The sequence below is a fragment of the Pseudomonas sp. TE24901 genome (assembly GCF_054058375.1).
The window spans coordinates 1-113405 of sequence record NZ_JBSSAF010000012.1 but is presented as its reverse complement, the minus strand read 5'-3'; the positions used below and the strand labels follow the sequence as shown (position 1 = coordinate 113405).

Below are 113405 nucleotides of genomic sequence, written 5' to 3'. Positions count from 1 at the left end.
GCCCAGACCGTTGAAATCCAGCAGATGGGTCAACTCCTCGGCGAAGGTGCCCGAGGCCGGCATCACCGGGTTCTTCAGGCGCAGACCGCCAATGTTTACGCTTAGATCGATCATTCCAGCACCTCCGCCAGGTCGAACACCGGGCCTTCCAGACACACACGCTTGCCGATTTTCAAACCATCGACTTCAAACACATCGACGCAGCACTGGCACATGCCCAGGCCACAGACCATTTGCTGTTCCAGGGCGACTTGCCCGGCCAGCCCCAATTCGCCCGACAAGCGCTTGAGCAAACGGGTCAGGCGTTTGGAGCCACAGGTGAACAATGCGTTGCTGCCTTCGCGGGCAATCACCTCGCGCAACACGGATTCAATGTTTTCCAGGGAGCTGCTGCCATCCTCATCCAGGACGGCGATGACGTCAGCGCCCAGTGAGGCGAAACGCTCCCGGGACAGCAGGCTCTTTTCACTGCGGGCGCTGAGCACGGCGGTCAACTTGATGCCCAATGCGTGAGCCGCTTCGGCGAGTGGCGCCAAGGTCGCGAGGCCGACACCACGGGCCACGATGGTCATGTGCCGCCACTGCGGGTCGAGGTCGAAGCCCTTGCCCAACGGGCCGAGGATTTCCAGGGTTTGTCGTTCGGTCAGCGTTTCCAGGCCGAAGGTGCCCTTGCCCGTGACCTTGTACAGAAACTCGACCTGGCCACTCACCGGGCTGGCTTTATAGGTGCTCATCGGGCGGCGAAAAAAGGGTTTGTGCTCGCCTTCGCTGGGGCACAACAGGTTGAAAAATTGCCCTGGCTGCGAATGGCACGCCGCGCCATCGGCCTGCAGGACCAGGCGTTTGTATTCGTCGTTGACCCATTCGTTGGACAGCACCACCGCCAAGGTATCGTTCGGCGGGGTGACAGCGATGACCTTGCAGCAGCTGGAAATCCCGATCATTTTGAAAGCCCTCAATGTTTCTGTCTAATTTTTGATACAGGCGAGTCAAAAGAGAAGCGACGCCGCCCGTGTATCCGGCAGCGTCGTGGTTTTCTACTTCATTTAGACCTTGACTCTACGACATCAAAAAACACTTGTCTAATTATTGATACAGCATATGCACTACTTTTTTGGCATTACCACGCCGACTGACGCCTTACTTGGGTTGTGCTTCGAGGGGACTCGCCAACGGTACTTCACCGCTGTCGCCCTGGCTGCGCGGCAACAGGAACAGCGTGGCGGCCATGGCCAGCAGGTAAATCGACGCCAACAACATGATCGCCGCCGAGAACGAATACGCCAGGGCAATGGCGCCCACCACCAGCGGCCCGAAACCACCGACACCGCGTCCGACGTTAAACAGGACGTTCTGGGCCGTGGCCCGAACCTGGGACGGATAGAGATCGGAGATCAACGCACCGTAGCCGCCAATCATGCCATTGACGAAGATGCCCATCACCACGCCGGCAAACAGCATGCTGATCGGGTCCGTCAGGTTGGCGTAGATCAGCACCATGACCGCGGCGCTCGCCTGGTACAGCAAAAAGATCCGCCAGCGACCGAAGCGGTCGGCCAGTTGGCCGAACAACCAAATGCCGAAGGCCATCCCCACCACCGTCGCCGCGGTCCACGTGCCGGACGCGGTCAGCGTGAAACCGAACTGACGCGACAGGTAACTGGGCATCCAGATCATGATTCCGTAGTAACCGAAGTTCTGCACTGAAGTCAGCACCATCACGCCGATGCTTGCCTTGGCAGTCGGCACATCCTTGAACAGTTGGCCGAAGCGCTGCGTAAAAGAAATCGGATTGACCGAAGCCTTGATGAACTCTTCTGGCTCACCCATGGTGTGGCGAATCACGAAGGACAGCAGCGCCGGTACCAGCCCGACCAGGAACATCCCGCGCCAACCGATTTGCGGTAACAACAATGGCGTCAACAGTGCAGCCGCCAATACCCCAGCCTGCCAGCCCATGCCGACGTAGGAAGAAGCGCGATTGCGTTTGTTGGCGGGCCAGGTCTCGGCGATCAGCGCCATGCCAATGCCGAACTCACCACCCAGGCCAAACCCGGCGAGGGTGCGGTAGGTCAGCAAACCCCAGTACCCCTGGGCCAACGCACATAAACCGGTAAACACGGAAAACACCAGGATGCACACGCTGAGCATCTTGACCCGGCCGTAGCAGTCGCTGAGCTGGCCGAACACCAGGCCACCGGCCACGGCGCCGAGCAAGGTCCAGGTCACCAGCGAACCGGCTTCGGAGGTGGTCAGCCCCAGGCCGAGGGTGATGGCTGGCAACATGAAACCGAGGATCAACAGGTCGAATCCGTCCATGGCATAACCGGTCACGCTGGCGATCAACGCCTTGCGCGGTGATGCGTCCGCCTTGGCGGTGCTTGAGTCGTTGTGAGTCTTCACACTCTTTACCTCTTATTGTTATCACGGGTTGAGGTGGTCGCCGTGATTCGGCTTCACCACCTGACTCATCCCTGGAAGGAAACAGCGCCGTCCTTATCGCCTGGGCGATGGGCTGAGTCTACGAGCAAATGAGACAGCCTGTCTAATTATTGATACAGCACAGGCGAAAAATAACGATCTCCGGTCTACAGATGCCACTCCAGATTGATGGATAACGCATCGACGTCCGTGCCTGGCCCCTTCTCGTTGCCGAATTTGTTGCGCCAGTACTCGTAACCCGGACCAACCCAAAACACGTTTTTCTCGCCCCAGACCATCTGGCCGACATCCAGCATCAACGAAGTGCGCATCAGTTGCTCGGCGCCGGTGGGCTTGTTTTGGTAGTCGTCGCCCTTCTTGCTGCTGAAGGTGTAGTAACCCTGGAACTTGAGCGGCAGCGGGCCCGCCGTGAATGGCACGCCCCAGGTGAGATTGAACTGGAAGAACGGGTCGAACAGCAGGTCAGTGTGGTTGCCCGGTTTGCTGCACACGTCCAGGCCACAGTGGTTCCACTCCCGGGCGTAGAGCACGCTGGCATCGAGGAAACCGGCGGGCAAAGCAAACTTGAGCGTCGGGCCGAGCACCAACAAGCGCTTTTCCGAGGCGAACTCGTTGTTCTTGGTGTTGTAGTCGAACCCGGCAGTCAGCGCGACGTCCTTGACCGGGCCGAATGCCAGCGGCTTGTCGAAGAACTTGCCGTACTGCAGTTGGTTGCGATACGTCAGGTAAAACTCAGTGGCGCCGGTGCCGCCGCCCTTGGCCGGATCGTTGCGATCGGACTTGAACACGTCCAAATTGATGAAGTTCTGACCCAGCCGGTAGCTGCTGACATGAGTGATTTGCAGGATGTTCTTGGCCACATCCTTGGTTTTGCCCGGGTCGGTGTAGTGATCGCTGTAGCGATAGCCGATCAAGGTGTCGCTGAACCCCGGCGCAGCCAGTGCGCAAGGTGCCAGGACGGCCAGTGACAGCGCCACCAGCGCAGTTGCAACAGGTGAATGTCCCATCGTGTGTTCCTTATTTTTATAGATTTCAGGGCATAAGAGATCGCGCCGCCCTGGTCGGGAGCGACCGGATACAACAGCGTTTGATCAATATCGGAGGACGTGATTGTTGCCCGTCATCCCGTAGACAAGCTCGGCACGGGGATTCGGAGTGGTATATACATGGACATAGCCGCACCATTTTTGTATTTTTTAGACGACAGAATATCTTTCGTCTAAATATTGATACAGCGAAGTCACAACGAGGTCAACCATTTCCTCGATCGAGTCGCCTCAACGGTGTGCGTTCTCGACTCTGGAAAGAATGGAGCAACACTCTTCACCCCACAGACACAGTGTTTCGGAGTTGCAGTGAACCAAATCGACTACCAGGCCATCGGTGAACGCCTTCGGGCCTACCGCATCGGTCGCCAATTGAACGCCGATCAGGTGGCCGAAAAACTCGATATCTCCCGGGCGGCGGTGTATCGCCTGGAGCTGGGCAAGATCGTCAAGCTCGAGACCCTGGAGCGCCTCGCGCAGTTGCTCAAGGTTTCATTGACCAGCTTGCTGGGCTCCGACACCGAATATTTCGACAATGCCCTGGGTTACTTCGAACGCATGCGCCAACTGGAAGCGCGTTCAATCAGCATCCAGTCGTACTTCGATCCCTTCTCCTATCTCCTGACGTCGCCCGCCTACACCGAGTTGTTCAAGACCATGCTCGACGAAGCCCGGCCGAAGGACTTCACCGCCAGCCAAGAGGCGATGCAAACGCAGATTCTGGAGATTCTCAACGAACGGAAAGCGATATTTTCCAAGCAGAAATTCGAAGTGCAATCGATCATCAGCCTGCGCCAGATCGAACGCTACCTGCACATCGGCCTGGTCGGGCGCCTCGACTTGCCACCGAGCGTAAGAATGGAACGGTCGCTCCTGGCCCGGCGCGAAATCGAAAACCTGATCGACAAAATCGGCAGCGAAGGCTCGCGGTTCACCATCTACCTGATCGACGAAACCCTGCCCAGCGCGACATTCCAGATCTTCGAGCAAGCCCACACCAGCTACGTCGCGGTCAGCCCCTATCGCCTCGGCGAACTGCCGAACATCCATACCGGCATCGCCACGGTGACTTCCTCCCCCGAAGCAGTGGCCATGTACAAATCCATGACCCGTGGGTTGCTTGAACGTGCGCATTCGGGTGAGGCGGCGAGAGATGAACTGAGCAAGTTGCTGGCGAAACTCTGAGCTGGCTCTCTATTTTCCAATTTTGGCCAAGCAGGCTCGGCGCCTGGGTGTGTGAGATGGCAGCACCAAACTGTTGACGGAAGCAGTCGGTAAACGCCTCAGGGGATGGTCGTTGGCCTTTCCAGCGTTTGATTTTTTTCTGCCTGATACTACCGTCAGCCTGGGGTCGTTAACGGGGGGTTACGAGCGGCAGCTCTCGGCCAAGAGCAGCCAGTCAGTTGTTTCTGCGAGAACAGGGGCAATTTAATGCTCACTAGATACTTGCTCAAGCTATGAGTGATCGCGTCGACACCCTACGGGACAGCTATAAAAGGCTAGTATTCCCACCGCACAGATGTGAGCTTATGAAAACAGTTATTTCCTCGCTTGAGTCCACCGCTGAAAGCCTTTTGAAGCTAACCGGTGCTGCACTTAAGTTAAGTATCGCCTTAGGTAGTGCCTGCGTTATCATTTATGCATTACGGGTTGGTCACTTCCCCCAAGGTCTGACCTTAGGGGACGGACTATTGTTCATGCTAGCCGCGAGTTGTTTTGGTGTTGTATACGCCATGTTTGTCGGCTGCCTAGTCTCGCTTGGTATTGTTTTTTCTATTGTGATACGACCAACTTTCAACTTCGCATTAAAGCGTATACAGGCAAAAACCAATACGAAGAAAGAACTGGCATATGAAATGGCGCTGTTTCATTGGATGGCCATTCCTTTCGCTCTTGTGGCTATGGTGCTGATATGGGTATTTGGACAACGTGACATAGCGGCCTACTGGAATTTGCCGCTGCTCTCGATAGCGCTCTACATCTTTTATTCCATAGCGAAGTCAGCAGGAACCCAGTACCGCCGGCATGAGCGGTTGCTTAATTCTGTGATCGTCACTCCCGAGAAAGACGAATTACAGATTTCTGGAAAGGCCGGAAAACAAAAAAATGCTTATTTGGTGAGCATCACCGTTGTCATGCTGATGCCGTTAGCGATAGGCGGTGTATCAGGTCTACTCATGGATGGCGCGATGCGTATGGCACAGGTTCGCATTGAGCACGCCGCTGTGTATGTGAAAGCACCTTATAGCGCTCTAATGCCTGATGCGCTGGTAGCCAAAGAAGCCAAGGCCCCAGAAGGCTACAAGGCTTATGCCGGTGTGACCGTGCAATTCAAGGGCTTTGGTAATACGACCGTTATTGCCTTCAAGGATGGCGGGCTTCAGCGCCAGTTGGATGTTCCAAATGATCAAATCATCGTGGAGAGTAAGACGGGGGAGTGAATCATCCCTAGTTTAGTGGGCAGGCAGAATGGCCTGCTCTCGGCCAGAAGCAGTCACCCAAAAATGACGTAATCTACCTAGAAGATGCACAAAAAAGAACAATGACAGCCGTATTGGAATACATTAGGACAGGTGCCCATGGACTTGATTGAAGAAATTGAAAAAGCGTGGAGCTGGGTAGGAATCAAGCCCGTAGAAGTGGTAGGTGACAATGATTTTGGCAACCTCATTATCAAAGACGCCGAAGGTAGCTATTGGCGGCTGTGTCCTGAAGAACTCTATTGCAATAGAGTCGCAAATGATCGCATGGAACTGGATGCCCTCTCTCAAAACCAGGATTTTCTGTACGACTGGTACATGGAGGCATTGGTAAAACAAGCAAGAGATAAACTCGGCCTGCTTCGTCCTGGGTACAAGTACTGCCTGAAAATTCCTGCCGTGTTAGGTGGCCAGTATGAAGAGAGCAACCTAGCGACGATTTCACTTCACGAACAGGTGGCAATTTCAGGACACCTGGCCAAGGAACTCGGCGAGTTGCCAGATGGCGCAAAAATCCGTCTTGATATATCAAAATAGAGCCCCTCTCATAGCACTTCATCCATGTCCCTTCTCAAGACATATTGGGGCGCAGGAAATTGGTCGTCTGCTATTGGCCGATAGCAGCCCATTCAGACAGTGCCGTTATCACTGTTCTCTAATCCAGTTTACTGTTGCTGTGATAGAAATGCGTAAGGCTCGAAACCGCTGCCCTCCCCCCAAAAAAGTTGGGTGAACAGCCAAACATGCTGTCAGGCAAAGGCAAGTCGCTTCGAGATAACCCAGTAGGCATCCCAGGGCGCCTCCACTGCCATCAGCACCCTCTGCGTTTGCACTAACCAAGGCGCGTCGAGCTGCCAATCCGGTAGCCGCAATCCTCGATTCCCCAAACTAATAGCCAATAACCGCCCTTCCTTGATATCCCGACTCACCTGCTCCCGAGACTTACCCGCCAATCGCGCAAACTCTGGCACTGTCAAATTGGTAGGTGCTTCATATGCTGCCAGCATTGCAAGACGTTGCCGTTGTATCTCCGAAACAGGCGCCGCCATCACATTCCTCTCTGGCATCACTGCAACCGCATCGACACCTTCAACCACGTGAGCAGCCCTTTTCGGCTTAGACTCCACCTCATATATCAACGAGGCGGCATCTGCTGCCACTGCTCCAGCGACTGACACCGCCCCCTCCAACCGAATCGTCAGCAGCGAACTCGCTGCGTCATGCTTTCCCTGAGCCCAAAGGTCTAACCGATTGGCCCAGTCCTGCATCATGGTCCGCCGCTGTTCCACATATCGGGCATGGTTATAGGTCGCACTCACCTGATCCGGATCAGCATGAGAAAGCTGCGCGTCAATCCAATTCTTGGGGTACCCGATCTCGTGCAGCGCAGTAGAAATTGTGGCGCGCATACCATGGCCCGTTAACTGATCAGCCAAACCCATTCGATGCAGGGCATTGTTCAATGTGTTTTCGCTGATGCGTAGCTGCAGGTTGCTGCGATGTGAGAAAAGAAAACGCTGTGCAGGTAAGACCTGATCGAGCATATAGCGCACGATTTCCAGCGCCTGCACCGAAAGCGGAACGATGTACGGCGGCACCTGACCACCAGCCCTACCCGGCTTGCGCATCTGCACCTGGAGCTGTTTGACGACCTCCGGTGGAATCACCCACAGCTGCTTTTCCAGGTCGAACTGATCAGGCGTGGCATAACGTAACTCGCCTGTTCGCACGCCGGTCAACAGCAGCAAACGCAGCCCCAATTTTGTCTGTAGGTGACCACCGTAATTGCGAATCCTCGACAGCAGTTCCGGCAGTTGCTCCATCCGCAAAAATGGGTTGTTCGTCACCGGTGGCTTGGGTAGCGCCACCACATCCAGGTCCGAAGCCGGGTTCACTTCGAGCCCTTCGACTTTTACCAAAGCATAACGAAACAGCTGGTTGAACCAGGTGCGACATTTCTCGGCCATTGTGAGGGCGTTGCGCTGTTCGATGGCACTGAGGGCACCCATCAGGTCGTGACGGGTAATGCCTTTGATGGGGCGCTCGCCCAAGATGTCTTTTTTAAAGACCCTGAGGATTTGCGAGAGTGTGCTTTGCCGCCCTTTTTTCAGGCTCAACCGCCAGAAGCTGACCCACTCGTTGTACACCGCTTCAAAGGTTTGCTTTTCAGCAACTTCAGCCGCATGCCGCTGCTGCTTGCGGTGTTCACAGGGGTTGATGTTGTCCGCCAGTAACCGCCGTGCGTCATCGCGCCGAGAGCGTGCTTGCTTGAGGCTGACCTCAGGGTAGGCACCAAAGGACATGCGCTGCTGACGCCCCTCCCAGTAATAGCGAAACAGCCACAGCTTACTGCCCGCCTTGGTAACCCAAAGGGATAGGCCGTCAAAGTCGCCGAGGGTATAGTTTTTACCGGTGATTCGGGCATGCCGAATGGTGAATTCCGAGAGTGGCATGGTGAGCTCCTGTGAGAGAGTCAGCACCAGATGCTCGTCTGGAGACCCGAGGGGAGCCAGTCAAAATACGAACTCGAACGAGCCCGTAATGTTGTACTTAATCCTGTACTTGTTCGTACTGGACTACCCTGAGTCTCAATGGTTTTTGCAGAAACAAAAAAAGACGCCGACGCGTCTATTCCATAAATCGCAGGCAAAAAAAAGCCACTCGTTAGAGTGGCTTTTTTCGTAATGCTTGGAGCGGGAAACGAGACTCGAACTCGCGACCCCGACCTTGGCAAGGTCGTGCTCTACCAACTGAGCTATTCCCGCTTGGTGATGCGCATTCTATAGAAATCTCAGAACTCGTCAACCGCTTGATTCAAAAAAGTTTTATTTCTTTTCCACGGTGGTGCGCAAGTGAGGCCAGGCAGCGCGCAGATATTGGAGCATGGACCACAGTGTCAGGCCGGCAGCGATCAGCAGCAGTGCGTAGCCAATCAGGACCCAGAAGGAGAAGTCTGACGGGTTGGCCAGCAGGATCACCAAGGCCAGCATTTGCGCAGCGGTTTTCCACTTGCCCAGGTTGGACACGGCCACGTGGGCGCGGGCGCCGATTTCGGCCATCCATTCGCGCAGGGCCGAGACGACGATCTCGCGGCCGATGATCACGGCAGCCGGCAGGGTCAGCCACAGGTTGCCGTGTTCCTGCACCAGCAACACCAGGGCGACAGCGACCATGAGCTTGTCGGCCACCGGATCCAGGAACGCGCCGAAGGGCGTGCTCTGCTCCAGGCGGCGGGCCAGGTAGCCGTCGAGCCAATCGGTCGCGGCGGCAAATGCGAAGACCGAACTGGAGGCGGCATAGCTCCATTCGTAAGGCAAATAGAACAGCAAAATGAAAATCGGAATAAGCAGGACGCGTAGAACGGTGATCAGATTAGGGATATTCATCGGCACAACTGGCTACGAGGTGGAAAGGCATTCTATTCGCTGTGCAGATTGGCATAAATCAACTCAGCGAGCTTTTTACTGATACCGGGTGCTTTGGCTATTTCGTCAATGCTGGCACGGGATAGCTCTTGCAAGCCACCAAAATGTTTAAGCAAGTCACGCCGCCGCGTCGGCCCTACCCCTGCCACCCCTTCCAGGGTTGAGGTTCGTCGGGTTTTACCACGGCGGGCGCGGTGGCCGGTAATGGCGAAGCGGTGGGCTTCGTCACGGATCTGCTGGATCAAGTGCAGCGCCGGTGAGTCGCCCTTCAAAGTGAACTCATGGGCGGCATCATTCAAGTACAACGTCTCGAAACCGGCCTTGCGCGTGGCGCCCTTGGCCACGCCGAGCAGGATCAAGTCGGGCACGGCCAGCTCGTTGAGCACATCACGGGCCATGGACAACTGGCCCTTGCCGCCGTCCACCAGCAGGATGTCGGGGAGCTTGCCCTCCCCGTCCTTCAGCTTGCTGAAGCGTCGCGTCAGCGCCTGGTGCATGGCGGCGTAGTCATCGCCCGCCGTCACACCTTCAATGTTATAGCGCCGGTAATCAGCCTTGATCGGCCCTTCCGGCCCGAACACCACGCAGGAGGCCACCGTGGCCTCGCCGCTGGAGTGGCTGATGTCGTAGCACTCCAGGCGCTGAGGTGGCTCGTCCAGGTTGAGCACTTCGGCCAGCGCATCGAAGCGCGCAGCGACGTGCTGTCGGTTGGCCAGCCTCGCGCCTAGGGCCTGCTCGGCGTTGGTCACCGCCAACTGCTGCCAGCGGGCCCGGGTGCCGCGCACGCGGTGGCTGATGTCCAGCTCGCGGCCCCGCAGTTCGTGGATCGCCTCGATCAAGGTGGGGAAGTCTTCATGCACCACGTTGACGATCAGCTCCGACGGCAAATCGCGCTCAGGGCTGCTGACGTAGTACTGGCCGAGAAACGCAGCCATGACTTCGGCCACATCTTCGTCGATCCCGGTCTGCGGGAAGAAATTCTTGCTGCCCAACACTCGCCCGCCGCGCACGCTGATCAGGTGCACACAGGCACCGCCCGGGTTGACGAAGGCCGCGATCACGTCGACGTCGCCGGTGCCGCCCTCCATGCTCTGCTGGTCCTGGACGCGACGCAGCAAGGAGATCTGGTCGCGCAGTTCTGCTGCCCGCTCGAAATCCAGGGTACTGGCCGCCTGTTCCATGGCGCCCGACAGTTCATCGGTGAGCGCATTGCTGCGACCTTCGAGGAACATCACCGAATGGCGCACATCCTCGGCGTACTCCGCCGGTTCAACCAAGCCCACGCACGGTGCCTTGCAGCGTTTGATCTGGTATTGCAGGCAAGGCCGGGTGCGGTTCTTGTAAAAGCTGTCTTCGCACTGGCGCACAAAAAAAGTCTTTTGCAGCAGGCTCAGGCTTTCGCGGATCGCTCCGGCGCTGGGATACGGGCCGAAATACTTGCCCTTTAGCTTCTTCGCGCCCCGGTGAATGCTCAAGCGCGGGAAGTTGCCGTCGGACAAATACACGTAAGGGTAGGATTTGTCGTCGCGCAGCAGGATGTTATAGGGCGGCCGCCATTCCTTGATCAGCGTCTGCTCAAGCAGCAGCGCCTCGGTTTCATTGGCGGTGATGGTGGTCTCGACCTGGGCGATACGCGCCACCAAGGCGGCGGTCTTGGGCGCAAGACCGGTCTTGCGAAAATAGCTCGCCAGGCGGTTCTTCAGGTTCTTGGCTTTACCGACATAAAGCAGGCGTGCCTCGCTGTCGAACATGCGGTACACGCCAGGGCGGCCACTGCAGGTTGAGAGGAAGGCACTCGGATCAAACGGTGTGGTCATGTCAGGCGCTGGCGTCCACCATGCCGTGGCGTACCGCGAGCAGGGTCAATTCAACATCACTGCTGATGGCGAGCTTCTCGAAAATACGATAGCGGTAGGTGTTCACGGTCTTGGGCGACAGGCACAGCTTGTCGGAGATTGTCTGCACCTTCTGGCAACCGACGATCATCAGGGCGATCTGGATTTCCCGTTCCGACAGCGCATCAAACGGCGAGTCACTGGTGGGCTGGAACGACTTAATGGCCAATTGCTGGGCAATCTGTGGGCTGATGTAGCGCTGGCCGGCAAAAACCAGGCGAATGGCTTGCACCATCTCCGCCAGGCCTGCGCCCTTGGTCAGGTAACCCGCCGCGCCCGCCTGTAGAAGGCGTGTAGGAAACGGGTCTTCCTCGCACACAGTCACCACCACGACTTTGATGTCCGGATGGCTGCGCAACAATTTGGTAGTGGCACCAAGACCGCCGATCCCAGGCATCTTGACGTCCATCAAAACCACATCGGGTTTCAACTCCCGGGCCTTGATCAGGGACTCCTCCCCCGACTCGGCCTGGCCGACTACTTGCAGGCCATCGATGTCAGCCAGCATTCGTGTAATGCCTGTACGAACGAGATCATGGTCATCGACTACTAGCACCCTAATCAAGCAGACACCTCGCGATATGGTCTTATAGGTTGCTGAACACCTTAGCAAAAAACCTAGGTACAGACCTAGCTGCAAGCGTCATATATATAGAGTTTGCGTGCGATATCGGCCACCGCCGACTCGCAGCCGGCCTCTTATACTGAGCAAAAGGTCAGCTTTACTCTGGCGCCAGTGCGCTACGCCTCCAGAACACGAGGACATTCGCGCTCCATGCGCCAGAAGCAATCCTCCTCGCCAACGATGCTCAAGCCGAGCCGCTGATACAACCTTCTCGCCGGATTGGTCTTGAACACCGTCAAGCGCAAAAGCCCCTGCGCCTGGGCCTTGAGCGCCATCTGTTCGAGCACCCAACTGCCCGCGCCGTGTTTGCGACAGCTCTCCAGCATGTGCAGCTCGCGGATATACAGCGCCCGGCTGTCACGGCTCAGGCTGATAAACCCCATCACCGTGTCATCGTTGCAAATCAGCCAGTTCTCGCGCCCCGCCCAGGCGACGTCGAAACCATCGTCAGACCACAACAACCCATATTGAAGGTAGTAGCGGCTCATGGCTTCGCGGGTGAGCTTTCGCGCAAACACACGATCCTCATCCGTCGCTGCTCGCAGGTGAAACGCCATGGCTAGAGGACGACCACTTGGCCAGCCCACCGCGAGCCCTCGCGGCGGGCGATCACCAAGGCGTCGCCAACGCCAGGGGCGGATGCGAGCAAACGCCCATCAGCCGCCCAGACAGCACTGCGACCGGCACACACGTAGCCGCCCGAGGGGCCACCATGGTTGGCCATCAACACCACCAAGCCATGCTCCGCGGCGTATCCCCGGAGCAACGCGCTGTCATTGGCATAACCGCCTTCGCTGATCAAGACACCCGCGGCATACACCGTGGCCCCCGATTCAGCCGCTTGGCGTGGATGGCTGGCGTGGGAAAAGTCCGCGCATACCGCCAGCGCAATACGGTCACTGCCCCGTTCGAGCGCTTCACCGCCCTGCCCCGGGATAAACGCCACTTCTTCGCCCGGGTGCAGGTGCTGCTTGGAATACACCACGAGGGAGCCGTCCGCCCCCAACACCAGCGCACCGATCAACACGCCCGCTTCGGGCGCCAGGCGGATCGGCATCCCCACCACCGCCGTCATGCGCAGCTCCCGCGCCCTCTCCCGAAGTGGCGCCAGCACCGCGTCATCCGGCGCAATCGCCAGGTTGGCTGCCAGCGACGGCTCATACCCGGTCAGCGACAACTCTGGAAACACCAGCACCTGCACGCCGTGCTCGGCGGCGACGTGCATCAACCGCACATGCCGTTGAATATTGGCGGGCACGTCACCCGCGATGGAGACAGATTGAGCAGCAGCAAGGGTCAAGGCAGTCATGGTCGCGTCCAAGCAATAAGTATCAACGTGTTATCAGCATATCCCGACCGATAGCCATCAGTACCCCTGCGCGATAGAAATTACCGATTGAATCCTCCTGCGTGCCTCTAGTAAGCTCACCCCCATCATTTGGAGACATAACATGTTGCAACTCACCCACACTCAGGTTTGCCCTGCTGCCAGCGCCCCGCGCTCGGTATCGGCTACCCGCGTGAACGGTTCGAGCGCAGCTGTAAGCTTTTATTTTGGGTATTGGTTTAGCCACTGGCGCGCCTGATACCTGAAATCGGCGGCCACTACTCAAGGGGTCGCCTGCCAGAGAAATCTAACCCCCGGTCGGCTCCCCGACCGGGGGTTTTGTTTTTTCAGGCCCTTAACTTTTTTGAAGAACACTTAAAGGAATCACACCATGAACTACGCCACCTATTACCGCTACGACACCAGCCCTGCATGGCGATTTAGCAAGCTCCGTTCGGGACAGCCTGCCGCCTCCGATCGGTCACCTATTGGTGGCAACCCAACACACATCGCCGATACGGCCAATTGTCGAACACCCCAGTAGGGCCGAGCGTGCGGGAACAGCCCGCCGCTTGCCCAGGAAGCCATGAATATGAACTCTGCCACCGCCGCTCTGCCTGTTGCCAACCTGTCCAGCGCCAATGAAGCCCTGACCCAGCGCCTGCCCAGCTCCCTTGAGCTCAAGCATCAGTTGCCCCTCAGCCCGTTCCTCAATGAACAAGTCCACGCCCATCGCCAAGCCGTGCGCGCCATCCTCAATGGCGAAGACTCACGTTTGCTGGTGATTGTCGGCCCGTGCTCGATCCACGACCCCGAGTCGGCGATGGAATACGCACGCAACCTGAAGAAACTTGCACTCGACGTCAGCGACCAGATGCTGCTGGTGATCCGCGCCTACGTCGAAAAACCGCGCACCACTGTCGGCTGGAAAGGCCTGGCCTACGACCCGCACCTGGACGGCAGCGATGACATGGCCGCAGGCCTGACCCTGTCCCGCGAACTGATGCGTGAAATGCTGCGCCTGGGTCTGCCGGTTGCCACCGAACTGCTGCAACCCATGGCCGCCGGCTACTTCGATGACCTGCTCAGCTGGGTGGCGATTGGTGCACGTACTACCGAGTCCCAGATCCACCGTGAAATGGCCAGCGGCCTGGGCATGCCCGTGGGCTTCAAGAACGGCACCGACGGCGGCGTCGCGATTGCCTGTGACGCGATGCGCTCAGCATCCCACCCGCACCGCCATTTTGGTGTCGATAGCCAGGGCCATCCGGCGATCATCCAGACCCCGGGCAACCCCGACACCCACCTGGTGCTGCGCGGCGGTCACCGTGGGCCGAACTACGACGCCCAAAGCGTGGCTCAGGTGAAACACGACCTGGCAAAGTCCAAAGTGGCGGCGCGGATCATGGTCGATTGCAGCCATGCCAACAGCGGCAAGGACCCGTTGCGTCAGCCGGCAGTATTCAATGACGTGCTGGAGCAACGCCTGCAGGGCGACACCTCGCTCATCGGCATGATGATTGAAAGCCACCTGTTCGAAGGCTGCCAGCCGCTGAGCGCGTCGATGAAATACGGTGTGTCGGTGACTGATGGTTGCCTGGGTTGGACGGGGACTGAGCAGTTGTTGCGCAGTGCCGCAGAGCGTCTTCGCGCTTGCTGACCTCTGTAGGAGCTGGCTTGCCAGCGATTGCGGTACATCAGCTACAGATGTGTAGCCTGACACAATGCAATCGCCGGCAAGCCGGCTCCTACAGTTTCAGGAGAGGGGATACAACGCCTCGTCGAACTGTTCCAGCTTCGGAAAGACCAAGGGCTGCTCATCCGCCAGCCCTTGCAGCCGCTGTTCATACGCCACCAGAAAGTCCCGCCGCGCCTCATCACTGATGTACGGCACATGCCAGGCCACAAACGGCGCCAGCACGTCATAGCCCACATACGCCAGCGTCCCGCGCAGTATCGGGCGCAGCATGTCCTCCAGCGGCCCATGGATCGCACCTTCCCCAAACATATGCTCACGCCCGCCCAAGGTCACCGTGACCATCGCCCGCTTGCCCGCCAGGCCGCCCTGGTCGTAAAAACGCTTGCCGCCGTAGCACACCCCCGACACCAGCACCCGGTCGATCCAGCCCTTGAGCATCGCCGGCGCCGAGAACCAGAAGATCGGGAAGTTGAGGATCAGCAGGTCCGCCCACAACAGCTTGTCCAACTCGGCCTGGATATCCGCCGCAATCGACTGCTTTTTCACCCCCAGCCGCTGCTCCAGCGCGTACACCAGATAGTCAGGGTTTTCCCGCGACGAAAAGTCCGCCGCCGACGCCACCGGGTTCCAGTGCATGGCATACAAGTCGCTGACCTGCACCTCATGCCCCTGGCCTTGCAACGTGGCAATCGCCTTGTCGCGCAAGGCGGCAGTGAACGACTGCGGTTCAGGGTGAGCGTGAACAATCAAAACCTTCATGGGAGTTCCTCAAACAGTGGGGGCCGCCCGTTGGGCCAGCAAGTGGTCGAGCCAGTCGGGGTCCATTTCCGGCTCAGATGAGAACAGCAGGCCGGTGTAGTCCTGGTACGGCGGGGTGAAAATCGCACTGCGGCTGCCCTGGTCCACCACCCTGCCCCGCTGCATCACCACCACCTCGTCGGCGATGGCGCGCACAGTGGCGACGTCATGGGTGATAAACAGGTAAGCCACGCCGAGTTGCTGCTGGATCCGGTTGAGCAGCTTCAGCACGCCTTCGGCCACCAGTTGATCGAGGGCCGAGGTGACTTCGTCGCAGATAATCAATTGCGGGTCAGCCGCCAGGGCGCGGGCGATGCAGATGCGTTGCTTCTGCCCACCGGACAACTCCCGTGGCTGGCGCTCCATGAACACCGCCGGGTCCAGCTCGATCATCTCCAGTAGCTCGGCAACGCGGGCGCGCAGGGCCTTGCCTTTGAGCCCCAGGTAAAACGTGAGCGGGCGGCCAATGATGTCGACGATGCGCTGGCGCGGGTTCAGCGCGGTGTCCGGGATCTGGTAGATCATCTGGATGCGCCGCAACTGCTCCTTGCTACGCCGCCGAAAATCCACCGGCAGCGCTTCGCCGTCGTACATCACCTGCCCGGCCGTGGCCGGCAGCAAACCGGTGATCAACCGCGCCGTGGAGCTTTTGCCGCTGCCGGACTCGCCGATCACTGCCAGGGTCTGGCCGCGATACAGCTTCATCGACACGTCATGCAGCACCGGCTGGTGCCCATAACTGGCGCACGCCTGGCGCACCTCCAGCAACGGCACCTGCTGCGTCGGGCAGGCCTTGGGCTCAGTGCGGAAACTGCGCACCGCCCACAGCGACTTGGTGTAGTCCTGCTGCGGCTGGCTGAGCATGCTGCGGGTATCGGCCTCTTCCACCAGCTTACCGTGGCGCAACACCATGATGCGGTCGGCCATCTGCGCCACCACTGCCAGGTCATGGCTGATGTACAGCGCGGCGCTGCCGAAGGTTTTCACCGCATCTCGGATGGCAGCCAGCACTTCGATCTGGGTGGTGACGTCGAGGGCGGTGGTGGGTTCGTCGAAGATGATCAGGTCCGGGTGGCAGGCCATGGCCATCGCCGTCATCACCCGCTGCAACTGCCCGCCCGAGACTTGATGGGGGTAACGCTGGCCAATGGTTTCCGGGTTGGGCAGGCGCAGCACGCGGTACAACTCCACCGCCTCGCGCTCGGCTTGGGCACGGTTGATGCCGCCATTGATCACGGCGGTTTCCACGTGCTGATCGATCAGCCGGTGGGCCGGGTTGAACGACGCCGCCGCGCTCTGGGCCACATAGGCGATACGCAGGCCGCGCAGCTTGCGCAGGGTTTCGGGCTTGGCCTGCAGCAGCTGGATCCCATCAAAACACACCGAGCCACCGGTGATGCGGCAACCGTCCCGCGCATAGCCCATCGCGGCCAGGCCAAGGGTGGACTTGCCCGCCCCCGACTCACCGATCAACCCCAGCACTTCGCCGCGCTGCAAGGTCAGGTCGATGCCCTTGATCAGCGGGTGCCACGCGTCTTCGTAATGCCCTTCGATCTGCAGGTTGCGGATTTCCAGCAATGGCGTGTCCATCCTCAACACTCCTTCAGGCCGCTGGATTTATGCAGCATCCAGTCGACGACGAAATTCACACTCACCGTGATCAACGCCACGGCCAGCGCCGGCAGCAACGGGCTGATGTCACCAAAGGTGATCAGCACCGCGTTGTCACGCACCATGCTGCCCCAGTCGGCGGTCGGCGGTTGGATGCCCAGGCCGAGGAACGACAGCGCACTGATAAACAGAAAGACAAAGCAGAAGCGCAGGCCGAATTCAGCAATCAACGGCGCGGCCACGTTGGGCAACACTTCGCGGGTGACCAGCCACCACAGGCCTTCGCCGCGCAGGCGCGCGGCCTCGACGAAGTCCTGCACCACCACGGTCATCGCCACGGCACGGGACAGGCGAAACACCCGGGTCGAATCCAACAACGCAATCACCAGCACCAGCGAGGTGGCGTTGGTGCCGACCACGCTGAGGATCAACAGCGCGAAAATCAGCTGCGGGATCGCCATCAGCACGTCCACCACCCGCGACAAGCCCTGGTCGATCCAGCCGCCCTTGATCGCCGCCACTAAACCACTCAAGCCCCCCAGCAAAAACGCGAGGGTGGTGGTCAGAAAAGCGATGCCCAAGGTGTTGCGCGCGCCGTACACCAGGCGGCTGAACATGTCGCGCCCCAGGTTATCGGTGCCCAGCAGGAACTGGCCGCTCCAGGGCGCGAAACCCTCGCCCACCACCTGGGTTTCGCCATAGGGCGCCAGCACCGGCGCAAACACCGCCACCGCGATGTACAACACAATGATCAGCAGGCCGAACTTGGCGCTCAACGGCGCCCGGGCCACTTGGCTCAACAGGTTCATGGTCTACCCCTTCGGATGCATCAGGCGTGGGTTGCTGGCGATGGACAGCACGTCCGCCCCGGTATTGAGCAGGATGTAGGTCGCGGCAAAGATCAGACTGCACGCCTGTACCACCGGGATGTCGCGCTTGGACACCGAGTCCACCAGCAACTGGCCCAGGCCTGGGTAGACGAACACCACTTCGACCACCACCACCCCCACCACCAGGTACGCCAGGTTCAGCGCGATCACGTTGACGATGGGCGCCAGCGCGTTGGGCAACGCGTGCTTCCAGATAATCCGCGACTGGCTGATGCCCTTCAGGCGCGCCATCTCGATATACGGGCTGGCCAGCAGGTTGATCAGCGAGGCGCGGGTCATGCGCATCATCTGCGCGATCACCACCAGGCTCAGGGTGGCGACCGGCAACACTGAGCGCTCCAGGATCGTGCCCAGGGTGGCGTCCGGCGCCAGGTTGGACAGGCTGGGGAACCAGCCGAGTTTCACCGAGAACACCAGGATCAGCAGGTAGGCGACAAAGAACTCCGGGAACGACACCGCGCTGAGCGCCGAGGTATTGAGCAGGCGATCGAACCAGCTGTTGCGGTACAGCGCCGCCAGCATGCCCAGCACCAAGGCGGTGGGTACGGAGACCAACGCCGCCAGCGCGGCCAGGCTCAAGGTGTTGCCCAGGCGCGCGCCGATCAAGTCGGCGATGGGTCGCTGGTTGGCCAGCGAAGCGCCCAGATCGCCGTGCAACAGGCGCAGCAGCCATTGCGCAAAACGCGTAAGCGGCGGCAGGTCCAGGCCCAGCTGCGCCCGAAACGCCGCCACGGTTTCCGGCGTGGCGGACTGGCCGAGCATGGCCTGGGCGATGTCACCGGGCAGCATGCCCACGGCGAGAAAGATGATCACCGAGACGGCGAACAGTGACAACACGCCTAGGGCGAGGCGCTGGAGGATTAATTTGAACAGGCTATTCATGGACGATTCTCATGAGGTGAATAGGCTCGTCGAGACTGCACCCATCTAATGTGGGAGCTGGCTTGCCTGCGATGGCGGCCTTAAGGCTTGCAGCGAATGGGCGGACCTCATCGCAGGCAAGCCAGCTCGCACATTGGATATTCATTGGCTGGAGGATCTCTACGCCTGCCACCACCGCTCGATCAGCCGCAGCCCATCCAACTCGCCATACGGTGCGGTCTGCGCGCCATGGGCCACGCGGTTTGAGCGTGCCGCCACGGAGCTTGCAAACAACGGCACAATCGCGCCGCCGTCGTCCCGGCACAGGGCCTGCATTTCGTTGTACATCTCCTGGCGCAGCGGTGCGTTCATCTCACCACGGGCAGCGGTGAGCAATTGGTTGAAGCGCGGGTTGTCCCAGTGGGTTTCGTTCCAGGCCGCGCCCTTGGCATAGCCGATGCTGAACATGCGGTCGGCGGTCAGGCTGCTGTACCAGAACGAGGTGGTGAACGGCTGCTTCATCCACACATTGGAGAAGAACCCATCCGCCGGCTCGCGCACCACGTCAATATCGATACCGGCCTGGCGCGCCTGCTCCTTGAACAACACCGAGGCATCCACCGCGCCGGTGTAGGCCGCGTCGGACGCTTGCAGGCGCACCTTGAGCGACTCCACGCCGGCCTTGCGCAGGTAGAAGCGTGACTTGTCCGGGTCGTAGGTGCGTTGCTCCAACGCGGCGTTGATAAAGCGACTACCAGGCTGGATCGGGTGATCGTTGCCCACCAGGCCATAGCCGTACAGTACCGACGCCAGCAAGCTTTCGCGGTTGATGGCGTGCTTCATCGCCATGCGGATGTCGTTGTTCTTGAATTCGTTGCTGTCGCAGAGCATCGGGAAGGTGTAGTGCTGGGCGCCTTTGGTTTCCTCGATCACCAGATTGGGGTTGCGCTTGAGCAGTGCCACGGTCTTCAGGTCGACCTTGTTGATCACGTCCACTTGCCCGGTGACCAACGCGTTGACCCGTGCCGCCCCGTCGGCAATGGCCAACAGCTCGGCGCTGGCGAAGTGCGCGCGGTCCGGTTTCCAGTAATCGGGGTTGCGCTCCAGGTCCATGCGCACGCCGGGCTCAAAGCTTTTCAGGCGGTAACCGCTGGTGCCCACGCCGGCTCTCCAGTCGGCCACGCCGTCCTTGGCAGGCATGATCACCAGGTGGTAGTCGGCGACCACATAGGCGAAGTCGGCGTTGCCCGAATGCAGCTCGAACACCACCGTGTCGTTGCCCTTGGCACTGACGCTGGCGACATCGCCGAGCACGGTCTTGGCCGCCGAGGTGGAGTCTTTGCTCAGGTGGTGATTGATCGACACCACCACGTCTTCGGCGGTCAGGCCTTTGCCGTTATGGAACGTCACGCCCTGGCGCAGGGTGAAGGTCCACACCCGCGCATCCGGAGTGGACTCGAACCGCTCGGCCAGTTCGGGGATGGCGGTGCCGTCGACGGCAATTTCCGTCAGCGTGTTGTACACCGCCGAGAAGCCGACGAAGGTGAAGGTATCGACCCAGGAGCCGGGGTCGCGAGAATCGGTGGTGCTGCCCCCGGCCAGGCCCAGGCGCAGCACGCCACCGGGCTTTGGGGTGGCGTCTGCGGCAAAGGCCGAAAACGGCAAGCCCATGGAGAACGCGGCGGCTACCGCACCCGCGACAGCGCTGTGCTTGAGGAAGTCCCGTCGGTGCATCGCTTGAGTCATTTTGTTGTTGTTTTCGCTCATGGTCTTGTTCCTCTAAAGGTCAACAGGCATAGGCATGTTTCAGCTCGATCAAGGTCACGCCATTGCGTTTGAAACCATTGCGCAAGTCCGTCTGCAATTCATCCAGATTGTGTGGCTGGTTCACGGTGCAGCCGAACGCCTGGGCGAACAGCGCAAAATCCGGGTTGCGCGGCAGTACGCCGATGGGCTCGATGTCGAGGCTCAGCATGTCATCGCGAATCTGGCCCAGGGCGTCGTTGTTCCACAGCAGTACCACCAGCGGGCTGTCCAGTTCTTCGACGGCGGTGGCCAGTTCCTGGGCGGTGTAGAGAAAACCGCCATCGCCCACCAGCACCAGGCCCGGCCGCTGCGGCGCGCCGAACTTGGCGCCGATGCCGGCCGGCAAACCGTAACCGAGGGTCCCGTAGCCTGTGGGGTGCAGCCAACTGCGCGGCGCTCGGCTCTGGTAGGCGTAATTGCCGGTGTAGGCCAGCTGGGTCATGTCGCTGCTGATGAACGCGTTGGCCGGCAGCTCGGCCGCGATGCGGTCGAGAATGGCCTGGTGAATCGACTGCAACGGACCATGCCCAAGCTCGACGGCCTGCAGCAGTGTCGCAACTTTTTCAACCGCCTCGGCGGGGTCACGCGATATCGACGGCAAGCGTTCCAGCAACGCCAACAGTGTCTGCTGGGCATCACCGCGCAACGCCACCGCGCAGGGGTAGAAATCATTGAACTTGCGCGGGTCGATATCCACCCGCAACAGCTCTCCGGTGAGCGGCAAGCGCTCGCGCCAATAATCGGTGTCGGCCATTTCCGTGCCGACGGCCAGCACCACATCCGCCTCACTGATCAGTTGCCAACCGGGTTCCACGCACAGGGTCGAACCGGCATTCAGCGGGTCATTGATCGGCAACAGCCCCTTGCCCGCCACACTGGTGAAAAACGGCGCGGCCAATTGCGTGCTCAAGCGCTGCAAAGCTTCACCGGCACCCAGCGCGCCGCCACCGGCAATGATCATCGGCCGTTTGGCCGCCGCGAGCTTGGCCACCGCCTGTTCCAACGCCTCTGTCGATGGCAGGCCGCGCCCCGGGCGGCGGACCACCTCGTTGCTCCAGTCACGCTTGATCGGCGCCGCCAGCACATCCAGCGGCACCGAGATGTGCACCGGACGCGGCCGTTCGCCGTCGAACACCGCGTAAGCCCGGGCGATCAGTTCAGGCAAATCTTCGGCGCTCAACGCCACCGCCGAAAATGCGGTGATCGGTGCCGTGATCGCCCGTTGGTCCTGGGTTTCATGCAGGATCCCCCACCCCTTGCCAAGGCTGGCGGTGCTGTTGACGCTGGAGATCACCAGCATCGGAATTGAATCGGCATAGGCCTGGCCGATGGCCGTGGCAGCATTGGTCACGCCGGGGCCGGTGATCACGAAGCACACCCCCGGCTTGCCGCTGACCCGCGCATAGCCGTCGGCCATGAAGCCGGCGCCCTGTTCGTGGCGGGTCAGCACATGGCGAATGCCACTGCCAGGCAGGCCTCGGTACAGCTCCAGGGTGTGAACCCCAGGAATGCCGAAAACCGTATCGACGCCGTAGTTGGCCAGCAGCCGCACCAGGGCCTGGCCACCTGTCATCGTCTTGTCAAACATGTTCACCTCCCAGGCGGATCAACGCATCGACCGCCGTGGTGCCGTGGGCGCTGACCAGCAGTGGGTTCACATCCAGCTCCAGCAAGCGCCCGGCGTTGGCACAGGCGTAATCGGCCACCGCACGGATCGCTGCGACCACGCTTTCGATGTCCGCCATGTCTCGCCCGCGAAAGCCTTGCAGCAAGGTCGCGCTGCGCAGGCTGAGCAAGGCGTTGCGGATTGCATCATCGGTGGTGGGCAGCAACAGGCTGCGACTGTCCTTGAGCAGTTCCACCAGGATGCCGCCCGCGCCAATGACCAGGGCCAGGCCGAAATCGTTTTCGCGCTTGATGCCCACGATCAACTCGGCCAACGGTGGCGTGGCCATGGACTCCAACAACAACTGATCGAACACCACTGTCGGCGCGTACGCGGCGATGTGCTCACGCATCAGCGTAAGCGCAGTGCTCAGCGCGACCCCGTCCTTGAGGTTGAGCGCCACGGCGCCCGCTTCGGTTTTATGCGGCAAATCTGCACTGACCGCCTTGAGCGCCAGCGGGTACCCCAGCAACTCGGCATCGCCCACGGCCCGCCCCGGCGTGCTCAGCACCCCGGCTGGCGTGGCCAGGCCAAAGGCGCGCAGGGCTTGCTTGGAAGCCCATTCGTCCAGCGCCAATCCCTGGCCGTCCAGGGCTTGCGGGCAGAGCGGTTCAAGGATCGATTCGCCACGCTCCAGCAAGGTACGGCGGGTGGTTTGATACGCCGCAATCCGCCCCCAGGCCGCGAGTGCATCCTCGACCCCTTGCAGCGCCGCAATGCCCTCGGCATGCAAACGTTGGCGGGCATGGGGCGGCAACAGTTCAGGAAACGCCGAGGTGACAAACCCGGTCTTGCCATGGCGGCCCAGGGCGTCGCAAAACAGTTCCAGCAAGAGGTCGCATTCCTTGCGCTCACCGGTGAACTCGGCCGGGTAATCCAGCACCAGCATGGCCGCGTCGGCCTCGGTGCGCAGCGCTGTGTCGAGCATGGCGTTGAGGGCTTCACGGTCGCCCCAGATGGCGGTGGTGAAGTCCAGCGGGTTGACCAGGTTGGCGTAGCTGGGCAGCACCTGGGCCAGTTCGCCACGCTGGTCTTCGTCGAGTTTTGGCAGGGTGAGATGGTTGCGCTCGGCGTAGTCGGCAATCAGCCCGGCATCGCCACCGGAGCAGGCCAGTGCGATCAGGCTATGACCCGCAGGCAGGTTGCCGCACGCGGCGGCCTTGAGGGTCTCGACAAAACTCACCGGCCCGCTGACGCGAATCACCCCCAGCCGCGCAAACAGGCTGTCATACAGCGCATCGGAGCCGGACAACGAACTGGTGTGACTCAGGGCCAACTCGGCACCGATCTGCGACACGCCGGTTTTCAACGCGATGATCGGGATGCCTTTTTCCAACGCCTTGTGCGCCGCACGGGCAAAACCCGGCACGTTCTTCAAGCCTTCCAGGTGCAATCCGATAGCCGTGACGCGCGGCTCATCGAGCAGCACGTCCATCAATTCGGCAACGCCCAACTGCGCCTGGTTGCCCACCGACGCCATGTACGCCACGGGCAACGAGCGGTCGCTCATGGACAGGTTATAGGCGAAGTTGCCGCTTTGGGTCAGCACCGCCACCCCCTTCTCCACCGCCTTGCCGCCATGGGCCACCGGCCACAGCGCCGAGCTGTGCAGGTAGTCGAGCAGGCCGTAGCAGTTGGGACCGAGCAAGGCCATGTCGCCCGCAGCGGTTAACAGTTGTTGCTGCAGGGCCGCGCCGCTGGCCCCCGTTTCGGCAAACCCGGAGGCGTAGCAGATGGCGCCGCCGGTGCCGATGGCGGCCAGCTCGGCGACGCAGGTCAGCGTCAGTTCTCGGTTGGTGGCGATAAACACCGCATCCGGGCCGCAGGGCAAGTCCGCAACCCGGCGCACACAGGGGATGCCATCGAGGCTGTCGTGCTGCGGATTGACCAGCCACATCGGCCCGTCAAAACCATCCTCGGCACAGCGCTTGAGTGCGCGAGCCATGCTGCGTCCGCCCACAAAGGCCAGATGCCGGGGCGCCAGCAGGCGCTTGAGGTTGTCGCGAATAGCCTGGGACATAAGCGTTCTCCGCGCCGATCAGCGCAACAGTGGCCGCAACAGTTCGCGGGCGATGATATGGCGCTGTATTTCCGAGGTGCCCTCCCAGATCCGTTCGATCCGTGCGTTGCGCCAGATGCGCTCCACCGGACCTTCGTCCATCAAGCCCATGCCGCCGAAAATCTGCACGGCTTCATCGGCGACCTTGCCCAGGGTTTCACTGGCAAACAGCTTGGCCATGCCGGCCTCGCCGTCGGTCATGCTGCCCTGGTCCATCTTCCAGGCGGTGTGCAGGGTCAACAGCTCGGCGGCGCGGATTTGCGTGGCCATGTCGGCCAGCTTGAAGCTCACGCCCTGGTAGGTGCCGATCGGCTGGCCGAACTGCTTGCGGTCAGCCGCCCATTGCAGCGACACATCCAACGCCCGCTGGGCCTGGCCGACGCAGTTGGCGGCGACCATCACACGGCCGGCCGTCAGCCAGGCATTGGCCACGTCCCAGCCCTTGCCGACTTCGCCCAGCACCTTTGACGCGGGTACGCGGCAGTCGTCGAAAAACATTTCATAGGTGTGGTAGCCACGGTTGCTCACGCACTTGGGGCCACGGCGGATGGTCATGCCCGGCGTACCGCGATCCACCAGGAACGAAGTCACTGCATTGCGCTGCCGGCCGTTGTGTTCGTAGGTGTCGGTGACCGCAAACACGATGGCGAAGTCGGCGTGCCCGGCATGGCTGATGAAGTGCTTGCTGCCGTTGATCACAAAGTCATCACCACTGCGCACGGCGCGGGTCTTGATGGCGTTGGCGTCAGAGCCGGCCCCGGGTTCGGTGAGGGCAAAGCAGTCGATCTTCTCGCCCCGGATGCACGGCAACAAATAGTCCTCGATCTGCGCGCCGGTGCAGGCCATGAGGATCTTGGAGGGGCGCGCGACAAACACGTGCAGCGCCCACGACACCTTCGACAACTCGCGTTCGATCAAGGCCTGGGACAAGTAGTCGAGGCCGCCGCCCCCCACCTCTTCCGGCATGTTGAAGGCATAGAAACCGGCAGCAATCGCCTTGTCGCGGATCTGTGCGGCCAGTGCCGGCGAAACCTCGTCGGCGCGGTCCACGGCCTCTTCATGGGGCAGCAGTTCCTTGGCGACAAAACTGCGTACCGCGTCCACCAACATGTCTTGTTCTTGGCTGAGTTGGAAATTCATGGCGCTACCTGTTCGGAGGTGTTGTTGTTATTTGCCGCTGAAAATCGGAAGACGTCTTTCCAGGGAGGCGCGCAAGGCTTCGGCACCGTCGGCGCTTCGCCCGCACAACAGGCCTGCGGCCAGTTCCGCCTGCAATTGCTCGGGCAGGCTGCGGTCGGCGCCCTCGCGGATCAGGGTCTTGGTCTGGGCGAAGGCGAAGGTCGGGCCGTTGGCCAGGCGCCCTGCCAGTTCAAGGGTGTGGGCCTGCAGTTGGTCATCGGCGACCACTTCGCCCACCAGCCCGGCAGCCAGCGCACGGTCGGCGCTCCACAGCTCATCCAGGAACAACAGGCGCTTGGCTTGCTCGCTGCCGATCAGGCGCGGCAAGTGCCAGCTGGCACCGGCGTCCGGCGAGTAGGCCATGCTGGTGTAGCCGGCCTTGAAGCGGGCTGATTGAGCGGCGACGCGCAGGTCGCAGCACAGGGTCAGGTCCATGCCGGCGCCGACGGCGGTGCCGTTGATTGCGGCAATCGTGGGTTTGTCGAGGGTGTGCAGGCGGGTCATCAGGGCGTGGGCGGTTTCGGTCCAGCCGTAGGTTTCCAGGGCGCCACGGGCTTCGGCATCGGCCCATTCCGCCAGGTCGGCACCGGCGCAGAAGCTGCGGCCACTGCCGGTCAACACCACCACACGCACGCTGGCGTCGGCATTGAAACCGTCGAGCAAGGCATGCAGGTGCTTGAGGGTGGGGATATCGAGCGCATTGCGCTGGGGCCCACGGTTGAGGGTGATCCAGGCAACGCCTGCTTGCACGGCGGTGAGCACGGGCGAATCGATCGTCATGGCTTCCTCGAATTATTTTAATTGGCTTGAGGGGTGCGACATGGCGAGATACTAAACGAGTGTTCAGTAAGGTGGCAATCGGCAAACTGCAAATATTTTCAGGGGGGAAATGCCAGCCTGGACAGTGCGCCCAGGCGGCAAGGAGGGCTCAGGGTTTGAGCTGATAGCGCTGGCGACCGGCGCCCTGCAGGCCGTCGACCCAGGCCTCGCAGATCTGGATGCCCTGCTGCGGGGTAAAGGTGCCGGGGTTGAGCCCCGACTCCAGCCACAATCCGTCAAGCAAGGCGCTCAAGCCGATGGCGGCAAGGTCGGCATCGAAGTGTTCCCAGCCCTCCTCCCTCGCCATGTCGGTCAGTGCCGAACGCATGATGGTGCGGTACTCGCCATAGGAATGTTCGTGGGCCAGGTTGATGGCAGGCGCGGTCTTGACCGCGCCCCAAAACACCAGCCAGGCATCCAGCAGGTGCGGGTCGAGCAGCTCCGGGGAAAACGAGCCACGGAACAGCGCCGACAATCGCTCCCGCGGGTTCGGCGGCGCCTTGGCCATGGTCTCGCGCAACAGGCTCATGACCTGGTCCGTGATGGTGCGATAGGCCTCGGCGACCAGCTCATCCTTGCCTGAATAGTGATGGCTGATCAGCCCCACCGACACCCCGGCCTCGGCACTGATCTTGCGAATCGACGCGCCCTGGAAGCCGTCGCGCTTGAGGCACGTCAGCGTGGCCTGGACCAGATTGGCCTTGCGCACTTCCGGGTCCATCCGGGAAAAACGGGATTCCTGGGTCATGCGGGGGTTTCCTGCAGTTGAGTCGGCAGCCAGACTCTACATCAGTCCCGGTAACCCGGCGACACCCGATCCAGCATCCGCAGCAACGCCGCCCAGGCCAATTGCATGGCGTCCAGGTCAACCAGTTCGCCCTCCTCCCGTGGCCGGTCAGGGTTGTTAAATTGCTGTTCGGTGTAGGCACATACCTCGGCAGACGGCAGGATCAGCGTGCCGCAGGCCTGGGCGGCGATCTGGATATCGCAGGCTTTCTCCAGGTAGTACATGCGCAGGAACGCCTGGCTGACGGTCTCGCCCACCGTGAGCAAGCCATGGTTGCGCAGCATCAGCACCGGTTTGTCACCGAGGTCGGCCACCAGTCGCCGCTGCTCGTCCATGTCCAGGGCGACGCCTTCGTAGTCGTGATAGGCAACCTTGCCGTAGAACTCCATGGATATCTGGTTGACCGGCAACAGCCCGCACTCCAGCGCCGCCACCGCGCAGCCCGCACGGGTGTGAGTGTGCAGCACGCACTGGGCGTCTTCACGAGCGCCATGGATCGCACTGTGGATGACAAAACCAGCCGGGTTGACCGCATAGGCCGAGGGTTCCACCGCACGCCCATCCAGGCCGATCTTCACCAGGCTGGAGGCGGTGATCTCATCGAACATCAGCCCGTAGGGGTTGATCAGGAAGTGATGGTCCGGCCCGGGGATGCGCACCGAAATGTGGGTAAAGATCAGGTCGCTCATGCGGTAGTGCGCAATCAAGCGGTAGCACGCTGCAAGCTCTTCACGCAGTTGCTGTTCGGTGGAGTGAGTCATTTTTATGCTCCGGGCGGGGTGGGTGGTGCCGACGCTAATCCACTCTTCAGTAGAAAAACAAGCACCTCTGAAAAACCAGCGCCAGTAAAAAAACAGGTTGATTTTTTACTGGCGCTCGCCTCCTATAGAAAAATAACAATAACCGCGCCTGGAGTATTCGCACCATGTCGCACACTGCCTTTCCCCATCTGTTCGAGCCCCTGCAACTGCGGGGCAAACGCCTGAAGAACCGGATCATGTCCAGCGGGCACGACACGTCGATGCCCACCGACAACCGGGTCAACCCGCAGTTGATTGCCTACCACCGGGCCCGCGCAGCAGGCGGCGTGGGGCTGATTGTGTTGCAGGTGGCCGGGGTGCACGACAGCGCGCGGTACACCTCCCATGTGCTGATGGCCACGGACGATGCCTGCATCGACGGCTACCGCGAATTGGCCGAGACCTGCCATGCCCACGGCACGGTGGTGTTGTCGCAGATCTTTCACCCGGGCCGCGAAATCATGGAGTCGGCCGATGGCCTGCTGGCAGTGGCGTACTCCGCGTCAGGGGTGCCCAACGAACGGTTCCGCGTGATGCCTCGGGCGCTGGACCAGCCGATGATCGACGAGATCGTCGCGGGCTACGCGGCGGCGGCCTCGCGGTTGCATCAAGCGGGGATTGACGGCGTGGAAGTGGTTGCGAGCCATGGCTACTTGCCGGCGCAGTTTCTCAACCCACGGGTCAACCGGCGCACCGACGAATACAACGGTTCGCTTGAGCAACGGTTGAGGTTCCTGCGGGAAATCATCGCCGCCGTGCGGCAAGCCACCGACGAGCACTTCATCATCGGCCTGCGTATTTCGGCCGACGAGCGCGATGCCGACGGCCTCACCGAAAGTGAATCCCTGGAAGCGGTGCAGAGCCTGCAAATGCAGCTGGATTACGTGCATATCGTTGCAGGCACATCGGCGTCACTGGGCGGCGCGATTCACATCGTGCCGCCCATGGCGATTGCCGCCGCGTACCTGGCGGATGAGGCGGCGGCGTTCAAGGCCAGCCTGTCGATTCCGCTATTTGTCACCGGGCGAATCAACCAGCCCCAGGAGGCCGAGTTGATCCTGGCGCGAGGCCAGGCCGATGTGTGCGGCATGACGCGCGCGCTGATCTGCGACCCGTTGATGCCAGCCAAGACCCTCGACGGTCATGCCGAGGATGTACGGGCATGCATTGCCTGCAACCAGGCGTGTATCGGTCACTTTCACAAGGGGTTGCCGATCTCCTGCATCCAGCATCCGGAGACCGGCCGCGAGCTGCAATTCGGCGACCTGCGCCCAGCGATGATGCGCAAGCGCGTGATGGTGGTCGGCGGTGGCCCGGCCGGGATGAAAGCGGCGGCCGTAGCGGCGCAACGCGGGCACGCGGTGACACTTTATGAAGCCAGTGGGCAATTGGGTGGCCAGGTGCTTCTGGCGCAGTTGCTGCCACGGCGCAGCGAGTTCGGCGGCGCCAGCACCAACCTGCAACGGGAGATGGAGTTGGCGGGCGTACGCGTGGTGCGCAATACGCGGGTTGATCGCGCCCTGGTGGAGCGGGAAAAGCCCGATCACGTGATCATCGCCACCGGCGCCGAACCCTATTGGCCCGCCTTCGAACAAGGGGGCGAGCTGCAAGTGGTCGACGCCTGGCAAGTGCTGCGCGGCGAGGTTGAACTGGGTCGTTCGGTGGTGGTGGTCGACTGGCGCTGCGACTGGATCGGCCCTGGCATTGCCGAACGTCTGGTGCGCGCCGGCCACGCCGTGCAACTGGCGGTCAACGGTACGCATTGCGGGGAAAACTTGCCGCTGTATGTGCGCGATCAGCTGGCCGGCGAGCTGCACCGCCTGGGCATCCCGATCATTCCCTACGCCCGCCTCTACGGCTGCGATGACAGCACCGTGTACCTGCAACACACCGCCAGCGGTGAGCCGATGTTGCTCGAATCGGTCGACACCCTGGTGTTGTGCCAAGGCCATCAGCCGGTAGACACTCTAGGCGCACAATTGCATGGGTTGGTGCCCTTCGATCGCATCGGCGATTGCCTGGCACCGCGCACCGCCGAAGAGGCGATCTATGAAGGACTGAAGGTAGCGTGGACGCTTTGAACGACGAATCAGCGCAATTGTTTCTGGGCACCCGTATTCGCGGCCTGCGCAAGGCTCGCGGCCTGACACTGACGGACCTGGCACAGATGAGCGAATTGACCGCTGGCTACCTGAGCCAGCTGGAGCGCAACCTGGCTTATCCGTCGATCCCGGCACTGTTTAATATCGCCCGCAGCCTGGGGGTGACCATCCAGTGGTTCTTCGCCAGCGAAACCGTGCCGGCAGCGGAGGACGAAGGTTATGTGGTGCGCAGGAGCAACCGCCAGAGCATTCGCTACGAAGACGGCATTGTCGACCAACTGCTGACGCCGTTGCCCAATCACCAGCTCGAAATGCTGCACTCGTGCTTTCCTCCGGGCACCTACAGCCAAGAGAGCTACAGCCATGAGGGTGAGGAAGCCGGGTACGTACTGAGTGGGCAGTTTGAGTTGTGGGTGGGTGAGCGGCGCTTTTTGCTGGATGAGGGTGACAGTTTCAGCTTTGCCAGCAACGAGCCCCATCGCTACGGCAACCCGGGCAAGGTGGAAACCGTGGTGATCTGGGTGATAACCCCGCCCACGTTTTAGGCCGCACGGGCGAATGGAGATCTTTCCTACGGGAACTGGCGACAGTGGCGTGACGGCCATCAGTGGTGAAGGCCTGGGAGCGCTTGCTATAAAACTGGCTACTTCTTTTCGAGGTTGTGGCTATGTTTGGATTGCATCTGCTGTGCAGTAAACCCACCCCGGATGAACTGGCGACCGCGAAGGCCGTCAAGTCGCTCAAGACCTGGAAGATCACGGGCAGGTACATCTCGCTGGACCCCGTCGAGATCATGTCCTCGCAAAACTATCGGAATGCGATACGCCAGATCCGCAAAATGGAGACTGACGAATCATGGGCCTGCTAATCATTCTGCCACTGCTGGTCAGCGGTTATCTGGTCTGCATCAAACACCCCTATTACTACTGCCGCCTGCATCGCTTCGATGGGCAGTTACTTTATCTGCAGGTAGCGCGACTGGGAGTCGCTTGCCTGCTTGCAGCCACCTTCTTGAGTGCTCTAGTACTGGTCGTGTCAAAACAGAACCTGTACGCGGGCGGTAGGTTGGTCCCGACCGACTACAGTGACTATCTGGGTTCCCAGTTGGTGCAACTCGATATTGCCAATGAAAAAAACTGCACGCTCTGGGTGTTCCTGCTGCAAGTCGGGCTGACATCGATGCTCATGCCTTTTTGCTGGGCAAGGTTGTATGTCCTGTCCAAAAGCAGCCGCCTGAGTCTCGAAAATGCCACGCAGTTGGACTGGCAGTTGACCCTCGGCATTCTTGAAGGCACACCGCTCAAGACGTTGCTCAAGGAGTCGATTCAACAACAAGTGCCGTGCATGTTCAGTTTCAGTGACCGAAAAGTGTATGTAGGCATTGTTGCCGTGGTTGGCGGGCCGACTGAGTCGGACGGTGTGGACCACGCCTTCACCCTGATCCCCCTGCTCAGCGGCTACCGCGACAAAGACACGCTCGAAGTCACGCTCAATACCCACTACGCAAACGTGATCACACCGGCCCCCATCATGCTTATCCAGGAAAACGTCGTCTCGGCCACGCGCTTCGACTTCACCACCTGGAACACCTTCCAGTCCCGCAAACACCGCAAGGCGCGCCAGGGTCAGCTCTACCAACACCGACCGGCGCGCCCATTGAAAGCCTCACGCGCCTGCGCCTGAGGCCCTGTGCAGCACGTCAATCAAACTTCCAGTTCAGCCCCACGCGCAGCATCTGCCCATCGTTCTTGAACTTGGAATCGTACCCGGTGCCCGCCCCGCCACTGCCGGGAATCACCGCCACGTTCAGCTTGTCTTCGCCCAGGTCGTAGTACAGGTATTCGGTCTTGAACGACAGGTTCTGGGTAATCGCCTGTTCGATACCGGCGCCCACGGTGTAACCCATCTTGAAGTGGCTTTGATCACCGCTGAACTGGGTATTGCCGGTAGGGCTGAACATGTCGACGCTCTGGCTGGTTTCACCGTAGGCCAAACCGGCCGTGCCGTAGATCAGGGTGTGGTCGAAGGCATAACCGAAGCGGCCGCGCAGGGTACCGAGGTACTTGATCTTCGATTCGAATTTATTGTTCAGCGCCAAGTGAGTGTTGAGTTGCGAGGTGCCGATAGTGCGGCTGTCTTGCAGGTCGGTGTGGGAGATATCGGCCTCGATGCCGGCAACCCATTGGCCAAACTGGTAGTTGTAGCCGATCTGCGCACCGCCCAGCAGGCCATTGCGGTCCAGGTCGACCCGCCCCGGGCGGGCGCCACCGTTGATATTGGCGATGTTCGGTGCCGCCTGGCCCTTGGTGTTGACGTCACCGTCGCCACCAAAGCCGTAGCCGGCACTCAAGCCACCGTAGAAACCGGTCCAGTCGGTGGGGCCTTCGGCCGCTTGGGCGCAGGCGCAAGCCACCACAGTGAGCGCAGTAACGGCGAGTAAACGAGTGATCATGTAAAAGCTCCTGGTTTTTTTGGTTGATTGACAGGCACAGCGTTGCCGCACGCCGAATGGGATCGGCGCAAAGCGTGAATCCAGATAAGGGGTTGTCAGTACCGAACCGAGCGGTTCGGGGTGAAGCTATTGGCCGAGGAAGCGGTAGTCGGCGCTGTAGGGTTCCACGTGCAGTTCACCGGCTTGCTCGCAGCTGCCACTGAACACACCGCCCAACGTATGCAAGCGCTCCACGGCAACCACCTGCGCCAGCCCACCTTCGCCCTGATGGTCGACCACCCCCAGGCGCAACAGCGGGATGTCCTTGGGGCCGGCCCCCGGGGCCTGGGCAAGCACCTTGCCCACTACCGCACTGCGGTCATCCAGCTGCCAGGTCGGCCCGGCGAAATGCCGGCCGACGGTCTTGCCGTTGATCATCAACGTGGCCAGCGGCTCGCGAAACTGCCAGCTCAACTGACCGTTGCTGTCCTTGGTGCAGGTGTAGATCTGCACACCCGTGGCCTGCACGGTCATCAGCACATGTTTCGCTGCCCCCGCGGCCGATTCCGGGAGGTCCTGGGCCTGGGCACGCTGTGCGTCAATCGCACAGAGCACCAGCACCACCAGGCCAATCACCTGCAGTGCCATCAACGCCAGGCGATTGCGGCGCGCTACAACGTCGGGGTCGGTGTTGCTCATTGTTCGTCTGCCGGAAGAAGGGTCGAGAAGGGTCTGGTCAATCATTTTTGGGATCCATCAGTAGTCGATCGCGGCGGGTTGTCAGCGTCTGCAGGATGAACAACCGACCTGAAGTATTTATTCCCGATTTTTTCCAGACCCGGCGAAAACGCCTCGCCTACCAGACCTCCACCTTCAGCTCCGCACGTTGGCTGGCGGGCATCGGCAACGGCTTGCCGCTGTGCACCACGCCATGTCGCGGCGATTCACGCTTGAGGTTCGGCACCGGTATCCGCCCCCCGCCGCGCACGGTTTGCGCCCCATTCATCTGGAACTTGCCGTACGCAAAGTTCAGCCCCACGCCGTTCTGGCGCTGGAAGTAAATCCACCAGCGGCCCTCTTCGAACTTCATGAAGGCAAAGCTTCGTGGGTAGGCATCCTCGCCATAATCATCGAACGTCATTGCGGTGGCGAAACCCAGGCCATGCCCATCAAAACGGCTCAGGTACTCCTTGTTCAGGTAATCGCTGCCGCCCTGCACATGGAACACCCGGTAGGTGGTGTCGTCGATGTGGTCGATCAAGATCGAACAACCGCTGAAATCCGGCGTGAACACGTAGCCGGTCGCGCCAGGGTTGGCAGGAATGTCACAGAAACTGCCCTGGGGCACCCAGTGCCCCATCAGCGGCCGCTCGACCTTGCCGTACTCCCCCGGTTTATCCAGGGTCGCCAGGCGAAAGCCACCGGCTTTGTGATCGTTGACGTCAAACACATTCAGGCCGGCAACCAACCCGGAAGGAATACGCTTGGCCGTCATGAAGTTCTGTTGCAGAAAGGTCTTGGTGGATGAAAACGCGTTCATGCATTTAGTGGACATAGGGGCTCCGGGCAGAGGGCCAAGCAGTTGGAAAACGCAGGCGTGTCGCCGCTTCTTGAACAGCGTTCGAATCACGGGAAACCATCAAAAGAACACCCTCCCCCGACGCTTTATTCCATGATTTCGCTTAATCGAAATCAGCGATTTCCATGCAGATAATTGTCTTCTTCCTTCGCCCTTCCAGCCGGTAGCCTTCGGCCCTGCGATGCCTTGCGCACGCATGAACACCGGCTGTACCCACAGCATCGGTGCCTGACCCCAAGTGTTCGATAGATGGCGCCAACGTGAAGAAACTTTCGATTGCCCTACTCCTCACCAGCCTGCTGCCCCTTGCGCTGGCACACGCGGCGCCGGCCAGCATTGCCGTGATCGCCTACGCGGAAAAACCGCTGAAGCTGATCCGCGCCACTGCGCTGTATACCGTCGGCCCCGGCACCCGCCTGCAAGGTGGCGACATCCTGCAAACCGGCGCCGCCGGCATACAGATAGAAGGGTTCGCCGCAGCGACCCTGGCACTCGGGCCCGACACGCGCATCCTCATTGCGACCAACAGCAATGCCGCGCAGATCAACCTGCTCAATGGCTGGTTGAAGCTGCAACCCGTCGCGGGCAATAGCCACGGGAACCTGGCAGTCACCACCGGAGGGCTGGCGTTCAACCTCACCGGCAGCGCCAGCGTGATCCATGTAGGCAAGCACCAGACCGAGATGTTCGTCGAGGACGGCAGCCAAGTGGTCAACCAGCTCGACAACCGTGGCAAGGCCGACCGCAGCGTCACCCTGGGCCACGAAGACTTTGCCCAGCGCGACGGCGACGGGCCGCTCAGGAGTGTGCCGCGCCCCGAACAGGCGTTTATCGACGCCTTGCCGCCCCAGTTCCTCGACCCATTGGTGCCCCTCGGCAAAAAGGTTCCCAAGGCGGCTGAGCCGAAAAAAGAGCGCGACGTCACCTATGACGACATCGCGCCCTGGGTGGTCAGCCCGCTGAACCTCAGCCAGCAGATGCTCGCCAGCCGCTTTGCCCCGCGCCTGAACGACCCGGCGTTCCGCCAGGCGGTGAAGGTCAACCGCGGCGGCGTGCTGGAGTGGGAGCTGGAACTGCTGCGCCTGGAGCGCCGCAAGAATGCGCACTGATCCTCACCACGCCTGTACCTGAAGGTCCTTATGAAACTGTCGCTCGCGGTCAAATTCAACGTGGTGTTCCTGGCGGTGTTCATCGTCGGTTTTATCGCCACCAGCCTCTCCACGAACTACATGCTGCAGCAGAGCGCGCGCCGGGAAACCCTGGAGACTGCACGCATGCTGATGCGCTCGGCCTCGGCCGCCAGCACCTACACCGCCGAGCAGATCGTGCCGCTGCTGGAGAACCGCCTGAAGTTCCAGTTCCTGCCGCAGTCGGTGCCGGACTTCGCCGCCATTTCGCACCTGCAGGAGCTGCTCAAGTCCTACCCGGACTACGCCTACAAGGAAGCCACCCTCAACCCCACCAACCCACGCGACCTAGCCAATGACTGGGAAAAAACCCTGATCAACAGCCTGCGCAGCCAGCCGCAGACAGACGAGATGGTGGGCGAACGCACCGACGACAAAGGCGCCGCGCTGTACATCGCGCGGCCGATCCAGATCAAGGACGGGGCTTGCCTGGCGTGCCACAGCACACCCGAGGCGGCGCCGAAAACCATGGTCGACATCTACGGCGCGAGCAACGGCTTTGGCTGGAAGCTCAACGACACCATCGGCGCACAACTGGTCACCGTGCCACTGGACCTGCCGCTGCAACGGGCCAGGAGCCTGCTGCACAGCTACATGCTGTCGATGCTGGGGATTTTTGCCGTGCTGTTCGTGGCCTTGAACGTGGCGGTGCACCTGTTTGTCACCCGTCGCCTGCGGCAGATGTCGGCGCTGGCCGACCGGGTCAGCCTGGGTGAAACCGACGTGCCACCCATGGACGTCAGCGGCAGCGACGAATTGGCACGCCTGGGCCAGTCATTTGGCCGCATGCGCACCAGCCTGGTCAGTGCCATGAAGATGCTTGAGGAATAGGTTCGCGATCATGCTTGAACAACTTGGCAAGTACCGCATCGACAGCGTACTCGGCAAAGGTGCCATGGGCACGGTGTACAAGGCGTTCGACCCGAACATCGCGCGTACCGTGGCGCTCAAGACCATCCGCAAGGAACTGTTCGGCGACAGCCAGCACGCCGAGCTGGTCAGCCGTTTCAAGAATGAGGCCCAAGCGGCCGGCCGCCTGATGCACCCCAATATTGTCGGCGTGTACGACTATGGCGAGGATGAAGGCTCGGCGTACATCGCCATGGAGTTTGTCGAGGGCACGCCGCTCAACACCTTGCTCGCCGCCCAGACGCCCCGCGACCTGAGCCACAGCCTCGGCTGGATGCTCCAACTGTTGTCTGCCCTGGAATACGCCCACTCCAAAGGCGTGGTGCACCGCGACATCAAGCCGGCCAACCTGCTGATCACCGCCGATGGCCAGGTCAAGGTCACCGACTTCGGCGTCGCTCGCCTGGACTCTTCTACCCTCACCCAAACCGGTTCGATGATCGGCACGCCCAGCTACATGTCGCCGGAGCAGTTCTGCGGTGAGTTGATCGACGGCCGCTCCGATGTGTTTTCCGCCGGGATCGTGCTGTACCAATTGCTCACGGGCGAGCGGCCGTTCTCGGGCTCCGCCACCATGGTCATGCAGCAGATCCTCAACCAGACGCCCGTGGCACCGTCGAGCCTCAACCTGGCGCTGGACCCGGCGCTGGATGCCGTCATCGTGCGCGCCCTGGCCAAACGTCCGGCCGAGCGCTACCCCTCGGCCCAGGCGTTTCTCGACGACCTGGAAGCCCTGCTGGGCACGGCGACCGGCACCTGGACCAACGCCGAAATCGACGATGACCGCACCGTCTTGATCCGCCCCAACCAGCCCCTGAGCAGTGGTGTTACTCCACTGCCAACCGGCACGGCGGCAATCACTGAAGCGGTGGAAACCCTGACGCCCTGGAAGCTTGCGGTGATGCCGGAACTGGAGTCGCTGCTGTCCCACCAGATCGGGCCGCTGGCACGCTTCCTGGTGCGCAAGAGCCTCAACGGTGCAGATGACTTCGACGCCATCTGCGCGGCACTGCTGCCCCACATCCCTTCCGAGCGTGGCCGGGAACAGTTCGCCAGTGCCAGCCAGTCGCTGTTCCTGCGCCTGAACCCGCCGACCGCGCCTGTGGAGCCACCCCGTGAACCCACGGCGATCGAGCCGCCCACCGAGGTCACCCGCACCACCGAAACAGTGCCCGCGCCCCTTGACCCGGCCTTCTCGCAGATGGCCGAAAAGCGCCTGGCCGTGCTGATTGGCCCCATCGCCCGCATTGTGGTCAGCCGCGCCGCGCGGGCCACTTCCTTGCGCCAACCGTTCCTGCAACTGTTGGCCGAGCACATTGAGAGCGAGGCCCAGCGCCTGGCATTCCTCACCAGCTTCGAGTCTCTCCCATGACCGATACCCCACTCAGCGCCTGCGGGCCTCATCAACTGGCCGCGGCGGTTGCCTATGGGGTCAGTGATGTCGGTTCGGTGCGCCAGAGTAACGAAGACAACTTTCTGGTGGAGCCCGCCCTGGGCCTGCTCGCCGTGGCCGACGGCATGGGTGGCCACGAGGCCGGCGCCCTGGCCAGCGCCGAAGCGTTGATCAGCCTGCGCGAGGCCCTCAAGGTTCACAGCGTCGACCCGGCCCACGATGGCCTCGACCCTGACGCCACCTGGTCCGACCCGCAGATGCAAGCCGCCAGCCTATTGCACAACGCCATCGACCAGGTGAACCAGTGCGTCTACCAGCAAAATGTGGCCCGCCACATGAGCGAAGGCAGCGGCATGGGCACCACCCTCACCGGCGTGTGGCGCCCGCAGTTGGCCGGGCCATTACTGGTGTTCCACGTGGGCGACAGCCGCCTGTACCGCTACCGCGAGGGCGAACTGAGCCTGCTGACCCGCGACCAGACCTGGTACCAACAAGCCCTCGAAGCCGGCAAAGTGGACCGGCTGCCGGCGCGCAACCTGTTGCTGCAAGCCATCGGCCCCGGCCCCCGGGTCGAACCCCAGGTGCGCGTACACCCGGTGCAGCCCGGCGACCTGTTGATGCTGTGCAGTGACGGCCTGCACGGCTGCGTGCCGCACCAGGAAATGCTCCAGGTCCTCGCCGTTGCCCGGCGCGACACGCTGGACACCGCGTGCCGTCGGCTGGTCAATCTCACCCGCGAGTACGCCGGGCGCGATAACGTCACGGTATTGTTGGGGTGGTTCGACCGCTGAGTGGCCTCACGGCAACTTGAACGCCTCGTCCACCGGCACGCGGTAGCCGGTGGCCAGGCGGTTGGTTTCGTTGGCCATGCCGACCACCGCCTGCAACTCGCCAAACATCTCATCGGTCATGCCGGCCTTGCGCGCAGCAGCGGTGTGGGACGCAATGCAGTACGGGCAGTTGTTGGTCACGCTCACGGCCACATAGAGCAACTCCTTGGTCAGCGGGTCGAGTGCGCCCGGCGCCATGATCTCCTTGAGGCTTTCCCAGGTGCGGCGCAAGGTCGGCGGGTGCGCGGCCAGGCATTTCCAGAAGTTGTTCACCTGCTCGACCTTGCGCGTTTGCATGATGTCGTCGTAGACCGCGCGCACTTCGGGGCTGGCATCGGCGTATTCGGTGAGGTGTTGGGTCATGGCATATCCAGGGTGAAGGGAGAGTGTTCTGGAATACCGCGCAGCAGCGGTGGCTGGCAAGTGAAGCCGACAACGCCGACCTGACAAAGCTGATGAACGGTCATGTGGATGTTCAGAGAGAACACTGGCCATTCGTGATTTGCAGTAAAGAGTCCTTTTCGGGTTCGGCGGTTTTTCCGAAGGAACGACGGGCGGATACTCGACTCCATTGTTCACACCCCTCCAGGAGTTACCGATGTCTACCCCTAAGCACGCAGTTCCCGCCTTTGGCCTTGGTACCTTTCGCCTGCAAGGCCAAGTGGTCATCGACTCGGTGATCACCGGCCTGGAACTGGGCTACCGCGTCATCGACACCGCGCAGATCTATGAAAACGAAGCCGATGTCGGCCAGGCCATTGCCAACAGCGGCATCCCACGCAGCGAGCTGTTCCTCACCAGCAAGATCTGGATCGCCAACTTCGCCGAAGGCCAGTTGATCCCCAGCCTCAAGGAAAGCTTGCGCAAACTGCAGACCGATTACCTTGACCTGACCCTGATCCACTGGCCGTCGCCTGAGGACCAAGTGCCCGTGGCCGAGTTCATGGGGCAATTGCTGGAAGCCAAGCGTCTGGGCCTGACCCGTGAAATCGGCATTTCCAACTTCACCATCGACCTGATGAAACAAGCGATCGCCGCCGTGGGTGCCGAGAATATCGCCACCAACCAGGTCGAACTGCACCCCTACCTGCAAAACCGGAAAGTGGTGGATTTCGCCACAGCCAACGGCATCCAGATTACCTCCTACATGACCCTGGCCTACGGCGAAGTGCTGAAAGACCCGGTGATCCAGCAGATCGCCGAACGCCATCAAGCCACCCCGGCGCAGGTCACCCTGGCCTGGGCGATGCAGTTGGGCTATGCAGTGATCCCGTCGTCGACCCAACGGGCCAACCTGGAGAGCAACCTCAAGGCGTTGCAACTGACCTTGAGCGCCGCCGACATGGCGCAGATCGCCGGCCTGGAACGTGGCCACCGCCTGACCAGCCCCAAGGGCATCGCGCCAAAGTGGGACTAGGCCCCGGCCACCGGCTGGCGGGACAACTCCCGCAGCCACGGCAACACCCGCAGGCCCGTATTGGCCTGCGGCGGGTCGATGATATCCATGAAATGTTCGAGGTTGATGTTGTCCGGCACGCCGGGCAGCCGCACAAGTACGGCCGGCGTTGCACCGGCCGGTGCCGCCAGGTCGAGGTGATCGTAGACCAGCACATGGCGAACCTGGGGTTGCGGCCCGCAGGTATGGGCGGCGAGCCCCGCGTTGATGATGAGCACATCAAAGGGCTCGGCAGGGATGGCCGTCAGAATCTGGACTTCGTCGAACGTTTGCACCGGGACGATCCGGTGATACCCCAACTGGTTGAGCATTTTCTCGATGTACAAGCGTTGCAGATGCTGTTCATCGGCAATCAGGATAGTCAGTGCTTTGTTCGGCATGGCAAACCCCTGGGCAGGCAGTGCTCGTCAGTGAGCGAGGCCCATTTTCCAGACATATCCCGCAGACAAAATCAGGCTTGTTCCCCCTTCATGTAGGAGTTCTCCCAAAACTCCCCAATACCCCTCAACCACGATCACGCCTGATTGCAGTAATGGCTCAGGCTGTGATGCAACTCATCGAGGGCCACCCTCAACTCATCGACCACGGCGCCCAGGCGTTCGCGTTCCTGCTGCTCGCAGGTGGCCTCCAAGGTTTCGCAACAGGTGATCAATCCCTGCGCCTTGACCATCCGCGCGCCGCCCTTGATGCGATGGGCAAGGTCATGCAGCTTGGCAAAGTCAGTCTTGCGTTGCAGCACTGGCAACAGGGCGCGGTCGGCGCCCAGGCTGTCGAGCAGTGGCTTGAGCAACTCGTTGAGGGCCGCAGGGTCGTCCCCCGTCAATGCAATCAATGCACCGAGATCAAACCCGGCTGCAGGCTCGGCCTCTGCAACCGTGCAGGCGGCCAGGGCTGCGCGCAGGTCATCCAGGCCTGTGGGTTTGAACAGGCAGCCATCCATGCCCGCGGCACGGCAGCGCTCGGTTTCCTCGGGCTGGGCGTTGGCGGTAAACCCCAGCAGCAGGCAAGGCGACAAGCCTTTTTCACGTTCCTGGGCACGAATGTCCTGGGCGAGCTGGTAACCATTTTTCAGGGGCATGTTGCAGTCGGTGATGACACAGTCGAAGTGTCCCGCCTGCCAGCGTTCAAGCCCTTGCACCCCCTCTTCTGCAGCAGTAATGCGGTGCCCCAGGAAGCTCAATTGCCGCGCCAGCAACAAACGGTTGGCCGGGTAGTCATCCACCACCAGGATGTTCAATACCCGTGCCGGTGGAAGGTGCGACTCCGGCACAGCAAGCGGTGCCGGCAAGTCCGTCGTAAGGGCCAGCGCCAACTGCACATCAACCCGCGTGCCTTGCCCCAGCACACTGCTCAGGTGCAACTGCCCGCCCATCATTTTGCACAGGCTGCGACTGATCACCAGCCCGAGGCCCGAGCCACTGCGTACCGATTGTTCGTTGTTGCTGCCCTGGATAAACGGGTTGAACAACCGCTGCTGGTCCTGTGCACTGATGCCAATCCCCGTGTCCTGCACCCAAAGCCTGAGTGTCAACTGCTCGCCGTCCAACGTGCCGGTCGCCCCCAACATCACCTGGCCCTTGGCAGTGAACTTGATGGCATTGCTCAGCAGATTGGACACCACCTGCTTGAACCGCAGCGGGTCGACCATGACCGCACGCTCAAGCAGTGGATCCAGTTCCACCTGCAAGACCAGGCCCTTGGCCCGCGCCAGGCCCTCGAACACACGCGCCACCGAGGCCAACTGTTCGTGCAGGTGGGTGGGTTCCAGCGTCAGGGAAAGGTGATCGGATTCTATCCGCGCAATGTCGAGAATATCGCCGATCAACTCCAGCATACCGCGCGAGGCGACCGAGGCCACTTCCAGCGCATCGCGGTCTGCCCGGCCTTGTTCGGCATTTTTCAGGGCCAGCTCGATCATGCCGATCACCGCGTTCATCGGCGTGCGTATCTCATGGCTCATGGTTGCCAGGAAGGTGGTCTTGGCGCGGTTGGCCGCGTCGGCGTCCTCCTTGGCTTCCTGTACCTGGCGCAACAGCCGCTGGCGCTCACTCACATCCACCCAGCCGGCGATCATACCAACCACCTTCTCGTCGCCATCACGGTACGGCAGCATCCACTGGTAGATGGTCAGCACGTCACCGGTGGGCAACTTGAGTATCCGGTCGTGGATCTGCGGCTCGCCCGACGCCATCAACCGCAAGTAGTCCTCATGGAACGATCGGGCCTGCGGCAGGTTACCGGTGTCGGTCTCCACCACGGTCTTGCCGATCACGTCTTCCAGCTTGAAACCGAACACATCGAGATAAGCGTTGTTGCAGGCCATCAGCCGCCCCTGGCGGTCCCGCACGTAAATCGGATGAGGCGTGCCGTCGATCAAAACGCTCATGAAACGCATCTGGTCGCTCAACGCCCGCTCGGCCTGCACACGCTTGCGGATCAGGTTGCGCAGATACATCGCCCAGCCCAGGGCAAGCAGCAGCAACAACGCCGCCAGGCCGAAGCCTTGCAGGATCGCATCGCGATGACGCAACCAGTAGCTTTCTTCGATGATGACCTCACTGCGCCAGTGGTTGGTCAGCTCATCAAGCTCCTCAGGCGGGATACTCAGCAGCGCCTTGTCGAGAATCGAATACAACTCCAGCTGGCTACGGTTGACGCCGAAGGTGATACGCGCCGGTTCGGTGCCGACGGTGCTGGTGATCCGCAGGCGGTCACCGTAGTTCCGCGCGACCATGTAGCGTGCGCTGATGAGCGACAGCACCGTTGCATCGGCCCCCCCGGTGGCAACCTGCGCCATGGCCTGCTCCGGATTCTCGACGTCGACAAACGCAATGCCTGGATAATCCAGGGCTATCTGCGCAGCCAGGCTGTTTCCTCCAATGAATGCAAGACGTTTGCCAGACATGTCTTCCAGGGTAACCGTTTGCTTGTCGTCGTCGCGCACCACCAAAACGTACGGATTGGACAGATAGGGCCGAGTGAAACGGATCTTCTCGGACCGTTCGACACTGGGTGTGATCACCGCAACCATGTCTGCGCGGCCCGTGTTGACGTCGTCAATTTGTTGCAGCAGCGAACTGCCTGGCACCACATCGAACTTCAGGCCGGTGCGCAGACTGATCCGCGACAACACCTCGGCGCTAAGTCCTTCGAATTGCCCTTGTTCGTTGAAAAATGACAGCGGGACGAATTTGTCGAGGACCGCCACCTTGAGCCTTGGGTGTTTCTCCAGCCAGCGCTGTTCATTGGTGCTCAAGCGCAGCCGGTCAGCCTCCAGATAGCCGCCGCCGGCACTCCATCGGCGCAGGATTTCCATTTGCTGGTTGGCCGGAATCACCGCCAATGCCGCGTTGATAATGTTCAGCAGCCGTGTGTTGTCACGGTTGAAAGCAAAGCCAAAGGGGTTTACCTCCAAGGAGGAAAAGTCCGCCATGCGCACGTTGTTCAGATGATTCTTGTTGATCAGGTAACGGCTGCTGATGGCGTCCCCGAGGTACACGTCCGCCTGGCCGAACGCCACGGCGCCGATGGCTTCGAAGGTCGAACCAAACAATTGCAGATGGGCTTTGGGGTAGAAGGCCTGCACGGCATCGGGCTGCATGTAGTGATACAGCATGGCTACGCGCTTGCCGGCAAGGTCGGCGCTCAGCGCCTGGCTGTCGCTGGAACGGGTGACCAACGTCGGCTGATCGTTGGCATAGGAACGCGACAGCACCAACTGCGGGTCGACCGCCTCATACCCATTGGCCGAGCCGACAAAATCCACGGCACCCCGCTTGAGTGCATCGATCACTTCATCGCGTGTGTCATAACGACGAACGTCGACCGTGATGTTCAAGGCCTGGGCGATCAGCGCCGCATAGTCGGCCGTGATGCCCTCGAGTTCGTCGTTATTGTTGCTCAGGTCGAAGGGCGCGTAGTCGGGAGCGGACACGCCCATCAACAAGGTGCGCCGCTCCCGCAACCATCGTCCGTCAGCCTCGCCCAGTGACACGGAGCCCCCATCAAGGCTGGAGTGTCCGAGTAAACGCAAATGCTGGGGGTCGTCCAGGGCCATCGCCATCATGGGCAACAACCCCACCAGCAGGATCGGGCCCCATCTCAGCAGCCGGGGGGTGGTCATATCAGATCAGATCAGATGATTGCGCTGGGCGAACTTGGACAAATGCACGATCGATGACATGCGCAACTTTTCCTTGAGGCGTGTCTTGTAGGTGCTGATGGTCTTGTGGCTGAGCAGCATGTCCTCGGCGATCTCCTTGTTGCCCAAGCCCAAGGCGAGTTTTTGCAACACAGTCAGCTCGCGGTCCGAGAGCGCGTCCACCAGCTCCTGCTCGCTGGACTGCAAATCGTCTCGGCGTACCGAACTGGTCGGCAGGCTGGGAAAACAGCTATAGCCGGACATCACAGCCTTGATGGCTTTTTGCAGCTCATCCAGCTCACCGGTCTTCGCGACAAACCCCATGGCGCCAGCGCGCATGCAACGGGTCGAAAAGAACACCGCCAGGTAGGAGGTCAATACCAGGATTTTGCAAGGGAGGCCCAGGGCCTTGATCCGGCTGATCACTTCCAACCCACCCAGCTTGGGCATTGCCAGGTCGAGGATGATCAGATCCGGGCGCTCCTCGCGAGCGATCTGCATGGCATCGGCGCCATTGCCCGCTTCGTATAGGGTATCGAAGCCTTCTTGCTTCAGCAGAAAACGGACAGTGGCACGGATAAACGGATGGTCATCCACAATTAACGCTTTGCTCATATGACTCCCCTAGGAGGATCGGAACACTTACATATCAAGCGGGTCCCATCTACCTGTGAAAAGTAACAGTTCCGACAACCGGTACTGATTACTCTGCGTGACAACTCAGGCAGTTGGGCCCCTCCATTTGAAAAACACGACAACCACGTAAAGCCGCACCTTGGGTCCTGAACAGGCGCAAGCGCGCAACCTTAACAACGGAATGTCATTTCAGATGAAGGGATAATCCCGAACACATGTAGGACTTTTCCTCACATAAGCATAGCCAGCTTTACCAAGGCAAAGCCGGCCCCCAGGGGATTAGTCGGTAGTACTCGGGCTCCAGAAGGCCTGAACCACCAGGGTCGACGTGGAGATACGCGCCACCAGCGCATCCAGCTCGTCGCCGTCCACGGAGGTGACCGCAAGGGTCGCCTCGATCTCCACTTCTTCAGTGCCAAACGGCCGAACGTCTACGTCACTGGCCGGATAGTTGCACCGCGCCAGCTCAGCCTCCAGCAAAGCCAGGACCGCCTTCTGCTGGGTACGCCGGGCAATGACATAAAGAATGTTGGTGACCTCTGCCGATACCACGTCCAATGGCTGGCGGTTGATGTTGTTGACGATCGGGCGTAGCAGCGTATTGGCCGCCAGCACAAACAGCGTCCCCAGCAACGCTTCGAGAATCAGGTCGGCCCCCGCACACGCCCCCACCGCTGCCGAGGCCCAGAGGGTGGCAGCAGTATTGAGCCCGCGCACATTGCCTTCTTCGCGCATGATTACACCGGCACCGAGAAAACCGATGCCCGATACCACGTACGCCACCACGCGTACCGCGCCTTCTGCACCACCGAGCCGATTGGCCATGTCCACAAAGATCGCCGCGCCCACCGCCACCAACACATTGGTGCGCAAGCCGGCCGTGCGCTGGCGGTACTGGCGTTCGAAACCGATCAGGCCACCGAGGATAAACGCGGCGGTGAGGCTGACCAGGGTATCGACCAGGGAATTGAGGTTGATGTTGTTGATTGCTTGCATGGATAGTGCTCCTGACGACGGGCTGTCCTTGTGAACACGGCCCTTGCCTGCCAGCTTGACTGGCAATTGTGAAAATCCATCCAGCCAGGTACAACCGGCTGCACCGCACCCGATAAACAGGCAAGGTCAGCTCGGCCCGCCCACCGTAAAAGGCAAGCGTGTCCGTAGCATCCCGATTGGCATCAGGTGCTGGTCAGCGTCAAATGAGAGGGGCTCAAAGCAGGTGCCCGGACGGGCCACTGCGGGATGCCGCTTCTCGCTCTTTCAGGCGAGACAACGGCATCGGAAGAATGCGCGTTACCTTGCCAAGTTGGTGCCGGTTACCGAAACCGGCCGACGACTGTCACTCGAACAAGTACCCACTGAGGGTCTCCGCTATTGATAAAAACGCCCGCAGCTTACGCCCCGAAGCCAGGTGAGTAAACCGTAGGAAAAAGTACCGCCACTGTATAAGCCCGTTCTTCAGGGTAAGTTCAGGAAAACTATCTGACACAACCGCTGTGGACGCTGGTTTGCCAGCGATCGCGGCCTGCCAGAAATAAAATCAGCGCCTGACACGCTGCCATCGCCGGCAAGCCGGCTCCTACAAGGGCGGTGCCCAGTCCGGTCGGTCGCGCTCGACTCGCGCCAGGTAATCATCAACCTGCCCGTCGGCCAGTGCCTTGACCTGAATGGACACGGTGTTCACCTGCCGCCCCATCGTGATGCCTTCCCGCGGCGTCCATGTCCACCCCCCTCAATCGTCCCGTGTCAGTACTTCCAGCAACTCGATCTCGAAACGCAGATTGCTGTTGGGCTTGATGTGCGCCCCCATCGAACGCTCGCCGTAGGCCAAGTGCGCAGGCACAAACAAGGTGCGCACACCGCCGACCTGCATGCCTATCAAGCCCTGGTCCCAGCCCTTGATCACCCGCCCGGTGCCGATCACACACTGGAACGGCTTGCCACGCTCCCAGGAGGAATCGAACACCGTGCCATCTTCCAGCGTGCCGGTGTATTGAGTGGTGATCAGTGCTCCCTTGACCACGGCTTTGCCGGTGCCGGGGCGGATGTCGGTGATTTGGAGTTCTTCGGTGCTCATAGGGTGCTCGTAAACGTTACAAAGGGTGGGGTTTTCCCAGAACTGGGCGGGTTTGGCAAGGGCGAGAAGAGTCAGACCCGCAACCGGCTTGAGCGGCCAAGGGCGAGATCAGTGGGGAGCCAACTGACAACGTAAACGGAAGCACCTGATTTACGTCTCGCCGCCCGATCACCTTTTATGTAGAGCAGTTCCCATAAGAGTCCCCTGTCATGAACCCAGCTACCAGCCCTGTCCGTGTTTCTGTCGTGCAATTTGATCCCCAGGTCGGAACGGAACATCGCAACGCCAACCTTCGACAATGCCTTGCACTTGCAACAGAAGCTGCAAACGGCGGCGCCACGCTGATTGTGCTTCCCGAGCTTTCAAACTGTGGTTATTTCTTTGCCAGCCGCCAAGATGCCTTTGATCATGCCGAAGCCGTTCCAAGCGGGAGAAGCGTGCAGGCCTGGATCGAATTTGCTTCCCTGCACCGGGTATATCTGGCAGCAGGCCTCAACGAACGCGACGGCATGCAGTTGTTCAACACCAGCGTCCTGATCGGACCGAACGGTTTTATCGGCAAGTACCGCAAAGCGCATCTCTGGAACCTGGAAAAACTCTGGTTCACACCCGGAGATACCGGCTTTCCAGTCTTCGATACGCCCATTGGGCGTATCGGCATGCTTATCTGCTGGGACATCTGGTTTCCCGAAGTTGCGCGCATTCTCAGCCAGCAAGGCGCCGATATCATCTGCAGCCTGAACAACTGGGTATGGACCCCTCCCCCGTTGTTTGACGAAGCCGGCAAGTGCATGGCGTCCTACCTGACCATGACAGCAGCCCACGTCAATAACGTGTTCATCGCCGCAGCCAGTCGAATCGGTGAAGAACGCGACTCACGTTACCTGGGGTGTTCGCTGATTGCCGGGACCAATGGCTGGCCCATTGGCAAAGTGGCGTCGGCCAACCGACAGGAGATTCTGTTTGCCGACATCGACCTCAGTCACACACGCAGTGCGCCCATCTGGAACAGCCTTAACGACTTGCAAAGGGATCGGCGCATTGACCTTTATGATCAGACACTTGGATACGCTAAACACCCAGCACTCCCGCGCTAAGCAAAAGCAGCAAGCCACAGGGGCAGTTTCAGCACCTCACAACCACCGCCAAAACCGACTCCAGAACCCCCGCCCCAAATCACCCTTGCACCCTGCGTACTGCGCCGCGTACATCTGCGAGCGCGCCTGCACCTTGCTTGCCACCGGCGGCAACCAGGCTTTGCTGGCGTAGGTGCGCTGGCGGTAGCCGCCCCAGCCTTCGTGGTAGTTCAGGTATTGGCCGTAGGCGTCGTACTTGTAGACGCCGTTGATGGTGTAGGTCTTGTCCATGTACCAGCCGACGAAGTCGATGGCATCGTCGAAGTCCTGGCGGCTGGCGCCGGTGCGGCCGGTGCTCTTGCGGTAGTCGTTCCACACTTCATCCTTGGCCTGGGCGTAACCGGACGCGGTGGACACGCGACCCCAGGGGATGATCCACAGCAGGTATTTGCGCGGGGTCTTGGCGTCCTGACGGAAGCCTGACTCCTGATACATGATCGCGAACGGTACCTGGATCGGCACGCCCCAGCGCTTTTGCGTGACTTTGGCGGCGTCGTACCAGTCGTCCTTTTCGCGGAAGATACCGCAGAGGTCATTGGGTGTACGTGGCGGCGAGGTGCCGCACGCCACCAGCATTGAGGTGAGTAGTAATAGTCCGACGGCTTTGCCTGCGCTCAAGGGGCACCTTTGCGAGATACGCGTAAAAGGCCCGCATTCTGCCACAGGACCGGTAGGAGCCGGCTTGCCGACGATGGCGGTGTTTCAGTCAGCACGTCGGTGCCTGTTTGATCGCTATCGCCGGCAAGCCGGCTCCTACAGTTATGCGTTGGGTTTCACAGCAGCGACAACCTCCAGCTCCAGCAGGCCGCCACTGGGCAGGCCCGCCACGCCCACCGCCGAGCGTGCGTGCCGGCCGCACTCGCCAAACACGTCGATCAACACCTGCGAAGCACCGTCGACGACTTTGGAGAAGTTCTGGAAACCTTCCCCGCCGTACACAAAGCCACGCACGAATAAAATGCGCTCGATGTTCTCCAGGCCCACGGCCTGGTCCAACACGCTCAGGGCGCGCAGTGCGCAGGTTTGCCCAGCGTGCAGCACGGTTTGCGGCGGCGTCTGGTCGGTCACCGGGCCGCTGATCACGCCCTCACCCACTCGGCAAACCTGGCCGCTGACATAGGCCACGCCGGCGTGGATCGTCACCGGTACGTAGTCGCCCTTGGGGCGGGGTGTCTCGGGCAGCACCCAGCCCAAGGCGGTGATTCGCTCGCGCAGGCTCATGCCGGCACCTCGGCGAATTCCACATGCCCACCCAGCCAGCAGCCCTGCACCTGTCCCGTCTCATCGCGGCGAAAGCGCAGGGAAATCTGCGACGGCCGGCCCATCGCCCGCCCTTGGCGGATATGCACCGGGCGGTCATCGGCGGTCACCAGGCCGTTTTCCAGCAAGCCGAAGGACAAGGCTGCGGCGGCGATGCCGGTAGCGGCGTCTTCCGGGTAGCCCGAGGATTTTGGGAATTGCCGTGCGTCGAACTGGCGGCCTTCCAGGTCCGACGGCGCATACGGGTACAAACCGGTGGAGCCGATGCGTTCACACAGTTGCTCCATACGGCGAAAGTCCGGCTTGAGGCTGTCCAGCACCGCCACGCTTTTCAAGGCCACCAGGGTTTTCACGCGGCTGGTGCAAGCATTCTGGATCGGCAACGGCGCCAGCTCGTTGGAAGTAATGCCCAGCACCGAGAGGATTTCGGCCTCTACCAGCGGGTCATTCAAGGCTTCGACCTGGCCCTTGGGCTGGCTGATCTCCACCTGGATCTGCGGCGTTCCCGCGTCGGTTATCCGTGCGTCGACGCGCCCGCTCTGGGTCCAGAGTGCCAGGCGGTCCTTGTGCAACATGCCCAGTTGATCCAGCAACCACACCGCGCCAACGGTGGCATGGCCGCACATTTCCATCTCATGGTTGGGCACCCAGAAGCGCAGGGCAAAATCAAAATCGCTGCCGGCCGGCGCGGCAAACACAAAGCCGCACTCATGCCCGTAATCGCGGGCGACCTGCTGCATATCGGCATCGCTCATGCCATCGGCCACCGCCACGGTGGGGGCCGGGTTGCCGCCACGAGAGGTGGCGGGGAATACATTGACCAGATGAACCTCGGGCGTCATTTCGCCTCTCCCTTGAGGGTGGAAACTGTCGGCGCCACAGCGTCGACGATGGAATTGGTGTAGACCTGCTGCGCATCGAGTGACACAGGCTCGTTCTCAACCGCGTTCATGAAACTGATGTTCTTTACGACACCGTCTTTTTCGATGCGCGGCGTCGCCGGGTAGGACGGCAACGAGGCGGTCCAGGCGGCATCAAAGATCGCCGCGTCGGTATGGGCGAAGTACGGGCGCACCGATTCGCGGGCCTTGGCCGGCTCGGTGGCGATCAGGTGTTCGGCCTTCCACAAGGCACGCACCAGCTTTTCAGCGGTCGGCTTGTTGGCGCTCAACCAGTCTTCACGGGCAATCATCGCGGTGAACAGGAAACCGTCCAGCGGCTTGTATTCACCCTTGGCCAGGTCCATCAACACAAAGCCGCCTTGCTGCGCGGCAGTGGTGATGGTCGGTGGCGACAGCGAAAAGCCGTTGATGCTGCCCTGGGAAAACGCCGCCAGCATGTTCGGTGCGCCGCCGATGGGCATGATGGTGAAGTCTTTGTCCGGGTTCAAACCGGCGTCCTTGGCCAGGTAGCGCACCAGCATATCGGTGGTGCTGCCGGGGCCGGTCACGCCGATCTTCAAGCCCTTGAGCGCCTGGGCACGGGCCGACACCGGCGAGGTGGCCGACACCCCGGCCTTGTGCGCCGACTCACCGTCGATCACCACGGTGCTGCCGAACTGGGTCTGCACGGCGGCGAAGGCCTGCACATTCTGACCCTTGCTGCGAGCGCGCACCGCCACCGCAGGCAAGCCGACGTAGGCATCGGCATCGCGGCCCAACACGGCGGTCAGCGCGGCCGAGCCGCCTTTTTGAAACACGATCACGTCCACATTCAGGCCTTCTTCGGCGAAGTAGCCCTGCTTCTGCGCGACGTAGATCGGCACATACAGGAAGCCTTCGCTGGGGAATGCGAGGGTGACTTTGGTGAGGTCCTGGGCCTGGGCAGCCGGCAGGAAAGCGGCGCACAACAGGCTGGCAAACACGAAACGTTTAAGCATGATCAAGCTCCACGACTAAAGGGGGTTAAACCGCAACTTCACGTTCCGCTTCATTGGCTTTCCAGGGCATGAGCTTGCGCTCGGCCAGCTTCACCGCAGTATTGAGGATCAGGGCCAGGGCGATGATGCCCGCCAGCGCGGCGAACACGCCGGCGGTGTCGAACTGCGAGGCGGCGTCGGACAGCAAGTAACCCAGGCCACGGTTGGCGGCGATGATCTCGCCCACCAGCGCTCCGATCAGTGCATAGGGCACCGACAAGCGCAGGCCGGTGAACACCCAGGTGAACGCCGACGGGATCACCACCATGGTCAGCAGGTCGCGCTCCTTGGCGCCCATCAGGCGCAGGATCGTCAGTTGCTCACGGGACACGTTGCGCACCCCGCTGTAGGTGTTGAGAAACACCAGGAAGAACACCACGGCGGCGGTCAGGATCACTTTCATCGGCAAGCCGATGCCAAACCAGAGGATGAACAGCGGCGCCAGCGCCACCTTGGGCAGGCTGTAGAACGCGGTGAGAAACGGGTCGAGGATATCCGCCAGCACCTTCGCCCGGCCCAGCACCAGGCCTGCGATCAAGCCCGCGAGGGAACCGAAGAAAAAGCCCAGTACGGCTTCCAGTGTGGTGATGCCGGCGTGGTAGAAAAACACCCCGTTCAACAGGATTTTCCACAGGCTCTGCGCCACGGCCGAGGGGCGGCTGATGAAGAACTCCACGCCGAACCAGCGCGACACGCCCTCCCACAGCAGCAGCAGGAACACCAGGAACAACACGCGATAAACCTGGATCATACGACCTCCAGTGAGTGAGCCAATGAAGCGGGATCGGCCGCGCCGGCGACGTCTGGCGCGAGGCGTTTCCACAGTTCGGCGCAGAGCGCCACGTAGCGCGGATCGGAGCGCAGTTGCACGAGGTTGCGCTCGCCCGTCAGGGGGATGTCGAGCACATGGTCGATGGTGCCCGGGCGCCCGGCGAACACCACGCAGCGGTCGGCCAGGGCGATCGCTTCGTCGACATCATGGGTCACGAACAGCACGGTCTTGTTCAGCTTGCGGCAAAGACGCAACAGTTCGGTTTGCAGGGTCAGACGCATCTGCGCATCGAGGGCGCCGAAAGGTTCGTCCATCAGCAGGGTTTCCGGGTCGCTAGCCATCAAGCGCGCCATGGCCGCACGTTTGCGCATGCCACCGGAAAGCTGGTTGGGGTAGCTTTCGCCAAAGCCGGTGAGGCCCACCAAGGCCATCAGCTCTTCGACCCGCGCGTCGATCTGCGCCTTGGGCACGCGGCGAATCTGCAACGGCACCGCGATATTGCCGGCCACGGTGCGCCAGGGCAGCAGGTGGTCGGCCTGGGTCATGTAGCCCACCCGCGTGTTCACGCCTTTGACCTCGGCGCCGTCGTAATGCACCTGGCCTTCGGTGGGCCCGAACAGCCCGGCCGTCATGTTAAGCAAGGTGGATTTGCCACAGCCCGACGGGCCGACCAGGGTGATGATTTCACCGCGCTGCACCTGCAGCGACACATTGCGTACGGCCACAAAATGGCGGCCCTCGACCTTGAAGCTTTTTTGCACGCCTGAGAATTGAATAAAGGGTGTTGCGCTCACCGCCCCTCCTCGTCCGGTACGCCGGACTTGTTCGTTGTTGGTGAACAGAGGATGAACGGATGACAGATTTGTGGCGCACGGGATCGGGCCGGATCACGCGCGGGATTGGGCCATCGATTGCTGGAAATCTAACTGCATGAACCGAATCAACTGTGGGAGCTGGCTTGCCTGCGATAGCGGTGGTGAATGACATACCGCTATCGCAGGCAAGCCAGCTCCCACAGGGTCCAGTGGTGTTAAGGCGATTATTGAGGAAGGGTCAGGCGCGGCGCCATTCATCCGGGGAAACGCCCACCACCCGGCGAAACACATGGGCCAGGTGCGAAGGCGATTCATAGCCGACGCTGTTGGCCACCTCCAGCACCGACATGCGCGTGTGTCGCAGCAGGGTTTGCGCACGTTCCAGGCGCAGGCGCTGGACATAGGCCAACACCGTTTCGCCCGTATGCTGGGCAAACAAGCGGGTCAGGTGCCGGCGCGACATATGGAACACCGCCGCGATTTCATCCAGCCCCGGCGCATGTTCAAGGTTGCCCTCCACATAGGCCTTCACATCGCGCACCAGCATGGCGCCGTGACGCTCGGTGGAGGAGCGTTGCAGGCTCGGTTGGCTGAGGGAAATCGCCAGGCATTCGAGCAGCAGCAAGTGGTCGGCCTGGGCCAGTTGGCGGCTTCGGTCCACATACGGGTCGGGCTGGCTGAAGGCTTTTTTCGCCAGCAGCAAATGGTGCAGCGGCGCGGAGGTTTGCCAGATGCCCAGGGTGGGCACGCGCAACAGGCGATTGGCGTCCCCGGACAAGTCGCGCAGCGCGTAGTGCATGTAGTCGGGGTCGACGTAGAACGCCAGGTGGCCCTGGCTGGCGGTGAGTGACGAGGAGGAATGGCTGCACTGCGGCGGCACCAGCACGAACTGGCGGTCGACCACCGACGTGCTACGCCCGCTGTCTTCGTCCTTGAAGCGCAGCAAGCCGTGCTCGGGCACCATCAACATGAACTCGTCATGGGCATGGGCCGCGGTTTCATAGGCACCATTGGAATTGAAGACGCTGTAGATATCACGCATCGCCAGGGACTGCCGGTGGGGGTGTGAACCCTGACACTAGCATGTTTGGTGCCAGTGAAAAGCAGCATCCTTGCTGCAAACCCTGTTAAGCCAGCGGTACCCGACGGGTTGTCAGCGCTGTGCGCCCTACGAAGAAACTCAAGGCCGCGCCCAGCAACAACATGGCCAGGGTGCTCCAGGCCGCGCGGGAGAGCTGTTTGGCGGCCACATCGGCGGCTTCACGGGCCTTCTGTTCAGCCTGCTGTTTCAGCTCATCGACCTTCTGCATGGCTTGCTGATACGCCTGGGCATAGTTGTCGACGATCTGGGTTGCCTCCTCCTTACTCTTGCCGGTACGGGCCGCCACGATGTTCACCAGAGCATCTTTGTCCGCAGCGTTCAAGGCCGGCTCGCCGGAAGCTTTCACACGCTCGAACCACTGCTTCAACTGATCGCCCGCTTGTGCCGGGTTGGTTGCAGCCTCGGTGGCGACTTGCTTGCCGTCAGCGGCAGCCTGGTCGGTTTTTTGCTCGACGTTGGCCGGGTCCAATTCAGGCTTGCCGCTTTGCTTGAGCAAGGTGTCGAGTTGGCCTTGCAGGCTGTTCCAGTCCAGCTGGATGCCCTGCTCATTGAGCTGCTGCTTGACGCTGTCGCCAATGCCCGGCGCTGCAGCCGCGATGCCGCTACCCGCCACCGACAAACCTTTGCCGACTACATTGCCGGCCGTGCCGACTACGCTGGCCGCCAGCCCTGCCAGCAACCAAGTGGTGAGCAAGGTGGTGAGGGTCCAGGTCAGCACGCCGTGCAAGCCGCCACGATCAGGTGCGGTGCGCCCGGCGACAAACGCGCCGGCAGCAATCGCCAGCAAGGTCGAAACAAACAGCCAGATCCCGGCCCCCGTGCCAAAGCCGCGCAACGGGTTACCGGTTTCCAGCGGGTCCACTGCACTCGCGCCGATGGCAGTGCCCAGCACACTGAGCACCAGGTAGGTCACCAGCGCAATGGCACTCCCGGCCAATACCGAACTCCAGGACACGCGAAACAGCGAGCGATTAGTTTCATAGACAGTGGTCATGATCGATCCTTTGACAGTTTTTGACCGTTTCAGTCTGGCCAGCGCCCGCCCCCTTCGTCCCCGCTCAAATGCACCAGGCCGCCTGGTGCATTCGCACCCCGCCGCGGGCAATTGCTCTGCACTATCCTGAAGCCCGGGTGTCGTACCTTCCATGCGCCTCAAACCCCGGAGAACCTATGACCCAGGCCGTTCTTGCCAAAGAAACCAACCGCCGCCAACTGCAGCAAATCATCTCCGGGCTGTCCGACGGGATTATCCTTGCCGAAGTCGACCAGACCATCCTCTGGGCCAATGAGGCCGCCCTGGCCATGCACGGTGTCGAAGCCGTAATGGCCCTGGGCGCCAATACCCAGGAATACGCCGAACGCTTTGCCCTGCGCTATCGCAACAACCACCCGGTGTTGCTGGAAAATTACCCCCTGGCGCGCGCGGCCACCGGCGAGGAGTTCACCGACGTGGTGGTGGAAGTCACCCCCACCCGCGACGAAGAACGGACCTGGGTGCACCGCCTGCGCAGCCTGGTGATCACCGACTCCCATGGCGAGCCGGAATTGCTGGTGCTGATCCTCAGCGATGCCACCGAATGGGCCAGCGCCGAGCAGCGTTTCGAAAAGACCTTCAACGCCAATCCCGCCCCCGCGGTGATTTGCCGCCTCAGCGACCTGCGCTACATCAAGGTCAACCAGGGCTTCCTGGAGATGACCGGCTACAACCGCGACCAGGTCATCGGCAAATCCGTGTATGAACTGGACGTGCTGGAACAGGCCGAACGCAAGGACCTGGCCATCCAGCGCCTGGGGGAAGGCGCAACCATCCCGCAAATGCAGGCCGAGCTGCGGTTGCCCGAAGGCGGTAGCAAGCTGGTGATCGTCGCCGGCCAGCCGCTGGACATGAACGAAGAGGACTGCATGCTGTTTTCGTTCATGGACCTGGAACCCCGGCGCAAGGCGGAAATCGCCCTGCGCCAGAGCGAGGAGCGCTTTGCCAAGTCGTTCCGCCTGACACCGGTGCCCACGCTGGTGTGCGGCGCCGCCAACCGGCAGGTGGTGGATATCAACGAAGCGTTCATGAGCATTACCGGGTACACCAGCGAGGAGTTGATCGGCAAGTCCATCGAAGACATCGATTTCATCGACAGCCCCCAGGCCGGCAACCAGTTGTTCGCCACCCTGGAAAAGGCCGGCAACCTCGAAGGCCAGGACCTCAAGGTGCGCAAGAAAGGCAACGAGGTGATCGACTGTGTGGTCTCCGCCGACACCGTGATCATCCAGGACGTGCCCTGCTACCTGCTGGTGCTGATGAACATCACCGAGCGCAAGCGCTCGGAACTGGAACTGGTGGCCGCCATCGAGGAAGTGATGCAGGACGCGTCCTGGTTCAGCCAGACCTTGATCGAGAAGCTGGCCAACGCCAAGAGCGTCAACAGCCCCAACCTGCCGAACGTGGCCTTCACCGACCTCACCGCCCGCGAGCGCGATGTGCTGGGCCTGATCTGCGAAGGCCTGGCCGATAAGGAGATCGCTTCACGCCTGAAACTGGCGCCCAATACCGTGCGCAACCATGTGGCCACGGTGTACTCGAAACTGGGCGTGCACAGCCGCAGCGCGGCGATCGTCTGGGCCCGTGAACGCGGGCTGTTTGCCGGGGAACTGCGCCTCAAAAAGTAGGCACTGAAAGTGCAAATGCACTAGTGCCGCTAGTGCGAATTCGCCTTATTGCAGCGCAGACCAAGTCATACCCTTTGAGGCATCGAAATGATGCCCTGAAGGAACCCGCATGTTTACCCTCGCCCAACTGCGCAACTGCATTGAAGAAGGCTTGTCGCCACTGACCTGTGAGTTCACCCTGTGCCGTGACGCGTCCCTGACCCTCAAGGTCTACGACCTGGACACCGGCCGGGTGGACCTGGTGGTCACCGGGATCAGCACCAACCGGCTGCAGACCCCGCAAGAAGTGGAAAAGATGGTGGAAGAGCTGCGCTACGAACTGCAGAGCAACACCATGGGCAAGCTCACGCTGGATGATTTGCCTTCAACGACGCCCCAATGAAATAGAACACCCCGCCCCCGACGATGAATGCCCCCAGCATGTAGAACATGGTGTGAGCCGGCAGGTTGGCCAACACCAGCCCACACAGCACCGGCCCAAGGGCGGCGCCCAGGTTGGACAAGTTCTGCGCCCCGTAATACATGCCCCGCAGGTGGTCCGGGGCGATGCGGTCGATGAACATGTACTCGGCCGGAAACACGATGATCTCCCCCACCGTGAACACCGCCATCGCCAGCACCCACCACAGCACGCTGGTGGACAGCGCAAAACCGATCAAGCCCAGCATGAACATGCCCAGGCCGGCGACCAGCCACTGGCCCAGGTAACGGTGGGAAATCCGCCGCCCGATCACGTATTGCAGGGCGATCACCAGCACTGCGTTGGTGGTCAGCACGGCGCTGACCACGGTGTAGGTGTATTCGGCCGTGGTGGTGGTCACCAGGTATTGCGACAGCCATGCTGTGAACTGGCCGAACACCACGGCGCTGAGCACACCGCCGAGGGTGAAGCACACCAGGCGATGATCCCTTAACAGAACACGGCCGACGGCAAGGAACGGCACCGGCTTTTGCGTGGCATCAACGGTCGCCAGGGTGCGGTCGCCCCAGCGCCAGTACAGCAGGAAGAACCCCACCCCCATCAGCGCCGACAGGATAAACGGCACGCTGATATCCAGCTTGGCCACTATCGCCCCGAACGCCGGGCCCACGGCGTAACCGATATTGGTCAGGGTGTACTTGATGGAAAACACTTCGCTGCGCGCATCCTCGGGCAGCAGGACGGCAAAACCGGCCTTCACCGCGATATCGATCACCGCATATGCCAGGTTGATCAGGATCAGGCAGCTGTAGAACGCCCAGATATTCTGCGCGAGCACCGTGCCGATAAAGCCCAATACGAACAGCACACTCAAGGCCAGCAGCAAGCGATAGCTGTTGATGCGGTCGACCAGGAAACCGCCGTACACGCTGAGCAGCGAACCGACGATCAACGAACTGCCGATCACCAGGCCGACCTCGGTGATGTCCAGGGCAAAGTGGCTGGAAAGGTAGATGACGAGGTAGGGAAACGTGATCGCCTTGGCCAGCGTCAGCAGCAACGTGGCGGACAGCAACAGGTTAACGGTACGGGGGTAGTTTCTTATTGTGGCAAGCATCCTGCTCTCTTTCTCTTAAGGTAACGCGGCGTCTATAGCCGGCTACCTTAACGCATGAGCTGGGACAAAATGCAAGGTCATTTCTTGACGGGCGTGATCTCAAGAATGGTGCCATTGGTGGTCTTGAGCAGCACGAACTTATCGCCTACACGCGCCCATTGGCTGTCGGCTTCAGGCTGTTTGAGGCCGCGCTTTTTCCAGTCGCTGACGGCGGACTCCTTGCGCATCAGGATATCCGGGGCACGGTCGCCTTCTTTCAAATCGCGGGTGTTGATGCTGGAAGGTTGCACTGTTTCTTGCGGAGTATCACCGGCCTGCACGATGAAGCTGGCAGTGGACAGGCTGGTGGCGACCAGCAGGCTGGCGATCAGGGACGTTGATTTCATGGGTGCTCCTTCAAGGGATGAGGCGTACCTAAGGTCGGACCACTGCCACGCGTGATCATTCAATCAACCCTGTGGCGAGGGAGCTTGCTCCCGCTGGGCTGCGCAGCAGCCCCAGAAGAGTCAACCGAGGTGTGCCTGAATCAGCGCGGCGACGCCATTGGGGCCGCTTCGCGGCCCAGCGGGAGCAAGCTCCCTCGCCACATAGGTAATCAGTAGCATTGCCCGCGTGAAATAAATCCTGTAATTTTTCATGAAATTTATCGAAATAAATTTCATGACCCCACAAGAAGAACTCGCCACCCTCGCCGCGCTGATCCACGACCTGCGCAAGCACAAGAAGCTCACCCTCGCCCAGCTCGCGCAGAAAATCGAGCGCTCGGTGGGTTTCCTGTCTCAGGTTGAACGCGGCCTGTCGCGCCCGACCGTGGCGGACCTCACGGCTATCAGCCACGCCCTCGACGTGCCCACCACCTATTTCTACAGCCAGCCCAAACCCAAGGCGGTGGACTGGATCACTCGTCCCAACGAACGGCGCACGGTGTATTACGCCAATGGCATCACCGACATCCTCGTCTCGCCCAGCATGAACGGCGCCTTCTCGATGCTCGACAGCCTGCTCGCCCCCGGCGCCAACAGCGGTGAACAAACCATGAGCGACCGCGCCGAACAGGCCGGTTTCGTGCTGGAAGGCGAGTTGACACTGTGGGTGGAGGGCGAAGCCGATTCGGTCACCCTCGGCCCCGGCGACAGCTTCCACCTGGCCAGTTTCGCCCATTGCCGCTATGCCAACCTGACCGACCTGCCCGCCCGCGTACTGTGGGTTTACAACTAGGAGCTGCACCCGTGAAAAGCCATGCCTCCACGTTACTGGCCGAAGTACGGACCTTTCGCCAGAACCATCCCGATGTGCGTTATGTCGACTTGATCGCCCTGGACATTCCCGGGCACTTCTACGGCAAGCGCTACCCCATCGAGATGCTGGAAAAAGTCGCCGCCGGCAGCCCCTTGAAGCTGCCGCAGAACGCCGTGCTGCTGGGGGTTCAGGGTGGGCTGTTCAAGATTGGTGACTACTGCTTCAACGACGGCGACCCGGACGCCAACCGCCGGCTGGTGCCCGGTACGCTCAAGCCGGTGAGCTGGGAATCGCAGCCGTTGGGCCAGATGCTCATCACCTCCGACGGCACCGAGGCGCCGATCGAATTCGAACCCCGCGAGGTGTTGGCCAAGGTGCTGGAGCGCCTGCAGCACAAGGGCATTCACCCGGTGGTGGCGTTCGAGCTGGAGTTCTACCTGTTCGATAAAAAGCTCGATAACGGCCTGCCGCAGTTCGCCCGCGACCCGTTGAGTGATGATGCCGATGACCAACCCAACCTGCACATCGAACGGCTGTCACGCTTCAGCGAGGTACTGGATGACATGGCGCAGACCGCCAAGGACCAGGGCATCGACATCACGGTGATCACCGCCGAAATCGGCCCCGGCCAGTTCGAGATCAACTTCGGTCATTTGGACGATGGCCTGCGCGCCGCTGACTGGGCCGCCCTGTTCTGCCGCAGCACCCGAGGCGTGGCGCTCAAGCACGGTTATCGCGCCAGCTTCATGGCCAAGCCGTACCTGCAATACCCCGGCAGCGGCATGCATGTGCACGTCAGCCTGTATGACGGCGCGGGCAATAACCTGCTGGCCGCGCACCAGCAGCAACCGTTGCGCCACGCCGTGGCCGGTTGCCTGGAGTTGCTGCCCCACTGCATGCCGATCTTTTCGCCCAACAGCAATGCCTTCCGCCGCCTGGGCGGCACGGTGAATGCGGCGACTCGCGCCAGTTGGGGCTTTGAAGACCGCGACGCGTGCGTGCGTATCCCTGAGTCCGACCCGCGCAACCTGCGCATCGAACACCGCCTGGCCAGTGCCGATGCCAACCCGTACCTGGTGCTGGCGGCGATCCTGGTCGGCCTGGAGCATGGCCTTGAAGCCAAACGTGAACCCATCGCACCGCTGAACGAGGACCGCAGCAGCGGCACCGACTTCCCCCTGGAAATGCTCGAAGCTGTGCGTGCCATGCACCACCAACCGGTATTGCGCGATAAGCTGGGCGCCGAATTTGTCGACGTGTACTGCGAGAACAAACGCCAGGACCACCTGGCCTTCCAGCAAGAGATTCATGCGCGGGAATACCGCTGGTTTCTCTGACCCCACCCAATGGAATCACCGATGACCGACCAAAGCGCCCCGGCCCTCAAGGAAATTTTCAACGTCGAACGCCTGCAACACATCGCCACCGAGATGACAGCGGTGTACCCGGCGTTCGACGCCAAGGGGTTTCTCAAACACGCCAAGGCCGGGCTGGCCGAGTTGTCGGTGATGCAGCGCATGGCGCGGGTCAGCGAGAGCCTGCACGCGGTGATACCTCTGGAATACCCGCAAACACTCAAGCTGCTGCATGCCCTGGCACCGCGCTTGAACAGTTCGTTTGTCAGCCTGTTCCTGCCGCACTACGTGGCGAGCTACGGGCTGGATGATTTCAAGCGTTCCATGGCCGCGCTGAAGTACTTCACCACTTTCGGTTCCGCTGAATTCGCCATCCGCCACTTTCTGCTGCACGACTTCCCGCGCACCCTGGCGGTGATGCAAGCCTGGTCGCTGGACGACAACGAACACGTGCGCCGCCTGGCCAGCGAAGGCTCGCGCCCGCGCTTGCCCTGGTCGTTTCGCCTGGCCGATGTGCAAGCCAACCCCGAGCTGTGCGCGTCGATCCTCGACAACCTCAAGGCCGACCCCAGCCTGTACGTGCGCAAGTCGGTGGCCAACCACCTCAACGACATCACCAAGGACCACCCCGACTGGGTGCTCGGCCTGATCGAAGGCTGGAACCTGGAGAACCCCCACACCGCCTGGATCGCCCGCCATGCCCTGCGCAGCCTGATCAAGCAAGGCAACACCCGCGCACTGACGATCATGGGCGCAGGGGCCAAGGCCGAGGTGAAGCTTCACCACCTGAAGGTCACGCCGGCAGTGATCAACCTGGGCGAGCGCATCAATCTGTCCTTCAGCCTGGAATCCACCGCTGCTGCGCCACAGAAGCTAGTGGTCGACTACGCCATCGACTACGTGAAAAGTGCCGGGCACAGTGCGAACAAAGTGTTCAAGCTCAAGGCCTTCAGCCTGGGCGCCGGCGAGCAGCAGCACGTTCGGCGCGAGCAGCACATTCGCGACATGACCACCCGCAAGCACTACCCCGGCCGGCATGTGGTGCATGTGTTGGTGAATGGGGAAAGGTTGGGGAGCGCGGAGTTTGAGTTGCGCGCCTGACGCAATCCCCCCCCGACCTGTAGGAGCCAGCTTGCCGGCGATTGCGGTGTGTCAGTTGATAAATCTGGCGACTGATACACCGCCATCGCAGGCAAGCCAGCTCCCACAGTGAGGGTCCGATTTCTTCAGTGGGTTTCACCCAGCAACAAGCCCTGCTCCCGCGCGCACAACTCCACCACGTAATCCCACAACACCCGCAGCCGCACTGACTTGTGCAGCTCCCGTCGCGAGCTGATCCAGTAACTGCGTTGTATCCCCTCCCCCGGCAGCAACGGCACCAGGTCCGGGTCGCCGGCGGCCATGAAGCACGGCAACACCGCAATGCCCAGCCCCGAGCGCGCCGCCTGGTGCTGGGCGATAACACTGGTGCTGTGGAACACCACCTTGGGGTTACGGCAAAAGCTGCTGAGGAATTTGAGTTCCTGGCTGAATAGCAGGTCGTCCACGTAATCGATCCAGGCGTGGGCGGCGAGGTCTTCGCGTTTTTCGATCGGCGGGTTGCGGTCCAGGTAGGCGCGGCTGGCGTATAGCGCCAGGCGGTAGTCGGTGAGCTTGCGGGTGACGAGTTGGTCGACGCTGGGGCGTTCGAGGTGGATGCTGATTTCCGCTTCGCGGTTGAGGATGCTGACAAAGCGCGGCACCGCCACCAACTCCACCTCCAGCCCCGGGTAGCGCTCGAACAACCCGCCCATGCGGCTGGCCAGGAACATTACGCCCAGGCCTTCGGCGACGCCGAGGCGGATTTTGCCCAGGGGCGCGGCGCTGTGGGTGAGCTCGTCTTCGGCCAGCAGCGCGACGTTTTCCATGGCCTCGGCGTGCTTGAGCAAGGCTTCGCCCGCGGGGGTGAGTTCGTAACCCTGGGCGTGCTGCACGAACAACGCGGTGCCGAGGCTTTTTTCGATGGCTTCGATATGCCGGGCCACAGTGGCGTGGGTGGTTTTCAGGCGTTGCGCGGCGGTGAGCAGGCGGCCGCTGCGTTGCAGCTCCAGAAAATATCGCAGGTCATTCCAGTCGAACATGTCGCCTCCATTGCATGAACTACGGCCGCGCTGTTTAAAAACGCACAGCAGCTGGGTAAAAACTAACATTTTTAAGACGAAAACTAACAACTAGGATGGAACCCATAAGAAAAACAAGCGAGACCTTCAGATGCCCATTGCAACTGCTGAATACGATTACATCGTCGTAGGCGCCGGCCCCGCAGGCTGCCTGCTGGCCAATCGACTGTCCGCCAACCCCGCCCACCGCGTGTTGCTACTGGAAGCCGGTGGCCGCGACAACTACCCCTGGATCCACATCCCCGTCGGCTACCTGTTCTGCATCGGCAACCCACGCACCGACTGGTGCTTCAAGACCGAGGCCCAGGAAGGCCTGCAAGGCCGTGCGCTGAGTTATCCGCGCGGCAAAGTATTGGGCGGCTGCTCCTCCATCAACGGCATGATCTACATGCGTGGCCAGGCCCAGGACTACGACGGCTGGGCGGCCCTGGGCAACCCGGGCTGGGCCTGGAACGACGTGCTCCCGCTGTTCAAGCACAGCGAAAACCACTTTGCCGGCGGCTCGGACTTCCACAGCGATGGTGGTGAATGGCGCGTGGAACAACAGCGCCTGCACTGGCCGATCCTCGACGCGTTTCGGGATGCCGCGGCGCAAAGCGGCATCGCGCCGATCAGCGACTTCAACACCGGCGATAACGAAGGCTGCGGCTACTTCCAGGTCAACCAGAAAGCCGGTGTGCGCTGGAACGCGGCAAAGGCGTTTCTCAAGCCGGTTCGCCATCGGCCCAACCTCACGGTACTGACTGATGTGGACGTCGACCGTGTGCTGCTGGAAAACGGCCGCGCTTCGCAGGTCATCGCACGTCAGCATGGCCAGCAGGTGAGCTGGAAGGCACGCAAGGAAATCGTGTTGTGTGCCGGTTCCGTGGGTTCGCCCGGCATTCTGCAGCGCTCGGGCATCGGCCCGTCCAACGTGCTCAAACCCTTGGGCATCGAGGTGCTGCGCGAACTGCCTGGGGTGGGCGGCAACCTGCAAGACCACCTGCAATTAAGGCTGATCTACAAGCTGGAAAACGCCCGCACCCTGAACCAGATCGCCGGTTCCGTGTGGGGCAAGATGGGCATGGGCCTGCAGTACCTGTATGACCGCAGTGGCCCGCTGTCGATGGCGCCCAGTCAGCTGGGGGCGTTCGCCCGCTCGGGCCCCGAGCAGGCGTCGGCCAACCTTGAATACCATGTGCAGCCACTGTCCCTGGAGCGCTTCGGCGAACCGCTGCACGGGTTCCCGGCGTTCACCGCATCGGTGTGCGACCTGCGCCCACAGAGTCGCGGGCGCATTGATATTCGCTCTGCCAACCCTGCGGATGCGCCGCTGATCCGCCCCAATTACCTGAGCCATCCCGAAGACTTGCGGGTGGCCGCCGATGCGATCCGCCTGACACGTCGCATTGTCGCTGCGCCTGCCCTGAGCCAGTTCAAGCCGGTGGAATACCTGCCCGGCGATTCGCTGCAAACCGAAGAAGAACTGCACGAAGCAGCAGCCCGCATCGGTACGACTATCTTCCATCCGGTGGGCACCTGCCGCATGGGCGACGACCCGGATGCCGTGGTGGACGCACAGCTGCGCGTGCATGGCGTGCCGGGCCTGCGCATCGCCGACGCCTCGATCATGCCGCGCATCACGTCCGGCAACACCTGTTCACCTACGCTGATGATTGCGGAAAAAGCCGCACAGCTGATCCTTTCGCCGAATACAAGGAACCTTGCTGCCGAGAAAACAATCGCCACACCCGCGTGACCTGCAGGCGTCCGGCTTGCCGACGATTGCACCCTCTGGATTTGCGTATGACTTGAGGGCGCCATCGCCGGCAAGCCGGGCTCCTGCATAAGGACGACCGGCGCTGAAGTTGGCGCCGACAGTGGAACAACAATAAATAATCACTGTGAGGGCTACCCGATGTCAGAACATGCTCAACCCCTGGGCTCGGCGGTTACCGCCAGCGCCGGCAACGACTCCAAAAAGGTCATCTTCGCCTCGTCCCTGGGGACGGTGTTCGAGTGGTATGACTTTTTCCTCTATGGCGCCCTCGCGGCGGTGATCAGCAAGCAGTTCTTTGCCGGGGTCAACGACACCACGGCGTTCATCTTTGCCCTCATGGCGTTTGCTGCAGGCTTCGTGGTGCGCCCCTTTGGCGCGCTGGTGTTCGGCCGCCTGGGGGATATGATCGGGCGCAAGTACACCTTCCTGGTGACCATCATCCTGATGGGCGTGGCAACCTTCTGCGTCGGCCTGTTGCCCACCTACGCCAGCATTGGCATTGCGGCGCCGATCATCCTGATCGTGCTGCGCATGCTGCAAGGCCTGGCGTTGGGCGGTGAATACGGCGGTGCAGCGACCTACGTGGCCGAGCACGCACCGGCCGGCAAACGCGGTTTCCACACCAGCTGGATTCAATCCACCGCTACCCTCGGCCTGCTGCTGTCGCTGCTGGTGGTGCTGGCCTGCCGTTACTTTACCGGTGACCAGTTCGAGGTGTGGGGCTGGCGGATTCCGTTCCTGTTCTCCATCGTGCTGCTGGGCATTTCCACCTGGATCCGCATGAGCCTGCATGAGTCGCCGGCCTTCCTGAAAATGAAAGAGGAAGGCAAGGCGAGCAAATCGCCAATCCGCGATTCCTTCGGCAAATGGGAAAACCTCAAGATCGTGCTGATTGCGCTGTTCAGCATCAACGGCGGGCAAGCGGTGACCTTCTACGCAGCGCAATTTTATGTGCTGTTCTTCCTCACGCAATTCCTGAAGATGGACCCAGCCCTGGCGAACATGCTGTTGATCATCAGCGTGGTGATCGGCGCGCCGTTCTTTATTTTCTTCGGCTGGCTGTCGGACAAGATCGGGCGCAAACCGGTGCTGATGCTCGGCCTGCTGCTGGCAACCGCGCTGTACTTCCCGATCTTCAAGGGCCTGGCGCACTACACCAACCCCGCCATGGACCAGGCCAGCCACCAGGCGCCGATCACCGTGACGGCCGACCCGGCCACCTGCACCTTCCAGTTCGATCCGGTGGGCAAGGCGAAATTTGACAGCCCGTGCGACAAGGTCAAGACGTTTCTGGTCAAGCAGGGCCTGCCCTACAGCAGCGCCGCCGCACCCGCCGGCAGCCCGGTACAGGTGAGCGTGGGCGAAGTGCGTATCGACGGCTTCGACGAGGCCGCCCTGCGCGGCGCGGTGACCCTGGCCGGCTACCCGACTTCGGCGGATGTGGCCCAGGTCAACAAGACCATGGTGGTGTTGCTGATCGTGGCGCTCATCCTGATCGCGGCCATGTGCTACGGCCCGCTGGCGGCGTTGATGGTGGAGCTGTTCCCGACGCGTATCCGCTACACCTCGATGTCGCTGCCCTACCACATCGGTAACGGCTGGTTTGGCGGGTTCCTGCCCACCGTGTCGTTTGCCCTGGTGGTGTACACCGGCGATATCTTCTACGGTTTGTGGTACCCGGTGGCCGTGACCGGGGTGAGCCTGATCGTGGGGCTGTTCTGCCTCAAGGAAACGCGCAACGTGGATATCGACAACAACTGATCTTCCACCTACTGGAGATCCTCTGTGGGAGCGGGCTTGCTCGCGAATTCGGTGCATCAGTCACAGACGAGTTGACTGACCCGCCGCCTTCGCGAGCAAGCCCGCTCCCACATTGGGTTGTGTGGCTGCCACACAAATTGCTGTATATCCATCCAGATAATGGTTGATCAAATCCCTTCTTTTGCCCATCCTGCTCCCCATTCAACTGTGTAACGAATGGGCTGACCATGCGGCTGTACCTCTGTGAAAAACCCTCCCAGGCCAAGGACATTGCGGCCGCGCTCGGCGCCAGCCGCCGTGGCGACGGGTGCTGGCTAGGCACCGGGGTTACCGTCACCTGGTGCATCGGCCACCTGCTGGAAACCGCCCCGCCCGATGCCTACGACGAGAAGTACAAACGCTGGGTGCTGGCGGACCTGCCGATCATCCCGGAAAAATGGAAGATGCGGGTCAAGCCCAAGACCGCCAGCCAATTCAAGGCGGTCAAGCGCCTGTTGGGGGAAGCCCAGGAACTGGTGATCGCTACCGACGCCGACCGCGAAGGCGAGATGATTGCCCGTGAGCTGGTGGAGCACTGCCGTTATCGCGGGCCTATCCAGCGCCTGTGGCTGTCGGCACTGGATGACGCTTCCATCCGCAAGGCCCTCGCCGCACTCAAACCGGGGGCAGAAACCTTTAGCCTGTATCACTCGGCTCTTGGCCGTTCCCGCGCCGACTGGCTGATCGGCATGAACATGAGCCGGCTGTTCACCTTGCTCGGGCGCCAGTCCGGGTATCAAGGCGTGCTGCCCGTGGGCCGCGTGCAAACGCCGACCTTGCGCCTGGTAGTGGACCGCGACCGCAGCATTGCCGACTTCGTGCCGGTGGCCTACTGGGCCATCGACGTCGACCTGCAACATGAACGCATGACCTTCACCGCCCAGTGGCGCGCCGCCGAGGATGCCTGTGATGACCAGGGCCGCTGCCTCAACCCGCAACTGGCACGGGAAGCCGCAGACGCGATGAGCAACGCCGCCCGTGCACGCCTGGTAAAACTGCGCACCGAGCGCATGCGCGAAGTGGCTCCCCTGCCCTTCGACCTGGGCACCCTGCAGGAAATCTGCTCCAAGAAGCTGGGCCTCGGCGCCCAGGAAACGTTGGATATCGCCCAGTCGCTCTACGAAACCCACAAGGCCATCACTTACCCGCGAAGCGATTGCGGCTACCTGCCGGTGAGCCAGCACAGCGAAGCGCCGAAGATCCTCGCAGCACTCGGGCGCGCAGACGCGGCCGTGAATGAGCTGATGCCGCATCTCGATGCCCAGCGCCGTTCACGGGCCTGGAACGACGCCAAGGTCAGCGCGCACCACGGCATCATTCCCACTGGCGCCGGCAAGGATGCCAGCCAACTCACCGGCAAACATCGGGCGGTGTACACGCTGATTCGTGCGCGCTACCTGGCGCAGTTCCTGCCCAACCATGAATACGATCGCACCCAGGCGGATTTCGACTGCGCCGGCTTTGCGTTGCGCGCGGTGGGCAAGGTGGTGATCGAGCCGGGCTGGAAACGCGCATTGCCTGAAGCGCTGGCCCCGGCCAAGGGGCGTGAAGCGCCGGCGCCTCAAGCGTTGCCGACATTGGTGCAGGGCCAGCACTACGCGGTGGCAAAGGTCAACCTGAAAGACCTGTGGACCCAGCCGCCCAAGCCCTTTACCGAAGGGGACCTGATCAAGGCGATGAAGAACGTCGCCAAGCTGGTGGAAGACCCGCTGCTCAAGCAAAAACTCAAGGACACCACCGGCATCGGCACCGAGGCCACCCGCGCCGGAATTATCCAGGGGCTGTTGGATCGTGGTTACCTGGTGAAAAACGGCAAGGCCCTGTCGGCCACAGCGGCGGCGTTCAGCTTGATCGACGCAGTGCCCCGCGCCATCGCCGACCCGGGCACCACGGCCATCTGGGAGCAGGCACTGGACATGGTGCAAAGCGGTGAAATGAGCCTGGAGGAATTCGTTGCCAAACAGGCGGCCTGGATGAGCAAGCAGGTGGCGCGCTGCAACGGAATGCGCATGACCATCACCGCACCGGCCAGCCCCGCAGGCCGTAGTGCCACCCCCTGGAAAAAGAAACGCAAGAGTGCCCCACGCAAGGCAGCGACGGGCCCGAAACGGGCGAAAAAGCCGAAAAATGCAGGGTAAAGCGCAAAAAAATCCGGGGAATGACGTTTTTCGACGGGTTTGACGCCGCTTTGGACCTTGCGACGGCGTGGGCCGTCTAGGATTCTGTAGGGGGACCCTGACCCACTAACAACAACATCGGAGTGGCCGCCATGAAAACCGTCGCACAAGTGCTCAAAGCCAAGGACCAGAAAAACCAGGACGTCCACACCATCAAGCACGACCATACCGTGTTTGAAGCGCTGGTGCGGATGTCGGAGAAAAACGTCGGGGCCTTGCCGGTGGTCCAGGACGGTGTAGTGGTAGGCATCATCAGTGAGCGTGACTACGCGCGCAAAATCATGCTCAAGGGGCTGTCATCGGTCACCACCAAGGTCCATGAGGTGATGAGCTCTCCGGTGATCACCGTCGACACCCATAAAAAGGTCGATGAGTGCATGAACATCATGACCGACAGTCACCTGCGCCACCTGCCCGTGGTCGAAGACGGCAAACTGCTGGGCCTGCTGTCCATCGGTGACCTGGTGAAGGAAGCCATTGCCGACCAGGCTGACCTGATCAAACAGTTGGAGCAGTACATCCGCGGGGAGTAGAGACCCCGAAGGCGTGTGCCGCAACGAGGCGGCACACGCGGTATACATACCAAACGCTCCGGGGTTGGGTTTTATGCCCGCGCCATGGGAGCCGTTTCCTGTGCTGACCACAGTTAACTCCTACATCTTGAGCATTTCGTCCTCCAGTAAAGTCTGCCGGTCTGAATAGCCGGGTTGGCCGAACAATGGAGTTTTTTGCGTATACGACACAGGGACGCTCTATGGCTGATACTCCAGGCCATGGCTCAATCTCGAACGCCTTACACCTCCCCGCCAGCGAACGATCCCTCCAAACGCGCACTGACCGCCCCAATTGCTCAGAAACACCCTCCAAGCCTTCCATTTTGCAGAAAACGGAACCGCTCGGGTGTTGCCGCCAAACGATCCTTATAAAAACTTGATTCAAGGTAGAGCGCCATGCCAACGGTACACCTCGAAGGCGGCCCCTGTGTCCGCCACGGCCGTCATTTACCACCGACATCACTGATCATTCCAGAGATTCGGCTTCCTTTTGCCGGTCCGCCGCCCCGTTCCGACAACGATCAGTTGAAGGCGCATGCCCTCGCTTGGGCACAGCAACATGGCTTGATCGGTCGACGCGGTGCGCATCGGTTAAACACCACGCCGCTGCTCGAGCTGGGGATGGCGTTGTGCGGACAAGCCCCCACACACCGAGCCGAGACGCTGGTGTGCTGGTATCTGTGGGCGCTTACGCTGGATGATCGGATTGATGACGGGCCATGGGCGGAAAACGGTGCATTGGAGCGATTCGTCACCGCCGTGCAGGCAGTGACCGAGAACGATGGCACGCATCCCTCCAGTGAAATGAGCCGTTTTGATGACCCGATGCTGACTGTCCTGGCCAACGATCTGTGGCCACGCACCAGACACTGGGGTAACGACGGTTGGCGGCAACGGCTTGTACGGCACCTGATCCGACACCTGCGCGCCCAGGTGACGCTGGTGCGAATGCGTGAAACCGACGCGGTGCTCACGCTGGCCGAATATCTGCCATTGCGCCGGGATTCGTTCGGCGCACTGTTCTTTTTTGATCTGATAGATGCCGCCGAAACACTCGACCCCTACCAGCCTCCAGCGGACATCGAATGGTGGGACACACTGCGCGGACACAGTGCCGATATCATTGCCTGGACGAACGATATCCATTCGATTGCCAAAGATGTGGTGTGTGGTGAGCACTTCAACCTGGTATCGATACTGGCGGACAGCGCAGGCATGGAATGGCCAGCCGCGATCGACTCTGCGCATCAGATGGTGGTCAACGCGATCACGGCGTTCACGGCTGTCGCCACTCGCCCAGCCCATCACCTGCCATCCGCTGCAACCGAGCCGGACCGGCTGCGACAGGTTGTCCGGGCAGCGGGTGACTGGCACCAGACCGTTTCTCGCTACCACCTGCACACCACCGGCGCTACAACTCAGGCCAACCGGACAGTGGACCTGACACTTACGCCACCCACGCTGAAATCCAGGCAGTTCGAAATCGCCCCCTATCCCTTGTATGAACGTTTACGTACCACTCTGCCGATCACCTACGACGAGCCCACGGACGTGTGGCTGGTCAGCCGGTATGTGGATGTCAAAGCTGCATTGACTCATCCGCAAGCCAGCAACAATAACTACGCCTGGCAGATTGGGCCGCTGCTGGGACACACTCTCGTGGCGATGGACGGCTGTGAACACGCTCAGCACCGTGCACTGCTCAGCCCATCGTTTCGCAGCCAAGCCCTGGCCGCGCTTGAAGCATCCATCATTTCGGTCACCACTGACCTGCTGGCACGCATGCATGGCCGGGCCCAGGTGGACCTTATCGCCGACTTCACTGCAGCACTGCCCGTGCGGGTGATGGCTCACGCACTGGGCCTGCCGGCTGACACCTGCGAGGAGGTAGCGCGGCTGAAGCGCTGGTGCGCGATCGGCTTCGCTTACATGGGCAATTATCGACAGGACCCGGCCCTGCTGACCGGGGGGTTGTCCAATCGAGACAATTTCTACGATTTCATCCAGCCACACATCGACGCCCGCCGCGCTAAACCTGCAGATGATTTGATTTCACAGCTCCTGGCGGCAGAGATTGACGGCCAACCATTGCCTGAAACCTTCGTCCGGGCTTACTGCGCAATTCTGATGACTGCAGGTAGCGAGACCAGTCACGGCGCCCTCGCAAATCTCATTGTCAACCTGCTGAGCGAACCCGGCGTCAAAGACGCCGTGATGGCTGATCCCGACTTGATGGACACTGCGCTCACCGAAACCTTGCGACGCAACCCTCCTTTGCAACTCGTACTCCGCGAGGCCCGCGAGGCGCTGCAACTGCCGTCGGGAACGATTCCTTCCGGTGCGACCCTGGCCTGCCTGATCGGCTCGGCCAACCGTGATCCGGCTCAATACACCGACCCGGACACCTTCAGCTTGTCGCGCACCGATCAGGCAACAAATCATTTCGCGTTCGGCGCAGGGCGTCACTTCTGCCTGGGATCCATGCTGGCGCGGATGGAAATCACGATCGGCGCTCGCATGCTGCTACAGACCTTTCCAGACGTGCGCTGGGCGCCAGGGTTCCAGCCCTCGGAACACGGCTTTCTGAACCGCTGCCCCGACCGACTGGAGGTCGCTCTATGACCACTGCTGCCCCCGGCTACACCGACAGCTATCTCGGCGACCAGCACGCCGGCCAATTGGCACGCTTGCGCACGCTTGAATGCGCCTTTGACCCACAGAGCCAAACGGTTTTCGACCAGCTCAACCTTCCGTGCAAGCCTGACATCCTCGATCTCGGCGCCGGTGCGGGGTCGCTCACTGGCTGGCTGGCCCAGCGATACCCTGACGCGACAATCACGGCGACCGATATCGATACCCGATTCCTCGCCGATATACCCGGCATAAAGGTGCTCACCCACAATGCCGTTACCGATGACTTTCCTGTGGCCTCTTTTGATGTGGTACACGCCAGGGCGCTCCTGTGCCACCTCCCCCAACGGGAAGACATATTGACGCGCGCCGTCACCTGGCTTCGCCCTGGTGGCTGGCTGGTGGTCGAAGACGTGAGCCTACAGCCGAGCTTGAAAACCTCGCACCCATTGTTCCGAAAAGTCGCCCAAGCCGGCATCACACTTCTGACAAAATCCATAGGCTCCGACATGCTCTGGGCCGATACGCTCCCTGACCGATTGCGTGACAGGGGACTCTCCAACGTAGGGCATCGCCTCTTTGAAGGCCGAATCGGTGATAACAGCCCTGCCGATACATTCTGGGCCTCAACTACCCTACAGGCTGGGCCGGCGCTGCTGAAACTTGGGTTACTCACCCAGGATGACCTGGAGGCCATGACCCACCTGCGTGCCGATCCAACATTCACCGACACTGCATTGACATTTGTCAGCGCCTGGGGACAAGCCCCTGGACGTGGGTAGAACGGCGGAGCGCCGTGCATTACACCGAAGGAACTCAGAATGATCGATCATGTAGTGTTAGTTGACGCACAAGACGTGCAAGTCGGCGTGTGTGACAAACGTGCCGCACACCTGGGGGAGGGTCAGCTTCATCGCGCCTTTTCGGTCCATCTGATCGACAGCGCCGGACGTCATCTACTTCAACGTCGTGCTGCCGGTAAAATGCTTTGGCCAGGTTTCTGGTCGAATGCCTGCTGCAGCCATCCGGCACCCGGCGAGACGATTACGGATGCCGCCTCTCGTCGTCTGCGCGAAGAACTGGGCATTTCTGCCTCGTGCCGGTTTCTGTACAGTTTTGAATATCATGCTCGCTTTGGCTCGATCGGTGCGGAGCACGAGTTTTGTCATGTATTGGTTGCTCAGTCTGACGCGGCGGCCAACCCGGCGGCAGAGGAAATCAGTGAGATCAAATGGTGGACTCGCGCCGAAATCTCGGCCCGGCTTTCAGAATCCCCAGCGCAATTCACACCCTGGTTCCACATGGAGTGGCTTCACCTGCTGTCAGATTACCCTTCATTCGATACACCCACCGTCCAGGAATGATTGGGGCCAGCTCAACGACCCAGCACGCCAGAAAATGACGCCCAAGTCACGTTTTCACGCATTCTCCCGTCCCTACAGCCATTTATGTAGTGATCAAAAATAATCACTACATAACCGTTGACGTAACCCTTTTGTCCTTGCATTATCGAGACGTCTCCCGGATCGGGAGCGTTGGCAACAAGCGTTTTGAAAGAGCTCGTCTGACCGCCGAGCTGTTTTTTCCGGATGTGCACTGCCCACAAGGCAGATTGATGAAGCTGACCGGCCCGGAGGGCTCGGTACAAGGCGCTCAAATGCGGCTTGTCTTCGTTATGAAAGCATTGCGTAGCAGTTCATCAGCAAGACTACATGCATCAGGTTCAAGACCCTGCCCGTATTCGGCAGACCGTCGCTGACGCCCGGTTTTCGCAACCGAAGACAACTTACGAAGTTTTAACGAACCAACTGATAGATCGCCAACTGGTCAAGGGGCTTACACATGAATCTGAACAACCAACCAACTATCGATGAATTGGCTGAGATGTTCGCAGCGCAGAAAGACACACTCGACGACCATATCCTTTGGGTGGGTAAATCGGGCGAAGTCCAAATTGACTGCCTGGCGCCCCACACCGAAGAAGCCGAGTTTGACCGCAATAACCGTGAACTGGCGGCGCGCCTGAAGATGTACCGCCGTGGCCAGGGTTATGTCGGCAAGAAGGCCGCGGCCGATCGCAACTTTATCGAACATGTATTCGAGACACTTAACAACGCCTGGGCGTCTTTCAAGGACAGCTCGCAAGTTAAAGTGATCGACCGCTACTACTAACTATTAGTTAGCACACTAAGTCCGCCCGGTTAACCGAGCGGACTTTTTTATTACCCTAATTTTTTAATATCTCCACAAACCCTGTAGGAGCCGGCTTGTCGAATCGTCGCACCGCGGCGATTGCGGCCTTGGAAAGTGGCGATCTGTTCAAGAATGCCATCGCTGGCAAGCCGACTCCTACACAGGCCAGAGTGGGAATCGGCCTTTCGCAGCTTCATCACGGAAAATGTCGAACAACACCTGCGCCGCAGCCGACAGTTCATGCCCTGGCTTGGTCAACACACCAATCGGCCGTTCGATCACGGGGTCACTCAGGGTGATGCAATGAGCACCCGCCTCTTCCATCTGTTGCGCGCACAACGCCGGGACCGCGCTGACGCCCAGGCCACTGGCAACCATCTTGCCCACGGTCGCCAGTTGATGGCTTTCCAGCGCAACCGGCAGCTTCATTTGCAGGGCACCCAGGTGCTCCTCCAGCATCACCCGCACCGTGGAAGGCCGTTGCAGGGTGATGAATGGTTGCTCCAACAGGGTCTTCCAGTCGATGTCATCGCGCTGCGCAAGCGGTGAGTCGCCGGGTACAACCGCAATGAAGCGGTCCAGGTACAAGGGCGTGAACGCCAGCGATGAACCCTCCGAGGGCTCGAACGCCACACCCAGTTCGACCTGACGGTCGCGGACCATCTCCATGACCTGCTCGTTGATCAGGTCATGCACCGTCACGTTCACCTGCGGGTAACGTGCGCGGAATATCTTCAGGATCGGCGGCAGCAGGTTGCCCGCAAATGAGGGCATCGCTGCCACGGTCACCCGCCCGCGTTGCAAGGTGAAGCGCTGGCGCAGTTCGTCCTCGGCGTTGTCCCAATCGGCGATCAGCCGGCGTGCCAGGGGCAGCAGCGATTCGCCCTCAGGCGTGAGGGCCACATTACGCGTGTTGCGGCTGAACAGGCGCCCGCCCAAGCCTTCTTCCAGGCCCTTGATGGTCAGGCTCAACGCCGATTGGGAAAGGTGCAGGCGCTCGCAGGCGGCGGCGAAACTCAGGGATTGGGCCACAGCGAGAAAGGCCCGCATCTGTTTAACGGTCATGAGGCTGCTCCGGGCGGTTGGACGACTATGCTGTTTTTTAAATCAATCATCCCTAAAAAACAACTTAACAAATCAATCCGTCGGCGCAACACTCGGATCACTGGCTGGACCACAAACAATAAAAGAGGTGCATATGGCAGGTTTCGATAAACGCGTAGCGTCCTATGAAGAAGCGCTGGCAGGCCTGGAAGACGGCATGACCGTCCTCTCCGGTGGTTTTGGCCTGTGCGGCATTCCAGAAAACCTCATCGCCGAGATCAAGCGCAAAGGCACCCGCGACCTGACTGTGGTTTCCAACAATTGCGGCGTCGACGGTTTTGGCCTGGGCGTGCTGCTCGAAGAAAAACAGATCAGTAAGGTGATCGCCTCCTACGTGGGTGAAAACGCCCTGTTCGAGAAGCAATTGCTCAGCGGCGAAATCGAAGTGGTGCTGACCCCACAGGGCACCCTGGCCGAAAAAATGCGTGCAGGCGGCGCCGGTATCCCGGCCTTCTTCACCGCTACCGGTGTCGGCACCCCTGTGGCCGAAGGCAAGGAAACCCGCGAGTTCAACGGCCGCCCGTACCTGATGGAGGAGTCCATCACCGGCGACTTCGCCATCGTCAAAGGCTGGAAAGCCGACCACTTCGGTAACGTGATCTACCGCCATACAGCCCAGAACTTCAACCCGCTGGCCGCCACCGCCGGCAAGATTACCGTGGTCGAAGTCGAGGAAATCGTCGAACCGGGCGAGCTGGACCCGGCGCAGATCCACACCCCTGGCATCTACGTCGACCGGATCATCTGCGGCACGTTCGAGAAGCGCATCGAACAGCGCACCGTGCGCAAATAATCCGCCCCCAGCCCGAATAATAAGAGGAAACACACATGGCGCTTACCCGCGAACAAATGGCTCAACGCGTCGCCCGCGAAATGCAGGACGGTTTCTACGTCAACCTGGGCATCGGCATTCCGACACTGGTGGCCAACTACATTCCCGAAGGCATGGAAGTGATGCTGCAATCGGAAAACGGCCTGCTGGGCATGGGACCGTTTCCTACCGAAGAAACCATCGATGCCGACATGATCAACGCCGGTAAACAGACGGTGACCGCACGCATCGGCGCGTCGATCTTCTCCTCCGCCGAATCCTTCGCAATGATCCGTGGCGGCCACGTCGACCTTACCGTGCTGGGCGCCTTCGAAGTGGACGTACAAGGCAACATCGCCTCGTGGATGATCCCTGGCAAGCTGGTCAAGGGCATGGGCGGCGCCATGGACCTGGTGGCCGGCGCAGAAAACATCATCGTGATCATGACCCACGCGTCCAAGGACGGTGAGTCCAAGCTGCTCAGCCAATGCAGCCTGCCGCTGACCGGTGCCAACTGCATCAAGCGCGTACTGACGGACCTGGCGTACCTGGAAATCGAAAATGGCGCTTTTGTCCTCAAGGAACGCGCACCTGGCGTCAGCGTTGAAGAGATTGTGAGCAAGACGGCCGGTAAACTGATCGTCCCGGACCACGTTCCAGAAATGCACTTCCAGTGAGGACAGATTCCATGCAAGACGTCGTGATTGTTGCTGCCACCCGCACCGCCGTGGGCAGCTTCCAGGGTTCGCTGGCAAATATCCCGGCACCGGAACTGGGCGCCGCCGTGATCCGTCGCCTGTTGGAACAGACCGGACTGGACCCGGCTCAGGTCGACGAAGTAATCCTCGGCCAGGTGCTTACCGCAGGCAGCGGCCAGAACCCGGCGCGCCAGGCCTCGATCCTCGCCGGCCTGCCCCACGCGGTGCCGAGCCTGACCTTGAACAAGGTCTGCGGTTCGGGCCTCAAGGCCTTGCACCTGGGCGCCCAGGCCATTCGCTGTGGCGATGCCGAGGTCATTATCGCAGGCGGCATGGAGAACATGAGCCTCGCCCCTTACGTACTGCCCGCCGCGCGCACCGGCTTGCGCATGGGCCACGCCAAGATGATCGACAGCATGATCACCGACGGCCTGTGGGATGCGTTCAACGACTACCACATGGGCATCACCGCCGAGAACCTGGTGGACAAGTACGGCATCAGCCGTGAAGCCCAGGATGCGTTCGCCGCAGCCTCCCAGCAAAAAGCCGCTGCCGCCATCGAAGCCGGGCGTTTTGTGGATGAAATCACACCCATCCTGATCCCGCAGCGCAAAGGCGATCCGGTGGCGTTTGCGGTGGATGAACAACCCCGCGCCGGCACCACCGCCGAATCCCTGGCCAAGCTGAAACCGGCGTTCAAGAAAGACGGCAGCGTCACCGCCGGCAACGCTTCCAGCCTCAACGACGGCGCCGCTGCGGTGCTGCTGATGAGCGCCGACAAGGCCAAGGCCCTCGGCCTGCCCGTGCTGGCGCGCATCGCCAGCTACGCCAACGCAGGCGTCGACCCGGCGATCATGGGCATCGGCCCGGTGTCGGCCACCCGCCGCTGCCTGGACAAGGCCGGTTGGAGCCTGGGCGACCTGGACCTGATCGAAGCCAACGAAGCCTTCGCCGCGCAATCCTTGGCGGTGGGCAAAGAGCTGGAATGGGACGCGAGCAAGGTCAACGTCAACGGCGGCGCCATTGCCATCGGCCACCCCATCGGCGCCTCAGGCTGCCGCGTGCTGGTGACCCTGCTGCATGAAATGATCAAGCGCGACGCCAAGAAAGGCCTGGCAACGCTGTGCATCGGTGGTGGCCAAGGCGTAGCCCTCGCCCTCGAACGCAGCTGATCCAAAGAGCAACACGGAAAAGGCCCGGTTCCACGAAAACCGGGCCCTTTCTTAATGCGCTCTATCTGAAAAACGCTGTTCAAATGTGGGAGCGGGCTTGCTCGCGAAAGCGGTGAGTCAGCCATGAATAGGGTGACTGACACACTGCATTCGCGAGCAAGCCCGCTCCCACATTTGATCTTTATTGCCTGTCGGATTGGGGCACGGCAAACACCGCATTCGCCCGCGCTACCACCTTTTCCCCCACCTGCAGGCTCACGGTGGCAAACGCCATCTGCCGCCCTCGTTTGTGATGCTCCAACCGCACCACAATCCACTCCCCCACTTGCACGGCCCCAAGGTAGTCCAGGGTCATGCTCGCCGTGATCAACGGCAGCGGCGGCTCACTGGAAAACGCCATCGCATAGCCCATGCCGACGTCCGCCAGGGTCGCCAGCACCCCGCCATGCACCGTACCGCGTCCATTGGCATGGCGGTTGTCCGCACGCAAGCCAATCTCCAGATGTAAACCTTCACCCCGGCAGTAAGCCGGGCCCAATAAATCGAGCAGTGGACTGCTGCGTGGCAACGAGACAAAACCTTCAGGCACGGTGTGAGCGATCATGGCAAGTTCTTCCTTGGAGTCAGGCTTGAGGTGTACGCCTGGCACCCTCCGTCGGCCATCACCATCAGCCGCGCAAATCCCCTCTGATGCTTTGCGTTAATCGGCCAGACCCGGTTTAATCGCCGTCAAATTTCCCCGCACCTCCCAAGGAGCCGCAATGCGCCATCTGGACGGCAAACCAACCTCTTACTTCTTGTGCTTGCTAGTGGCACTGGCCATTGCAGGCTGCTCACCCAAGGACCCTTCCCGCGCCCGGGTAATCAACGGCGAACAAAGCCGGGCCGGTGCGCAATTGGCTTATGAACATGAACTGACCCTCGCCCTGCCTGGCGCCCTGCTCGCCCCGCGCATGCAGGAAACTCGCGAGGCCTGTGAGACTGCGCGCTTCGGTGCCTGCAACATCCTGGGTATCACCGAAGACGGCAACGGAGGCGAGATCATCCTGCGCATCGCCCCCACCGGTGTGGAGCCTATGGTTACCCTGGCCGCCGAGGGCGGAAAACTCGGGCAGCGCATCACCACTGCCGAGGACCTGGCCGATGCCGTCGCTGATGTGCGTCGCCGCCAGGACCGCCTACTGGCCCAACAGCAACGCCTGGATGAGCTGGCCAAGCGCAAGGACATCACCGTCAGCGACCTGATTGCCCTGAGCAAAGAACAAGCGGCCATCGAAAACGAACTGCAGGAACTGGCCCAGGTCGCCGCCGGCCAGCAACGCCGCCTCGACACCAACCGCGTGACCTTGAACTTCCGCTCCTCCGACGGTGCGAACCAGCCGTCGCGGTTCAGCCGCATGTTCAGCAACCTCGGCGACAACCTGGTCAATGGTACGGCAGACGCTCTGGAGCGCTCCAGTTATGTGCTGCCGTTTGTGATCCTGGCGTTCCCGGTGGTGTGGCTTTGGGTGTGGTTGTGGCGCCGGTTTGTCAAACGCCGCACGTGATCAACGCTTCATGCAACGCTGATACCGTTCATCCACCCGCTTGGCAAACCACGCCGTGGTCAGGTTGCGGGTGATCTTGGGGCTCTTGAGCACGATGCCCGGCAGGATCGCCCGTGGCATCGGCTTGCCGGCAGCCTTGTCAGCCAGTGCAAACACACGCTTGTAGAGGGTGGTGTCTTCAAAATCCAGGCTCTCACCCTCCTCCAGCTGGCTGCGGATGCTGGGGTTGCGCATGTCCAGCTTCGCTCCCAGGGAACGCACTGCCAGCTCGGTGGTGCCGGGCAGCAATGAACCGTAGCGAATCAGATCACCATCCAACGCCAACTCGGTGCCCGTCACTCGGCTGACCGCAGCCTGGAACGCGGCATTACGGCTGGCGTACCAGCCGGCATTGAAATCGGCAAAACGGTACAGCGGCTGGTCGTAGTTGACCGGGTAACCCAGCAAGTGCGCGATACCGAAATACATGCCGCCACGGCGGGTGAAGACTTCGCGTCGGATAGTGCCATCCACCGTGTAGGGATAACCCCGGGCCTGCTTCTGCGCAAAGTCGATGCTGACCTGCATGGGGCCTGCGGTGTGCACCGGGTTGAAGCCGCCAAACAGGGTGTTGCCCAACGGCACCATGCTGATGAAGTCATCGAAGATGCCGCTCAGGTCCTTCTCGGTGCGCGCGGCGCTCAGGCGGTCGGTGTAGGTTTTCCCGGTGGGCGAGCGCAGTTGCAGCGCGCTGCGGACGACAAACGCCGGTACGTGGACTTTCCCCGCACGCCGCAGGATTTCATCCTGGGCGATCTTGCCCATGTTCGGCACGGGCGGGTCGACCTGATAAGTGGACTCCTGCTCGGTCACCGCCAGCACGGCACAGATATTCTCGGTGCTGGGGTAGATCTTCTGGGCATCGAAGGCGGTGTAGATGTCCTGGGCCCAGCCGTTGCGGTCGGCCACCGTCGCCGGCAGCAGGCGCACGATTTGCGCCTTCACCTCGGTTTCGCTGCGCTCCGGCTGCTGCGGGTTGCGTGTTGTGGAGCAACCGGCCAGCACCAGCAAAGCGGCAAGGCACAGGATCACGCGGCTTGAGAACATAAGGCTTCCTTGAAAGGCGACAGGCCGGGTATTGCAGATATCGACCGGTAAGTCTAACCGGCGTTCGCTGAACAGCTGGGCTTTCGAGTCTTTTCCAAAAATGACAGGTCCATCCCCCGCTCACGTAGCACGCAAACGGCTGAAGCGTCCCACGTGATGACGGGACAAGCTCTACAGATATCGCCCGAAAACCACTGCAAAGTCCTTCGCCTGAATACACAGTGCGAGGGATTGCAGATGGCGTTATTTATTCAGCCCCCATTTCATGGGGCATGCTCTTGATCGCCCTTACCAGCCAAACCATTGGCTTTCTGGTACTGGCGGCCATGGATTCGAAGACACGCGACGTCGAATCCGTTATCAGCGACTTCAAGCGCTGCCTGAACTCCTACGACGCCTGGGCCGAAAATTTTTTCAGTTTTTCCGCCCTGGATATCGAACAGGTCTTCAAAGTCGGCGATGAAGTGGCGCTCGTTGCGCCGATCAATCGCTCCATCCTGCCCAACAGCACCACTGCAACGTGCCAGGCGAACGGTACGCTGACCCTGGTGCATATGTTCCAAAGCTCACGGTTCGTGCCCATTGGCAATACGCCGGTGGTGTTGCAGCGCATCGACCCGAACGGTGGCCCGCTGGGCGAACCGATCCATAAAACCATCGGGCCCAGCGGCATACTTGAAGTCATGGAGTGCGACCGTAACCAGCAATACCGGGTCAACTTCTACCCTAATGTTTCCGCCACACATTTCAAGGCGTTGTATGCCTCTTACCAGACGGTCATCGCCCCCCTGGAAGGCTGGCTGCGCAAGGAATGGCGCGACACCTTCGAACCGCTTTGGAAGGACTACTCCGAAGCCAACTTTCTCAACCGCTACCTGTCGCTTTATCAAGCCTACACGCGCGGATTCAACGAGGCGCTGTACGCGCTCTGGGACAACCTGGAACAACTGCTCCAATGGCTGTCGGCTCCGCTGGCCCATGCCGAACAACTGCTGCATTACCTGTCCCAGGTTGAGTTTGAAAACCTGTTAAAGCTCGACACCGACGCCATCGCAAAGGGTTTGCTGGTGCTCAGCGATGAGCCGCTGCTGTTTATCTACCTGGCCGCAATGGTCAGTTGGATGCGGATGTTGCCACCTCCGTACATGAACGAACTGCTGGGTGAAATCAGCTTTGAAGTGCTGATCAACCTGTTGCTGGTGCTCGCGACGGCCGGAATGGGCATGGCAATTCGCTTGAGCTCGAAGGTGCTGGCGGGCGTCAAGTCGCAAGCTGCCCGCACTTGGCTGAACCACATGGCCAAGCAATTCGGCAAAGCCCGGGTGGATGACCATGTCGAGATGGGTAAGCCGATTTGGCTGGGTGGGCCTGCAACGCCGATCAAGACGATCCCCGATGTGCCATTGAAGGCCGGGGACAATCTGGTTCCAAACCCCGTCCCGGTGGTGCGCGAAAAGACACAGCGCACGGTGCTGGTCAGGCAGGAACAGGTCGATGACGTGCCGGTGTCCGGGAAAAACCAGAACGGCGATGCGGCGACCTGCTCGGCGACTACGTGCAAGAACGGCTGCCCGGTGTCGATGGTCACCGGCGAGGAATTGCTCACCCTCACCGATGGCACGCTCGATGGGATATTGCCGTTCGAGTGGACGCGGCTGTATCGCACCAGCGCCGTGGAAGTGGATCGCGGGTTGGGGTTTGGCTGGAGCCATGCGCTGGCCCATCGGCTGGAGATTTCCGGTGATTCGGTGGTGTGGACCGATCATGAAAACCGCTCGACTGAGTTTCCACTGCCCTCCTCCGCCCGCCCTGCGATCACCAACAGCTTGGCCGAAGCAGCGATTTATCTGGGGGTGTTGCCGGATGAATTAGTGCTGGCGCAAGGCTCGCGCTTCTACCATTTCGTTAATGGTTTTCTGACAGCGATCAGCGATGCGTATGACAACCGGCTGCGTATCTCCCGGGATTTCAGGGGGCGCATTGAGCGTTTGGATAATGGCGTCGGGCGGTCGTTGTTCTTGCGCTATTCGTCGGGCCGCATTGTTGGTGTGGACTATCAGATTCATCGGGCCGAAGGGCCGGGTGAGTTTGTCTGGGTTACCGAGTACACCGTTGTTTCCTACGCCTATGACGACCTTGGCCGGCTTATCAGTGCGACCAACGCTGTCGGTGAAAGCGAGGTTTATCGCTACGACGATCAGCACGTCATTCTTGAGCGTCAGTTAGCCGGTGGGGCGTGTTTCTTCTGGGAGTGGGAAAGGTCTGGCAAGGCGGCGCGCTGCGTCCGGCACTGGGCCAGCTTTTCGCAGATGGACACCCGCTATGCCTGGGATGACAACGGCCAGGTCACGGTGTTTAACGCCGATGGTAGCCAGGAAGTCTATGTGCATGACGGGCGTGCGCGGCTGATGCAGCGTGTTGATCCGGACGGCGCTGAACACTTCAAATCCTACGACGAAAAAGGCCGGCTGACGGTTGAACAGGATCCGCTGGGCGCGATCACGGCCTATCAGTACGACGACGCTGGGCGTTTGGTGGCGTTGTTTCCGGGGGACGATGAGCCGACGTCCTACGAGCATGACAATGGGTTCGTACGGGTTGTAAGGCGCGGTCAGGCGGTCTGGAAATATGAGCGAAATGACAGGGGCGATATCACCCGCAGGATTGATCCTGAAGGCCACAGCACCGACTACAGCTACAACAAATATGGGCAACTGACGGGGGTTTGGTTTCCGGATAACAGTTGTCAGCGGCTGGTGTGGAATGAGCGTGGGCAGTTGCTTGAGGAGCATCTGCCGAATGGTGGGATCAAGCGGTATCGCTATGACGACCTTGGCCGTCAGGTGGCGCGGGAGGACGAACATGGCGCGCTGACCCAGTATCAGTGGGACAGCGTGGGGCGCTTGATTCGGGTGGTGTTGCCGGGGGGCGCTTTTAGGGAATACAGCTACAACCCTTATGGAAAAATCACCTCTGAGCGGGATGAGTTAGGCCGCGTTACACGTTACGAGTATGCCGATGGGCTGCATCTGATCAGCCGTCGTATCAATTCCGACGGCACCCAGGTCAAGTATCGCTACGACAATGCGCGGTTATTGCTGACTGAAATCGAAAACGAAGTTGGCGAGACCTACAAACTCGATTACCACCTAAACGGCTTGATCCAGCAGGAGATAGGGTTCGATGGCCAACGCACGGCCTACGTCTACGACCTCAACGGCAATCTGCAGGAAAAGACCGAACACGGCGACAACGGCAGTCAGCTGGTTACTAAATACCAGCGCGATCATGCCGGCCGCCTTGTACGAAAAACCCTCCCCGACGGTAAAACCGTCGACTACACCTACGACCGCCAAGGCAACCTCCTCGGTGTCGAGGACGGTCACTGGGCGCTGGCCTACGAGTACGACAGCCAAAACCGCCTCACCGCCGAACACCAAGGCTGGGGCACTTTGCGCTACGGCTACAACGCCTGTGGCCAGTTGCAAAACCTGCGCCTGCCCGACAACAACCGCGTTGTTTTTAATCACGCCAAAGGCGGCCACCTCGCCACCGTCGAACTCAATGGAGAAATCCTCACCTCCCACCTGTTCAAAGCCGGCCAGGAACACCAACGCCAACAAGGCCAGCTCCTTAGCCACTACCACTACGACGACCAACAACGCCTGCACGCCCACACCGTCACCCAGCAGGAACACCACCTCTACGCACGCCACTACACCTACGACAAATCCGGCAACCTCACCCGCCTGCTCGACACCCGCAAGGGTCAGCACGACTACACCCACGACCCACTGAACCGCCTCACCCGCGCCGACCACTCCCAGGACCTGCAAGAACGCTTCGCCCATGACCCGGCCGGCAACCTGCTCATGCAAAACCGCCCCGGCCCGGACATCGTGGCGGGTAATCGGCTGATGATTCAGGGGGATCGGCATTATGACTATGACGCGTTCGGCAACCTGATCCGTGAGCGGCGTGGGCGTGGGCACGCACTGGTCACCGAGTACCGTTATGACTGTCAGCATCGGCTGATCGGTATCACGCAACCCAACGGACAAACTGCCAGCTACCGATACGATCCTTTTGGACGGCGTATCAGTAAAACCGTTGATGACATAACCACGGAGCTTTTCTGGCAAGGCGACAAGCTGATTGCCGAGCATCACAAGAACCGGCATCGCAGCTACCTCTACGAACCCGGTAGCTTCAGGCCCTTGGCTTTACTGGAAGGCTTCGGCCCCAAACAAACCAAGCCCTTCCACTACCAACTCGACCACTTAGGCACCCCACAAGAACTCACCGCCCCCAACGGCGAAATCGTCTGGTCCGCCCACTACCGCGCCTATGGCGAAATCAGCCGCCTGGACGTCGGAAAAATCGACAACCCGCTGCGTTTTCAGGGCCAATACTTCGATCAGGAAAGCGGGCTGCACTACAACCGGCATCGCTACTACAATCCGGATATTGGTCGCTACCTGACGCCGGACCCGGTGAAGCTGGCGGGTGGAATCAACGCGTACCAGTATGTGCCCAACCCCACGGGGTGGGTGGATCCGCTAGGACTAGCTTGCGTCCTTGGAAAATGCCCCGACGATATACTAGAGATTCATGAGAACGCTGGCGGTCACTTAATTGAAAAGCACGTCGGGCAGACGGACGCACAACTAATTGAGAGGCTGACCTTGGAACCAAACATCGATGCGGCGTCTACCTTCAGAAATATTGAGGAGGCAGGAACTCTCATTTCTAACACTTTAACTACGCGCCGCCAAGAAGTCGTGGAATTCCTGGCAGGAACGAAAGCAAAACATATAATTAGAGAAAGCTCAGTTCATCCCGTAGGCGTAAGCGTTATTAGAGGTACCGACGCTTCTATTCCTGCGTATAAGTTTCTTTTAGTTCTAAAGAGAAAATCTGATATGCCAGAAGGTTACCTATTACTGACAGGATACCCAATATTATGAACTCACATCTAACAGAGCTACAACAATTTCTCGGTGCGTACTTCAATCAAGACTGGACTGAGGAATACTCCACCGCTGACGAAGCAATTGATTCATTTTTGCGAGAGTCCCCCATAGACATAATCACCACCGTAAAAGAGGAGATTATAAAATTAAAAAACTCCCACACAAACGAGAAAGAGCTTAAAAACAATCTACTGCACGAGCAATATTGCCACTACCGATATTTACACGAGTGGGCATCTGGGAAATTATGGCTCGATCACGTGATAAAAAAACTAGATAAACATCTATTTCAGGCGAAAAATCAGTAAGCCATAAAGCCTATTCACTCAGAACAATCGAATGAAAGAGCTATCACACCTTCATTCGACGACCGAACGACGCTTCAACTTAGGCCCACTGTTTATTTAGTTCTTCACCAGCGTAAGGCTCACCGCAAAAATACATAAAAACAAAAATCGCCCCGAACATTGTTAAAACTGCCAGCGCTAGCTGATCGGCGTTATTCAGCCCGATGGGCAAACCGGAGAATAACACCAAGACCCTTTTAGGTCGTGGCATAGCAAAACTGCTGATAGGACAAATACCGAATTTTACTCGGCAAGGCAATATACCAACAGCCGAGAGTTACAAGAGAGAAAATACTAATACGGAGAACCGAAAAGTCTAGAGCTTTCCAAACGAAGATAGGCCGACCAAAGAGATCTTTAATGAAATTTAAACCAAGTTTATCCATCATCCAAGGCCTCCTATTTACTTACTGCACAGAAAATTTTCACGATCCGGTAAAAGAAGCGCTCATCACTTCAATAAACGTTAACGACGAACAAGAACTTACTGAGCTTTTCGATGAGCTGACGAAGCCGGAATTTCTGTTATACACAGAGCCAGATCAAGAATGGTTCATCAGCTCAATCGAGCACTTCCTGTCAGCTGACAATACCTTCGATGCAGTTTTCAAAACGATGGCGACGTATTTCAGCGAGCCTGTAATTGACCAGAAAAAGTTCATGCAAACTCTTCTGAGTCGACTGAGAATTTACAAGTGTTTATCAGCAAAAAACTGACCGTAGCGAGCGAGTTTGCTCCCGACGGCGATGCATCAGCCAACATCCCCAGTGACTGATATACCACTATCGGGGGCAAGCCCCCTCCCACATCTGGTATTGCCGTGAGTGTTAGATCCCCGCCAACGCCAAATCCATCGCAAAATACGTAAAAATCAAATCCGCCCCCGCGCGCTTGATCGACCCCAACGTCTCGCGCACCACCCGCGCCTCGTCAATCGCGCCCGCCTGGGCGCCGAACTTGATCATCGCGTACTCGCCGCTCACCTGATAGGCCGCCACCGGCAGGTGTGAGGCTTCGCGGATATCGCGGATGATGTCGAGGTAGGCGCCGGCCGGCTTGACCATCAGCGCGTCCGCGCCTTCCTGTTCGTCCAGCAGCGATTCGCGCACGGCTTCGCGGCGGTTCATCGGGTTCATCTGGTAGCTTTTACGATCGCCCTTGAGCGCACTGCCGCCGGCTTCGCGGAACGGGCCGTAGAGGGCCGAGGCGAATTTGGTGGAGTAGGCCATGATCGGGATGTGGGTAAAGCCGGCGTCATCCAGTGCGCGACGGATTGCCTGGACCTGGCCGTCCATGGCGGCGGACGGTGCGATGACATCGGCGCCGGCGCGAGCGGCCGCCACGGCTTGTTTGCCGAGGTTGACCAGGGTTGCATCGTTGTCGACGTGGGCGCCGTGCATCACGCCGCAGTGGCCATGGTCGGTGTATTCGCAGAAGCAGGTGTCGGACATCACGACCATTTCCGGCACGGCGTCCTTGATGATCGAGGACATGCGCGAGACCAGACCGCGCTCTTTCCAGGTGTCGCTGCCGCTGGCGTCCAGGTGGTGGGACACGCCGAAGGTCATGACCGACTTGATGCCGGCACGGGCATAACGCTCGATCTCGGCGGCGAGTTTTTTCTCAGGGATGCGCTGCACGCCCGGCATGCTGGTGATCGGCACGAAATCATCGATTTCTTCCTCGACGAAGATCGGCAGCACCAGGTCGTTCAGGGTGAACTCGGTTTCCTGGAACAAGCCACGCAGCTCCGGGGAGCGGCGCAGGCGGCGTGGGCGGGCTTGGGGGAACTGGCTGGTCATGGCTTTCCTGGCTTCCAAAACGGTAGAGGCATACATATTGGGGGCGAAAGCTTATGCCCCCTGGCCCCCATGGCACAAACGCGCGGGGGCCAATAGTGTATTGCGAGGCCTGTAACAATGTATTGATCTAGAGCTGTAGGCGCCCGTCGATGCAGACCGCAACCGCACCGCCCACCCATATTTCAGGGCCGTGGCGCTCGATGCGAATGCGCCCCGCCCGCCCCATCGCCGTGCCCTGGCTGACGACATAGCGCTCCGGCGCCAGACCCTCCCCCAGCAGCCACTGGGCAACACCCGCGTTCAGGCTGCCGGTGGCCGGATCTTCCTGGGCGCCGTCACCGGCAATAAAGGCGCGCACTTCGAATTGCGCATCCACCGCATCGTGCTCAGGGTCGCAGGCAGCGATCACACCCACTGCCAGGCCCAACAGTTGCGAATAGTCAGGTCGCAAACCCAGCACCTGCTCGCGGTCAGCCAGCATTAGCGCCAGCCAGCCTGCGCCATTGTCAACCCACTGGCTGCGCAGGATGGCCTCGGGCGCCAAACCCAACCCCAAGCGCACGCGCTCCAGCAACGGTGCCTCCACCGCGTCGGAACGTATCAGCGGCGGTGCGATAAAGGCCAGCTCATCCCCTTGGCGGCGGATACGCACCAGGCCGATTTCACACTCCTGGATGATCTCTTCACCTTTGGGGATGCCCCCCGCCTGCAGCCACGCATGGCAACTTCCCAACGTGGGGTGGCCGGCGAACGGCAGCTCCTTGAGGGTGGTGAATATTCGCACCCGGTAGTCGGCCCTCGGGTCACGCGGGGTCAGCAAAAACGTGGTTTCACTGAGGTTGGTCCACTTGGCGAAATCGGCCATTTGTTGATCGGTGAGGCTGTCGGCCCCCAATACCACCGCCAGCGGGTTGCCTTTGAGCGCGACGCGGCTGAACACGTCCAGTTGTTTGAAATCGAAAGTCGGCATGCGTCAGCTCGGGATGTTCAGGCCACGGATCACGGCCGGACGTGCGACAAAACCGTCCAGCGCGCGCAGCACATTGGGGAAATCAGCGATGCCCACCAGGTCACCGGATTCATAGAAACCGATCAGGTTGCGAATCCAAGGGAAGGTGGCGATATCCGCGATGCTGTAGTCATCACCCATGATCCAGGTGCGGCCCAGCAGGCGTTTTTCCAGCACATCCAGCAGGCGCCGGGATTCGGCGGCATAGCGGTCGCGGGGACGCTTGTCTTCGTAGGCCTTGCCGGCAAATTTGTTGAAAAAGCCCAGCTGGCCAAACATCGGGCCGATGCCGCCCATCTGGAACATCAGCCACTGGAGGGTTTCATAGCGGGTAGCCGGGTCTTCGGACAGCAGCCGGCTGGTTTTTTCCGCCAGGTAGATCAGGATCGCGCCGGACTCGAACAGCGCCAACGGCTGGCCGCTCGGGCCATTGGGGTCGATGATCGCCGGGATCTTGTTGTTGGGGTTCAGGGACAGGAACTCGGGTGACAGTTGGTCCTGGGTCTCGAAACTGACTTTGTGCGCTTCATAGGGCAGGCCCAGCTCTTCAAGCATGATCGACACCTTGACGCCGTTGGGCGTGGGCAACGAATACAGTTGCAAGCGTTCGGGATGCTGGGCAGGCCATTTTTTAGTAACAGGGAAGCTTGAAAGAGACATGATGGTGAACTCCCTTTAAAAACTGGAATAGTAAGGGTTCACAAGGTAAACAAAATAGATAGAGCGATCTAATTTACTGACTGTGCGGAACAGAAAAAAGGCGCTGAGAGCCCATCCATTGACCAACGGCTGACGCTCAACGCTCTTTTAGGTCTGGCACGACCCGCTACGGGTAGCGCACCAGTTTTTACTCGGATCGCTAGCGCCGGCCAAATGTCGTGACTCGGAAGCAATCGCCGTAGCCGAATTCAGACGGCCGATCTTCACTGCGCACGTTGTAACTACTTCCGTTCCACTCCCGATCGCTCGTAGCGCGCCCACCAGTGCAGGTCCAGAGTATGGGGGTGCGCCTTTTTGACCTAGATGGATCCTCGTTTTCTGACGCTGACATCGTGTTAAAACCGCTGTAGAGGTTGCTTGAAGACGAGCCGATATTCATGTTTTCCATTTCCTTCAATAAAAGTGACGAGGCTCACTGGCTGAACTGAGACGCCATAGCGTGCGCTAAAACGGCTACTCACTTGCCAACCAGTGACAACGACTATGTTGCAAACCCTGAATATCCGTTCCACTGCGTACAAATCACGAAACACACTTCGCATCGCGATGCCGTTTTGCAACATTTGCCAACTATCATTAGGGATAGGTTGGAATAAATATCCTTGCGCATAGAACCAATCGACGTAAAAACACTCCCACCCTCCAAGCTTGACGACCGCACGGCTAGAAAAACAAACCGGCTATCACACAGGAGTGGACCCCCGCATCAGGAGTGCTCGGCCCTAGTTGCATTACTGAAAAGTGGAACCATGAATCTAAAACCTGCCCGAGTTGCACATCATTTCAAGCGTTACACTTATGTCGTCTTACCGTTGCTGCTAATTGCCGGCACCGTTGGGCTGACGCTAGACGCCCGAGAAAGCCGTGCACAAGTCGTAGATGGCGTGCAAACCTTGATCTTCCTGCGTCACGGTGAAAAACCCAGCGGCGGCCTCGGCCAGCTCAACTGCCAGGGGCTGAACCGCGCAATGAACCTGGCCACCGTATTGCCGGAAAAATTCGGCAAGGCCAATTTCGTGTTTGCCGCCAACCCGACGCGCAATGTCGAGGAAGGCGAGAAGGACAATTCGTACAGCTACATTCGCCCACTGATGACCATCAGCCCCAGCGCCATCAAGCTGGGCCTGCCGGTGAACATCAAGTTTTCGGCGAATGACACCAGTGCCCTGGCCGACGAGCTGGTGGAAGACAAGTACCACAACGCAATCATCTACACCGCCTGGTCCCACGGCTACCTGCCGGAACTGATCAACAAGGTGGCCAGTGAAGCCTCGGGGGAAAAGCACACCATTACCCAGGATTGGTCCGGCAGTGACTACGACACGCTTTACGTGCTGACCCTGACCTGGCACAACGGTAAGGCTTCGCTACTCAGCCGCAACTACAAACAGGGGCTGGATGACGGACAAACCACCTGCCCGCCTGCCACACAGGCCAGTGCCGATATCTGACGATCACTGGCAAGGTCCTGGCCTGTTTTTTTTTGAGACCGTTCTTAGAGTTCACAAACCGATAAGTATGCGGAAATGCGCCTGTGACCCCGGGGGGCGGGCACGCGGCATTCTCTATACTTTATTGGAAACAAGACCTTATGGACGCTAAGAAAAAGTACACAGCTGAGCGTGAGGGTTCTCAACGCACTGTGGACTCAGCCTCAATGACGCTGACCTTGCACGGTACGACCAGTGCCCATGCAACCGTCGAAATCTACGACGCCCAGAGCAATCCGGTCGGGACCACGCAGGCCGATGAAAATGGTCGCTGGGCCTACACGACAGAACAGGCCGCCAGCCCGGAGCGGGAGAATTTCAGCATTACTGTAGACGGCCAGATCACCCAGGATTTCTCGATCCGGCTTGATACGCTGTCCTCTGAAACAACGCCGCTTGCTGTTCCAACGGTCGAGACGGGTAGCAATACCCTGGGCGTATCGGCCACTGACAGCCAGGCGGGAGATGCCGGCCCGCAGTTGCAGATTGAACTCAAGCCGCAGGCGGTGGCGGAAAGTATCATCGTAGAACCTGAGATCGCCGTACTTGAGAACGCGACAGCTCTTACATTTGACACCGCTTATGACACCGCCGGGTACGAGACCGGGTTGGTAGAGAGTGGTGCCACGATCGACGATAGCCGCCCCTACCTTTCAGGTAAAAGCGAGGCCATCGGCACCTTTGTCAAAATCTATGACAATGGCGAATACCTGACGTCTGCCTTTGTGGACCTGCAAGGCAACTGGCAGGTTCGCCCGTCCACCGAAAGCGCGCTGCAGCCCGGTGTACATGAGTTGACCGTCGTAGATAGTCTGGGTCAGACATCAGAACCCTTTTTGCTGACCGTCAGCATTCTTGAAGCGTCAACTCCGCTGATCGATTCAGTATTCGATAGTGTCGGCACCCCTGGAGAAATCGCCCCTGGTGCCAGTAGCGATGATACGACTCCCACGTTCCACGGCCGTGGCGAGCCAGGTGCCCAAGTGCTCCTGTACGACGGTGCCTTTATCGTTGGCTCGTCATTTGTTGGCCCGGATGGACGTTTTACGGTTGAGACCGGAACCCCCCTGACGCCGGGTCAGCACACCTTGACGGTAGCCGTGAACCGAATCGCATCACAGCCCTTTACATTCACCGTAGAGGACACAGAGCCAGCCACTCAACCGACAATAAGTTCAGTCATTGATGATTTTGGCAAATTCGGTGAGATCACAAACGGTGGCAGTATCGATGACGCCACACCGACGTTATGGGGTACGGCCGCGCCACATTCTCAAGTGGCTATCTACGATGGCACTACCCGATTGGGTTATGCCCTCACGCGCCCGGATGGCAACTGGCAATTCCAGGCAGCCACTCTGAGCCAAGGCGAACACTCGCTCACTGCCGTGACCAAGACACCTATTGGCACCGAACTGAGCTCTGATACGTTCACCCTGACGATTGGTGCACCGGAATCGGCCAAACCACAGATCGACCAGGCGTTTGACAACTTCGGCAAATACAGTGAGCTGGTCAACGGCAGCCTTACCGATGACGCGACTCCGGCCTTGCGCGGCAAGGCTGACCCCTTTGCCATGGTGCAGATCTACGATGGCAGCCGCCGCATTGGCTACGCCCACAGTAACGCCGACGGCATTTGGGAGTTCCAGGTACCCCCGTTGAATCAAGGCACGCACGTGTTCACTGTGGTGAACGCTGGAGTCAGCTCAGACCCGTTCACCTTGACCATTGGCGCACCGGAATCGACCGCGCCCGTGATCACTTCCGTAGTCGACAATATAGGTACTGTGATCGAGCTTGCGAGCGGCAGCGTGACCAACGACGCACGGCCGACGTTCCATGGCCAAGGCGAACCGCTGACGCTCCTGAAGGTGTATGACAATGGGAAGTTGGTCGACAATGTCACGGTTTTGCAGGATGGCAGCTGGACATACACCAACATCAATAAAAAACTGAGCCCAGGCGAGCATACCTTCACATTTGTCGGGGAAGGCGCCACCTCTGAAGCCTTCGTATTGAATGTGCAGGATGTCCCGCAAACCCCAACGCCTCAAGTTGACAGCGCACTCGACCAAGCCGGCGACTGGACGGGCAGTGTGACAAGTGGCGCGACCATTGACGACTATCGTCCTGTTTTCAGCGGGCAAGCCGAACCGGACTCTGCCGTGTTCGTGTATGACGATCGTCTGTTCATCGGCGCCGCCCGTGCCGGGGAAGACGGCCAATGGACATTCCAACCTTCGGAATTCAGCCCGCTGAGCCCAGGAACGCATACGTTCACTGTCGTCACTGATGGCGTGACCTCAGAACCTTTTGTGTTGCACGTGGAAGCCACCGCGCCAGGGATTGAGACATCAGGCCATGAACGTGAGCCACAACTGCCGCTGCTGTCGGACCTGCTGCAACCCGCTTCCGAACTGTTCGCGGGTGACGCGAGTGTGATCGCGACCGGCGAGGCTGTCCTCGATCTGTCTCTGGCGGGGTTCAACGAAAGCCTGGAACTGGCGCCTGTCACAACAAATGGGGTCAGCGTGTTCTCTCCCGCAGCGCTACCACAACCTTGGGAGCAAGAAACCACCTACCCGTTCGGCTAAACAGCAAACCGGCCGCCTGGGATACGGGCGCCCGCAGCAGACAGTGAAAGGCCAGGTGGGCTCGAATGAACCCACCTGGCCTTTTGCTTTTAGTTGTTACTGGCGGGCGGCGAGCAAACGCTTGTGGCGGTTGCGCCGGGCGATGTTCAGGCATTCGATGGCGGCCGAGAACGCCATGGCGGCATACACGTAGCCTTTAGGCACATGGGCGCCGAAGCCTTCGGCAATCAACGTCATACCGATCATGATCAGGAAGCCCAGGGCCAGCATCACAACGGTCGGGTTGTCGTTGATGAACTTGGCCAACGGCTCGGCCGCCACCAGCATCACGATCACCGACGTCACCACGGCAATGATCATGATCGGCAAGTGCTCGGTCATGCCCACGGCGGTAATGATGCTGTCGATGGAGAACACCAGGTCGAGCAACAGGATCTGCCCGATCGCCGCGGCGAAGCCGATGGCGACCGTGTTGCCGACGCTGGCCTTCTCTTCCGGCTCCGGGTCCATGCTGTGATGGATCTCGGTGGTCGCCTTCCAGACCAGGAACAGGCCACCGGCGATCAGGATCATGTCCTTCCACGAAAACGCCTGGCCGAAGATCTCGAACACCGGCGCTGTCAGCTGCACGATAAACGCGATGGTACTCAGCAGGCCCAGACGCAAGAACAACGCCATGCTGATACCGATGCGCCGGGCCTTGGCCCGATGTTTTTCCGGCAACTTGTTGGTGAGGATCGAGATAAAGATCAGGTTATCGATGCCCAGCACGATTTCCATGACGATCAAGGTGGCCAGTGCAATCCAGGCGGTGGGGCTGGCGGCCAGTTGTAAAAGGTAGTCCATAGGTCAGTCCTGACGTGGTAGTGCTGGGGAATTAGGTTTCTTTGGTGTCGGAAGCGTCTTCGGCTTCTTTTTCCGGTTTTTCAGGCTTGATCAGCCCCTGGGTTGCTTCACTCAACGCCTGTTCGGCAGCCTTGTGGGTATCGTCGATCGCTTGCTTGGCCGACTCGGTCGCCTTGCCCAGCACTTGCTGGGCGCTCTTCTCAACCTGATCGCAGCCACTGACCACTACCAATGAAAGCGCAAGCAACGACGCGGCGCCCAGGGAATTGAGTTTCATGATGTATTCCTCGTTAGAACCCTTGGGCCCAAAAAGTGGCCCCTCGATAGCGAGGCATTCTATGCAGACGAACACTTCAGGAAAATTCGTATTTTTCTCGCGTATACTTCGGTTTTCACGAAGTGACCGCCATTGTGCTCAATTACCGACAACTGCATTACTTCTGGGTCGTGGCCAAGACCGGCAGCATCGTGCGCGCCTGTGAGCAACTGAACCTCACGCCCCAGACCATCAGCGGGCAGATCAGCCTGCTTGAACAGACCTTTGGTGTCGCGCTGTTCCAGCGTGTCGGCCGCCAGCTTGAACTCACGGAAGCCGGGCGCCAGGCCCTGCCCTACGCAGAGCAAATGTTCCAGACCGGCAACGAGCTGGAAGCGATGTTGCGCGCTCAGCCCAATGAACAGCAGATCCTGTTTCGCGTAGGCGTGGCGGATGTGGTGCCCAAATCCATCGTCTACCGGCTGATCGCCCCGACCATGGAGCTCAGTGAACCGATCCGCATCACCTGTCGTGAGGACAAACTCGAACGCTTGTTGGCCGACCTGGCGATCCAGCGCCTGGACCTGGTGATTTCCGACAGTCCCATGCCCTCTCACTTGGACATCAAGGGCTACAGCCAGAAACTGGGGGAATGCGGCATCAGCTTTTTCGCCACTCAGGCGTTGGCTGATCAGTACGGCGGTGATTTCCCACAGTGTCTGCAGGGCGCGCCGCTGTTGATTCCTGGCGCAGAGACGGTTGTGCGCAGTCGTTTGCAGCGCTGGTTTGCGGAACAACAGATCCAGCCGAAGATCATCGGTGAATTCGACGACAGCGCGTTGATGCAGGCTTTCGGCCAATCCGGCAGCGGGATATTCATTGCGCCCAGCGTGATTGCCGATGAGGTGGTGCGCCAATACAGTGTGGCGCTGATTGGCCAGACGGATGCGGTGACCGAGTCGTTCTACGCGATCTCGGTGGAGCGCAAAGTCAAGCACCCGGGCATCGTGGCGATTACCGAAGGTGCTCGACGGGAGTTGTTTACCGCCCTGCCCTGACCGTTCAGGCGCCTGCGGCGTGCGGCTGCTTGACGCTCATCAGCCACAGCGCCAGCAGGATCGACACAAGGATAAACCCGGACGCGGCAAACCCCAGGCTGCCCAAGCCCAACGTGTCGATCACATGCCCACCGACCATGGCACCCAAGCCGATCCCCAGGTTGCCCCCGGCGATGTTCAGCGACGCCGCAAACGCCGGTGCGTGAGGCGCGGCCTTCATCAGCCGCACGTGGCTGACCAGGAACATCGCGGCTTGGGTCACGCCCCACACCGCCATCGCAGCCGCCAGGCCCAGGGTGGAGTGAATCGCTGGCACCAGCGCCACCATGCCGGCAATCATGAACGCGCAGAACACCATGGACGCAATCAACGGATGGCGATCCACTGCCCGACCGCCCAAGGCATTGCCTATCAGCCCGACGGCGCCAAAGCCCATCAGGCACCAGCCCACCAGCGTGCCGTCGAACCCGGCCAGGCGTTCGAGGATGTCCGCCAGGTAGGTATATGCAGTGAACATGCCGCAAAACACTAGGATCGACAGCAGGATGTGCCCCTGCATCAGCGGGCTGCGCAGGATCTTGAACTGCGCGCGCAGGGTCACCTGGTCATTCTTCGGCGTTGTCACCGGCAGGTAGATGAACAGCAGCAAGGCCTTGGCTAACGCCACCACGGCGAGGATGGCAAACGCGGTGCGCCAGCCGAACATGTCGGAAATCAGCGTGCCCACGGGGATGCCGAACACCGTGGCGCAAACGATGCCAAAACCGATCTTCTCGATGGCACGCCCGGCGTATTCGGGGCCGACGATGTCCACCGCCGTTTCACTGGCCAAGGCCCAGAACACCGGCAACCCCAGCGCCGGGATCAACCGCGCCAGGGCCATCACCCAGATATTCGGCGCCAGTGCCGCCACGGTATTGGCTATGCCAAACAGAACCAGGATGACGATAAACAGCCGCTTGCGCTGGAATCGCGCGAAATACGCCGTGAGAAACGGGCCGAATGCCGCCACGGTGAACGCGAACAGCGTCACCAGCAGCCCCGCCTGGGGCACGCTGACGTTCAGGTCGCGGGCAATGGCGGGCAGCAGGCCGACAATCACAAACTCTGTGGTCAGCACGGTAAAGCCGGCAGCTGACAACAACAGGATGGGGAACAACATGAAAACTCCAGAAACGACAACATCAACGACAACCCGAGGGTTCGCTGACAGATAGGGTGATAAAGGGATGTCGAATCTTAACAGAGTGTGTCGAATGCGGCCCATGAAAAAGCCCGGCGGTGCCTGCTGGCACCCACCGGGCTTCAACGTATCAAGGCTTAGAACGCGCCCATGTAGTCGCGCTTGCCCACTTCCACACCGTTGTGACGCAACAGGGCGTACGCGGTGGTGACGTGGAAGAAGAACTGCGGCAGGCCGTAGGTCAGCAGATAGGACTGGCCGCTGAAGCGCTTCTCTTTCGGGGTGCCTGGGCGGGTGATGATTTCGATGCCTTCCTTGCCGTCGATTTGCTCAGGCGAAATGGTGTCGACAAACGCCAGCACCTTGGCGATCAGCGCTTGCAGGTCGGCGAAGGTCACTTCGCTGTCGTCGTATTTAGGCACTTCGATCTCGGCCAGGCGCGCCGAAACGCCCTTGGCGAAGTCGACGGCGATCTGTACCTGGCGCACCAGCTGGAACATGTCCGGGAACAGACGCGCTTGCAGCAAGGCGTTCGGCTCGATGTTCTTGGCGGTGGCGTGGGCTTCGGCTTTGGTCAACACACCGCTCAGGGCGGTGAGCATTTGCTTGAAGACCGGGATGGAAGCGGCGTACAGGGAAATAGTCATGGCAGTCTCATGGGTGATGGCACGGTTTGGACAGGCGACGATTATAGACCGGCCCGTCGCTTGTCTTTTATTTTTTCAGGATTAGGCTAAGCACTTCACTGCATAGGGAAAGCGCGATGACCGCCGAGCACGACACCGACACCCCTGAGCCGCGCCTGAACAGCACGGAAATCCGCATCCTGGGCTGCCTGATCGAGAAACAGGCGACCAATCCGGAAACCTACCCCCTGACCCTCAATGCCCTGGTGCTGGCCTGCAACCAGAAGACCAGCCGCGAGCCCGTGACCAACCTCAGCCAGGGCCAGGTCGGCCAGAGCCTGCGTGCGCTGGAAGGCCAGGGTTTTACCCGCCTGGTGATGGGCAGCCGCGCCGATCGCTGGGAGCATCGCGTGGACAAGGCGCTGGAACTGGTGCCGGCCCAGGTGATCCTGATCGGGCTGCTGTTCCTGCGCGGGCCGCAAACCGTCAACGAACTGCTGACCCGCAGCGGGCGCATGCATGACTTTGAAGATGCCGAGCAGGTGGTGCACCAGCTTGAGCGCTTGATTGCACGCGGGCTGGCGCTGCTGGTGCCACGCCAGGCGGGGCAGCGGGAAGATCGCTACACCCATGCGCTGGGGGATCCGGCGGATATCGAGGCAATTATCGCGGCACGGGGCAATCCGGTGGAGCGCGGGGCTTCGGTTTCCGTGGACCGCATTGAAGAACTGGAAGCGCGGATAGCCGCATTGGAAGAACGCTTGGCCCAATTGGAACAGGCATAACACGGTACAAAATGTGGGAGCGGGCTTGCTCGCGAAAGCAGTGGATCAGTCACATCTATATTGACTGACACTCCGCTTTCGCGAGCAAGCCCGCTCCCACATTGGTTCTATGCAAGGCCTCAGTTTCGGGCAAACGCCACAGCCTTTTCGAACTGCTCCTGCGTCGGCCGCACCCCGGTATACAACACGAACTGCTCCAACGCCTGGATCGCAATCACCTCCAACCCGGTGATCACCCGCTTACCCTGGGCACGACCGCGCACGATCAACGGCGTTTCGGCGGGAATCGCCACCACATCGAACACAGTCTCAGCACGCTCAATCGCATCAGCCTCAAACGCCAAGGCGTCCGCCTCCGGCCCACCGGTCATGCCGATAGGTGTCACGTTGATCAACATCTGCGGGCGCAACTCGCCCAGCTCGGCCTGCCACTCATACCCCAGGTTCTGCGCCAGCGCGCGACCCGCCACTTCATTGCGCGCCACGATCACACCATTGGCATACCCGCCGTCCCGCAAGGCGCTGGCCACGGCCTTGGCCATGCCGCCGCTGCCGCGCAGGGCGAACGTCGACGCCTTGGGCACCGCGTGCGTCTTCAGCAGTTGCTCGATGGCGATGTAGTCAGTGTTGTAGGCCTTGAGGTGGCCGTCGGTGTTGACGATGGTGTTCAGGGAGTCGATGGCCTGGACCGACTCATCCAGTTCGTCCACCAAGGCAATGGCAGCCTCTTTGAACGGCATGGAAACCCCGCAACCACGCACGCCCAGCGCCCGGATACCGCCGATCGCGCCGGGCAAATCCCGGCTGCTGAACGCTTTATAGTAGAAGTTCAGGCCCAGCTGTTCGTACAGGTGGTTATGAAAACGCAAGCCAAAATTCCCGGGACGCGCCGACAATGACATGCACAGTTGGGTGTCTTTGTTGGGGTGCATCTGCATGAATAACTCCTTTGAGTAAGCAAACCGGTACAGACCTTACACAACCTTTACCTATCGGCCGTGCTGTTTTTCAGAAATACGTTGTCTTAAAAGTATCCCCGCGACAATCCTTGAGTCTATTGATTGCAGACCACAAGCGCAGGGGCTAACCGAGGAATGACCATGATTCGTAAAATCCCCAAGATCGCCTTGCTTATCGGCGCACTCGCTATGGCAGGCCAAGCCTCCGCCCACGGTGGTGGCTGGGGTGGCCCGGCCATATTGGGTGGTTTGATCGGCGCAGCCGTTGTCGGCTCCGTGGTGGCCAGCCAGTCCCAGCCGGTCTACGTGCAGCAACCCGTGTATGTGCAGCCGCAACCGGTCTATGCCGCGCCGCCACCGGTCTACTACGCACCGCCACCACCGGTGTATGTGCAACAACAGGTTTACTACCGCCCGGCGCCGGTCTACTACGGCCCACCGCGCGGTTATTACGGCCCTCCCCACGGCTACTATGGTCGCGGCTGGTAATACGTGAGTCGACACGACAGGAACAGGCCTCGCCCACACGCGGGGCCTTTTTTTTGCCTGCAAAGTCCGGATTCATCGTGCCAAGGTCGCTGTCAGAACAATGCCCGGGGCGTATTCGCACATGATTAAGGTCAATGTCTACTTGCCCGGACCCGGCTCGCACTGTCATGTTTGCGTCACGCAACAGTCTCACTATCGACCCTGTCCACCCAATAACAACTAAGGACGACCGACCATGCCCACGCAAAACCCGCACCGCACCGCTGGCCTGTGCACGTCCAGCAAGGTCTACAGTGCCCTGACCGAACTCAAGCACCTTGAAGGCCACCGCAGCGCCAAGTTCCTGGCCCTGCTGGCAGAAAACCTGGTGCACAAGGGCCTGCTCAGTGAACAGGAAGTGGTGATCATGCTCGACCAGGTGGTGGATTGACGCCTGGCGTTGATGTCGACTATCGAGACAGGTGATTTTTCTCCGGAGCCGCAGCCCCGTAAGGTGACCTCCATAACGATTGGAGGTACCTATGCCCACCGCTCACATCATGTCCGTCATCGGCAGCGCCGTCCCCGCCCCTCTCCGGGAGCTTGGGCTACTGGCTTGCTGGTACGTGGTACGCGATGGCGAAACCATCAGCGGCCCACTCACGTCGTTGTCCGCCGCTGAAAAACAGCTGCGAACGGCCTCGAACTTCAGGCTCCACGCCTGAACATCACGGTAACGGCAGCTTGACCCGCGGTTTGCTCTCCACAAACAGCGCCCAGCACGACATGAACAACGCCGCCACCAACGGCCCGATCACAAACCCGTTCAGGCCGAACACCGACAAGCCGCCCAGGGTCGAGATCAGGATCAGGTAGTCCGGCATCTTGGTGTCCTTGCCCACCAGGATCGGGCGCAGCACGTTGTCCACCAGGCCAATCACAAACACCCCGAACAAGCCCAGCACCACCCCCTGCCAGATCGAACCGCTTAACAGGAAGTAAGCGGCCACCGGCCCCCACACAATCCCTGCACCCACAGCAGGCAGCAGCGACAGAAACGCCATCAAGACCGCCCAGAGCAACGCGCTGGGGATGTCCAAAAACCAGAAGATCAAGCCACCCAACGCGCCCTGGGTCACGGCCACCAACACGTTGCCCTTGACCGTGGCCCGCACCACCCGGTTGAACTTGAGCTGCAACCGGCGCTTCTGCGGCTCGGCCAGCGGCACCGCCGTGCGCACTTTGCGCACCAGTTCCGGGCCATCGCGCAGCAGGAAAAACAGCAAGTACAGCATGATGAAAAAGCTCACCAGGAAATCGAACGTGCCCTGGCCAAAGCTGAACGCCTGGGACGCAAAGAACTGGCTGCCTTGCATCGCGCTCTTGACGATCTTCTCCCGCAGGCCCTCCAGGTTGCCCATGCCGAAGCGATCCAGCAGGTGCTGGAAGTACGGCGGCAGGATGTTCTTGAACTGCTCGATATACCCCGCCACGTCCAATTTGCCGCTTTCGATGTTCTTGTAGAGCGTTGCGCCCTCCTGCACCAGCAAGGCACTGGTGATGATCACCGGCAAAATGGCGATCACCAGGCACACCGTCAGGGTGGCCAGTGAGGTCAGGTTGCGGTTCCAGCCGAACTTCATGTGCAGTCGGCGTTGCATCGGCGCAAAGATGATGCCCAGGATCACCGCCCAGAACACCGCGCCGTAGAACGGCAGCAGTATCCAGATAAACGCGATGGTGACCAGGGCCAGCAGCAACAGCAGGGTCTTGAATTGCAGGTTGGTTTGGTTCATGTCCGGTCCATGTCAGAAAAACAGGGTGCGTGTGTGCGCCCTGAGGGTTAGTCCGCTGCAAAACCGGCGAGTGCCCTATTTATCGCGCCTTGATCTTTTTCCAGGGCAACTGGTCGCAATCGATCAATACCAGCTCGCGCCCTCCCCCTAGATTAGCTCCCAGAACACGAAGCCGTGCCGCGCGGCCAGCCCCTGAGGAGATCGCCCATGCAGACGTTCCAGACCCACAAGCACAACAGCCCCGTCGAGGGGTGGGACCACCAGGACCCGGAAGAGGCCTTCACCCTGCCCTCGCGCTACTTTTTCGACGAAACGCTGTTCAAGGCCGAGCGCGACAACATCTTCATGCACGCCTGGCACGTCGCCGGGCACGTCAGCGAGTTCGCCGAGCCGGGCCAGTACGTGGTCACCGACCTGTTCGACCAGAGCGTGGTGGTGGCGCGTAACCGCCAGGGCCAGATCCACGCGTTCCACAACGTCTGCCAGCATCGCGGCAACCGTTTGCTCGAAGACCGCCGTGGCACCACCGGGGGCGTAGTGCGGTGCGCCTACCACTCCTGGTGCTACGAGATGGACGGCACCCTGCGAGGCGCGCCACGTTGCGACAAGATGAAAAACTTCGACCTGCAGCAGTTCAACATCCCGCAGATCCGCACCGAAGAACTGGGCGGCTTCATCTATTTCAACTTCGACCCGGCCGCGCCCTCGCTGCGCGACCTGTTCCCGGGGGCTGATGAAGAAATGCGCCGTGTATTTCCCAACCTGGCGAACATGCGCCTGATCGAGGAACAGGGTGTGATCGTGCCGGCCAACTGGAAAGTGATCATGGACAACTCCATCGAGGGTTATCACTTCAAGCTGTCCGGCCCCTGCCATATCGACCTGGCCAAGCTCATCGACTTCAAGGGCTACCAGCTGACCAAGCGCGACAACTGGTGGACCTACATCGCCCCGGCCAACCTGGCCGTCAGCGAAGCCTACGGTGTGCCGCTGCGCGCCGACATCAACCCGGACGAATGCTTCTTCAATATCGGCATGTGGCCGAACAACACCTTCTATACCTTCCCGTTCTCGGAGTTCCTCGGCTCGTTCATCATGATTCCCCTGGACGCCGAGCGCTCCCTGCTGCGCTTTGGCTACTACTCCAGCAACACCGCCGTCGCCGACGTCAGCACTGCCTGCATGAAATGGATGAACGAGGACCTGGGACCGGAAGACATCGCCCTGAACATCTCCGTGCAAAAGGGCCTGCACTCCCTGGGTTATGACCAGGGTCGCTACATGATCGACGCCCAGCGCAGCAATGAAAGCGAGCACCTGGTGCATCACTTCCATCGCCTGGTGTTCAACGGCATCCACGGCCCGTCTTCGGTCTGACCGCCTTTTGAATGGAGCACCCCAAACCATGGCCGAGCCAGTGTTTGACTACCTGATTGTGGGCGCGGGTTCGGCCGGCTGCGTGCTGGCCAACCGCCTGGGAAGCGACCCCAACATGCGCATCCTGGTGCTGGAAGCCGGGCCGGCGGACAAGAGCTGGACCCTCGATATGCCCTCCGCCGTCGGCATTGTGGTGGGCGGCTCGCGCTACAACTGGCGCTATGAGTCCGAGCCTGAACCCTACCTGGACAACCGCCGCATCAGCACGCCCAGGGGCAGGACGCTGGGCGGCTCATCGTCGATCAACGGCATGGTCTACATGCGCGGCCATGCCCGTGACTACGACGCCTGGGCCGAGCAAGGCTGCACCGGCTGGAGCTACGCCCAGGTACTGCCGTATTTCATCCGCGCCCAGCAGCATCGTGACGGCGGCGATGATTACCGAGGTGCCAACGGTCACCTGCATGTCACCCCCGGCGATACCCGCACGCCACTGTGCGCAGCCTTCATCAAGGCCGGCGCCGAAGCCGGGTATGGCCTGAGCAAGGATTTGAACGGCTATCGCCAGGAAGCCTTTGGCCCGGTGGACCGCACCACCCGCAACGGGCGGCGCTGGAGCACGGCACGAGGCTACTTGGGCGAGGCGTTGGCGCGCGGCAATGTCACGGTGGCCACCAACGCCTTGGCGTTGCGCATCCTGTTTGAAGGCAAGCGAGCGATCGGCGTCGAGTATGAACAGAGCAGCAAGGTCCACCAGGCTTTCGCCGGACGTGAAGTGCTGCTGACCAGCGGCGCCATCAATTCGCCTCAACTGTTGCTGCTCTCCGGTGTCGGCCCGGCCGCCGAACTGCGGGACGTGGGCATCAGCGTGATACATGAGCTGCCAGGAGTGGGCAAACGGCTCAACGATCATCCCGACACCGTCGTGCAGTACCGCTGCAAGCTGCCGGTGTCGCTCTACCCCTGGACCACCGCCCCCGGCAAGTGGTGGATCGGCGCACGCTGGTTCGTCACCCACGACGGACTGGCGGCGAGCAACCACTTCGAGGCGGGCGCGTTCATCAGGTCGCGGGCCGGCGTGGAGCACCCCGACCTGCAATTGACCTTCATGCCCTTGGCCGTACAGCCGGGCAGTGTCGACCTGGTGCAGGGCCATGCATTCCAGGTGCATATCGACCTGATGCGGCCCACGAGCCTGGGCAGTGTGACCCTCCGCAGCGTCGACCCTCGACAACCGCCCCGCATCCTGTTCAATTACCTGCAGACGGAGCAGGATCGAGCTGACATGCGCGCCGGTGCGCGGCTGGTGCGCGAGATCATCGGGCAGCCCGCCATGGCGGCGTTCGCGGGCGAAGAGCTGGTGCCCGGCGCACACGCCCAAAGCGACGCCGAGCTGGACGCCTGGGCCCGACAGGTGACGGAGACCGGTTACCACGCCAGCGGCACCTGCAAGATGGGCCCGGCAGAGGACCCCGAAGCGGTGGTGGACACGCACCTGCGCGTGCATGGCCTCGACAACCTGCGGGTAGTGGACGCCTCGATCATGCCGATTATCGTCAGTGGCAATACCAATGCGCCAACGGTGATGATCGCGGAAAAGGCCAGCGACCTGATTCGTGGACTGGCGCCGCTGCCACCGTCCCAGGCTCCGGCGTGGGTTCATCCGCACTGGCAGACACGGCAACGATAGAGAGGCCTCATGAACCCATCTTCTGAGACACCCACCCGATTCACCTGGCGGCGCGGCGACGTGGCGCCGTTGCGGGTGTCGGTGTTGCTGCTGCCGTCGTTCTCCCATTTTGGCCTGGCCGCCGTGCTCGAACCTCTGGTGATTGCCAATTGGCTGGCCCAGCGGCCGGTGTTCGAGTGGACGCTGCTGTCCCTGGATGGAGCGCCGGTACAAGCCAGCAACGGCCTGTGCACCACCGCCGATGAGGGACTGCATGCCGACCAGGGGTTTGATGTGTGCCTGGTCATCGCCAGTTTCGATGTGCACAAGCACAGCCGCAACCTGGCGCTAAAAAGCTGGTTGCGCAAACAGGCACTGTTCGGCGCAGTGTTGATGGGTGTGGAAACCGGCACCGAACTGCTCGCCGCGGCCGGGGTGCTGGACGGGTACGAAGCCGCCGTGCATTGGGACAACCTGCAGGGTTTCCAGGAAAGCTATCCCCGGGTGAAAGCCAAGCCACAGCTCTACACCCTGGAACGCCAACGCATGACCTGCGCCGGTGCCACGTCCACCCTGGACATGCTGCTGGCCTGGATCGACCAAAGCGTCGACAGCGGCCTGGCGCGGGAAATTGCCATGCACCTGTTGATGGGCCAGGTACGCGCCCCTGCCGCGCCGCAGCTGGAAGGTGGCCAGGCCAGCACCGGCCTGTACGGCAGCAAGATCCGCCGGGCCGTGCAGTTGATGGAAAAAGCCCTGGAGGAGCCGTTGGACTGCGAGGCGATTGCCAGCCAGGTCGGCTTGTCACGCCGGCAGTTGGAGCGCCAGTTCAAGTACCAGACCGGGCTGTCGCCGCTCAAGTACTACATCACCCTGCGCCTCGCCAAGGCCCATAGCCTGTTGCAGCAAACCCGCCTGAGCGTGGCGCAGGTAGCGGCCTGCTCGGGGTTTGGCTCACTGGAGCATTTCTCCCGCACCTACCGCGCCCGCTTCGGCTGCCCGCCCAGTGAAGACCGCAGCCAGGTGCTCAACGCCCCGGTGATGCGCCAGCCCCTGAGCCAGGCCCATCGCCCGGCCGAGGCCGACTGAATTCACAGGCGATAGCCAGGCTCCTCTTCGTCCAGCATGCTCATCAGCGCGTTGAAGTGTTTGTCGGCAAACCCGGGGTAATCCAGCCATTGCCGGCACGTCTTGCGCGCGATGTCATCGCTGGCAATACGCAGCGGCCGGCCGGTGGCGAGCGCCGTGAGGTAGGTCTCGCAGGCCCGTTCAAAGTAATACAGGTCATCGAACGCCTGGGCGACGGTGGGTGCGGCGACCAGCAGGCCGTGGTTGCCCATCAACAGGATCGGCTTGCCCGCGAGCAAATGGCTGACACGCTCGGCCTCATCCCCCAGCCCCATGCCATCGAAGCCGTCATCGATCACCACCCGCTCGAAAAAGCGCATCGCATTCTGCTCGATCGGTGGCAGCCGCGAATCGGCCAGGCAGGCCAGTGCGGTGGCGTACTTGGAATGGGTATGCAGGATGCACCGCGCGTGTGGCTGGTTGCGGTGCAGCGCGCCGTGCAGGGCCATGGCCGTGATGTCCGGCGCGTCCGGGCAGTCGAGGCTGGCCGGGTCATCGGCGTTGACCAGCAGCAAGTCACTGGCCCTGATCCGGGAGAAGTGCTTGCCATAGGGGTTGATCAGGAAGTCCCGACCGTCCCCCGACACCGCCACGCTGAAGTGGTTGGCAATCGATTCATGCAGGTCCAGCCGCGCCGCCCAGCGAAACGCACAGGCCAGGCGCACCCTCAGTTGCTCCACGGATTGATTCATCGCATCCCCCTCGGCTTTTTGCCCAGTGTAGGGCCGCACCAACGCCGCACTTGACGGGAAACGACATTCTTCAGTAGTGAGCGAGCTCGCCTCGCGCCAGCCCGACCGCGGTGTACCTGCTGTACCGAATGCGCCTGGACGGGGGGCCGGCGCGAGGCAATAGCGCAACACGACAAAAGCGGCGTGTGATGCCGCGTTTGATCAAGAGCCGCCTTGCCAGCAGCGCATAGTGAGCGCTGCCGACGTCTACCGTTGAGGAGTTGCCCCATGAAAGCCATGCTCTTGCTCGCGTCGTTAACCTTGCCCCTGATCGCCCAGGCCGCCGAACCTGAGTCCTGCGCCACCGTGCGTTTCTCGGACGTCGGCTGGACCGACATCACCGTCACCACCGCCATCACCAGCGAGGTGCTCGAGTCCCTTGGCTACACCACCCGGGTCACCCTGCTGTCGATCCCGGTCACCTATCGCGCCCTGGCCTCGGGCAAGGACCTGGACGTCTTCCTCGGCAACTGGATGCCCACCACCGAGAACGACATCAAGCCGTACCGCGACGCCGGCACGGTGGAAACCGTGCGCGCCAACCTGCACGGTGCCAAATACACACTGGCGGTGCCCGATTATGTGTACGACGCCGGGCTGCATGACTTTGCCGACATCGCCAAATTCAAAGACAACCTCAACGGCCAGCTCTACGGGATCGAGCCCGGCAACGACGGCAACCGCCTGATCCAGACCATGATCGACAAGAACGCCTTCGGCCTGAAGGACTTCAAGCTCGTCGAGTCCAGCGAGGCGGCGATGCTCTCGCAACTCAAACGCGCCACCCGCAAGAATGAATGGATGGTGTTCCTGGGTTGGGAACCGCACCCGATGAACACCCGCAACAAGATGAAATACCTCACCGGCGGCGATGATTACTTCGGCCCCAACCTCGGCCAGGCCACGGTGTACACCAACGTGCGCAAGAATTACCTCACCGAGTGCAGCAATGTCGGCAAGCTGTTGCAGAACCTGGCGTTCAGCCTGGCCATGGAAAACCAATTGATGGATGCGGTGCTCAATCAGAACCAGAAGCCCCGGGCCGCCGCCAAGGCCTGGCTCAAGGCCCACCCTGACGTTCTGCAAACCTGGTTGGCAGGTGTCAGCAGCCGCGATGGCCGCGATGCAATGACCGTGGCCAGCGCCCACCTGGCACACCCGTAACACCCATTCATGCCAAGGACGGCAGCCCTTATAGACCTGGATCAATAAACCGACGATGAAGCTCGGCTACCTTCGCGACCTTTTGCGACCCGAGCCCATGCCCCCCATCCTCGCCCCCGAACTGCTCGCCCCTGCCGGCACCCTGAAAAACATGCGCTACGCCTTCGCCTACGGGGCCGATGCGGTCTACGCCGGCCAGCCGCGCTACAGCCTGCGGGTGCGCAACAACGAGTTCGACCACGCCAACCTAGCGCTCGGCATCCAGGAAGCCCATGTGCTGGGCAAGCGTTTCTACGTGGTGGTGAACATCGCGCCGCACAACGCCAAGCTGAAGACCTTTCTCAAGGACCTGGCGCCGGTGATCGCCATGGGCCCGGACGCGCTGATCATGTCCGACCCGGGGCTGATCATGCTGGTGCGCCGCCACTTCCCGCAGATGCCGATTCACTTGTCGGTGCAGGCCAACACGGTGAACTGGGCCAGCGTGGAGTTCTGGCAGCAGCAAGGGATCTGCCGGGTGATCCTGTCGCGGGAATTGTCACTGGAAGAGATCGGCGAAATCCGCCAGCAGGTGCCGGCCATGGAGCTGGAAGTGTTTGTGCACGGTGCGTTGTGCATGGCTTATTCCGGGCGCTGCCTGCTCTCGGGCTACATGAACAAGCGCGACGCCAACCAGGGCACCTGCACCAATGCGTGCCGCTGGGAATACCAGGCCACCCCGGCGGTGGAAAACGCCACCGGGGATATCGTCCAACAGGTCGAGCCGACGCTGGGGATTGGCGCGCCCACCGACCAGGTGTTCCTGTTGCAGGAAGCCAACCGCCCGGACGAACAGATGCCGGCGTTCGAAGACGAACACGGCACCTACATCATGAACGCCAAGGACCTGCGCGCCGTGCAGCATGTGGAACGTCTGACTCACATGGGCGTGCATTCGCTGAAGATCGAAGGCCGCACCAAATCCCACTTCTATTGCGCACGCACCACCCAGGTGTACCGCCGGGCAATTGACGATGCCGTGGCCGGCCGCGCCTTCGACCGCAACCTGATGACCGACCTCGACTCCCTGGCCCAGCGCGGCTACACCGAAGGTTTCCTGCGCCGCCATGTACACGATGAATACCAGAACTACCAGAACGGCAGCTCGGTCTCCGAACGCCAACAGTTCGTCGGCGAGTTGACTGGCGAACGCCGAGGCGAGTTGGCCGAGGTCAAGGTGAAAAACCGCTTCGCCGTGGGCAACCACCTGGAGTTGATGACCCCCACCGGCAACTTCCACTTTGACCTGGCCACGCTGCACAACGCCCAGGGCGAGGCCATCGAGGTGGCGCCGGGAGACGGGCACACGGTGTATGTGCCGCTCCCGACCACGATGGACCTGCGTTTCGGCCTGCTGATGCGCGACCTCTAGCGGGTCGCGGCGCAGAAGCGGTGGATGGCTGCACAAGCCTGGCGCAACGCCTCGTCGTCCAGGGCATAGGCGATGCGCAGGTACGGCGCCAGGCCGAATGCGCTGCCATGCACCACCGCCACATTGGCCTCATCGAGCAAGGCGTGGGCTACGTCTTCGTCGGTCTGCAGCAGCGTGCCGGCCGGCGAGGTGCGCCCCAACAGGCCCGCGCAAGAGGCAAAAGCGTAGAACGCGCCGGACGGGTTCGCGCACGTCAGCCCCGGCGTGGCGTTGAGCAATGACACCACCAGGTCGCGACGGCGCTGAAACACTGCCCGCGAGGCCTGCACAAAATCCTGCGGGCCGCTCAAGGCCGCGATCGCCGCGTGCTGGGAAATCGCACTGGCGCCCGAGGTCTGCTGGCCCTGGAGTTTTTCCATCGCCTCCAGCAACCAGCGCGGGCCGGTGGCAAAGCCGATGCGCCAGCCGGTCATGGCATAGGCCTTGGACACACCGTTCATGGTCAGCACCCGCGGGGCCAGACGCGGCTCGACCTGGGCCAGGGTGTAGAAACGCTGGTTGTCGAACAGCAGGTGTTCGTAAATATCGTCCGCCAGCACCAGCACCTGTGGGTGTTTGAGCAACACCTCGACCAACCCTTGCAGCTCCTGCCGGCTGTACACCGCTCCCGTGGGATTGGACGGCGAGTTGAGGATCAGCCAGCGGGTGTTCGCCGTGATCGCCTCGTCAAGGGCCGCAGGCGTCAGCTTGAAGCCATCCTCCGCACCGCAAGCCAGCACCTTCGCCGTACCGCCGCACAGCTCGACCATCTCCGGGTAGCTGACCCAGTACGGCGCGGGCACGATGACCTCATCGCCTTCATTCAGGGTGGCGGCCAGGGCGTTGTAGATCACGTGCTTGCCGCCGTTGCTGACCAACGTGTCCTGCCAGGTGACGTCCAGGCCGTTTTCGTGGCGGAACTTCTCGGCCACCGCTTCTCGCAACGCACGCACCCCGGCCACCTGGGTATAACGCGTATGGCCGTCGCGGATCGCATCGATGCCCGCCTGGCGGATATGCGCCGGGGTGTCGAAATCCGGCTCGCCAGCGCACAGCGAGATGATCTTCACCCCTTGGGCGCGGCGCTCGGCCACGCGGTCGATGATGCGGTACGTGGCGGACGGCTGGGCCTGGGCCAGGCGCTTGTTCAGAACGGTCACGAAGGCTTCCTCTGCAGGGTGTGATAACCCAGGGATGCACGCGCTTGCTTGAGAGTCTTGCCCGCTTCGATCTGGGCGCGGATCTGCGCTTCCACGGCTTCGATCTGCCGCGCGACCTGCGCCACTTCGGCGGCACGGGCGCGAGGCACCACCAACACGCCATTGGCATCGGCCACCACGATGTCGCGGGCACACACACGGGTCTCGCTGATAGCCACCGGCTGGTTCACCGACAGCACTTCCACGCGGTCCTTGCCGGTGCGCATGTAGCGGCCCCGGGTGAACAGCGGGTAGCCGTCGCCCAAGGCCTTGCTCACGTCGCGGCACACGCCGTCGATCACCGTGGCGGCGATCCCGCGTGCCCCGGCGTACTGGGTCATGATGTCGCCCCACACGGTGCAGTCGGTACGGCCGGCGTTGGCGATCACCACCACGTCACCGGGTTGCACGTCTTCGATAAAGTCCCCCACCGAACCCGGTGGCGTGTTGGCGGGCACGTATTGCACGGTGAATGCCGGGCCCACCACGGTGCCGTGGTAGTTATCCAGCGGCGCGATGCCCAGGCACTGGCCGGGGATGCCGAGCTTGTCCATGGCGTCCGAAACGCCGGGGGTGTCGAGGCCTGCAAACAGGGCGACTAATTGTTGATCGTTCATCGGGCAGGCTCCACGCGGATGGCTTCGAATTGGCTGTCATGCATCACATCGGCGACCGAACGGCCGCTGCGCACGGCATCGACCATGCCGGCTTCACGGGCGGCGATGCGTTCGCCCAGGTCGAGTACCTGCTCAATCACCGCAGCGGGGATGAACACACTGCCGCAGCGGTCGGCGATCACGTAGTCGTCTTCCGACACCGCCACACCGCCGACATTGAGGGTCACGCCGGAATCCACCTGTACCACGCGGTTGCGTGCGCTGATCATGGTCACGCCACGGCCATACACCGGGTAGCCAATGGAGGCGCTGCCGTCGATATCACGGCTGAAACCGTCGATCACCGAGCCGCGGATCTTCTTGGCCACGGCGGCGTTGGCGATGATGTCGCCCCAGCAGGAAATGCCTTCGATGCCGCCGGCAATCACCAGCACGCGGTCGTCGGTGGTAATGGCGTCGATCACCGGCGAGATCAGGTGCACGCTAGGGGCCGCGTCAGTCTTGGGCGCCAGCTTGACCGTGCTGGCCCGGCCCACCACCTTGGGGCAATCCCACAATGGGCGAATGCCAACGACGGCCCCCGGCAGTTGCAGGAAGTCCAGGGCGTCGGAGACGGTGTTGGTGTCGAGTTCAGCCAGGCGCTGAAGCGGGTCGGGAAGCGGCATGAGGTGAGCCCCTGTTGTGGTTGGGGCTCAAGTCTCACTGAGGGGCTGTGATAGGTATATTCGTATTAACGTTAGGCCAACATACGCCAAAGCTATGGCTGATCAGATGCGGAACTGCCCCACCAACTGGCCCAGGCGCTGGCCCAGATCGGCCAGGCTGCGGGAGGTCTGGGCACCCAACTGAGTCTCATCGGCCACGCTGTCCACCGCCACGGCAATCTGGTGCACGCTGCGGTTGATCTCTTCGGCCACGGCAGTCTGTTCTTCGGCGGCGCTGGCGATCTGGGCGTTCATCGAATTGATGGTGCCGATCAGCTGCGCCATGGTGTCCAGGGACGCCCCGGCTTCGTTGGCCTGGGCCGAGGTGCCGTCACCGGCATCGCTGGAACGGCGCATGGCATCCACGGCCGCCTCGGTGCCTTTTTGCAGGCGGTCGATCATGCCCTGGATTTCCTGGGTGCTGGTCTGGGTGCGGCTGGCCAGGGCACGCACTTCGTCGGCCACCACCGCAAACCCGCGCCCGGCCTCCCCTGCCCGCGCGGCTTCAATGGCGGCGTTAAGCGCCAGCAGGTTGGTCTGCTCGGCAATCGAGCGGATCACCCCAAGCACGCTGACAATCGACGACACGTCCTGCTGCAGGCTGTCGAGGGACACGCCGCTGCTGCGGATGTCGTTCACCAGTGCATGGATCTGCGCGATGCTGCCATCCACCACGCGCTTGGCGGCCTGGCCTTCGGCGTCGGTCTGTTGCGCGGCCACGGCGGCGCCTTGGGCACTGCGCGCCACTTCGTGGGCAGCCGACGACATCTGGTTGATCGCGGTGGCGACCTGGTCGGTTTCGTGGCGCTGGCGTTCCATGGCCTGCTCGGAGCGCTGGGCCTGGTCGGATACCTGGCTCACCAGGCCAGTGAGTTGCGAGGTCATCTCGGTGATCTGGCGCACGAGGCCGTGGATCTTGTCGACAAAGCGGTTGAACGCACCGGCCAGGTCGCCCAGTTCATCCTGGCTGGTAATGGCCAGGCGGCGGGTCAGGTCGCCTTCGCCGGCAGCGATGTCGTCGAGGTTGGCTTTCATCAGGTTCAGCGGACGCAAAATGGTGTTGGCCAGCACCATGCCCACGGCGGCAATCACCAGCAGCACCACCACGGCCACGCCGAGGATGCTCAGCAACACGCCTGCCATGCGCTTCTCAACCTTGGCTTCGACCACCGCCACCTGGGCTTCGATGCCGTCGAGGTTCACCGACGTACCAATCACCATGTCCCACTTGGGCAGGTATTCGGTGTAGCCGAGCTTGGGCACCAGTTCGGTCTGCCCGGGCTGGGTCGAGCTGTATTGCAGGTAGTGGGTGCCGTCCTTGCCGACCTTGACCAGGTCGCGGTTGACGTAGACGCCGTTGGGGTCGCGGTTGTCCTTGAAGCTCTTGCCCACGCCGTCGGGGCTGTTGCCCTTGAACAGGCGGATGGTCTCGGAGTCGTAGCCGAAGAAGTAGCCGTCCTTGCCGTAGCTGGTGTTGGACAGCAACTTGACCACCTGCGCCCGCGCGGCGCTGTCACCGGGGGCGGCGGCGTCATAGAGTGGCTTGATGGTGGTCATGGCCACCTCGACATAACTTTGCAGGGTGGCCTTGGCGTCGTTGAGCAGGCGCTGGCGGGTTTCCTCCACCTCATTGCGCGCCTGGCCCTGGAGAATCCACACGGTGGTCAGGCTGATGACCACGGCAAACAGCAACACCGGCACGATAGCCAGGGACAGGACTTTGGCCTTGAGGCTCAGACGCATGGCTTTTCTCTCTTATTAGTGGCGACTATGAGAGGTTAACGGCCAGTGGGTGGATATCTGTAGGGGGTTGGGGTTGGAGGCTGGGTACATCTCCATTTTTTGGTGATGGCTTGTATTGGTTCCGCTCTTACAGCGGGTCACTTTTGGAAAAGAGCCCCAAAAGTAACCAAAAGGGCTCTTGCCCCAACACTCGGCACCTCGCTCACGCTCGGTGTGCCCGTAATCCGACAGTGATTTGGGGGGCCGCCGCCACGCGCCATCCAT

At 60.9% G+C, this 113405-nt stretch carries 104 protein-coding genes, 1 tRNA gene and 2 pseudogenes (1 of these 107 running past the window's edge); 46 read left to right on the top strand and 61 right to left on the bottom strand.

What is annotated here, in order from left to right:
* From ACVWVP_RS23250 to ACVWVP_RS23235, 4 genes are all read right to left on the bottom strand, one after another.
* Positions 1–114 carry the 5' portion of a dihydroorotate dehydrogenase gene (locus ACVWVP_RS23250; protein ID WP_178924093.1) on the bottom strand. The gene continues 822 nt to the left of window position 1, outside the view, so 114 of the gene's 936 nt are visible here — the first part of the coding sequence; it begins with the start codon at positions 112–114; the stop codon falls past the left edge of the window.
* On the bottom strand, positions 111–944 hold the full coding sequence (locus ACVWVP_RS23245; protein ID WP_259174487.1) for a dihydroorotate dehydrogenase electron transfer subunit: 834 nt from the start codon (positions 942–944) through the stop codon (positions 111–113). The genes ACVWVP_RS23250 and ACVWVP_RS23245 overlap by 4 nt, the downstream gene beginning before the upstream one ends.
* Positions 945–1140: 196 nt before the next feature.
* A complete protein-coding gene (locus ACVWVP_RS23240) occupies positions 1141–2403 on the bottom strand; it encodes an MFS transporter (RefSeq protein ID WP_457408253.1) in 1263 nt (420 codons plus the stop codon).
* A 185-nt stretch (positions 2404–2588) separates the two neighbouring features.
* Positions 2589–3449, bottom strand: coding sequence for a hypothetical protein (locus ACVWVP_RS23235; RefSeq protein ID WP_457408251.1), 861 nt, complete (start codon positions 3447–3449; stop codon positions 2589–2591).
* 348 nt (positions 3450–3797) lie between these two features.
* Between ACVWVP_RS23235 and ACVWVP_RS23230 the strand changes: the two genes are divergently transcribed.
* The 3 genes from ACVWVP_RS23230 (at position 3798) to ACVWVP_RS23220 (ending at position 6505) form a co-directional block, all read left to right on the top strand.
* Positions 3798–4673: a helix-turn-helix domain-containing protein gene (locus ACVWVP_RS23230; protein ID WP_178924087.1), complete on the top strand. Its 876-nt coding sequence runs from the start codon at positions 3798–3800 to the stop codon at positions 4671–4673.
* Positions 4674–5017: 344 nt separating this feature from the next.
* Positions 5018–5929 carry a hypothetical protein gene (locus ACVWVP_RS23225; protein ID WP_178922605.1) on the top strand — a complete coding sequence of 304 codons (912 nt, stop codon included), beginning with the start codon at positions 5018–5020 and terminating at the stop codon, positions 5927–5929.
* Between the two features lie 138 nt (positions 5930–6067).
* Positions 6068–6505 carry a T6SS immunity protein Tdi1 domain-containing protein gene (locus ACVWVP_RS23220; protein WP_178922607.1) on the top strand — a complete coding sequence of 146 codons (438 nt, stop codon included), beginning with the start codon at positions 6068–6070 and terminating at the stop codon, positions 6503–6505.
* Between the two features lie 212 nt (positions 6506–6717).
* On the opposite strand, the gene ACVWVP_RS23215 is transcribed toward ACVWVP_RS23220, so the two are convergent.
* The 7 genes from ACVWVP_RS23215 to ACVWVP_RS23185 form a co-directional block, all read right to left on the bottom strand.
* Positions 6718–8421 (bottom strand): tyrosine-type recombinase/integrase, encoded by a 1704-nt coding sequence (locus tag ACVWVP_RS23215; RefSeq protein ID WP_457408249.1) that lies wholly within the window; start codon positions 8419–8421, stop codon positions 6718–6720.
* Between the two features lie 236 nt (positions 8422–8657).
* Positions 8658–8733: transfer RNA gene (locus ACVWVP_RS23210), tRNA-Gly, on the bottom strand.
* 60 nt (positions 8734–8793) lie between these two features.
* On the bottom strand, positions 8794–9354 hold the full coding sequence (pgsA, locus tag ACVWVP_RS23205; protein WP_105700203.1) for a CDP-diacylglycerol--glycerol-3-phosphate 3-phosphatidyltransferase: 561 nt from the start codon (positions 9352–9354) through the stop codon (positions 8794–8796).
* 32 nt (positions 9355–9386) lie between these two features.
* On the bottom strand, positions 9387–11210 hold the full coding sequence (gene uvrC / locus ACVWVP_RS23200; RefSeq protein ID WP_176997608.1) for an excinuclease ABC subunit UvrC: 1824 nt from the start codon (positions 11208–11210) through the stop codon (positions 9387–9389).
* Between the two features lies 1 nt (position 11211).
* Entirely contained in the window at positions 11212–11853 is a 642-nt protein-coding gene (gene gacA / locus ACVWVP_RS23195; protein WP_003190387.1) for a response regulator transcription factor GacA, read from the bottom strand.
* A 176-nt stretch (positions 11854–12029) separates the two neighbouring features.
* Entirely contained in the window at positions 12030–12470 is a 441-nt protein-coding gene (locus ACVWVP_RS23190; protein WP_178924077.1) for a GNAT family N-acetyltransferase, read from the bottom strand.
* Positions 12471–12472: 2 nt separating this feature from the next.
* On the bottom strand, positions 12473–13222 hold the full coding sequence (locus ACVWVP_RS23185; protein ID WP_457408246.1) for a carbon-nitrogen hydrolase family protein: 750 nt from the start codon (positions 13220–13222) through the stop codon (positions 12473–12475).
* A gap of 610 nt (positions 13223–13832) precedes the next feature.
* Here ACVWVP_RS23185 and ACVWVP_RS23180 point away from each other — a divergent pair.
* Positions 13833–14900: a 3-deoxy-7-phosphoheptulonate synthase gene (locus tag ACVWVP_RS23180; protein ID WP_259174476.1), complete on the top strand. Its 1068-nt coding sequence runs from the start codon at positions 13833–13835 to the stop codon at positions 14898–14900.
* Positions 14901–14996: 96 nt separating this feature from the next.
* On the opposite strand, the gene ACVWVP_RS23175 is transcribed toward ACVWVP_RS23180, so the two are convergent.
* The 11 genes from ACVWVP_RS23175 to ACVWVP_RS23125 all read right to left on the bottom strand — a co-directional run bounded on the left by ACVWVP_RS23175 (position 14997) and on the right by ACVWVP_RS23125 (position 28176).
* Positions 14997–15698 carry an NAD(P)H-dependent oxidoreductase gene (locus tag ACVWVP_RS23175; RefSeq protein ID WP_457408243.1) on the bottom strand — a complete coding sequence of 234 codons (702 nt, stop codon included), beginning with the start codon at positions 15696–15698 and terminating at the stop codon, positions 14997–14999.
* Between the two features lie 9 nt (positions 15699–15707).
* Positions 15708–17327 carry an ABC transporter ATP-binding protein gene (locus ACVWVP_RS23170; RefSeq protein WP_457408241.1) on the bottom strand — a complete coding sequence of 540 codons (1620 nt, stop codon included), beginning with the start codon at positions 17325–17327 and terminating at the stop codon, positions 15708–15710.
* A gap of 2 nt (positions 17328–17329) precedes the next feature.
* Positions 17330–18157: an ABC transporter permease gene (locus tag ACVWVP_RS23165; protein WP_457408238.1), complete on the bottom strand. Its 828-nt coding sequence runs from the start codon at positions 18155–18157 to the stop codon at positions 17330–17332.
* A 3-nt stretch (positions 18158–18160) separates the two neighbouring features.
* Positions 18161–19120: an ABC transporter permease gene (locus ACVWVP_RS23160; RefSeq protein ID WP_178924065.1), complete on the bottom strand. Its 960-nt coding sequence runs from the start codon at positions 19118–19120 to the stop codon at positions 18161–18163.
* Positions 19121–19279: 159 nt separating this feature from the next.
* Positions 19280–20866, bottom strand: coding sequence for an ABC transporter substrate-binding protein (locus tag ACVWVP_RS23155; RefSeq protein ID WP_178924063.1), 1587 nt, complete (start codon positions 20864–20866; stop codon positions 19280–19282).
* Between the two features lie 19 nt (positions 20867–20885).
* Positions 20886–22493 (bottom strand): 5-guanidino-2-oxopentanoate decarboxylase, encoded by a 1608-nt coding sequence (locus ACVWVP_RS23150; RefSeq protein WP_457408236.1) that lies wholly within the window; start codon positions 22491–22493, stop codon positions 20886–20888.
* Positions 22486–24591, bottom strand: coding sequence for an acetate--CoA ligase family protein (locus tag ACVWVP_RS23145; RefSeq protein ID WP_457408234.1), 2106 nt, complete (start codon positions 24589–24591; stop codon positions 22486–22488). The genes ACVWVP_RS23150 and ACVWVP_RS23145 overlap by 8 nt, the downstream gene beginning before the upstream one ends.
* Positions 24592–24609: 18 nt before the next feature.
* Positions 24610–25770 carry an acyl-CoA dehydrogenase family protein gene (locus tag ACVWVP_RS23140; RefSeq protein ID WP_178924057.1) on the bottom strand — a complete coding sequence of 387 codons (1161 nt, stop codon included), beginning with the start codon at positions 25768–25770 and terminating at the stop codon, positions 24610–24612.
* 27 nt (positions 25771–25797) lie between these two features.
* Positions 25798–26589, bottom strand: a complete 792-nt coding sequence (locus ACVWVP_RS23135; RefSeq protein ID WP_178924055.1) for an enoyl-CoA hydratase/isomerase family protein — start codon at positions 26587–26589, stop codon at positions 25798–25800.
* A 148-nt stretch (positions 26590–26737) separates the two neighbouring features.
* Complete coding sequence (locus tag ACVWVP_RS23130; RefSeq protein ID WP_178924053.1) at positions 26738–27376, bottom strand: TetR family transcriptional regulator C-terminal domain-containing protein; 639 nt, start codon at positions 27374–27376, stop codon at positions 26738–26740.
* A gap of 41 nt (positions 27377–27417) precedes the next feature.
* Positions 27418–28176: a class II aldolase/adducin family protein gene (locus ACVWVP_RS23125; protein ID WP_178924052.1), complete on the bottom strand. Its 759-nt coding sequence runs from the start codon at positions 28174–28176 to the stop codon at positions 27418–27420.
* Between the two features lie 164 nt (positions 28177–28340).
* Between ACVWVP_RS23125 and ACVWVP_RS23120 the strand changes: the two genes are divergently transcribed.
* From ACVWVP_RS23120 to ACVWVP_RS23105, 4 genes are all read left to right on the top strand, one after another.
* Positions 28341–30296 (top strand): oxidoreductase, encoded by a 1956-nt coding sequence (locus tag ACVWVP_RS23120; protein ID WP_457408231.1) that lies wholly within the window; start codon positions 28341–28343, stop codon positions 30294–30296.
* Complete coding sequence (locus ACVWVP_RS23115) at positions 30284–30862, top strand: cupin domain-containing protein (RefSeq protein ID WP_178924048.1); 579 nt, start codon at positions 30284–30286, stop codon at positions 30860–30862. The genes ACVWVP_RS23120 and ACVWVP_RS23115 overlap by 13 nt, the downstream gene beginning before the upstream one ends.
* A 122-nt stretch (positions 30863–30984) precedes the next feature.
* Positions 30985–31185 (top strand): hypothetical protein, encoded by a 201-nt coding sequence (locus ACVWVP_RS23110; RefSeq protein ID WP_178924047.1) that lies wholly within the window; start codon positions 30985–30987, stop codon positions 31183–31185.
* On the top strand, positions 31173–32000 hold the full coding sequence (locus ACVWVP_RS23105) for a hypothetical protein (RefSeq protein WP_457408227.1): 828 nt from the start codon (positions 31173–31175) through the stop codon (positions 31998–32000). Before ACVWVP_RS23110 ends, ACVWVP_RS23105 begins: the two co-directional genes overlap by 13 nt.
* Before the next feature lie 16 nt (positions 32001–32016).
* Here the strand turns inward: ACVWVP_RS23105 and ACVWVP_RS23100 are convergent, their stop codons facing one another.
* From ACVWVP_RS23100 to ACVWVP_RS23090, 3 genes are all read right to left on the bottom strand, one after another.
* Complete coding sequence (locus ACVWVP_RS23100) at positions 32017–32769, bottom strand: outer membrane protein (RefSeq protein WP_457408225.1); 753 nt, start codon at positions 32767–32769, stop codon at positions 32017–32019.
* 126 nt (positions 32770–32895) lie between these two features.
* Positions 32896–33492: a DUF3455 domain-containing protein gene (locus tag ACVWVP_RS23095; protein ID WP_259174464.1), complete on the bottom strand. Its 597-nt coding sequence runs from the start codon at positions 33490–33492 to the stop codon at positions 32896–32898.
* Between the two features lie 112 nt (positions 33493–33604).
* Entirely contained in the window at positions 33605–34303 is a 699-nt protein-coding gene (locus ACVWVP_RS23090) for a hypothetical protein (protein ID WP_457408221.1), read from the bottom strand.
* Positions 34304–34587: 284 nt separating this feature from the next.
* Between ACVWVP_RS23090 and ACVWVP_RS23085 the strand changes: the two genes are divergently transcribed.
* The 4 genes from ACVWVP_RS23085 to ACVWVP_RS23070 are packed head-to-tail and all read left to right on the top strand — an operon-like array spanning position 34588 to position 38607.
* Positions 34588–35436: a hypothetical protein gene (locus ACVWVP_RS23085; protein ID WP_178924040.1), complete on the top strand. Its 849-nt coding sequence runs from the start codon at positions 34588–34590 to the stop codon at positions 35434–35436.
* Between the two features lie 30 nt (positions 35437–35466).
* Positions 35467–36345, top strand: coding sequence for a c-type heme family protein (locus tag ACVWVP_RS23080; protein WP_178924038.1), 879 nt, complete (start codon positions 35467–35469; stop codon positions 36343–36345).
* Positions 36346–36355: 10 nt separating this feature from the next.
* Positions 36356–37795 carry a serine/threonine-protein kinase gene (locus ACVWVP_RS23075; protein ID WP_457408218.1) on the top strand — a complete coding sequence of 480 codons (1440 nt, stop codon included), beginning with the start codon at positions 36356–36358 and terminating at the stop codon, positions 37793–37795.
* Positions 37792–38607, top strand: a complete 816-nt coding sequence (locus tag ACVWVP_RS23070; RefSeq protein WP_178924034.1) for a PP2C family protein-serine/threonine phosphatase — start codon at positions 37792–37794, stop codon at positions 38605–38607. Before ACVWVP_RS23075 ends, ACVWVP_RS23070 begins: the two co-directional genes overlap by 4 nt.
* Before the next feature lie 6 nt (positions 38608–38613).
* Here the strand turns inward: ACVWVP_RS23070 and ACVWVP_RS23065 are convergent, their stop codons facing one another.
* A complete protein-coding gene (locus tag ACVWVP_RS23065; RefSeq protein ID WP_178924032.1) occupies positions 38614–39009 on the bottom strand; it encodes a carboxymuconolactone decarboxylase family protein in 396 nt (131 codons plus the stop codon).
* Between the two features lie 235 nt (positions 39010–39244).
* On the opposite strand from ACVWVP_RS23065, the gene dkgB reads away from it, so the two are divergent.
* Positions 39245–40063 (top strand): 2,5-didehydrogluconate reductase DkgB, encoded by an 819-nt coding sequence (dkgB, locus tag ACVWVP_RS23060; RefSeq protein WP_457408215.1) that lies wholly within the window; start codon positions 39245–39247, stop codon positions 40061–40063.
* Here dkgB and ACVWVP_RS23055 read toward each other — a convergent pair.
* From ACVWVP_RS23055 to ACVWVP_RS23030, 6 genes and pseudogenes are all read right to left on the bottom strand, one after another.
* The gene (locus ACVWVP_RS23055; protein ID WP_178924029.1) at positions 40060–40482 is read right to left on the bottom strand and encodes an ANTAR domain-containing protein; all 423 of its coding nucleotides are present in this window, start codon (positions 40480–40482) and stop codon (positions 40060–40062) included. The genes dkgB and ACVWVP_RS23055 overlap by 4 nt on opposite strands.
* Before the next feature lie 134 nt (positions 40483–40616).
* Complete coding sequence (locus tag ACVWVP_RS23050) at positions 40617–44225, bottom strand: transporter substrate-binding domain-containing protein (protein WP_457408213.1); 3609 nt, start codon at positions 44223–44225, stop codon at positions 40617–40619.
* Between the two features lie 6 nt (positions 44226–44231).
* Positions 44232–44858, bottom strand: a complete 627-nt coding sequence (locus ACVWVP_RS23045; RefSeq protein ID WP_178924027.1) for a response regulator transcription factor — start codon at positions 44856–44858, stop codon at positions 44232–44234.
* A 300-nt stretch (positions 44859–45158) separates the two neighbouring features.
* Positions 45159–45875: an MgtC/SapB family protein gene (locus tag ACVWVP_RS23040; protein WP_176997577.1), complete on the bottom strand. Its 717-nt coding sequence runs from the start codon at positions 45873–45875 to the stop codon at positions 45159–45161.
* A gap of 583 nt (positions 45876–46458) precedes the next feature.
* A pseudogene (locus tag ACVWVP_RS23035) lies at positions 46459–46590 on the bottom strand (GNAT family N-acetyltransferase); the annotation flags it as partial.
* A gap of 21 nt (positions 46591–46611) precedes the next feature.
* A complete protein-coding gene (locus ACVWVP_RS23030) occupies positions 46612–46956 on the bottom strand; it encodes an FKBP-type peptidyl-prolyl cis-trans isomerase (RefSeq protein ID WP_178924025.1) in 345 nt (114 codons plus the stop codon).
* Positions 46957–47165: 209 nt separating this feature from the next.
* Between ACVWVP_RS23030 and ACVWVP_RS23025 the strand changes: the two genes are divergently transcribed.
* On the top strand, positions 47166–48053 hold the full coding sequence (locus ACVWVP_RS23025; protein WP_457408210.1) for a nitrilase family protein: 888 nt from the start codon (positions 47166–47168) through the stop codon (positions 48051–48053).
* 36 nt (positions 48054–48089) lie between these two features.
* Here the strand turns inward: ACVWVP_RS23025 and ACVWVP_RS23020 are convergent, their stop codons facing one another.
* The 8 genes from ACVWVP_RS23020 to ACVWVP_RS22985 all read right to left on the bottom strand — a co-directional run bounded on the left by ACVWVP_RS23020 (position 48090) and on the right by ACVWVP_RS22985 (position 54953).
* Positions 48090–48710: a transglycosylase SLT domain-containing protein gene (locus tag ACVWVP_RS23020; protein WP_457408207.1), complete on the bottom strand. Its 621-nt coding sequence runs from the start codon at positions 48708–48710 to the stop codon at positions 48090–48092.
* A gap of 141 nt (positions 48711–48851) precedes the next feature.
* Entirely contained in the window at positions 48852–49313 is a 462-nt protein-coding gene (locus tag ACVWVP_RS23015; protein WP_457408206.1) for a RidA family protein, read from the bottom strand.
* Positions 49310–50194, bottom strand: coding sequence for a PhzF family phenazine biosynthesis protein (locus ACVWVP_RS23010; RefSeq protein WP_178924017.1), 885 nt, complete (start codon positions 50192–50194; stop codon positions 49310–49312). Before ACVWVP_RS23010 ends, ACVWVP_RS23015 begins: the two co-directional genes overlap by 4 nt.
* Positions 50191–51231, bottom strand: coding sequence for an ABC transporter substrate-binding protein (locus ACVWVP_RS23005; RefSeq protein ID WP_457408204.1), 1041 nt, complete (start codon positions 51229–51231; stop codon positions 50191–50193). The genes ACVWVP_RS23010 and ACVWVP_RS23005 overlap by 4 nt, the downstream gene beginning before the upstream one ends.
* 25 nt (positions 51232–51256) lie before the next feature.
* Positions 51257–52021 carry an ABC transporter permease gene (locus ACVWVP_RS23000; RefSeq protein ID WP_178924013.1) on the bottom strand — a complete coding sequence of 255 codons (765 nt, stop codon included), beginning with the start codon at positions 52019–52021 and terminating at the stop codon, positions 51257–51259.
* Positions 52018–52836, bottom strand: coding sequence for an ABC transporter ATP-binding protein (locus ACVWVP_RS22995; RefSeq protein WP_259174455.1), 819 nt, complete (start codon positions 52834–52836; stop codon positions 52018–52020). The genes ACVWVP_RS23000 and ACVWVP_RS22995 overlap by 4 nt, the downstream gene beginning before the upstream one ends.
* A gap of 259 nt (positions 52837–53095) precedes the next feature.
* Positions 53096–53899, bottom strand: a complete 804-nt coding sequence (locus ACVWVP_RS22990; RefSeq protein ID WP_457408200.1) for a helix-turn-helix domain-containing protein — start codon at positions 53897–53899, stop codon at positions 53096–53098.
* An 85-nt stretch (positions 53900–53984) separates the two neighbouring features.
* Entirely contained in the window at positions 53985–54953 is a 969-nt protein-coding gene (locus tag ACVWVP_RS22985) for a hypothetical protein (protein WP_259174454.1), read from the bottom strand.
* A gap of 176 nt (positions 54954–55129) precedes the next feature.
* Here ACVWVP_RS22985 and ACVWVP_RS22980 point away from each other — a divergent pair, with 176 nt between their 5' ends.
* Positions 55130–56620, top strand: a complete 1491-nt coding sequence (locus tag ACVWVP_RS22980) for a helix-turn-helix transcriptional regulator (RefSeq protein ID WP_178924005.1) — start codon at positions 55130–55132, stop codon at positions 56618–56620.
* Between the two features lie 109 nt (positions 56621–56729).
* On the top strand, positions 56730–57002 hold the full coding sequence (locus tag ACVWVP_RS22975) for a DUF1652 domain-containing protein (protein ID WP_176997566.1): 273 nt from the start codon (positions 56730–56732) through the stop codon (positions 57000–57002).
* Here ACVWVP_RS22975 and ACVWVP_RS22970 read toward each other — a convergent pair.
* Positions 56965–58158, bottom strand: coding sequence for an MFS transporter (locus ACVWVP_RS22970; RefSeq protein ID WP_178924004.1), 1194 nt, complete (start codon positions 58156–58158; stop codon positions 56965–56967). The two genes, ACVWVP_RS22975 and ACVWVP_RS22970, sit on opposite strands and share 38 nt — an antisense overlap.
* Positions 58159–58235: 77 nt before the next feature.
* On the bottom strand, positions 58236–58544 hold the full coding sequence (locus ACVWVP_RS22965; RefSeq protein ID WP_178924003.1) for an RcnB family protein: 309 nt from the start codon (positions 58542–58544) through the stop codon (positions 58236–58238).
* Between the two features lie 274 nt (positions 58545–58818).
* Here ACVWVP_RS22965 and ACVWVP_RS22960 point away from each other — a divergent pair, with 274 nt between their 5' ends.
* The 3 genes from ACVWVP_RS22960 to ACVWVP_RS22950 are packed head-to-tail and all read left to right on the top strand — an operon-like array spanning position 58819 to position 61853.
* Positions 58819–59376 carry a helix-turn-helix domain-containing protein gene (locus ACVWVP_RS22960; RefSeq protein WP_010211306.1) on the top strand — a complete coding sequence of 186 codons (558 nt, stop codon included), beginning with the start codon at positions 58819–58821 and terminating at the stop codon, positions 59374–59376.
* Between the two features lie 11 nt (positions 59377–59387).
* Positions 59388–60734, top strand: a complete 1347-nt coding sequence (locus ACVWVP_RS22955) for a glutamine synthetase family protein (protein ID WP_457408196.1) — start codon at positions 59388–59390, stop codon at positions 60732–60734.
* A 21-nt stretch (positions 60735–60755) separates the two neighbouring features.
* Complete coding sequence (locus ACVWVP_RS22950) at positions 60756–61853, top strand: DNA alkylation repair protein (protein ID WP_457408194.1); 1098 nt, start codon at positions 60756–60758, stop codon at positions 61851–61853.
* A gap of 125 nt (positions 61854–61978) precedes the next feature.
* Here the strand turns inward: ACVWVP_RS22950 and ACVWVP_RS22945 are convergent, their stop codons facing one another.
* Complete coding sequence (locus tag ACVWVP_RS22945; RefSeq protein WP_178923999.1) at positions 61979–62872, bottom strand: LysR family transcriptional regulator; 894 nt, start codon at positions 62870–62872, stop codon at positions 61979–61981.
* Between the two features lie 130 nt (positions 62873–63002).
* On the opposite strand from ACVWVP_RS22945, the gene ACVWVP_RS22940 reads away from it, so the two are divergent.
* From ACVWVP_RS22940 to ACVWVP_RS22905, 8 genes are all read left to right on the top strand, one after another.
* Positions 63003–64649, top strand: a complete 1647-nt coding sequence (locus ACVWVP_RS22940) for a GMC family oxidoreductase (RefSeq protein ID WP_457408192.1) — start codon at positions 63003–63005, stop codon at positions 64647–64649.
* A gap of 159 nt (positions 64650–64808) precedes the next feature.
* The gene (locus tag ACVWVP_RS22935; RefSeq protein WP_457408191.1) at positions 64809–66431 is read left to right on the top strand and encodes an MFS transporter; all 1623 of its coding nucleotides are present in this window, start codon (positions 64809–64811) and stop codon (positions 66429–66431) included.
* A 227-nt stretch (positions 66432–66658) separates the two neighbouring features.
* Positions 66659–68608 (top strand): DNA topoisomerase III, encoded by a 1950-nt coding sequence (locus ACVWVP_RS22930; RefSeq protein WP_457408189.1) that lies wholly within the window; start codon positions 66659–66661, stop codon positions 68606–68608.
* 131 nt (positions 68609–68739) lie between these two features.
* Positions 68740–69180, top strand: coding sequence for a CBS domain-containing protein (locus tag ACVWVP_RS22925; protein ID WP_078047822.1), 441 nt, complete (start codon positions 68740–68742; stop codon positions 69178–69180).
* A 417-nt stretch (positions 69181–69597) separates the two neighbouring features.
* Entirely contained in the window at positions 69598–71823 is a 2226-nt protein-coding gene (locus ACVWVP_RS22920) for a cytochrome P450 (RefSeq protein WP_457408187.1), read from the top strand.
* Positions 71820–72614, top strand: a complete 795-nt coding sequence (locus ACVWVP_RS22915) for a class I SAM-dependent methyltransferase (protein ID WP_457408185.1) — start codon at positions 71820–71822, stop codon at positions 72612–72614. The genes ACVWVP_RS22920 and ACVWVP_RS22915 overlap by 4 nt, the downstream gene beginning before the upstream one ends.
* Positions 72615–72653: 39 nt before the next feature.
* Complete coding sequence (gene idi / locus ACVWVP_RS22910; RefSeq protein ID WP_457408183.1) at positions 72654–73196, top strand: isopentenyl-diphosphate Delta-isomerase; 543 nt, start codon at positions 72654–72656, stop codon at positions 73194–73196.
* Between the two features lie 478 nt (positions 73197–73674).
* Positions 73675–74004, top strand: a complete 330-nt coding sequence (locus tag ACVWVP_RS22905; RefSeq protein ID WP_176997554.1) for a hypothetical protein — start codon at positions 73675–73677, stop codon at positions 74002–74004.
* Positions 74005–74181: 177 nt separating this feature from the next.
* Here ACVWVP_RS22905 and ACVWVP_RS22900 read toward each other — a convergent pair whose 3' ends face one another.
* The gene (locus tag ACVWVP_RS22900; protein ID WP_178923443.1) at positions 74182–75090 is read right to left on the bottom strand and encodes a LysR family transcriptional regulator; all 909 of its coding nucleotides are present in this window, start codon (positions 75088–75090) and stop codon (positions 74182–74184) included.
* 133 nt (positions 75091–75223) lie between these two features.
* On the opposite strand from ACVWVP_RS22900, the gene ACVWVP_RS22895 reads away from it, so the two are divergent.
* The 3 genes from ACVWVP_RS22895 to ACVWVP_RS22885 are packed head-to-tail and all read left to right on the top strand — an operon-like array spanning position 75224 to position 77810.
* Complete coding sequence (locus ACVWVP_RS22895; protein WP_010211319.1) at positions 75224–75922, top strand: CoA transferase subunit A; 699 nt, start codon at positions 75224–75226, stop codon at positions 75920–75922.
* 35 nt (positions 75923–75957) lie between these two features.
* Positions 75958–76617, top strand: coding sequence for a CoA transferase subunit B (locus ACVWVP_RS22890; RefSeq protein WP_003211625.1), 660 nt, complete (start codon positions 75958–75960; stop codon positions 76615–76617).
* An 11-nt stretch (positions 76618–76628) separates the two neighbouring features.
* On the top strand, positions 76629–77810 hold the full coding sequence (locus ACVWVP_RS22885) for an acetyl-CoA C-acetyltransferase (RefSeq protein ID WP_178923441.1): 1182 nt from the start codon (positions 76629–76631) through the stop codon (positions 77808–77810).
* Between the two features lie 181 nt (positions 77811–77991).
* On the opposite strand, the gene ACVWVP_RS22880 is transcribed toward ACVWVP_RS22885, so the two are convergent.
* A complete protein-coding gene (locus ACVWVP_RS22880) occupies positions 77992–78414 on the bottom strand; it encodes a PaaI family thioesterase (protein WP_178923439.1) in 423 nt (140 codons plus the stop codon).
* A gap of 157 nt (positions 78415–78571) precedes the next feature.
* On the opposite strand from ACVWVP_RS22880, the gene ACVWVP_RS22875 reads away from it, so the two are divergent.
* Positions 78572–79357, top strand: a complete 786-nt coding sequence (locus ACVWVP_RS22875) for a DUF4349 domain-containing protein (RefSeq protein WP_457408181.1) — start codon at positions 78572–78574, stop codon at positions 79355–79357.
* On the opposite strand, the gene ACVWVP_RS22870 is transcribed toward ACVWVP_RS22875, so the two are convergent.
* Entirely contained in the window at positions 79358–80443 is a 1086-nt protein-coding gene (locus ACVWVP_RS22870) for a DUF1615 domain-containing protein (protein WP_457408179.1), read from the bottom strand.
* Positions 80444–80769: 326 nt separating this feature from the next.
* Here ACVWVP_RS22870 and ACVWVP_RS22865 point away from each other — a divergent pair, with 326 nt between their 5' ends.
* The 3 genes from ACVWVP_RS22865 to ACVWVP_RS22855 all read left to right on the top strand — a co-directional run bounded on the left by ACVWVP_RS22865 (position 80770) and on the right by ACVWVP_RS22855 (position 86480).
* A complete protein-coding gene (locus ACVWVP_RS22865) occupies positions 80770–85410 on the top strand; it encodes an RHS repeat-associated core domain-containing protein (RefSeq protein WP_457408346.1) in 4641 nt (1546 codons plus the stop codon).
* Positions 85407–85724 carry a contact-dependent growth inhibition system immunity protein gene (locus tag ACVWVP_RS22860; RefSeq protein WP_457408176.1) on the top strand — a complete coding sequence of 106 codons (318 nt, stop codon included), beginning with the start codon at positions 85407–85409 and terminating at the stop codon, positions 85722–85724. The genes ACVWVP_RS22865 and ACVWVP_RS22860 overlap by 4 nt, the downstream gene beginning before the upstream one ends.
* A gap of 399 nt (positions 85725–86123) precedes the next feature.
* A complete protein-coding gene (locus tag ACVWVP_RS22855; protein ID WP_457408174.1) occupies positions 86124–86480 on the top strand; it encodes a hypothetical protein in 357 nt (118 codons plus the stop codon).
* Between the two features lie 111 nt (positions 86481–86591).
* Here ACVWVP_RS22855 and hemB read toward each other — a convergent pair whose 3' ends face one another.
* The 3 genes from hemB to ACVWVP_RS22840 form a co-directional block, all read right to left on the bottom strand.
* On the bottom strand, positions 86592–87566 hold the full coding sequence (gene hemB, locus ACVWVP_RS22850) for a porphobilinogen synthase (RefSeq protein ID WP_178925609.1): 975 nt from the start codon (positions 87564–87566) through the stop codon (positions 86592–86594).
* A 127-nt stretch (positions 87567–87693) separates the two neighbouring features.
* Complete coding sequence (locus tag ACVWVP_RS22845) at positions 87694–88536, bottom strand: PhzF family phenazine biosynthesis protein (protein ID WP_457408172.1); 843 nt, start codon at positions 88534–88536, stop codon at positions 87694–87696.
* Between the two features lie 3 nt (positions 88537–88539).
* Positions 88540–89235 (bottom strand): glutathione S-transferase N-terminal domain-containing protein, encoded by a 696-nt coding sequence (locus ACVWVP_RS22840; protein ID WP_457408171.1) that lies wholly within the window; start codon positions 89233–89235, stop codon positions 88540–88542.
* Positions 89236–90044: 809 nt separating this feature from the next.
* Between ACVWVP_RS22840 and ACVWVP_RS22835 the strand changes: the two genes are divergently transcribed.
* A complete protein-coding gene (locus ACVWVP_RS22835) occupies positions 90045–90746 on the top strand; it encodes a histidine phosphatase family protein (RefSeq protein WP_178925607.1) in 702 nt (233 codons plus the stop codon).
* Between the two features lie 206 nt (positions 90747–90952).
* Positions 90953–93382, top strand: coding sequence for an Ig-like domain-containing protein (locus ACVWVP_RS22830; protein ID WP_457408169.1), 2430 nt, complete (start codon positions 90953–90955; stop codon positions 93380–93382).
* 96 nt (positions 93383–93478) lie between these two features.
* Here ACVWVP_RS22830 and ACVWVP_RS22825 read toward each other — a convergent pair whose 3' ends face one another.
* Complete coding sequence (locus ACVWVP_RS22825) at positions 93479–94228, bottom strand: TerC family protein (protein WP_178925605.1); 750 nt, start codon at positions 94226–94228, stop codon at positions 93479–93481.
* A gap of 31 nt (positions 94229–94259) precedes the next feature.
* Complete coding sequence (locus ACVWVP_RS22820; RefSeq protein ID WP_178925604.1) at positions 94260–94505, bottom strand: hypothetical protein; 246 nt, start codon at positions 94503–94505, stop codon at positions 94260–94262.
* Between the two features lie 134 nt (positions 94506–94639).
* Between ACVWVP_RS22820 and nhaR the strand changes: the two genes are divergently transcribed.
* Positions 94640–95542 carry a transcriptional activator NhaR gene (gene nhaR, locus ACVWVP_RS22815; RefSeq protein ID WP_457408343.1) on the top strand — a complete coding sequence of 301 codons (903 nt, stop codon included), beginning with the start codon at positions 94640–94642 and terminating at the stop codon, positions 95540–95542.
* Between the two features lie 4 nt (positions 95543–95546).
* Here nhaR and ACVWVP_RS22810 read toward each other — a convergent pair whose 3' ends face one another.
* Both ACVWVP_RS22810 and ACVWVP_RS22805 read right to left on the bottom strand, forming a co-directional pair.
* Positions 95547–96704 (bottom strand): MFS transporter, encoded by a 1158-nt coding sequence (locus tag ACVWVP_RS22810; RefSeq protein ID WP_178925603.1) that lies wholly within the window; start codon positions 96702–96704, stop codon positions 95547–95549.
* Between the two features lie 158 nt (positions 96705–96862).
* Positions 96863–97372: a DUF1993 domain-containing protein gene (locus tag ACVWVP_RS22805; RefSeq protein ID WP_178925602.1), complete on the bottom strand. Its 510-nt coding sequence runs from the start codon at positions 97370–97372 to the stop codon at positions 96863–96865.
* 116 nt (positions 97373–97488) lie between these two features.
* On the opposite strand from ACVWVP_RS22805, the gene ACVWVP_RS22800 reads away from it, so the two are divergent.
* The gene (locus tag ACVWVP_RS22800) at positions 97489–98136 is read left to right on the top strand and encodes a YceH family protein (protein WP_178925601.1); all 648 of its coding nucleotides are present in this window, start codon (positions 97489–97491) and stop codon (positions 98134–98136) included.
* A gap of 119 nt (positions 98137–98255) precedes the next feature.
* On the opposite strand, the gene ACVWVP_RS22795 is transcribed toward ACVWVP_RS22800, so the two are convergent.
* Positions 98256–99074, bottom strand: a complete 819-nt coding sequence (locus ACVWVP_RS22795; protein ID WP_178925600.1) for a shikimate 5-dehydrogenase — start codon at positions 99072–99074, stop codon at positions 98256–98258.
* A gap of 156 nt (positions 99075–99230) precedes the next feature.
* On the opposite strand from ACVWVP_RS22795, the gene ACVWVP_RS22790 reads away from it, so the two are divergent.
* From ACVWVP_RS22790 to ACVWVP_RS22780, 3 genes are all read left to right on the top strand, one after another.
* Positions 99231–99584: a hypothetical protein gene (locus ACVWVP_RS22790; protein WP_078741781.1), complete on the top strand. Its 354-nt coding sequence runs from the start codon at positions 99231–99233 to the stop codon at positions 99582–99584.
* A gap of 235 nt (positions 99585–99819) precedes the next feature.
* Positions 99820–100014, top strand: coding sequence for a hypothetical protein (locus ACVWVP_RS22785; protein WP_145163363.1), 195 nt, complete (start codon positions 99820–99822; stop codon positions 100012–100014).
* Between the two features lie 91 nt (positions 100015–100105).
* Positions 100106–100288: a hypothetical protein gene (locus ACVWVP_RS22780; protein ID WP_457408165.1), complete on the top strand. Its 183-nt coding sequence runs from the start codon at positions 100106–100108 to the stop codon at positions 100286–100288.
* A gap of 3 nt (positions 100289–100291) precedes the next feature.
* Here the strand turns inward: ACVWVP_RS22780 and ACVWVP_RS22775 are convergent, their stop codons facing one another.
* The gene (locus ACVWVP_RS22775) at positions 100292–101359 is read right to left on the bottom strand and encodes an AI-2E family transporter (protein WP_178925599.1); all 1068 of its coding nucleotides are present in this window, start codon (positions 101357–101359) and stop codon (positions 100292–100294) included.
* 207 nt (positions 101360–101566) lie between these two features.
* Between ACVWVP_RS22775 and ACVWVP_RS22770 the strand changes: the two genes are divergently transcribed.
* From ACVWVP_RS22770 to ACVWVP_RS22760, 3 genes are read left to right on the top strand one after another with little or no spacing between them, the layout of a single operon-like run.
* Entirely contained in the window at positions 101567–102736 is a 1170-nt protein-coding gene (locus ACVWVP_RS22770; RefSeq protein WP_457408162.1) for an aromatic ring-hydroxylating oxygenase subunit alpha, read from the top strand.
* A gap of 28 nt (positions 102737–102764) precedes the next feature.
* Entirely contained in the window at positions 102765–104426 is a 1662-nt protein-coding gene (locus tag ACVWVP_RS22765; RefSeq protein ID WP_457408160.1) for a choline dehydrogenase, read from the top strand.
* Between the two features lie 9 nt (positions 104427–104435).
* Entirely contained in the window at positions 104436–105494 is a 1059-nt protein-coding gene (locus ACVWVP_RS22760; RefSeq protein WP_457408157.1) for a GlxA family transcriptional regulator, read from the top strand.
* Between the two features lie 2 nt (positions 105495–105496).
* Here ACVWVP_RS22760 and ACVWVP_RS22755 read toward each other — a convergent pair whose 3' ends face one another.
* Positions 105497–106225, bottom strand: coding sequence for a class II aldolase and adducin N-terminal domain-containing protein (locus ACVWVP_RS22755; protein ID WP_457408154.1), 729 nt, complete (start codon positions 106223–106225; stop codon positions 105497–105499).
* Positions 106226–106492: 267 nt separating this feature from the next.
* Between ACVWVP_RS22755 and ACVWVP_RS22750 the strand changes: the two genes are divergently transcribed.
* Entirely contained in the window at positions 106493–107428 is a 936-nt protein-coding gene (locus tag ACVWVP_RS22750; RefSeq protein ID WP_457408153.1) for a choline ABC transporter substrate-binding protein, read from the top strand.
* Between the two features lie 97 nt (positions 107429–107525).
* A complete protein-coding gene (gene trhP, locus ACVWVP_RS22745; protein WP_457408151.1) occupies positions 107526–108839 on the top strand; it encodes a prephenate-dependent tRNA uridine(34) hydroxylase TrhP in 1314 nt (437 codons plus the stop codon).
* On the opposite strand, the gene ACVWVP_RS22740 is transcribed toward trhP, so the two are convergent.
* The 5 genes and pseudogenes from ACVWVP_RS22740 to ACVWVP_RS22720 form a co-directional block, all read right to left on the bottom strand.
* Positions 108836–110038 carry a pyridoxal phosphate-dependent aminotransferase gene (locus ACVWVP_RS22740; RefSeq protein ID WP_457408149.1) on the bottom strand — a complete coding sequence of 401 codons (1203 nt, stop codon included), beginning with the start codon at positions 110036–110038 and terminating at the stop codon, positions 108836–108838. The genes trhP and ACVWVP_RS22740 overlap by 4 nt on opposite strands.
* Entirely contained in the window at positions 110035–110694 is a 660-nt protein-coding gene (locus ACVWVP_RS22735) for an RraA family protein (RefSeq protein ID WP_259174423.1), read from the bottom strand. Before ACVWVP_RS22735 ends, ACVWVP_RS22740 begins: the two co-directional genes overlap by 4 nt.
* Positions 110691–111359, bottom strand: coding sequence for an RraA family protein (locus ACVWVP_RS22730; protein ID WP_457408147.1), 669 nt, complete (start codon positions 111357–111359; stop codon positions 110691–110693). Before ACVWVP_RS22730 ends, ACVWVP_RS22735 begins: the two co-directional genes overlap by 4 nt.
* A 102-nt stretch (positions 111360–111461) precedes the next feature.
* On the bottom strand, positions 111462–112217 hold the full coding sequence (locus tag ACVWVP_RS22725) for a methyl-accepting chemotaxis protein (protein WP_371319373.1): 756 nt from the start codon (positions 112215–112217) through the stop codon (positions 111462–111464).
* Between the two features lie 102 nt (positions 112218–112319).
* A pseudogene (locus tag ACVWVP_RS22720) lies at positions 112320–113141 on the bottom strand (cache domain-containing protein); the annotation flags it as partial.
* Between the last annotated feature and the right edge of the window lie 264 nt (positions 113142–113405).

What these genes read in the sequence shown, in the direction of transcription:
- ACVWVP_RS23245 (WP_259174487.1), bottom strand. Translation starts at nt 944, where the DNA reads ATGATCGGGATTTCCAGCTGCTGCAAGGTCATCGCTGTCACCCCGCCG.
- ACVWVP_RS23235 (WP_457408251.1), bottom strand. Translation starts at nt 3,449, where the DNA reads ATGGGACATTCACCTGTTGCAACTGCGCTGGTGGCGCTGTCACTGGCC.
- ACVWVP_RS23225 (WP_178922605.1), top strand. Translation starts at nt 5,018, where the DNA reads ATGAAAACAGTTATTTCCTCGCTTGAGTCCACCGCTGAAAGCCTTTTG.
- ACVWVP_RS23220 (WP_178922607.1), top strand. Translation starts at nt 6,068, where the DNA reads ATGGACTTGATTGAAGAAATTGAAAAAGCGTGGAGCTGGGTAGGAATC.
- ACVWVP_RS23215 (WP_457408249.1), bottom strand. Translation starts at nt 8,421, where the DNA reads ATGCCACTCTCGGAATTCACCATTCGGCATGCCCGAATCACCGGTAAA.
- pgsA (WP_105700203.1), bottom strand. Translation starts at nt 9,354, where the DNA reads ATGAATATCCCTAATCTGATCACCGTTCTACGCGTCCTGCTTATTCCG.
- uvrC (WP_176997608.1), bottom strand. Translation starts at nt 11,210, where the DNA reads ATGACCACACCGTTTGATCCGAGTGCCTTCCTCTCAACCTGCAGTGGC.
- ACVWVP_RS23190 (WP_178924077.1), bottom strand. Translation starts at nt 12,470, where the DNA reads ATGGCGTTTCACCTGCGAGCAGCGACGGATGAGGATCGTGTGTTTGCG.
- ACVWVP_RS23185 (WP_457408246.1), bottom strand. Translation starts at nt 13,222, where the DNA reads ATGACTGCCTTGACCCTTGCTGCTGCTCAATCTGTCTCCATCGCGGGT.
- ACVWVP_RS23180 (WP_259174476.1), top strand. Translation starts at nt 13,833, where the DNA reads ATGAACTCTGCCACCGCCGCTCTGCCTGTTGCCAACCTGTCCAGCGCC.
- ACVWVP_RS23175 (WP_457408243.1), bottom strand. Translation starts at nt 15,698, where the DNA reads ATGAAGGTTTTGATTGTTCACGCTCACCCTGAACCGCAGTCGTTCACT.
- ACVWVP_RS23170 (WP_457408241.1), bottom strand. Translation starts at nt 17,327, where the DNA reads ATGGACACGCCATTGCTGGAAATCCGCAACCTGCAGATCGAAGGGCAT.
- ACVWVP_RS23165 (WP_457408238.1), bottom strand. Translation starts at nt 18,157, where the DNA reads ATGAACCTGTTGAGCCAAGTGGCCCGGGCGCCGTTGAGCGCCAAGTTC.
- ACVWVP_RS23160 (WP_178924065.1), bottom strand. Translation starts at nt 19,120, where the DNA reads ATGAATAGCCTGTTCAAATTAATCCTCCAGCGCCTCGCCCTAGGCGTG.
- ACVWVP_RS23155 (WP_178924063.1), bottom strand. Translation starts at nt 20,866, where the DNA reads ATGAGCGAAAACAACAACAAAATGACTCAAGCGATGCACCGACGGGAC.
- ACVWVP_RS23150 (WP_457408236.1), bottom strand. Translation starts at nt 22,493, where the DNA reads ATGTTTGACAAGACGATGACAGGTGGCCAGGCCCTGGTGCGGCTGCTG.
- ACVWVP_RS23145 (WP_457408234.1), bottom strand. Translation starts at nt 24,591, where the DNA reads ATGTCCCAGGCTATTCGCGACAACCTCAAGCGCCTGCTGGCGCCCCGG.
- ACVWVP_RS23140 (WP_178924057.1), bottom strand. Translation starts at nt 25,770, where the DNA reads ATGAATTTCCAACTCAGCCAAGAACAAGACATGTTGGTGGACGCGGTA.
- ACVWVP_RS23135 (WP_178924055.1), bottom strand. Translation starts at nt 26,589, where the DNA reads ATGACGATCGATTCGCCCGTGCTCACCGCCGTGCAAGCAGGCGTTGCC.
- ACVWVP_RS23130 (WP_178924053.1), bottom strand. Translation starts at nt 27,376, where the DNA reads ATGACCCAGGAATCCCGTTTTTCCCGGATGGACCCGGAAGTGCGCAAG.
- ACVWVP_RS23125 (WP_178924052.1), bottom strand. Translation starts at nt 28,176, where the DNA reads ATGACTCACTCCACCGAACAGCAACTGCGTGAAGAGCTTGCAGCGTGC.
- ACVWVP_RS23120 (WP_457408231.1), top strand. Translation starts at nt 28,341, where the DNA reads ATGTCGCACACTGCCTTTCCCCATCTGTTCGAGCCCCTGCAACTGCGG.
- ACVWVP_RS23110 (WP_178924047.1), top strand. Translation starts at nt 30,985, where the DNA reads ATGTTTGGATTGCATCTGCTGTGCAGTAAACCCACCCCGGATGAACTG.
- ACVWVP_RS23105 (WP_457408227.1), top strand. Translation starts at nt 31,173, where the DNA reads ATGGGCCTGCTAATCATTCTGCCACTGCTGGTCAGCGGTTATCTGGTC.
- ACVWVP_RS23100 (WP_457408225.1), bottom strand. Translation starts at nt 32,769, where the DNA reads ATGATCACTCGTTTACTCGCCGTTACTGCGCTCACTGTGGTGGCTTGC.
- ACVWVP_RS23095 (WP_259174464.1), bottom strand. Translation starts at nt 33,492, where the DNA reads ATGATTGACCAGACCCTTCTCGACCCTTCTTCCGGCAGACGAACAATG.
- ACVWVP_RS23090 (WP_457408221.1), bottom strand. Translation starts at nt 34,303, where the DNA reads ATGTCCACTAAATGCATGAACGCGTTTTCATCCACCAAGACCTTTCTG.
- ACVWVP_RS23080 (WP_178924038.1), top strand. Translation starts at nt 35,467, where the DNA reads ATGAAACTGTCGCTCGCGGTCAAATTCAACGTGGTGTTCCTGGCGGTG.
- ACVWVP_RS23075 (WP_457408218.1), top strand. Translation starts at nt 36,356, where the DNA reads ATGCTTGAACAACTTGGCAAGTACCGCATCGACAGCGTACTCGGCAAA.
- ACVWVP_RS23070 (WP_178924034.1), top strand. Translation starts at nt 37,792, where the DNA reads ATGACCGATACCCCACTCAGCGCCTGCGGGCCTCATCAACTGGCCGCG.
- ACVWVP_RS23065 (WP_178924032.1), bottom strand. Translation starts at nt 39,009, where the DNA reads ATGACCCAACACCTCACCGAATACGCCGATGCCAGCCCCGAAGTGCGC.
- dkgB (WP_457408215.1), top strand. Translation starts at nt 39,245, where the DNA reads ATGTCTACCCCTAAGCACGCAGTTCCCGCCTTTGGCCTTGGTACCTTT.
- ACVWVP_RS23055 (WP_178924029.1), bottom strand. Translation starts at nt 40,482, where the DNA reads ATGCCGAACAAAGCACTGACTATCCTGATTGCCGATGAACAGCATCTG.
- ACVWVP_RS23050 (WP_457408213.1), bottom strand. Translation starts at nt 44,225, where the DNA reads ATGACCACCCCCCGGCTGCTGAGATGGGGCCCGATCCTGCTGGTGGGG.
- ACVWVP_RS23045 (WP_178924027.1), bottom strand. Translation starts at nt 44,858, where the DNA reads ATGAGCAAAGCGTTAATTGTGGATGACCATCCGTTTATCCGTGCCACT.
- ACVWVP_RS23040 (WP_176997577.1), bottom strand. Translation starts at nt 45,875, where the DNA reads ATGCAAGCAATCAACAACATCAACCTCAATTCCCTGGTCGATACCCTG.
- ACVWVP_RS23030 (WP_178924025.1), bottom strand. Translation starts at nt 46,956, where the DNA reads ATGAGCACCGAAGAACTCCAAATCACCGACATCCGCCCCGGCACCGGC.
- ACVWVP_RS23025 (WP_457408210.1), top strand. Translation starts at nt 47,166, where the DNA reads ATGAACCCAGCTACCAGCCCTGTCCGTGTTTCTGTCGTGCAATTTGAT.
- ACVWVP_RS23015 (WP_457408206.1), bottom strand. Translation starts at nt 49,313, where the DNA reads ATGAGCCTGCGCGAGCGAATCACCGCCTTGGGCTGGGTGCTGCCCGAG.
- ACVWVP_RS23010 (WP_178924017.1), bottom strand. Translation starts at nt 50,194, where the DNA reads ATGACGCCCGAGGTTCATCTGGTCAATGTATTCCCCGCCACCTCTCGT.
- ACVWVP_RS23005 (WP_457408204.1), bottom strand. Translation starts at nt 51,231, where the DNA reads ATGCTTAAACGTTTCGTGTTTGCCAGCCTGTTGTGCGCCGCTTTCCTG.
- ACVWVP_RS23000 (WP_178924013.1), bottom strand. Translation starts at nt 52,021, where the DNA reads ATGATCCAGGTTTATCGCGTGTTGTTCCTGGTGTTCCTGCTGCTGCTG.
- ACVWVP_RS22990 (WP_457408200.1), bottom strand. Translation starts at nt 53,899, where the DNA reads ATGCGTGATATCTACAGCGTCTTCAATTCCAATGGTGCCTATGAAACC.
- ACVWVP_RS22985 (WP_259174454.1), bottom strand. Translation starts at nt 54,953, where the DNA reads ATGACCACTGTCTATGAAACTAATCGCTCGCTGTTTCGCGTGTCCTGG.
- ACVWVP_RS22980 (WP_178924005.1), top strand. Translation starts at nt 55,130, where the DNA reads ATGACCCAGGCCGTTCTTGCCAAAGAAACCAACCGCCGCCAACTGCAG.
- ACVWVP_RS22975 (WP_176997566.1), top strand. Translation starts at nt 56,730, where the DNA reads ATGTTTACCCTCGCCCAACTGCGCAACTGCATTGAAGAAGGCTTGTCG.
- ACVWVP_RS22970 (WP_178924004.1), bottom strand. Translation starts at nt 58,158, where the DNA reads ATGCTTGCCACAATAAGAAACTACCCCCGTACCGTTAACCTGTTGCTG.
- ACVWVP_RS22965 (WP_178924003.1), bottom strand. Translation starts at nt 58,544, where the DNA reads ATGAAATCAACGTCCCTGATCGCCAGCCTGCTGGTCGCCACCAGCCTG.
- ACVWVP_RS22960 (WP_010211306.1), top strand. Translation starts at nt 58,819, where the DNA reads ATGACCCCACAAGAAGAACTCGCCACCCTCGCCGCGCTGATCCACGAC.
- ACVWVP_RS22950 (WP_457408194.1), top strand. Translation starts at nt 60,756, where the DNA reads ATGACCGACCAAAGCGCCCCGGCCCTCAAGGAAATTTTCAACGTCGAA.
- ACVWVP_RS22945 (WP_178923999.1), bottom strand. Translation starts at nt 62,872, where the DNA reads ATGTTCGACTGGAATGACCTGCGATATTTTCTGGAGCTGCAACGCAGC.
- ACVWVP_RS22940 (WP_457408192.1), top strand. Translation starts at nt 63,003, where the DNA reads ATGCCCATTGCAACTGCTGAATACGATTACATCGTCGTAGGCGCCGGC.
- ACVWVP_RS22935 (WP_457408191.1), top strand. Translation starts at nt 64,809, where the DNA reads ATGTCAGAACATGCTCAACCCCTGGGCTCGGCGGTTACCGCCAGCGCC.
- ACVWVP_RS22930 (WP_457408189.1), top strand. Translation starts at nt 66,659, where the DNA reads ATGCGGCTGTACCTCTGTGAAAAACCCTCCCAGGCCAAGGACATTGCG.
- ACVWVP_RS22925 (WP_078047822.1), top strand. Translation starts at nt 68,740, where the DNA reads ATGAAAACCGTCGCACAAGTGCTCAAAGCCAAGGACCAGAAAAACCAG.
- ACVWVP_RS22920 (WP_457408187.1), top strand. Translation starts at nt 69,598, where the DNA reads ATGCCAACGGTACACCTCGAAGGCGGCCCCTGTGTCCGCCACGGCCGT.
- ACVWVP_RS22915 (WP_457408185.1), top strand. Translation starts at nt 71,820, where the DNA reads ATGACCACTGCTGCCCCCGGCTACACCGACAGCTATCTCGGCGACCAG.
- idi (WP_457408183.1), top strand. Translation starts at nt 72,654, where the DNA reads ATGATCGATCATGTAGTGTTAGTTGACGCACAAGACGTGCAAGTCGGC.
- ACVWVP_RS22905 (WP_176997554.1), top strand. Translation starts at nt 73,675, where the DNA reads ATGAATCTGAACAACCAACCAACTATCGATGAATTGGCTGAGATGTTC.
- ACVWVP_RS22900 (WP_178923443.1), bottom strand. Translation starts at nt 75,090, where the DNA reads ATGACCGTTAAACAGATGCGGGCCTTTCTCGCTGTGGCCCAATCCCTG.
- ACVWVP_RS22895 (WP_010211319.1), top strand. Translation starts at nt 75,224, where the DNA reads ATGGCAGGTTTCGATAAACGCGTAGCGTCCTATGAAGAAGCGCTGGCA.
- ACVWVP_RS22890 (WP_003211625.1), top strand. Translation starts at nt 75,958, where the DNA reads ATGGCGCTTACCCGCGAACAAATGGCTCAACGCGTCGCCCGCGAAATG.
- ACVWVP_RS22885 (WP_178923441.1), top strand. Translation starts at nt 76,629, where the DNA reads ATGCAAGACGTCGTGATTGTTGCTGCCACCCGCACCGCCGTGGGCAGC.
- ACVWVP_RS22880 (WP_178923439.1), bottom strand. Translation starts at nt 78,414, where the DNA reads ATGATCGCTCACACCGTGCCTGAAGGTTTTGTCTCGTTGCCACGCAGC.
- ACVWVP_RS22875 (WP_457408181.1), top strand. Translation starts at nt 78,572, where the DNA reads ATGCGCCATCTGGACGGCAAACCAACCTCTTACTTCTTGTGCTTGCTA.
- ACVWVP_RS22870 (WP_457408179.1), bottom strand. Translation starts at nt 80,443, where the DNA reads ATGTTCTCAAGCCGCGTGATCCTGTGCCTTGCCGCTTTGCTGGTGCTG.
- ACVWVP_RS22865 (WP_457408346.1), top strand. Translation starts at nt 80,770, where the DNA reads ATGGATTCGAAGACACGCGACGTCGAATCCGTTATCAGCGACTTCAAG.
- ACVWVP_RS22860 (WP_457408176.1), top strand. Translation starts at nt 85,407, where the DNA reads ATGAACTCACATCTAACAGAGCTACAACAATTTCTCGGTGCGTACTTC.
- ACVWVP_RS22855 (WP_457408174.1), top strand. Translation starts at nt 86,124, where the DNA reads ATGAAATTTAAACCAAGTTTATCCATCATCCAAGGCCTCCTATTTACT.
- hemB (WP_178925609.1), bottom strand. Translation starts at nt 87,566, where the DNA reads ATGACCAGCCAGTTCCCCCAAGCCCGCCCACGCCGCCTGCGCCGCTCC.
- ACVWVP_RS22845 (WP_457408172.1), bottom strand. Translation starts at nt 88,536, where the DNA reads ATGCCGACTTTCGATTTCAAACAACTGGACGTGTTCAGCCGCGTCGCG.
- ACVWVP_RS22840 (WP_457408171.1), bottom strand. Translation starts at nt 89,235, where the DNA reads ATGTCTCTTTCAAGCTTCCCTGTTACTAAAAAATGGCCTGCCCAGCAT.
- ACVWVP_RS22835 (WP_178925607.1), top strand. Translation starts at nt 90,045, where the DNA reads ATGAATCTAAAACCTGCCCGAGTTGCACATCATTTCAAGCGTTACACT.
- ACVWVP_RS22830 (WP_457408169.1), top strand. Translation starts at nt 90,953, where the DNA reads ATGACGCTGACCTTGCACGGTACGACCAGTGCCCATGCAACCGTCGAA.
- ACVWVP_RS22825 (WP_178925605.1), bottom strand. Translation starts at nt 94,228, where the DNA reads ATGGACTACCTTTTACAACTGGCCGCCAGCCCCACCGCCTGGATTGCA.
- ACVWVP_RS22820 (WP_178925604.1), bottom strand. Translation starts at nt 94,505, where the DNA reads ATGAAACTCAATTCCCTGGGCGCCGCGTCGTTGCTTGCGCTTTCATTG.
- ACVWVP_RS22810 (WP_178925603.1), bottom strand. Translation starts at nt 96,704, where the DNA reads ATGTTGTTCCCCATCCTGTTGTTGTCAGCTGCCGGCTTTACCGTGCTG.
- ACVWVP_RS22805 (WP_178925602.1), bottom strand. Translation starts at nt 97,372, where the DNA reads ATGACTATTTCCCTGTACGCCGCTTCCATCCCGGTCTTCAAGCAAATG.
- ACVWVP_RS22800 (WP_178925601.1), top strand. Translation starts at nt 97,489, where the DNA reads ATGACCGCCGAGCACGACACCGACACCCCTGAGCCGCGCCTGAACAGC.
- ACVWVP_RS22795 (WP_178925600.1), bottom strand. Translation starts at nt 99,074, where the DNA reads ATGCAGATGCACCCCAACAAAGACACCCAACTGTGCATGTCATTGTCG.
- ACVWVP_RS22790 (WP_078741781.1), top strand. Translation starts at nt 99,231, where the DNA reads ATGACCATGATTCGTAAAATCCCCAAGATCGCCTTGCTTATCGGCGCA.
- ACVWVP_RS22785 (WP_145163363.1), top strand. Translation starts at nt 99,820, where the DNA reads ATGCCCACGCAAAACCCGCACCGCACCGCTGGCCTGTGCACGTCCAGC.
- ACVWVP_RS22780 (WP_457408165.1), top strand. Translation starts at nt 100,106, where the DNA reads ATGCCCACCGCTCACATCATGTCCGTCATCGGCAGCGCCGTCCCCGCC.
- ACVWVP_RS22775 (WP_178925599.1), bottom strand. Translation starts at nt 101,359, where the DNA reads ATGAACCAAACCAACCTGCAATTCAAGACCCTGCTGTTGCTGCTGGCC.
- ACVWVP_RS22770 (WP_457408162.1), top strand. Translation starts at nt 101,567, where the DNA reads ATGCAGACGTTCCAGACCCACAAGCACAACAGCCCCGTCGAGGGGTGG.
- ACVWVP_RS22765 (WP_457408160.1), top strand. Translation starts at nt 102,765, where the DNA reads ATGGCCGAGCCAGTGTTTGACTACCTGATTGTGGGCGCGGGTTCGGCC.
- ACVWVP_RS22760 (WP_457408157.1), top strand. Translation starts at nt 104,436, where the DNA reads ATGAACCCATCTTCTGAGACACCCACCCGATTCACCTGGCGGCGCGGC.
- ACVWVP_RS22755 (WP_457408154.1), bottom strand. Translation starts at nt 106,225, where the DNA reads ATGAATCAATCCGTGGAGCAACTGAGGGTGCGCCTGGCCTGTGCGTTT.
- ACVWVP_RS22750 (WP_457408153.1), top strand. Translation starts at nt 106,493, where the DNA reads ATGAAAGCCATGCTCTTGCTCGCGTCGTTAACCTTGCCCCTGATCGCC.
- trhP (WP_457408151.1), top strand. Translation starts at nt 107,526, where the DNA reads ATGCCCCCCATCCTCGCCCCCGAACTGCTCGCCCCTGCCGGCACCCTG.
- ACVWVP_RS22735 (WP_259174423.1), bottom strand. Translation starts at nt 110,694, where the DNA reads ATGAACGATCAACAATTAGTCGCCCTGTTTGCAGGCCTCGACACCCCC.
- ACVWVP_RS22730 (WP_457408147.1), bottom strand. Translation starts at nt 111,359, where the DNA reads ATGCCGCTTCCCGACCCGCTTCAGCGCCTGGCTGAACTCGACACCAAC.
- ACVWVP_RS22725 (WP_371319373.1), bottom strand. Translation starts at nt 112,217, where the DNA reads ATGGAACGCCAGCGCCACGAAACCGACCAGGTCGCCACCGCGATCAAC.